This window comes from Exiguobacterium sp. UBA7533 (genome assembly GCF_002479335.1).
In the GTDB taxonomy this organism is placed as follows: domain Bacteria; phylum Bacillota; class Bacilli; order Exiguobacteriales; family Exiguobacteriaceae; genus Exiguobacterium_A.
On record NZ_DLMP01000003.1, the window covers coordinates 57,672 to 173,014 of the forward strand.

The 115,343-nt window shown below is 48.0% G+C and carries 117 protein-coding genes and 1 riboswitch (2 of these 118 cut by a window edge); of the genes, 28 read left to right on the forward strand and 89 right to left on the reverse strand.

Features of this window, described 5'->3' with window-relative positions; genetic code table 11:
* The 36 genes from B2U10_RS05820 to B2U10_RS05995 all read right to left on the reverse strand — a co-directional run.
* Positions 1 to 875, reverse strand: partial view of an ATP-binding protein gene (locus tag B2U10_RS05820; RefSeq protein ID WP_035408821.1) — the start only. Its footprint begins 1,165 nt before the window's first position; only the first 875 of its 2,040 coding nucleotides appear in the window; the start codon lies at positions 873 to 875; the stop codon falls past the left edge of the window.
* Between the two features lie 101 nt (positions 876 to 976).
* Entirely contained in the window at positions 977 to 1,501 is a 525-nt protein-coding gene (locus B2U10_RS05825; protein ID WP_035408824.1) for an AAA family ATPase, read from the reverse strand.
* A 99-nt stretch (positions 1,502 to 1,600) separates the two neighbouring features.
* On the reverse strand, positions 1,601 to 2,284 hold the full coding sequence (locus tag B2U10_RS05830) for an LrgB family protein (protein WP_035408827.1): 684 nt from the start codon (positions 2,282 to 2,284) through the stop codon (positions 1,601 to 1,603).
* On the reverse strand, positions 2,277 to 2,666 hold the full coding sequence (locus tag B2U10_RS05835) for a CidA/LrgA family protein (RefSeq protein ID WP_052019064.1): 390 nt from the start codon (positions 2,664 to 2,666) through the stop codon (positions 2,277 to 2,279). The genes B2U10_RS05830 and B2U10_RS05835 overlap by 8 nt, the downstream gene beginning before the upstream one ends.
* Positions 2,667 to 3,097: 431 nt before the next feature.
* Positions 3,098 to 4,930, reverse strand: coding sequence for a DNA mismatch repair endonuclease MutL (gene mutL / locus B2U10_RS05840; protein WP_056060460.1), 1,833 nt, complete (start codon positions 4,928 to 4,930; stop codon positions 3,098 to 3,100).
* 10 nt (positions 4,931 to 4,940) lie between these two features.
* Positions 4,941 to 7,472, reverse strand: a complete 2,532-nt coding sequence (mutS, locus tag B2U10_RS05845; protein WP_290786295.1) for a DNA mismatch repair protein MutS — start codon at positions 7,470 to 7,472, stop codon at positions 4,941 to 4,943.
* A gap of 62 nt (positions 7,473 to 7,534) precedes the next feature.
* Positions 7,535 to 7,972 (reverse strand): RicAFT regulatory complex protein RicA family protein, encoded by a 438-nt coding sequence (locus tag B2U10_RS05850; protein ID WP_023467714.1) that lies wholly within the window; start codon positions 7,970 to 7,972, stop codon positions 7,535 to 7,537.
* Positions 7,973 to 8,084: 112 nt separating this feature from the next.
* Positions 8,085 to 8,912: a DNA-3-methyladenine glycosylase family protein gene (locus B2U10_RS05855; protein ID WP_290786298.1), complete on the reverse strand. Its 828-nt coding sequence runs from the start codon at positions 8,910 to 8,912 to the stop codon at positions 8,085 to 8,087.
* Positions 8,909 to 10,177, reverse strand: coding sequence for a DUF445 domain-containing protein (locus B2U10_RS05860; protein ID WP_290776311.1), 1,269 nt, complete (start codon positions 10,175 to 10,177; stop codon positions 8,909 to 8,911). The genes B2U10_RS05855 and B2U10_RS05860 overlap by 4 nt, the downstream gene beginning before the upstream one ends.
* A gap of 105 nt (positions 10,178 to 10,282) precedes the next feature.
* Entirely contained in the window at positions 10,283 to 10,570 is a 288-nt protein-coding gene (locus tag B2U10_RS05865) for a hypothetical protein (protein WP_029341204.1), read from the reverse strand.
* Between the two features lie 124 nt (positions 10,571 to 10,694).
* On the reverse strand, positions 10,695 to 12,149 hold the full coding sequence (locus B2U10_RS05870) for a phytoene desaturase family protein (RefSeq protein WP_290786301.1): 1,455 nt from the start codon (positions 12,147 to 12,149) through the stop codon (positions 10,695 to 10,697).
* Positions 12,146 to 13,762: an alpha/beta hydrolase gene (locus B2U10_RS05875; protein ID WP_414655313.1), complete on the reverse strand. Its 1,617-nt coding sequence runs from the start codon at positions 13,760 to 13,762 to the stop codon at positions 12,146 to 12,148. Before B2U10_RS05875 ends, B2U10_RS05870 begins: the two co-directional genes overlap by 4 nt.
* A gap of 145 nt (positions 13,763 to 13,907) precedes the next feature.
* Entirely contained in the window at positions 13,908 to 15,083 is a 1,176-nt protein-coding gene (locus B2U10_RS05880) for a glycine C-acetyltransferase (protein ID WP_035408845.1), read from the reverse strand.
* A complete protein-coding gene (tdh, locus tag B2U10_RS05885; RefSeq protein ID WP_290786308.1) occupies positions 15,083 to 16,171 on the reverse strand; it encodes an L-threonine 3-dehydrogenase in 1,089 nt (362 codons plus the stop codon). Before tdh ends, B2U10_RS05880 begins: the two co-directional genes overlap by 1 nt.
* Positions 16,172 to 16,269: 98 nt before the next feature.
* Positions 16,270 to 17,136: a 2-oxoacid:ferredoxin oxidoreductase subunit beta gene (locus tag B2U10_RS05890; protein WP_023467707.1), complete on the reverse strand. Its 867-nt coding sequence runs from the start codon at positions 17,134 to 17,136 to the stop codon at positions 16,270 to 16,272.
* On the reverse strand, positions 17,123 to 18,871 hold the full coding sequence (locus B2U10_RS05895) for a 2-oxoacid:acceptor oxidoreductase subunit alpha (protein WP_056060443.1): 1,749 nt from the start codon (positions 18,869 to 18,871) through the stop codon (positions 17,123 to 17,125). The genes B2U10_RS05890 and B2U10_RS05895 overlap by 14 nt, the downstream gene beginning before the upstream one ends.
* A gap of 191 nt (positions 18,872 to 19,062) precedes the next feature.
* Complete coding sequence (locus tag B2U10_RS05900; protein WP_023467705.1) at positions 19,063 to 19,323, reverse strand: stage V sporulation protein S; 261 nt, start codon at positions 19,321 to 19,323, stop codon at positions 19,063 to 19,065.
* Between the two features lie 29 nt (positions 19,324 to 19,352).
* Positions 19,353 to 20,147, reverse strand: coding sequence for a TIGR00282 family metallophosphoesterase (locus B2U10_RS05905; RefSeq protein ID WP_035408850.1), 795 nt, complete (start codon positions 20,145 to 20,147; stop codon positions 19,353 to 19,355).
* Between the two features lie 49 nt (positions 20,148 to 20,196).
* Positions 20,197 to 21,759, reverse strand: coding sequence for a ribonuclease Y (gene rny, locus B2U10_RS05910; RefSeq protein ID WP_023467703.1), 1,563 nt, complete (start codon positions 21,757 to 21,759; stop codon positions 20,197 to 20,199).
* A 193-nt stretch (positions 21,760 to 21,952) separates the two neighbouring features.
* Complete coding sequence (recA, locus tag B2U10_RS05915) at positions 21,953 to 22,996, reverse strand: recombinase RecA (protein WP_023467702.1); 1,044 nt, start codon at positions 22,994 to 22,996, stop codon at positions 21,953 to 21,955.
* Between the two features lie 111 nt (positions 22,997 to 23,107).
* The gene (locus B2U10_RS05920) at positions 23,108 to 24,340 is read right to left on the reverse strand and encodes a competence/damage-inducible protein A (protein ID WP_056060439.1); all 1,233 of its coding nucleotides are present in this window, start codon (positions 24,338 to 24,340) and stop codon (positions 23,108 to 23,110) included.
* Positions 24,341 to 24,411: 71 nt separating this feature from the next.
* On the reverse strand, positions 24,412 to 24,990 hold the full coding sequence (gene pgsA, locus B2U10_RS05925) for a CDP-diacylglycerol--glycerol-3-phosphate 3-phosphatidyltransferase (protein WP_035408854.1): 579 nt from the start codon (positions 24,988 to 24,990) through the stop codon (positions 24,412 to 24,414).
* A 64-nt stretch (positions 24,991 to 25,054) separates the two neighbouring features.
* Positions 25,055 to 25,954: a helix-turn-helix domain-containing protein gene (locus B2U10_RS05930; RefSeq protein WP_035409716.1), complete on the reverse strand. Its 900-nt coding sequence runs from the start codon at positions 25,952 to 25,954 to the stop codon at positions 25,055 to 25,057.
* A 27-nt stretch (positions 25,955 to 25,981) separates the two neighbouring features.
* The gene (locus B2U10_RS05935) at positions 25,982 to 26,764 is read right to left on the reverse strand and encodes a DUF3388 domain-containing protein (RefSeq protein ID WP_023467698.1); all 783 of its coding nucleotides are present in this window, start codon (positions 26,762 to 26,764) and stop codon (positions 25,982 to 25,984) included.
* 94 nt (positions 26,765 to 26,858) lie between these two features.
* The gene (gene ymfI, locus B2U10_RS05940) at positions 26,859 to 27,563 is read right to left on the reverse strand and encodes an elongation factor P 5-aminopentanone reductase (RefSeq protein WP_056060433.1); all 705 of its coding nucleotides are present in this window, start codon (positions 27,561 to 27,563) and stop codon (positions 26,859 to 26,861) included.
* On the reverse strand, positions 27,563 to 28,834 hold the full coding sequence (gene yfmH / locus B2U10_RS05945; RefSeq protein ID WP_231496875.1) for an EF-P 5-aminopentanol modification-associated protein YfmH: 1,272 nt from the start codon (positions 28,832 to 28,834) through the stop codon (positions 27,563 to 27,565). Before yfmH ends, ymfI begins: the two co-directional genes overlap by 1 nt.
* Positions 28,831 to 30,084, reverse strand: a complete 1,254-nt coding sequence (yfmF, locus tag B2U10_RS05950) for an EF-P 5-aminopentanol modification-associated protein YfmF (RefSeq protein WP_290786313.1) — start codon at positions 30,082 to 30,084, stop codon at positions 28,831 to 28,833. Before yfmF ends, yfmH begins: the two co-directional genes overlap by 4 nt.
* A complete protein-coding gene (locus tag B2U10_RS05955; RefSeq protein WP_035408870.1) occupies positions 30,084 to 30,632 on the reverse strand; it encodes a cob(I)yrinic acid a,c-diamide adenosyltransferase in 549 nt (182 codons plus the stop codon). The genes yfmF and B2U10_RS05955 overlap by 1 nt, the downstream gene beginning before the upstream one ends.
* A 33-nt stretch (positions 30,633 to 30,665) precedes the next feature.
* Complete coding sequence (locus B2U10_RS05960) at positions 30,666 to 32,393, reverse strand: ATP-binding protein (RefSeq protein ID WP_290755436.1); 1,728 nt, start codon at positions 32,391 to 32,393, stop codon at positions 30,666 to 30,668.
* Positions 32,394 to 32,395: 2 nt separating this feature from the next.
* Positions 32,396 to 33,112 carry a response regulator transcription factor gene (locus B2U10_RS05965; RefSeq protein WP_035408876.1) on the reverse strand — a complete coding sequence of 239 codons (717 nt, stop codon included), beginning with the start codon at positions 33,110 to 33,112 and terminating at the stop codon, positions 32,396 to 32,398.
* A gap of 171 nt (positions 33,113 to 33,283) precedes the next feature.
* On the reverse strand, positions 33,284 to 34,450 hold the full coding sequence (gene ccsB / locus B2U10_RS05970; protein WP_035408879.1) for a c-type cytochrome biogenesis protein CcsB: 1,167 nt from the start codon (positions 34,448 to 34,450) through the stop codon (positions 33,284 to 33,286).
* Positions 34,447 to 35,994, reverse strand: a complete 1,548-nt coding sequence (resB, locus tag B2U10_RS05975; RefSeq protein WP_081780387.1) for a cytochrome c biogenesis protein ResB — start codon at positions 35,992 to 35,994, stop codon at positions 34,447 to 34,449. Before resB ends, ccsB begins: the two co-directional genes overlap by 4 nt.
* A gap of 22 nt (positions 35,995 to 36,016) precedes the next feature.
* Positions 36,017 to 36,607: a redoxin domain-containing protein gene (locus B2U10_RS05980; RefSeq protein ID WP_290786316.1), complete on the reverse strand. Its 591-nt coding sequence runs from the start codon at positions 36,605 to 36,607 to the stop codon at positions 36,017 to 36,019.
* Between the two features lie 126 nt (positions 36,608 to 36,733).
* Entirely contained in the window at positions 36,734 to 37,495 is a 762-nt protein-coding gene (locus B2U10_RS05985; RefSeq protein WP_023467688.1) for a pseudouridine synthase, read from the reverse strand.
* A complete protein-coding gene (gene scpB, locus B2U10_RS05990) occupies positions 37,495 to 38,067 on the reverse strand; it encodes an SMC-Scp complex subunit ScpB (RefSeq protein ID WP_023467687.1) in 573 nt (190 codons plus the stop codon). The genes B2U10_RS05985 and scpB overlap by 1 nt, the downstream gene beginning before the upstream one ends.
* Positions 38,057 to 38,812 (reverse strand): segregation/condensation protein A, encoded by a 756-nt coding sequence (locus B2U10_RS05995; protein ID WP_214747763.1) that lies wholly within the window; start codon positions 38,810 to 38,812, stop codon positions 38,057 to 38,059. The genes scpB and B2U10_RS05995 overlap by 11 nt, the downstream gene beginning before the upstream one ends.
* 93 nt (positions 38,813 to 38,905) lie before the next feature.
* Between B2U10_RS05995 and B2U10_RS06000 the strand changes: the two genes are divergently transcribed.
* A complete protein-coding gene (locus tag B2U10_RS06000; RefSeq protein ID WP_023467685.1) occupies positions 38,906 to 39,370 on the forward strand; it encodes a DUF309 domain-containing protein in 465 nt (154 codons plus the stop codon).
* A 17-nt stretch (positions 39,371 to 39,387) separates the two neighbouring features.
* Here B2U10_RS06000 and B2U10_RS06005 read toward each other — a convergent pair whose 3' ends face one another.
* The 11 genes from B2U10_RS06005 to B2U10_RS06055 all read right to left on the reverse strand — a co-directional run bounded on the left by B2U10_RS06005 (position 39,388) and on the right by B2U10_RS06055 (position 48,501).
* Entirely contained in the window at positions 39,388 to 39,735 is a 348-nt protein-coding gene (locus B2U10_RS06005; protein WP_023467684.1) for a GNAT family N-acetyltransferase, read from the reverse strand.
* A 151-nt stretch (positions 39,736 to 39,886) separates the two neighbouring features.
* Entirely contained in the window at positions 39,887 to 40,414 is a 528-nt protein-coding gene (locus tag B2U10_RS06010; protein WP_035398198.1) for a type 1 glutamine amidotransferase domain-containing protein, read from the reverse strand.
* Between the two features lie 97 nt (positions 40,415 to 40,511).
* Positions 40,512 to 40,949 carry a peptidylprolyl isomerase gene (locus B2U10_RS06015; RefSeq protein WP_023467682.1) on the reverse strand — a complete coding sequence of 146 codons (438 nt, stop codon included), beginning with the start codon at positions 40,947 to 40,949 and terminating at the stop codon, positions 40,512 to 40,514.
* A gap of 103 nt (positions 40,950 to 41,052) precedes the next feature.
* Entirely contained in the window at positions 41,053 to 42,057 is a 1,005-nt protein-coding gene (locus B2U10_RS06020; RefSeq protein ID WP_290786322.1) for a S66 family peptidase, read from the reverse strand.
* Between the two features lie 83 nt (positions 42,058 to 42,140).
* Entirely contained in the window at positions 42,141 to 42,800 is a 660-nt protein-coding gene (locus B2U10_RS06025; RefSeq protein ID WP_290786325.1) for a hypothetical protein, read from the reverse strand.
* A 105-nt stretch (positions 42,801 to 42,905) separates the two neighbouring features.
* A complete protein-coding gene (locus B2U10_RS06030; RefSeq protein WP_055967087.1) occupies positions 42,906 to 44,207 on the reverse strand; it encodes a pyrimidine-nucleoside phosphorylase in 1,302 nt (433 codons plus the stop codon).
* A gap of 47 nt (positions 44,208 to 44,254) precedes the next feature.
* Positions 44,255 to 45,067: a purine-nucleoside phosphorylase gene (locus tag B2U10_RS06035; RefSeq protein ID WP_029341181.1), complete on the reverse strand. Its 813-nt coding sequence runs from the start codon at positions 45,065 to 45,067 to the stop codon at positions 44,255 to 44,257.
* 18 nt (positions 45,068 to 45,085) lie between these two features.
* Positions 45,086 to 46,258: a phosphopentomutase gene (deoB, locus tag B2U10_RS06040; RefSeq protein ID WP_035408904.1), complete on the reverse strand. Its 1,173-nt coding sequence runs from the start codon at positions 46,256 to 46,258 to the stop codon at positions 45,086 to 45,088.
* Positions 46,259 to 46,376: 118 nt separating this feature from the next.
* On the reverse strand, positions 46,377 to 47,261 hold the full coding sequence (xerD, locus tag B2U10_RS06045) for a site-specific tyrosine recombinase XerD (RefSeq protein WP_035408906.1): 885 nt from the start codon (positions 47,259 to 47,261) through the stop codon (positions 46,377 to 46,379).
* Positions 47,262 to 47,386: 125 nt separating this feature from the next.
* Positions 47,387 to 47,869: a Fur family transcriptional regulator gene (locus tag B2U10_RS06050; protein ID WP_023467675.1), complete on the reverse strand. Its 483-nt coding sequence runs from the start codon at positions 47,867 to 47,869 to the stop codon at positions 47,387 to 47,389.
* Positions 47,870 to 47,970: 101 nt separating this feature from the next.
* Positions 47,971 to 48,501: an NUDIX domain-containing protein gene (locus B2U10_RS06055; RefSeq protein WP_035408909.1), complete on the reverse strand. Its 531-nt coding sequence runs from the start codon at positions 48,499 to 48,501 to the stop codon at positions 47,971 to 47,973.
* A gap of 167 nt (positions 48,502 to 48,668) precedes the next feature.
* Between B2U10_RS06055 and B2U10_RS06060 the strand changes: the two genes are divergently transcribed.
* A complete protein-coding gene (locus B2U10_RS06060) occupies positions 48,669 to 49,523 on the forward strand; it encodes an aldo/keto reductase (protein ID WP_035408912.1) in 855 nt (284 codons plus the stop codon).
* A 67-nt stretch (positions 49,524 to 49,590) separates the two neighbouring features.
* A complete protein-coding gene (locus B2U10_RS06065; RefSeq protein ID WP_035408915.1) occupies positions 49,591 to 50,250 on the forward strand; it encodes a type 1 glutamine amidotransferase domain-containing protein in 660 nt (219 codons plus the stop codon).
* 66 nt (positions 50,251 to 50,316) lie between these two features.
* On the opposite strand, the gene B2U10_RS06070 is transcribed toward B2U10_RS06065, so the two are convergent.
* From B2U10_RS06070 to B2U10_RS06120, 11 genes are all read right to left on the reverse strand, one after another.
* Complete coding sequence (locus B2U10_RS06070) at positions 50,317 to 50,934, reverse strand: hypothetical protein (RefSeq protein ID WP_290749119.1); 618 nt, start codon at positions 50,932 to 50,934, stop codon at positions 50,317 to 50,319.
* Between the two features lie 79 nt (positions 50,935 to 51,013).
* Entirely contained in the window at positions 51,014 to 51,550 is a 537-nt protein-coding gene (locus B2U10_RS06075) for a PadR family transcriptional regulator (protein ID WP_035408921.1), read from the reverse strand.
* Positions 51,551 to 51,705: 155 nt separating this feature from the next.
* Positions 51,706 to 52,296, reverse strand: a complete 591-nt coding sequence (locus tag B2U10_RS06080) for an NUDIX hydrolase (protein WP_290749115.1) — start codon at positions 52,294 to 52,296, stop codon at positions 51,706 to 51,708.
* The gene (locus tag B2U10_RS06085; protein ID WP_035408929.1) at positions 52,293 to 52,874 is read right to left on the reverse strand and encodes a CDP-alcohol phosphatidyltransferase family protein; all 582 of its coding nucleotides are present in this window, start codon (positions 52,872 to 52,874) and stop codon (positions 52,293 to 52,295) included. Before B2U10_RS06085 ends, B2U10_RS06080 begins: the two co-directional genes overlap by 4 nt.
* A gap of 1 nt (position 52,875) precedes the next feature.
* On the reverse strand, positions 52,876 to 53,763 hold the full coding sequence (locus B2U10_RS06090; protein WP_035408932.1) for an ABC transporter ATP-binding protein: 888 nt from the start codon (positions 53,761 to 53,763) through the stop codon (positions 52,876 to 52,878).
* Positions 53,735 to 54,481: an ABC transporter permease gene (locus B2U10_RS06095; protein ID WP_290749110.1), complete on the reverse strand. Its 747-nt coding sequence runs from the start codon at positions 54,479 to 54,481 to the stop codon at positions 53,735 to 53,737. Before B2U10_RS06095 ends, B2U10_RS06090 begins: the two co-directional genes overlap by 29 nt.
* Entirely contained in the window at positions 54,478 to 55,236 is a 759-nt protein-coding gene (locus B2U10_RS06100; RefSeq protein ID WP_290749107.1) for an ABC transporter permease, read from the reverse strand. Before B2U10_RS06100 ends, B2U10_RS06095 begins: the two co-directional genes overlap by 4 nt.
* Positions 55,223 to 56,419: an ABC transporter substrate-binding protein gene (locus B2U10_RS06105; RefSeq protein WP_035408940.1), complete on the reverse strand. Its 1,197-nt coding sequence runs from the start codon at positions 56,417 to 56,419 to the stop codon at positions 55,223 to 55,225. The genes B2U10_RS06100 and B2U10_RS06105 overlap by 14 nt, the downstream gene beginning before the upstream one ends.
* Positions 56,420 to 56,438: 19 nt before the next feature.
* Positions 56,439 to 57,197, reverse strand: a complete 759-nt coding sequence (locus B2U10_RS06110) for an SDR family NAD(P)-dependent oxidoreductase (protein WP_290786330.1) — start codon at positions 57,195 to 57,197, stop codon at positions 56,439 to 56,441.
* Positions 57,197 to 58,168 (reverse strand): MBL fold metallo-hydrolase, encoded by a 972-nt coding sequence (locus B2U10_RS06115; protein WP_290786333.1) that lies wholly within the window; start codon positions 58,166 to 58,168, stop codon positions 57,197 to 57,199. Before B2U10_RS06115 ends, B2U10_RS06110 begins: the two co-directional genes overlap by 1 nt.
* A 173-nt stretch (positions 58,169 to 58,341) precedes the next feature.
* Entirely contained in the window at positions 58,342 to 59,781 is a 1,440-nt protein-coding gene (locus B2U10_RS06120) for an NADP-dependent glyceraldehyde-3-phosphate dehydrogenase (RefSeq protein WP_290786336.1), read from the reverse strand.
* Positions 59,782 to 59,999: 218 nt separating this feature from the next.
* Between B2U10_RS06120 and B2U10_RS06125 the strand changes: the two genes are divergently transcribed.
* Positions 60,000 to 60,878 (forward strand): chemotaxis protein CheV, encoded by an 879-nt coding sequence (locus B2U10_RS06125; RefSeq protein WP_035408954.1) that lies wholly within the window; start codon positions 60,000 to 60,002, stop codon positions 60,876 to 60,878.
* Between the two features lie 53 nt (positions 60,879 to 60,931).
* Here the strand turns inward: B2U10_RS06125 and B2U10_RS06130 are convergent, their stop codons facing one another.
* Positions 60,932 to 61,300, reverse strand: coding sequence for an Hpt domain-containing protein (locus tag B2U10_RS06130; protein ID WP_035408957.1), 369 nt, complete (start codon positions 61,298 to 61,300; stop codon positions 60,932 to 60,934).
* Positions 61,301 to 61,422: 122 nt separating this feature from the next.
* On the opposite strand from B2U10_RS06130, the gene B2U10_RS06135 reads away from it, so the two are divergent.
* Entirely contained in the window at positions 61,423 to 62,358 is a 936-nt protein-coding gene (locus tag B2U10_RS06135) for a magnesium transporter CorA family protein (protein WP_023467658.1), read from the forward strand.
* Positions 62,359 to 62,439: 81 nt separating this feature from the next.
* Here the strand turns inward: B2U10_RS06135 and B2U10_RS06140 are convergent, their stop codons facing one another.
* Positions 62,440 to 63,543 (reverse strand): PP2C family protein-serine/threonine phosphatase, encoded by a 1,104-nt coding sequence (locus B2U10_RS06140; protein WP_035408959.1) that lies wholly within the window; start codon positions 63,541 to 63,543, stop codon positions 62,440 to 62,442.
* 126 nt (positions 63,544 to 63,669) lie between these two features.
* Here B2U10_RS06140 and ytzI point away from each other — a divergent pair, with 126 nt between their 5' ends.
* Entirely contained in the window at positions 63,670 to 63,843 is a 174-nt protein-coding gene (gene ytzI, locus B2U10_RS06145; protein ID WP_023467656.1) for a YtzI protein, read from the forward strand.
* A gap of 134 nt (positions 63,844 to 63,977) precedes the next feature.
* Positions 63,978 to 64,529, forward strand: a complete 552-nt coding sequence (locus B2U10_RS06150) for a hypothetical protein (protein ID WP_290749095.1) — start codon at positions 63,978 to 63,980, stop codon at positions 64,527 to 64,529.
* Between the two features lie 54 nt (positions 64,530 to 64,583).
* Here B2U10_RS06150 and B2U10_RS06155 read toward each other — a convergent pair whose 3' ends face one another.
* Both B2U10_RS06155 and B2U10_RS06160 read right to left on the reverse strand, forming a co-directional pair.
* Positions 64,584 to 65,168 carry a YdcF family protein gene (locus B2U10_RS06155; protein ID WP_290786339.1) on the reverse strand — a complete coding sequence of 195 codons (585 nt, stop codon included), beginning with the start codon at positions 65,166 to 65,168 and terminating at the stop codon, positions 64,584 to 64,586.
* A gap of 149 nt (positions 65,169 to 65,317) precedes the next feature.
* Positions 65,318 to 66,142 carry an endonuclease I family protein gene (locus B2U10_RS06160; protein ID WP_290749088.1) on the reverse strand — a complete coding sequence of 275 codons (825 nt, stop codon included), beginning with the start codon at positions 66,140 to 66,142 and terminating at the stop codon, positions 65,318 to 65,320.
* A 355-nt stretch (positions 66,143 to 66,497) separates the two neighbouring features.
* Here B2U10_RS06160 and amyS point away from each other — a divergent pair, with 355 nt between their 5' ends.
* Positions 66,498 to 68,021 carry an alpha-amylase gene (gene amyS, locus B2U10_RS06165; protein ID WP_369792031.1) on the forward strand — a complete coding sequence of 508 codons (1,524 nt, stop codon included), beginning with the start codon at positions 66,498 to 66,500 and terminating at the stop codon, positions 68,019 to 68,021.
* A gap of 46 nt (positions 68,022 to 68,067) precedes the next feature.
* Here the strand turns inward: amyS and B2U10_RS06170 are convergent, their stop codons facing one another.
* Positions 68,068 to 68,682: an NAD(P)-dependent oxidoreductase gene (locus tag B2U10_RS06170; RefSeq protein WP_290786343.1), complete on the reverse strand. Its 615-nt coding sequence runs from the start codon at positions 68,680 to 68,682 to the stop codon at positions 68,068 to 68,070.
* A gap of 296 nt (positions 68,683 to 68,978) precedes the next feature.
* Here B2U10_RS06170 and B2U10_RS06175 point away from each other — a divergent pair, with 296 nt between their 5' ends.
* From B2U10_RS06175 to B2U10_RS06195, 5 genes are all read left to right on the forward strand, one after another.
* The gene (locus B2U10_RS06175) at positions 68,979 to 69,902 is read left to right on the forward strand and encodes an AAA family ATPase (RefSeq protein ID WP_029341157.1); all 924 of its coding nucleotides are present in this window, start codon (positions 68,979 to 68,981) and stop codon (positions 69,900 to 69,902) included.
* Positions 69,903 to 69,908: 6 nt separating this feature from the next.
* A complete protein-coding gene (locus B2U10_RS06180) occupies positions 69,909 to 70,976 on the forward strand; it encodes a DUF58 domain-containing protein (RefSeq protein WP_290786346.1) in 1,068 nt (355 codons plus the stop codon).
* 29 nt (positions 70,977 to 71,005) lie between these two features.
* Positions 71,006 to 71,866: an ABC transporter permease subunit gene (locus B2U10_RS06185; protein ID WP_290786351.1), complete on the forward strand. Its 861-nt coding sequence runs from the start codon at positions 71,006 to 71,008 to the stop codon at positions 71,864 to 71,866.
* Entirely contained in the window at positions 71,866 to 72,894 is a 1,029-nt protein-coding gene (locus tag B2U10_RS06190; RefSeq protein WP_290786354.1) for an ABC transporter permease subunit, read from the forward strand. Before B2U10_RS06185 ends, B2U10_RS06190 begins: the two co-directional genes overlap by 1 nt.
* 114 nt (positions 72,895 to 73,008) lie before the next feature.
* The gene (locus B2U10_RS06195; protein ID WP_290786357.1) at positions 73,009 to 74,181 is read left to right on the forward strand and encodes an MFS transporter; all 1,173 of its coding nucleotides are present in this window, start codon (positions 73,009 to 73,011) and stop codon (positions 74,179 to 74,181) included.
* Positions 74,182 to 74,233: 52 nt separating this feature from the next.
* Here the strand turns inward: B2U10_RS06195 and B2U10_RS06200 are convergent, their stop codons facing one another.
* The 5 genes from B2U10_RS06200 to B2U10_RS06220 all read right to left on the reverse strand — a co-directional run bounded on the left by B2U10_RS06200 (position 74,234) and on the right by B2U10_RS06220 (position 81,306).
* The gene (locus tag B2U10_RS06200; protein WP_349680024.1) at positions 74,234 to 75,343 is read right to left on the reverse strand and encodes an MFS transporter; all 1,110 of its coding nucleotides are present in this window, start codon (positions 75,341 to 75,343) and stop codon (positions 74,234 to 74,236) included.
* A gap of 144 nt (positions 75,344 to 75,487) precedes the next feature.
* Positions 75,488 to 78,043: a sensor histidine kinase gene (locus tag B2U10_RS06205; protein WP_290786361.1), complete on the reverse strand. Its 2,556-nt coding sequence runs from the start codon at positions 78,041 to 78,043 to the stop codon at positions 75,488 to 75,490.
* Between the two features lie 208 nt (positions 78,044 to 78,251).
* Positions 78,252 to 78,698 (reverse strand): hypothetical protein, encoded by a 447-nt coding sequence (locus tag B2U10_RS06210; RefSeq protein ID WP_290786364.1) that lies wholly within the window; start codon positions 78,696 to 78,698, stop codon positions 78,252 to 78,254.
* A 71-nt stretch (positions 78,699 to 78,769) separates the two neighbouring features.
* Positions 78,770 to 79,189 carry a hypothetical protein gene (locus B2U10_RS06215; protein WP_056060333.1) on the reverse strand — a complete coding sequence of 140 codons (420 nt, stop codon included), beginning with the start codon at positions 79,187 to 79,189 and terminating at the stop codon, positions 78,770 to 78,772.
* Entirely contained in the window at positions 79,189 to 81,306 is a 2,118-nt protein-coding gene (locus B2U10_RS06220) for a DNA topoisomerase III (RefSeq protein ID WP_290786368.1), read from the reverse strand. The genes B2U10_RS06215 and B2U10_RS06220 overlap by 1 nt, the downstream gene beginning before the upstream one ends.
* A gap of 44 nt (positions 81,307 to 81,350) precedes the next feature.
* On the opposite strand from B2U10_RS06220, the gene B2U10_RS06225 reads away from it, so the two are divergent.
* Positions 81,351 to 82,250, forward strand: coding sequence for a DMT family transporter (locus tag B2U10_RS06225; protein ID WP_290786372.1), 900 nt, complete (start codon positions 81,351 to 81,353; stop codon positions 82,248 to 82,250).
* Positions 82,251 to 82,293: 43 nt separating this feature from the next.
* Here B2U10_RS06225 and B2U10_RS06230 read toward each other — a convergent pair whose 3' ends face one another.
* On the reverse strand, positions 82,294 to 83,754 hold the full coding sequence (locus B2U10_RS06230; protein WP_290786375.1) for an MDR family MFS transporter: 1,461 nt from the start codon (positions 83,752 to 83,754) through the stop codon (positions 82,294 to 82,296).
* A 145-nt stretch (positions 83,755 to 83,899) separates the two neighbouring features.
* On the opposite strand from B2U10_RS06230, the gene B2U10_RS06235 reads away from it, so the two are divergent.
* Complete coding sequence (locus B2U10_RS06235) at positions 83,900 to 84,715, forward strand: SDR family NAD(P)-dependent oxidoreductase (RefSeq protein ID WP_056060320.1); 816 nt, start codon at positions 83,900 to 83,902, stop codon at positions 84,713 to 84,715.
* 42 nt (positions 84,716 to 84,757) lie between these two features.
* On the opposite strand, the gene B2U10_RS06240 is transcribed toward B2U10_RS06235, so the two are convergent.
* The 7 genes from B2U10_RS06240 to rnz are packed head-to-tail and all read right to left on the reverse strand — an operon-like array spanning position 84,758 to position 89,509.
* Positions 84,758 to 85,129, reverse strand: a complete 372-nt coding sequence (locus tag B2U10_RS06240) for a hypothetical protein (RefSeq protein ID WP_056060317.1) — start codon at positions 85,127 to 85,129, stop codon at positions 84,758 to 84,760.
* A 27-nt stretch (positions 85,130 to 85,156) separates the two neighbouring features.
* Positions 85,157 to 85,720, reverse strand: coding sequence for an ECF transporter S component (locus B2U10_RS06245; protein ID WP_290786377.1), 564 nt, complete (start codon positions 85,718 to 85,720; stop codon positions 85,157 to 85,159).
* The gene (locus tag B2U10_RS06250) at positions 85,717 to 86,670 is read right to left on the reverse strand and encodes an ATP-binding cassette domain-containing protein (protein WP_290786379.1); all 954 of its coding nucleotides are present in this window, start codon (positions 86,668 to 86,670) and stop codon (positions 85,717 to 85,719) included. The genes B2U10_RS06245 and B2U10_RS06250 overlap by 4 nt, the downstream gene beginning before the upstream one ends.
* The gene (locus B2U10_RS06255; RefSeq protein WP_056060308.1) at positions 86,606 to 87,325 is read right to left on the reverse strand and encodes a hypothetical protein; all 720 of its coding nucleotides are present in this window, start codon (positions 87,323 to 87,325) and stop codon (positions 86,606 to 86,608) included. The genes B2U10_RS06250 and B2U10_RS06255 overlap by 65 nt, the downstream gene beginning before the upstream one ends.
* Entirely contained in the window at positions 87,303 to 87,707 is a 405-nt protein-coding gene (locus B2U10_RS06260) for a DUF4430 domain-containing protein (protein WP_035409014.1), read from the reverse strand. The genes B2U10_RS06255 and B2U10_RS06260 overlap by 23 nt, the downstream gene beginning before the upstream one ends.
* Positions 87,704 to 88,600, reverse strand: coding sequence for a hypothetical protein (locus B2U10_RS06265; RefSeq protein ID WP_290786382.1), 897 nt, complete (start codon positions 88,598 to 88,600; stop codon positions 87,704 to 87,706). The genes B2U10_RS06260 and B2U10_RS06265 overlap by 4 nt, the downstream gene beginning before the upstream one ends.
* 3 nt (positions 88,601 to 88,603) lie before the next feature.
* On the reverse strand, positions 88,604 to 89,509 hold the full coding sequence (gene rnz, locus B2U10_RS06270) for a ribonuclease Z (RefSeq protein ID WP_035409018.1): 906 nt from the start codon (positions 89,507 to 89,509) through the stop codon (positions 88,604 to 88,606).
* Positions 89,510 to 89,616: 107 nt separating this feature from the next.
* Here rnz and B2U10_RS06275 point away from each other — a divergent pair, with 107 nt between their 5' ends.
* Positions 89,617 to 89,796, forward strand: coding sequence for a hypothetical protein (locus tag B2U10_RS06275; RefSeq protein ID WP_023467629.1), 180 nt, complete (start codon positions 89,617 to 89,619; stop codon positions 89,794 to 89,796).
* Between the two features lie 61 nt (positions 89,797 to 89,857).
* Here the strand turns inward: B2U10_RS06275 and B2U10_RS06280 are convergent, their stop codons facing one another.
* Positions 89,858 to 90,982 (reverse strand): M20/M25/M40 family metallo-hydrolase, encoded by a 1,125-nt coding sequence (locus B2U10_RS06280; protein WP_056060303.1) that lies wholly within the window; start codon positions 90,980 to 90,982, stop codon positions 89,858 to 89,860.
* Positions 90,983 to 91,213: 231 nt separating this feature from the next.
* Complete coding sequence (locus B2U10_RS06285; protein ID WP_290786385.1) at positions 91,214 to 92,167, reverse strand: aromatic acid exporter family protein; 954 nt, start codon at positions 92,165 to 92,167, stop codon at positions 91,214 to 91,216.
* 86 nt (positions 92,168 to 92,253) lie between these two features.
* Here B2U10_RS06285 and B2U10_RS06290 point away from each other — a divergent pair, with 86 nt between their 5' ends.
* The 4 genes from B2U10_RS06290 to B2U10_RS06305 all read left to right on the forward strand — a co-directional run bounded on the left by B2U10_RS06290 (position 92,254) and on the right by B2U10_RS06305 (position 96,185).
* The gene (locus B2U10_RS06290; protein ID WP_290786388.1) at positions 92,254 to 93,330 is read left to right on the forward strand and encodes an N-acetylglucosaminidase; all 1,077 of its coding nucleotides are present in this window, start codon (positions 92,254 to 92,256) and stop codon (positions 93,328 to 93,330) included.
* Between the two features lie 57 nt (positions 93,331 to 93,387).
* Positions 93,388 to 94,323 (forward strand): manganese-dependent inorganic pyrophosphatase, encoded by a 936-nt coding sequence (locus B2U10_RS06295; RefSeq protein WP_023467624.1) that lies wholly within the window; start codon positions 93,388 to 93,390, stop codon positions 94,321 to 94,323.
* A gap of 85 nt (positions 94,324 to 94,408) precedes the next feature.
* A complete protein-coding gene (fadH, locus tag B2U10_RS06300; protein WP_290786391.1) occupies positions 94,409 to 95,173 on the forward strand; it encodes a 2,4-dienoyl-CoA reductase in 765 nt (254 codons plus the stop codon).
* 298 nt (positions 95,174 to 95,471) lie between these two features.
* Complete coding sequence (locus B2U10_RS06305; RefSeq protein WP_035409029.1) at positions 95,472 to 96,185, forward strand: ZIP family metal transporter; 714 nt, start codon at positions 95,472 to 95,474, stop codon at positions 96,183 to 96,185.
* Positions 96,186 to 96,248: 63 nt separating this feature from the next.
* On the opposite strand, the gene B2U10_RS06310 is transcribed toward B2U10_RS06305, so the two are convergent.
* The 7 genes from B2U10_RS06310 to B2U10_RS06340 form a co-directional block, all read right to left on the reverse strand.
* Positions 96,249 to 96,887 (reverse strand): HD domain-containing protein, encoded by a 639-nt coding sequence (locus B2U10_RS06310; protein WP_035409030.1) that lies wholly within the window; start codon positions 96,885 to 96,887, stop codon positions 96,249 to 96,251.
* Positions 96,869 to 97,405, reverse strand: coding sequence for a GNAT family N-acetyltransferase (locus B2U10_RS06315; RefSeq protein ID WP_035409031.1), 537 nt, complete (start codon positions 97,403 to 97,405; stop codon positions 96,869 to 96,871). Before B2U10_RS06315 ends, B2U10_RS06310 begins: the two co-directional genes overlap by 19 nt.
* Positions 97,406 to 97,470: 65 nt before the next feature.
* A complete protein-coding gene (locus B2U10_RS06320; RefSeq protein WP_035409728.1) occupies positions 97,471 to 98,193 on the reverse strand; it encodes an amino acid ABC transporter ATP-binding protein in 723 nt (240 codons plus the stop codon).
* 13 nt (positions 98,194 to 98,206) lie between these two features.
* Positions 98,207 to 98,866 (reverse strand): amino acid ABC transporter permease, encoded by a 660-nt coding sequence (locus B2U10_RS06325; protein WP_035409731.1) that lies wholly within the window; start codon positions 98,864 to 98,866, stop codon positions 98,207 to 98,209.
* A 57-nt stretch (positions 98,867 to 98,923) separates the two neighbouring features.
* A complete protein-coding gene (locus B2U10_RS06330) occupies positions 98,924 to 99,697 on the reverse strand; it encodes a transporter substrate-binding domain-containing protein (protein ID WP_035409033.1) in 774 nt (257 codons plus the stop codon).
* Positions 99,698 to 99,984: 287 nt separating this feature from the next.
* The gene (locus B2U10_RS06335; RefSeq protein WP_023467616.1) at positions 99,985 to 100,410 is read right to left on the reverse strand and encodes a BrxA/BrxB family bacilliredoxin; all 426 of its coding nucleotides are present in this window, start codon (positions 100,408 to 100,410) and stop codon (positions 99,985 to 99,987) included.
* 30 nt (positions 100,411 to 100,440) lie between these two features.
* Positions 100,441 to 101,625 (reverse strand): class I SAM-dependent methyltransferase, encoded by a 1,185-nt coding sequence (locus B2U10_RS06340; protein WP_056060286.1) that lies wholly within the window; start codon positions 101,623 to 101,625, stop codon positions 100,441 to 100,443.
* Between the two features lie 110 nt (positions 101,626 to 101,735).
* On the opposite strand from B2U10_RS06340, the gene B2U10_RS06345 reads away from it, so the two are divergent.
* Together B2U10_RS06345 and B2U10_RS06350 are read left to right on the forward strand one after the other, a co-directional pair.
* Positions 101,736 to 102,509: a sporulation protein gene (locus B2U10_RS06345; protein WP_035409037.1), complete on the forward strand. Its 774-nt coding sequence runs from the start codon at positions 101,736 to 101,738 to the stop codon at positions 102,507 to 102,509.
* Positions 102,510 to 102,710: 201 nt separating this feature from the next.
* Complete coding sequence (locus B2U10_RS06350; RefSeq protein WP_290786395.1) at positions 102,711 to 104,627, forward strand: glycoside hydrolase family 3 protein; 1,917 nt, start codon at positions 102,711 to 102,713, stop codon at positions 104,625 to 104,627.
* Between the two features lie 30 nt (positions 104,628 to 104,657).
* On the opposite strand, the gene B2U10_RS06355 is transcribed toward B2U10_RS06350, so the two are convergent.
* Together B2U10_RS06355 and tenA are read right to left on the reverse strand one after the other, a co-directional pair.
* The gene (locus tag B2U10_RS06355; protein WP_290786398.1) at positions 104,658 to 104,954 is read right to left on the reverse strand and encodes a hypothetical protein; all 297 of its coding nucleotides are present in this window, start codon (positions 104,952 to 104,954) and stop codon (positions 104,658 to 104,660) included.
* Positions 104,955 to 105,005: 51 nt separating this feature from the next.
* A complete protein-coding gene (tenA, locus tag B2U10_RS06360) occupies positions 105,006 to 105,701 on the reverse strand; it encodes a thiaminase II (RefSeq protein WP_290786401.1) in 696 nt (231 codons plus the stop codon).
* A gap of 72 nt (positions 105,702 to 105,773) precedes the next feature.
* Positions 105,774 to 105,880: riboswitch (TPP riboswitch) on the reverse strand.
* Positions 105,881 to 106,073: 193 nt separating this feature from the next.
* On the opposite strand from tenA, the gene B2U10_RS06365 reads away from it, so the two are divergent.
* The 6 genes from B2U10_RS06365 to B2U10_RS06390 all read left to right on the forward strand — a co-directional run bounded on the left by B2U10_RS06365 (position 106,074) and on the right by B2U10_RS06390 (position 113,589).
* A complete protein-coding gene (locus tag B2U10_RS06365; RefSeq protein WP_290786404.1) occupies positions 106,074 to 106,955 on the forward strand; it encodes a DUF1002 domain-containing protein in 882 nt (293 codons plus the stop codon).
* A gap of 275 nt (positions 106,956 to 107,230) precedes the next feature.
* Entirely contained in the window at positions 107,231 to 109,087 is a 1,857-nt protein-coding gene (abc-f, locus tag B2U10_RS06370; protein ID WP_290786407.1) for a ribosomal protection-like ABC-F family protein, read from the forward strand.
* 67 nt (positions 109,088 to 109,154) lie between these two features.
* Positions 109,155 to 110,048 (forward strand): diacylglycerol/lipid kinase family protein, encoded by an 894-nt coding sequence (locus B2U10_RS06375; RefSeq protein ID WP_035409044.1) that lies wholly within the window; start codon positions 109,155 to 109,157, stop codon positions 110,046 to 110,048.
* 244 nt (positions 110,049 to 110,292) lie between these two features.
* On the forward strand, positions 110,293 to 111,009 hold the full coding sequence (locus B2U10_RS06380) for a peptidoglycan DD-metalloendopeptidase family protein (protein ID WP_035409046.1): 717 nt from the start codon (positions 110,293 to 110,295) through the stop codon (positions 111,007 to 111,009).
* A 116-nt stretch (positions 111,010 to 111,125) separates the two neighbouring features.
* On the forward strand, positions 111,126 to 113,099 hold the full coding sequence (locus B2U10_RS06385; RefSeq protein WP_290786410.1) for a penicillin-binding transpeptidase domain-containing protein: 1,974 nt from the start codon (positions 111,126 to 111,128) through the stop codon (positions 113,097 to 113,099).
* A 19-nt stretch (positions 113,100 to 113,118) separates the two neighbouring features.
* Entirely contained in the window at positions 113,119 to 113,589 is a 471-nt protein-coding gene (locus tag B2U10_RS06390; RefSeq protein ID WP_290773611.1) for a GNAT family N-acetyltransferase, read from the forward strand.
* Positions 113,590 to 113,639: 50 nt separating this feature from the next.
* On the opposite strand, the gene trpA is transcribed toward B2U10_RS06390, so the two are convergent.
* Positions 113,640 to 114,422, reverse strand: a complete 783-nt coding sequence (gene trpA, locus B2U10_RS06395) for a tryptophan synthase subunit alpha (protein WP_290748983.1) — start codon at positions 114,420 to 114,422, stop codon at positions 113,640 to 113,642.
* Positions 114,422 to 115,343, reverse strand: the 3' portion of a protein-coding gene (gene trpB / locus B2U10_RS06400; RefSeq protein WP_290786414.1) for a tryptophan synthase subunit beta. The gene runs 275 nt beyond the window's last position; the window shows 922 of its 1,197 coding nt (coding positions 276-1,197); its start codon lies off the right edge, out of view — the gene reads right to left on this strand; it ends in the stop codon at positions 114,422 to 114,424. Before trpB ends, trpA begins: the two co-directional genes overlap by 1 nt.

Genomic DNA, 115,343 nt, shown 5'->3' on the forward strand with positions numbered 1-115,343 from the left:
TTGAATGGTGCGTCAAACCTTGCTAGATAGAGACAGGCAATCAATTCTTCTTTTGCCGGATCCATGATCGGAATAACACCTTCATAGACGTGATACGGATACTTGATGAGATCGTCGTTCGCGACCTTTTTTGAGGAATGTGCGGTTTCCTTTGAAATCATGACTCGTTTCAGCAGCAATGATTCTGTTTTTAAGCTCTCCTGCTGATCCTCCGTCATCTCCTTAGGAACGACTTGGGCGATCTCATTATTTTTGATCAGCAACAGGGCACCAAATTCCGTCTTCGTCAATCGGACGATCGTACTGATGACAGAAGAATAATCAAATAAACTCTCTTTTGAGGCAAGTGTTTCGATTAATTCGTTCCGATCTTGTAGATGCAACTCGTTCGTCCGGGTCACTTCCAAAGCGTGCTCAAGTTCGTCTTGCTTTTGCGTCAGTACTTCCTGATTGCGTTTCATTTCTTGATTCTTTGCTGACAGTTCCGCATGTTGTGATGAGATCGACCGTGCCATCTGGTAAAACGATGCCGTCAATTGACCGACTTCATTATGGCTGTCGACATCATGCTCGAGCGAAATAGACTTTCCTTCCGCAAGACGACGACTTTTGACATTCAATTCGCGGAGCTGTGATGTCACACGATGAATCAACGGACGGACGATGAACAATAGACAAAATAAAAAAACCATCAAGTTCAAAAACCAGAACCATTGTGTCTTTTGTAACTGGTCGAGTACCTGTTCTTTCGTCCGACCGTCTGCATTGTCCACGTATAAATAACTGGCAACCGATGTGATGACACTTAGTGCAAAGACACTATAAAAAATCGCCATCAACTGCCTGCCCAATTTCTCAGTCATCCAGTGTTTCATATTCATAAATCCTCCTAGCAATAAGTTGCCCTTCGTTCAAGATTGTTTCCTCCTCATCTATTATCATCTAATGATTCCCGGAAACATCTTTCTTGAATCCTTTATGGTCGGGCAGGCGAGAGTCCGATCCCAGTCACGAGGGCAATCGCATCGACAACTTGTCCTTTTGTCAGATCATCCGTCTGAATCTGTTGACTGAACAATGGATCGGTCAGTTGACGTAAGCGTTGTTCTGCCTGTTGACCACCCCATGAATTCGGATGCTCGAAGCGGCTAATCAACCGACGTTTGACAGTCGTCTCCTTCGCCATCAAGGCGATATGACGGACGTCATGACCGTTCGCTCGTAACGTCCCGATGATTTCCTGAAAGTACGCTGGATTCGTCAATGTCATCGGTACGATGATCCGTGCCTTTTCCGTATCGAGCTGCTCGAGGAGCTGTCGATTGAACGCACGCCACAACGGCTCATCCTGAAAGTCATCTTTGTTTGTCGGCAGCTGTGCTCGTAAAAAATAACCCGTCTCTTCCGGGTCAAAAATGTGCGAGCCGTTCCAACGTTGTTGTAATCCGTTTGCTGCAGTCGTCTTACCAACGCCAAACGTACCGTTAATCCAAATAATCATCTTGTTCTCCTCCACCCTGTTTTTGTTGTACTATACTGCTAAAACAGTCGACAAGTTTCAATCGACGATAAAAAAACACTCTGCTAAAGAACAGAGTGTTCACCCATATAACCATGTGATTAAAACCGGTGCGATGACACTGGCACAGACGGCCGTCAAGACCATCGTCAATAGACCGACCGCTCCTTCCCGTTGATCGAGACTCATCGACTTCGTCGCGCCCATGACATGAGCAATTGATGCTAAACCGACCCCACGGCTGACGAAGTGGCGAATCTTCAATCCCGTCATGAGCTTCGGACCAACGATCGATCCAGTTAACCCCGTCAATAAAACGAAGGCAGCCGTCAGCGTCGTCGTCCCACCAGCTTTTTGTGAAATTGCCAAGGCGACAGGTAACGTGACCGACTTCGGTAACAGAGCAAGATTCGTTGTCCGCTCAAGATGAAGCAATAGACCAAGTAACAAATCAGAGCTCATGGCAATACATGTTCCAAGCAAAACACCAAGTCCGATTTCTGGTAGAAAACGCCGAACGTGATGCCGGACGCGGTAGAGCGGAATCGCAAATGCCGTGATTGCCGGACCAAGCATCTTCGATAGATATTGTCCACCTTGCATGTATTCTGCGTGTGAGACTCCAGAATAGACGAGAATTAAGATCAAAACTACCGTTACCGTCAGGATTGGTAACGTCCAGACACGAGGATAACGTTGATAGATGAACATTGCGATACTAAACAATGCAATTGACAGGATGATCCAAAACAGTGCCTCATTCATGTCGTGTCACCGCCTCTTTTCGGTGTGCTAAACGATCGACGATATATGCTGATCCGACTAATGTCAGAAGGCTACTGACGATGACGATCAACACGACCTGTAAGCCGGACGTCCGGAGAAATACGGTATAATCCATGATTCCGGACAGTGCTGGAACAAAGAACAATGGCATGACGAACAGAAGAAATGTCCCGCCCCGTTCAACAGCAACGAGTGGGAGCAGACGGCTTTTTAACGCCAGGTACAGTAGAATCAAGCCGATGATGTTACCGGGTAATGGTAATTGAAAGGTTTCGCTCACCCAGTCCCCACTGAGTGAAAAGCAAAAAATGAGTGCGATTTGAGCAATGATTTGAATAATACGCATAACGCGTGACAGCATGATAAAGGTCCCCTTGTTAACAGTTTCGGGTCCTATTATCCGCCTCTTTCCTTCAACAATCAATGAAATCTAGTGAATCAACCGAAGTAACCGTTCTCATGAAAAACCACACTTTTTTTGTATTAGAACAAACAAAAACTACTCAATCGTGTATCAGTACAATAAATGATTCGAGACGAACGAAAAAGAGGCTGACTCCAAAAAAGAATGACGCGTCTTTTCACGCACTTTCCTCAGGCGAGACACAAGCCAGTTTTCCTGCTTTATACAAGCAGGAAAGCGGATCTTGTTTGTCTCTGAAGCGCATAAATGCGCTTTTTCCTGTAGGAGTTGCGTATGACGCGTCATTCTTTGTAGAAACTAACTTTTGAGTCAGCTCCCTTTTCTATAATCTGAGACGACACCTGAATGGGATCGACTCCTCTTCTTGATCACATGACCCTTTTGAATAACTTCTCGAGTTCATATGTCGTCCATTCAATGATGACTGGACGTCCGTGTGGACACGTGAACGGCATCTCTGTCTTCGCTAAATCATCAATCAACCGACGCATCATCTCATCGTTCAACGGATGATTCGCCTTGATCGATTTCTTACATGCCATCATGATGGCGGCATCTTCCCGATACGTCTCAAGATCGATTTTCCGTTTCATCAATGCCTCATCGAGTAATTCTTGAATCGTCTCTTCCTGTCGATGGGACGGGAACCACGTCGGGACTTCTCGGACGATGAAGCTCTGTGGACCGAACGCTTCGAATTCAATGCCGACGTCTTTTAGTAACGGAAGGATTTCCTCCATTCGTTTCATGTCATCTGACGAGATTTCAAACGTATATGGTAAGAGTAATTGCTGCCGTTGCTCCGGTGGTCGACCGAACATGACTTTATACGTCTCGTATTTGATCCGTTCCTGAGCCGCGTGTTGATCAATCATATACATCCCGTCTTCTCCGGCACAGACGATATAGGACGAATGAAGTTGTCCGATGACGTCGAGGTGTGGAAAGCGCGGACGCGCGTGGGATTCCTCCATCGGTTCGACAACGTCCTGCTTGACCGGTTCGATGGGCTCGAATAGATCATCCTCGTTACTAAATGGCAATGGTTTCTCTACAGAGGGTCGATCGTCCTCTTGCGGTTTTTTCGGAATCGGATAATTCCAGACTGCTCGCGATGACGTCTCCTCGACCGGTTCCGCGACGTAAGAAAAATCGAGTTTCTCTTGACTACTCGGATCCTTTTTCGGTTTCGGTGGCGTCACCTTCGGAATCAACGTCTCTCGGCTGAGCGTCATCTTGATTGTCTCTTGAATCAACTGGCAGAGTTCCATCTCTTTTGAGAGACGAACTTCCCGTTTCGCCGGGTGGACGTTGACGTCAATCAGGAGTGGATCCATCGTCACCTCAATGACGGCAATCGGATACCGTCCAATCGGTAAGAGCGTATGGTAACCGTTCAAGACCGCTTGCGTCAGGGCGAAGTTTTTGACCGAACGTCCATTAAGAATCAACGTGATGTAATTCTTCGAGGCACGGGTCACTTCCGGTTTGACGAGATGACATGTCAGTTGATAATCGGCATTCGCTCCCTTAGCGACCAACGTCCCTTGGATCGTTTGATGACCGTAGACACTCGCCAGTGCTTGCCGGACGTCTCCCGATCCATTCGTCTGAATCAGCGTCTTCCCTTCATGGGTAGCCCGAAGCTTGACGTCCGGATGGGCGAACGCCATTCGGTTCAACACGTCCGTGATTGCGGCAAGCTCCGTATGCGTCGTCTTTAAATATTTGAGCCGAGCCGGTGTATTGAAGAAGAGATGCTCGACTGTCAATTCCGTTCCTCGGTTCATGGCAGCTGGTGTCCGCTGAACGACCGTTCCGTACTCAAGCGTCACTTGAATCCCTTCCGCGTCCTCGCGTTTCGTCTTCAACGTCACTTTACTGACGGACGCGATCGAGGCAAGGGCCTCTCCGCGAAAACCAAGTGTCTTGATTCGGAACAAGTCATGCTCGTCCTTAATCTTACTCGTCGCGTGACGAACGAAAGCCAGTTCAGCGTCATCCGGGTAAAACCCGTGTCCGTTGTCACGGATCGTCATCCGTTTCATTCCGGCTTCTTCGAGTTCGACATCGATTTGGGTCGCACCGGCATCAAGTGCGTTCTCGACCAGTTCCTTGACGACCGACGCTGGTCGTTCGACGACTTCTCCCGCCGCGATCCGGTTCGCTAAACTATCGGATAATTCACGAATGATTCCCACTGCATTCTCCTCACTTTCTCGCTTCGGCTTGTAGACGATACAGCGTATTCAATGCCTCGAGTGGCGTCATATTGATCAAATCAAGACTCGCCATCGTCTCACGCAGCGGATCCGCATCTGAGAACAGACTGAGTTGATCAATCGGCTCCTCCTGAACAGGAGCTTTTACAGGTGCTGCGACCGGAACAGGCTCAGACTGCTCGAACTCGGACAAGAGGACTTGCGCCCGTTCGATCAGACTATCTGGTAAATCAGCTAACCGTGCGACATGGATTCCGTACGATTGGTCGGCTTTTCCGTCGCGTACTTCATGTAAGAAGACGACACGCCCATCTTGTTCAACGGCACGGACATGAACGTTCGCTAATCGATCAATCGATTCTTCGAGCACCGTCAGTTCATGATAATGGGTCGAAAATAGCGTCTTCGCTCCAACGTGCCGGGCGATGTGTTCAACGATTGCTTGTGCGAGTGCCATCCCGTCGTACGTCGAGGTCCCGCGACCAATTTCATCAAGCAGGATCAAAGACCGGTCCGTTGCACGCGTCAAGGCTTCTTGTGTCTCGACCATCTCGACCATGAATGTCGACTGTCCACTGACGAGGTCGTCTGCTGCCCCGATCCGGGTGAAGATTTGATCGAAGATCGGCAGTTCCGCTTGAGCAGCTGGTACGAACGAGCCAATTTGATGCAATAAAGCAATCAAGGCGAACTGTCGCATATAGGTCGATTTACCGGACATGTTCGGTCCAGTGATCAACAGCATCTCGCGTCCTTCGTTTAAGGTAATCCCGTTCGCGACGTATTCACCGCGCGGTAAGACTGTCTCGATGACCGGGTGACGTCCTTCCTGAATATCAACCGTTCGGCCGGTCGTCGTGATTGGTCGGACATAGTCGTGTGTTTCGGCAATCTCAGCCAGTGCGACGAGGACGTCGAGTTCCGCAATCCGGCGACTGACGCGCTGTAAGCTTTCGATATGTCCTTTGACTTCGTCACGCACTCCACAGAAGAGATCGTACTCGAGCGTGACACTTTTCTCTTCCGCACCAAGGATCAGCGCTTCTTTTTCTTTTAATTCCGGTGTGATATAACGCTCAGCATTGGCGAGTGTCTGCTTCCGTTCATACCGTCCTTCCGGTAACAGTTTGGCATTTGCACGCGAGACCTCGATGTAATAGCCGAAGACACGGTTGTAACCGATCTTCAACGTCTTGATGCCAGTCGCTGCCCGTTCACTGGCTTCAAGTGTCGCAAGCCATGTCTTGCCGTCTTTTGAAGCGACGAGTAACTCATCGAGGTCTGCTGAATAACCAGCCTTAATCATTCCGCCCTCTTTCGTTGAGATCGGTGGGGCTTCAACGAAAGCACGATCGAGTAGATCGCTCAACTCATCGTGCGGATCGAGTCCGAGACTGAGTTGACCGAGACGTTCACTCATCATCTCCTCAAGCGCTGATTGAATGCGGGGAATCAATCGCAACGTCGACTTCAATTGAACGAGGTCGCGCGCAGACGCTGTTCCATACCCGACTTTCGCGACGAGTCGCTCGAGATCATAGACTTCGCGTAACGTATCTTTTAGTTGTTGACGCTCGAAATAGTGTTGCAACAATTCCTCGACGGCGTCGAGCCGTTCCGTGATGACGCGTTCCGATAACAACGGTTTTTCTAACCAGCGTTTCAGCATCCGTCCGCCCATCGCTGTACCTGTCACGTCAAGTAGACCAAGCAACGAACCCTTTTTATCTCCTGTCCGTGCCGAGCGAACGAGCTCGAGATTCTTGACCGTATTCGGCTCGAGTTGCATGAAGTCACTCGCTTCATAGACGACAGCAGGTTGCAGATGTGTCAACGCCCGTTTTTGTGTATCGTGCATATAGGCATAGAGCACCGCAAAGGCTTCCGCTTGGGCTGTATCAATCGCACGGTCGCCGTGCGGATGCGGCTCGCGCCGTAAGCTACGTGTCAGTGGAATCCGTAAGTGTGCGAGCGCCGTCTCATGTTCCTCTGTCGTGACGATGATTTCCCGTGGCAGGATGATGCTCAGTTCCTTGATCACACCGTCGAGTGTCGCAACGCTTGTCAAGGCACTCTCACCTGTCGAGACATCTCCGCGGGCAATCCCAAAGCGACCGTCCTGTTCGACGACCGCGACTAAGTACCGATTCTCTTTTTCCGTCAATGCGGACATCAACGTTCCCGGCGTGATGACTTGGATGACTTCGCGTTTGACGAGTCCTTTCGTCAACTTCGGATCCTCGACTTGATCGCAAAGTGCCACTTTATAACCACGCTCGATCAACTGTTCGATATAGCCGTTCGCCGCGTGATGGGGCACGCCACACATCGGAATCGGATGTTCCGCGTTTTTACCGTTTTTCGCCGTCAGCGTCAACTCCAGTTCATGGGCGACCTTTTTGGCATCCTCAAAGAATAATTCATAAAAATCACCGAGCCGATAAAACAAGAAAGCGTCCGGATAATCCGCCTTGATCGAGAAGTATTGTTTCATCATCGGAGTGTTGTGTACTGCTTCCATTCTTCCACCTCATTCGTCGAAAAAGCCGACGGATGTCCGTCGGCTTTTCGTTCATTTCGTGATTAGTAGCCGCAACCGCCGCTTTTGTTTTCTGCTTCCATGCCGCTACCTGTCTTACCTGCAAGAACGTCTCCGTCCGTCGCTTCGATGATTTGATCCGTAATCCCGTTCGAGATCGTCACCGTGATGTATTGGAGAAGTCCGTTGACTTCTTCTTGTGTTTCTTGGAACTGTTGGACGACAGGCATCTCATCGAGCTCAGCGAACAATTTATCGAGCTTCGCTTCGACACGTGCGAGTGCTTCTGTTTTGCCGTAATGTTGGCAGTTGACTGCCTCTTTTTGAAGGAACTTGATTTGTTTCATCATCTTTTGGACTTTTTCATTCCCATTGATGTTGGCTTCTGCCGCTTTGAATCGTTCTACTTCCGGTGTCTCTGAAATCATTTTGGCGATTTCATTGGCTTTTTCGATGATTTGTTCATCTGTATACATCCACATTCGTCCCCTCTATCGTTAGCGAACACGTCGCTTCCCTTAGCATTTCTGAACGATTCCTCGTTCTATCGCATTCATTATACCGTTCTGACGATAGAGTGACAAGAATAGTTCCTTATTCAATCGAACGCCATAATAGATAGGCAGCGTGACTGCGAACAGGAGCGAATTCCTCTGCCAGTCGCGTCGCTTCTTCTACTGTCGGTCGATATCCAAGTAATCGTTCAAAAGCCCGTAATATCCCAATGTCCGATGCCGGGAAAAGATCCGGACGACCGTACCCGAACATCAGGACGTTTTGAACCGTCCATGGTCCGACACCTTTCAGTGCAATCAATGTCTCAGCGATTTCTGCGTCGGTCGCTGACGTCAATTCCTCATAATTAATCTCTGCTGTTGCTACCCCGAGTAGATAATCGACTTTACGTCCTGATAGTTGCAGAGCGAGCAAGTCCTCGCGACGCGCTGCCGCTAGTTGGCGCGGTGTCGGCGGTAGGATGATTCCATCCTTGACCGTTCCGAATGTCCGAAAGACACGTTCCGTCAACGTATGCGCAAACGACAGATTGATTTGTTGATGGATGATCGAACGAATTAAGGCCGTGAACGGTGAATGATCAAGAACGAGCCGTTCGTCGCCGAACTGTTCGACGATCGCATGTAATGACGTCGTCTTAAGACGCTGCGCAGGATTCGGCTCACTGAGTCGAAAGCGTCGCTTGAGTTGTGCCAACACCGCTGCTTGCGGTCCTGAACCGTCAATCCGTAACGTGAAGCCGTCGATATCTTCAACCGTCGTAATATACGCCTGTTCTTCAACGAAGATTGGAACAACGAGTCGCCCATTCTGTTCGATTTGTAACGGGTCTTCCGTCAAACGAGACACGATTCCTTTAAAATCAAATGCTTCCGACAACGTTAGATCATACGTCCACCGACTCATCCGACGAACACCTTGATGGCACCGAGGATCAAACCGATGATGAATCCACACAATGCTCCGTTGACCCGGATCCATTGCAAGTCACTGCCAACCTTATCCTCGATCATGTGAATGAGTGTCTCGGTATCGAACCGATTCAAGTTCTCGCGCACGAGTCCACCGATTTTTTTGTGATTTTGTTCGACGAAACGCACGAGTTGCTCCTTCATCCACTGATCACTGCTATCCTTGAACGTCGGATGCTGTTCCCAGTCGTCTAAAGCGCGCGAAAGCATCGGCATCGCCCGTTCCGTCCAGAAAGCGTCTGACGTCAAATAGCGTTCGAGCTCGATCAGACCAGCGTCATATGCACGTTCAATGACCGGAACGAAGTCAAACCGGTCGACCTCACTTGCCTTCCAAGCATCGATTTTCGCGAGACGCTCTTCATCAATCGACAACTGTGCCAGGTTACGACGCAGATGATCGAGAATCGCGAGTCGATTCGGATGATGGACGTGTCGCATATCTTGAATGACCGTCAACAAGACGCCTTGAATGACCAGACTGAGTTTTTCTTCCGAATAGACTTTTTGGACGGTTCGCGCCGTCACCCGCAAAAACGTATTCTTTTCTTGGTCAATCATTGCCGTATAAGCAAGGCGGCCAATCTGATCGCGAATGATCGGATCTTCGAGAAGACGTTGGCCGTAATCGAGTAACTGATCCATCAGCCACTCGTCGAGTCGACGTTCCTCATTCAACTCCATCGCCCGGACCGCCAGCCGTTTGGACGGATACGCTTTGATCGTCTCCGTCACCCGTGTATTCGCAAACTCAAGAATTGCCTCTTTCGGTAGTTTCCGAATCAAACCCATCAACAGCTCGGTGACGGTTGCTCGAAAGGCAGGTAAGACCAGAATCGAACGTAAAATTTTGATGACACGATCTGCAAGCGTCATATGTTGCAGCTTCGCAACGATACTTTCTTTGTTCAGTAAGTCCGTCTCGAGCATATGAACAATCGATTCGATGACCCGTTCCCGATTTTTCGGCAATAGGTTCGTATGGGGAATCTTTAAGCCAAGCGGATGACGAAACAGCGCCGTGATCGCGAACCAGTCGGCAATCCCACCGACGAGTCCGGCTTCAAAACCACTCTGGAGCCAAAAGACCCACGCATTTTCTTTAAATGGCAATGAGACGACGAATCCGACCGCCATGAAAATCAACGAAACGGTCGCAAGCCGCCGTGTCGATGTTTTAGGTTGTTCAAATGATGACACATCGTTTCCTCCTTCAACTGAGTCACTTATCTACCTTACGAACGGGACAAGGATTAGGTTTCGACACGAAAGAGCCCCAGTCATCGACTGGGACTCCCTATGTACTTAAAACGTGTATTCACCAAAACGGTCGCCATCCCATGTCGCGGTTGCCGTTGAGACAAAATAGACCAGTCCGTTGCCGAATGTATTTTCCATTAATGAAACGAGTTGTTGACCATTTGTCTGTTCAACGAACGCTAATCGGACTTCTTCTTTCCCTTGATAAATCCGTTCGTAGACACTTAAACCGCGTGCATTGAGAAACGTACGCGCCGACTCGAATTGAATCGGACCGACTTCAGGTCGTCGTTCCTGAATGAACGACTGACATTTTTGCTCGAATGTCTCCATGGTTCTTCACTCCTTCTCTCTTTTTGTTCATGGATATCATGTTCCCGACTCTTCCTCATCATAATCCTCAAATGTGAAAAAAGCGACAGATGCGTCGCTTCTTTCATCATTTTACGACGATTTCTCACAATCTGACTCCAAACTGTCGGGCAGCATGGATTGCAGACGTCGTCGCACCGATCGTTCCAGCACCCGGAAAGATGGTATCGCCGATTGCAAAGAAATGATCGACACCTGTTCGAAACGGTGCCGCGAATAGGAGACTCGTACTCGGACGTTGCGGATATCCACCGACCCCACCATCCGGACGGAACGTATAGCGGACCCATGCACCTGGTCCACCCGGATGGCGTTCGATTGCCTGTTGCGCGAAGCCAGGAAACTGCTGTTCGAGAATGGCTTCGAAGATCGCCGACATCGTCTCGACTTGTCCGTCATAGCGTTTCCGGTTCGTCTTATCAAACGTACCAATCGGAACATGGCATGACATCGTCAGCGTCCGCTGACCAACTGGTGCACGTAATCGATCATCCGGACGGGACAGCGAGATGAAGGCATGACCTGAAGGTAAGGACGGATCATGAACTTGCCGGAATGCTTCGTCAGACAAAATGAGTGCCTCTGGAATCGCCGCATAATACGTAAAGGTCGCCCATTGCTGTAATTTTTCCTGTCGTCGGTACGTTCGTCGTAACGTTCGTCGCATATCCATGCTGACGACTTCCCGGATGCCTTCAAGTGGAACCGCACAGATGACAGCATCAGCAAGCATCAAGCGTCCTCGGCGATCCTCAATCAAAAATCCATCTGTTGTCTTTCGAATCGACGTGACTTTTCGCCCAAGGAGACAGGTTGCCCCGCTCTCCTCTGCTGTCTCTTTCAATTGCTCTGCTAGTCGGTACAAGCCTCCCGGAACATAATAGGCACCTTCATGATAAATCGATAAGGCGACGGCTCCTAGTAAAGCTGAGGCCTCCTGCCCTGTCTGCATGCTGTCGAGCAAAATCCCATCGATCACTTGTGCGAATAACGTATCCGCTAGTCGATGTTTTCGTAACAAATGACCAATCGTCAGCGGAAAATACGGCAAGAGAACAACACTTTTCGCGTGACGGACTAACCGCCGGACGTCTGCTGGATCTTGAAGTGGTAATGCTGGAAGTTCTGCCATTAGCGGACGAATCATCTCGTGAATCTGCTCGATTTCAGCAAAGAAAGCCTGAATCGACGATGCCTGCTCCGGAAAATGTGACGTCAATTCGGTTAGAAACGCAACACGATCCTGATAATAATGAATCGTCCGTCCTGCGATGCGAATCGTCATGACGACATCGAGCGACTCGACCTGATGTGTTACTCCAAGATGATCAAGAACACGGGCGTGAATACCACCGGGCTCAAACCCCATTCCGAGTGTCGCCCCTACCGGATACGTCAGGTCCCGGCGCGTGAACTTCCCGGCTGATCCCCCCCATTCACGGCTTCCTTCAAGGACGGTAACAGTATGTCCTTCTTGTGCAATCAGAGCCGCAGCCGTTAAACCTGCAATTCCTCCGCCGACGATGACGACGTGTTTCATGATGATTCCTCCTCCGTGACCCGATTTTCTTTAAACAGGAAATTGCGGATTTCGCGGAAGACCGGCTCCCGGCGATGAATCGTGAAGTGATCATATTTATACGATTTTGTCTGGATATTATCCGTGTAGTTCTCGAGTGCAAAGGAACTCTTTAACGAAATCAGATTGAAATCGCCTCCTTTGGCACCAAACGAATAGACGAGTACATCGCGCGGCCACGTCTCGAGCCGCTTAGTTAAATTGTTCATCGCTGGTGAGCCCTTCGCGAGATCACGAATGGCGGGACTGTTCGTATTCGTGCCAAGCGATGCGAGCGTCAACCCGAGTTTTGCATAATCGGAGCCGGCGATTGGTGAGTCGAGTGTCACAACTTTTCGGACGTGATACGGCATCTCTTCTTGGACCGTATAGGCGACGACATCCACACCACCCATGCTGTGCCCGACGAGCTGGATATCGGCAAAGGTCGCTTTTTGTTTCGCATCATACGCAGCAATCGCTGCATTCAACCACTTTTGTTGATCGGCAAGGCTCGCCTCGTCGTCTGCAAAGACGATTCGGACAAGCGGGTAGCCGGTTGGCGAGGGTGTGACGCTACAAGTCGCTTTCCCAGAACGAGTCACGTCACATCGACCGCCATCATCGGCAACTTTTTTTTTCGTGAAGTTCTGAATCATTGGGACGAACGTCCGCTCTGTACCGAACAATCCATGGACGAGGAACGTCGGTACGATTTCACTCTTTCCTTGCGTAACGATCTGACGCGTTGGCGGTGGAGCACTCGATGTATCTTCCGCGAATAGCCACCATGCCCCTCCTCCGACAATCAAACAGACAAGGAGCGAAATACTGATTGTCTTAAACTGTTGCCGACGCAAACGACGGACACGGTGAAAGATCCAATAAAGCAATAAGCCAACACCGATCAATAATACAACACCGGTGATGATCCAGCCTGTCGGATTTGGTACATAGGCAATCAACTGTAGTTGGTTTGCTTTCGTTCCGTATAATTTCCATGACACATCATGGTAATTCGACCAGTCGATCTTTTCTCCGTTTTGGAGACCAATCACTTTCGGACCGTGGAGCTTGATCTCGATATCGGCTTGGCGAATATAACGATCAGCAAGTTTCTTGACTTGACCCGTCGGTTGATACCCTTTGATGTTCAGGCGATCGATACTTAGATCGATGTTCGTATCAAGTCGATACGTATCAAACCAAAATCCGTCTGATTTTTTCATGTCGAACTTCGTATCAGGTGGAATGAGAATCCCACCGATGCCCGTCTTCCATTCGTCTTTGATCGACGTCATGTCCTTGAAGTTCGCAAATGTCTTCTGCATCCGGATGCCTTCGTAGTCATCCTTCGTCTTGAACGTCTTTGCCGCATAGCCATTCTTTTCTGCCTGTTTGACATAACCTTTCCAATTCGGATTTAGATTCAGTAAACGCGCCACTGGATGTTCCTTTGCGGCATATGTCGTTTTTAAGGTGACGCTCTGATCGGTATGGATCGTTGCATCGTACTGGATGCGAATACACCCCCCAAGGAGTAGTGTCAGCATCAAAAATGAGAGCAGTATCCCTTTCTTCTTCATACTCATCAGGTCACATCCTTTCCTTATCTATTATTCCCTATCTCGCAAAAGTAAAAACGGTCGACTTTGATTCTTTCGTCATGACGCACTTCAGGCAGCGGATCGCTGATCCGCTGCCTGAAAGTATGCGGACCTGGTTCGTCCGTGATCGATATCAACCGATCAAGTTTAATTCACGACCGACTTTTTCGAACGCTGCAAGCGCTGTCGTCAAGTCTTCGCGTGTATGTTCCGCCGTTACGATCGTCCGAACACGTGCTTTTCCTTTTGCAACGGTCGGGAAGGCGATTCCTTGAGCAAAAACACCTTCTTGACGGAGGCGATCGGATAATTCGTGACAACGCGCCTCATCACCGACGATGACCGGTGTGATCGGTGTCGTAGACGTCCCGATATCGAATCCAAGATCCCGTAATCCTTGTTTGAAGAATTCCGTGTTTTCCCACAGACGATCAAAGAGGACCGTTTCTTCTTCCATGACACGAAGTGCTTCCCGGTTTGCTTCAACGACTGCTGGTGGATGTGATGTCGAGAATAAGAACGGACGCCCTTTATGGATCAAGTAATCTTTGACGTGTTGTTCACACGCAACGTATCCACCGAGGACTCCGATTGCTTTTGAGAGTGTACCGACTTGCAAGGCAACACGACCGTCAAGACCGAAGTGATTGACCGTACCGCGTCCTGCTTTCCCAAGAACACCTGAAGCGTGCGCATCATCGACCATGACGAGCGCGTCATAACGCTCGGCTAATTCAACGATTTCTGGAAGTGGTGCAATGTTCCCATCCATCGAGAAGACACCGTCCGTGACGACGAGGCGCGTCCGTGCGTCTTGTGTTTCTTGTAATGCTGCTTCAAGATCCGCTAAGTCAACGTGTTTATAGATCCGGCGTTTCGCTTTTGTCAGACGGATCCCATCGATGATCGAAGCGTGGTTCAACTCATCTGAGATAACAACGTCTTCAGGACCGAGTAACGCTGATAAGACACCGAGATTCGTTGCGAATCCCGACTGGAAAACAAGTGCCGCTTCCGTATGCTTGAATGTCGCGAGTTCCCGCTCAAACGCTTGGTGCATCTCGAGCGTTCCAGCAATCGTTCGAACCGATCCTGTTCCGGCACCAAACGTCCGCGCTGCTTCCGCTGCTTGTTCAGCAAGACGCGGATGTGCTGCGAGTCCGAGGTAGTTGTTCGACGACAGTTGGATCAGTTCCTTCCCGTCAATCGTCACGCGATTGTGTTGCGCGCTCTCGAGTGCTACAAGGTTGCGGAACGTGCCCGCCTGTTTCATCTCTTCTAATTCTGTCCGTAAGTGTTCAAATCCCATTAATTCGTCCCCCTTGGTTGTAATACGACTTTCCCGCATTTCCCTTGACGCATCAATTCAAATCCTTCTTCGAACCGCTCAAGCGGCAACGTGTGTGTAATCAACGGTCGGACATCAACTTTTCCACTTGATAAGAAAGCAGAAACCTGACTCCATGTCTCATACATCTTCCGACCGGTGATGCCTTGAACCCGGACGCCTTTGAAGACAACGTGGTTCGTCAAATCGATTTCGACCGGTTTGACCGGCAGACTGAGGATGTTGACGTCTCCACCTGCTGTCACCATTTCGAATGCTTGACGAATCGCAGCCGGATGTCCACTCATCTCACAGACAACGTCGATTCCGTCGCCGTCGGTCATACGCTCGATCCGCTCCAAGACATCGTCATGACGTGAATCGATGACGACATCTGCCCCCATCGTCCGTGCGAGTTCAAGACGATACGGATTGACGTCGATTGCGACGACTTCCGCCGCACCGGCTGCTTTAGCGACTGAGACTGCCATCAAACCAATTGGACCACAACCGACGATTGCGACCGTTTTAGCGCTGACATCACTCGCAAGAACGGTATGGACAGCATTTCCCATCGGCTCTTGAATCGAAGCGATTCCCGCTGGCATATCTTCCGGGTTGACCCAGAGGTTTTCTTCCGGCATGACGACGTATTCCGCAAAACAGCCTTGTGTATCGACACCGATGATCTTCGTGTTCTTACAGATATGATATTGCCCACGAAGACACTGTTTACATTGATGACAGACGATATGCGTCTCAGCCGAGACACGGTCACCAAGTTTCAAGCGTTTCGTACCCTCCCCGAGCTCGACGACTTCGCCCGAGAACTCGTGACCGAAGACATACGGCGGATTGACACGTGACGCTGCCCACGCATCCCACTCATAGATATGCACGTCCGTCCCACAAATTGATGTTGCCTCGACTCGAATCAAGACTTCTCCACGCTCCGGTACGGGTACGGGTACTTCTTTCAGTGCCGCACCGAATCCGCGCTCTTCTTTGACAAGTGCACGCATCGTTTTCGTCGTTGTCGTCTCTTCTACCGCTGTTACTAATTTCGTCATCTTTCCCCGACTCCTTCGCGGAAGCTCACGTTTATTTATATGTGGCGAACTTCCAAATGTTTAGCATCCCCAAAAACCAAACACATCTTTCCTCTATCTTACATGAATTCTGCCGCTAGTTTACCGAATGTTTCTTCGTTTAGCTCAAGATCCGCATATGCGAGACCGGATTCTTGGTACCCATCGATTTGTGACTGGTAATCAGGACGTGTTTCATCCTGATAGATCAATCCCATGACGAGACCATCGTGTGCATGAACGGTCTGTTTTGCAAGATCCAAGTTCGACGGGTCGTATCCTTCGATATCGGACAGCTTCGTCAAGTTCTGCTTGAACCAATCGTACGTATTGACCTTGTTGAATGTGACGCATGGACTGAAGACGTTAATGAACGCAAATCCTTTATGCGCCGTCGCTTGCTCGATCAATTGCGTCAACCCTTTTAAATCATTCGAGAAGCTCTGGGCAACGAATGTCGCGCCAGCCGTCAAAGCAAGTTCAACCGGTGAAACACTCTTTTCGATCGATCCTTTTGGAGTTGACTTCGTCTTAAATCCCGGTGCAGAAGTAGGTGACGTCTGTCCCTTCGTCAAGCCGTAAATCTGATTGTCCATGACGATGTACGTCATGTCGACATTCCGTTTGAACGCATGAATCGTATGTCCCATGCCGATCGCGAATCCATCACCGTCGCCACCAGACGCGATGACCGTTAATTCGCGGTTCGCCATCTTGACACCTTGGGCGATCGGTAAAGATCGTCCATGAACGCCGTGGAAGCCATACGTATTGATATAACCGGAAATCCGACCAGAACAGCCAATCCCGGAAATCAATGCCAACTCTTCTGGTTCGAGACCGACGTTTGCGACAGCACGCTGAATAGCTGCTTGAATCGAGAAGTCTCCACACCCCGGACACCAGTTTGGTTTGACATCATTTCTAAAATCTTTAAAGGTTGCCATGATATACCCCTCCTACGACCTGCTCGACGACCTCTGCCGGGTAGAACGGGTCGCCATTGAATTTCAGGATATGCTCGATCTTCGATGCATGTCCACAGTTCATCTGGATCAGCTTCGCCAGTTGTCCTGTTGCATTGTACTCGACGACGATGACTCGTTTTGCCCGCTCTAAGTGCGGCGTGACAAGTTCACTTGGGAACGGATGGACTTGACGGATATGCAAGTGATCGACCTTGATCCCTTGTGTTTCGAGTCGTGGCATGATCTCTTCAATCGTTCCACGTGTCGAGTTGAAACCAACGAATAAGATATCCGGTTCTGCATGATGCTCCGTTACAAGAACGGCATCCTGTAAGCGGAACGTATTCAGCTTGCGAAGTCGTTTCGTCATTTGATCGACCCGGTTCTTCGTCGCTTCCGACGGACGCCCTTCCTCATTGTGCTCAACACCCGTCACGTGATGAATCCCGTGCTTGACGCCTGGAATGACACGTGGGCTGATTCCATCTTCCGTCACTTCGTAGCGTTTGAAGTACGCTTTCCCTTCAAGTTCCGGTAAGTCTTCCTGAATCAACTTCCCGCGACGGATCTCAACGCGTGACATATCTGGTGGCTCAACCGATTGTTTTCCGAGCGATAGCATCAAATCCGTCAATAGAATGACAGGACATTGGTACTCTTCTGCGATGTTAAATGCTTCTGCTGCATCGTAGAACGCTTCCTCGACCGTTGATGGTGCCAAAACGACCTTTGGAATTTCACCATGTGTACTATAGATCATCGCCATCAAGTCAGATTGTTCCTGTTTCGTTGGTAGACCTGTTGACGGACCACCCCGTTGTGTATCGACGATGACGAGCGGTGTTTCCGTCATCCCGGATAATCCGATCGCTTCCGCCATTAGTGACAATCCTGGACCAGCAGACGCCGTCAAAGCACGGACACCTGCATAGTTGGCACCAATTGCCATCGTGACCGCTGCCAGTTCGTCTTCCGTCTGGACGACCGTTCCACCGAACTGCGGTAATTTCTTGATTAAGTATTCCATGATCTCAGATGATGGTGTGATCGGGTAAGCTGCCATCAGACGCGCTCCACCGGCAATCGCGCCAAGAGCAATTGCATCGTTTCCGATCATGAACATCCGTTGTTTTCCGTCAGCCGGTTCCAAGACGAACCGTTCGCCCTCTCCTGCAAGAGCTTCAAACGCTGCTGCTCCTTCACGAATTGCTGCTAAGTTCTTCTCGACCATATCTGGACCTTTTCGTCCGAAAATCTGTTCGACGACGGCTTGGAAACGCTCTGGTGCAATGCCGAGAATCGCACTCGATGCACCAATCGCGACCATGTTCTTCATCAATGCCGTACCGAGATCAGCTGCGATCTCCGTAAATGGAATCGCATACAATGAGGCGCGTGCTTCGTCCGGATTCGTCGGATTGAATTTCGCATCCGCGATGATGATGGCACCTTGACGCAATTCATGGAAGTTGACGTCGATCGTCTCTTGATCGAATGCGACCAAAATATCGAGATCATCGGAAATCGTCCGGACTTCCTGTGTCGCGACACGAATCTTATTATTCGTGTGTCCTCCCTTGATACGTGACGAAAAGTGACGGTAGCCATACAGGTAATAGCCGAGTCGATTCAAGGCAATCGCAAAGATTTCGCCTGTTGATTCGATCCCTTCTCCCTGCTGACCGCCAACTTTCCATGATAACTGATTATACATCGACGTTCGCTCCTTCTCTGTCCCCTGAAATGATAGTTCTCTCTATCCTCCCTCATGATACCGATTTACCGGAAGTAGTACAATGCTCCCTCGGTGGAAAGGTGAGAAAAATTCGAAGACGCAGCAAAAAGACCATCTACTCCAGTCGAGTAAATGGTCTACTTGTAAATATAGGACCTATGTCCAATTCATCATCGTGGTTCGATGATGAGTTTGATGGCGGTTCTTTCTTCTCCATCAATTAAAATGTCTGTGAAGGCTGGGATACAAATCAAATCGATGCCAGAAGGCGCCACGAATCCGCGTGCGATGGCGACGGCTTTGACAGATTGATTGAGCGCTCCCGCACCAATGGCCTGAATCTCGACGGAACCTCTCTCTCGAATGACACCCGCGAGTGCACCTGCTACCGCGTTTGGATTCGACTTAGCTGATACTTTCAGGACGTCCATGCGTGTACCTCCCCATCCAGAAATGGCAATCAGTCGAAGAATACTGACTGATCCGTCAGATGAATCCGTTCAATCTTCGTTGCTTTTTTTGTTGTGTCATCGATATGAATCAAGACTCCATTAAGTTGTTCCCGTCCTTCGGCAACTTCAAACCGCGTTGGGAGCTGTGTCTTAAATTTTCGTAGGACATCTTCCTGACGCATCCCGAGCACACCGTTCAACGGACCTGTCATCCCGACATCCGTGATATAAGCCGTTCCTCCGTCAAGAACACGCTCATCTGCTGTCTGGACGTGCGTATGTGTGCCAACGACAGCTTGTACACGACCATCGAGGTGATAACCCATCGCGATTTTTTCACTCGTTGCTTCCGCATGGACATCAACGAAAATCGCATCGACTTTTCCTTCGACTTCCGCAATCAGTTCATCAACGGTACGGAACGGGTCACCGAGAGGTGGTAAGAAGACCGTTCCTTGGACGTTGATGACGGCAATCTTTTTATTGCCTGCCTTAACGATCATCATCCCACGACCTGGTGTGCCTTCCGGATAGTTCGCAGGACGGATGATCCGGTCCGCGTCGTCAATCCAGTCAAAGATGTCACGGTTATCAAACGTATGGTTCCCCATCGTGATGCCGTGGAATCCGAGTTCGAGGAATTGATGATAAATCGACTTCGTGATGCCGCGTCCGTGTGCTGCATTTTCACCGTTGACAAGCATGACGTTCGGATTGTATTTCGCTTTCAAGCGTGCTGTAAATTGTTGCAGGATATGTCGACCGGGTGCACCGACGACGTCTCCGACGAATAAAATCTTCATTGCTGTTCCTCCGTTCATTAAAAAAAGTGGCGGTCGCCCGCCACTCCACTTATTTCGCGTATTCGACTGCTCGTGTTTCCCGAATGACCGTGACTTTGATGTGTCCCGGATAATCGAGTTCTTCTTCGATTTTTTTCCGGATGTCACTCGCCATCTTGTGAGCCAGTACATCATCGACGACGTCAGGTCGAACGATGATGCGGACTTCACGACCCGCTTGGATCGCAAATGATTTTTCGACACCGTCGAACGATTCCGAGATTTCCTCGAGGCGTTCGAGACGGCGGATATAACTTTCGAGTGTCTCTTGACGTGCACCTGGACGAGCAGCAGATAATGCATCCGCAGCTGCAACCAAGACAGAAATGACAGATGTCGCTTCCGTATCTCCGTGGTGTGATGCAATTGCGTTGATGACGGTTGGATGCTCTTTGTACTTCGTACCGAGCTCGACACCAATCTCAACGTGACTGCCTTCGACTTCGTGGTCGATCGCCTTCCCGATATCATGCAGAAGACCTGCACGCTTCGCAAGCGTGACATCTTCTCCAAGTTCAGCTGCCATCATACCTGCAAGGTGGGCAACCTCAAGTGAGTGATACAGGACGTTCTGTCCGTAACTCGTACGGTACTTCAAGCGACCGAGAATTTTGACAAGGTCCGGATGAATGCCGTGGATTCCGACATCATACGTCGCTTCTTCCCCGATTTCTCGAATCCGCTCGTCGACTTCACGACGGGATTTGTCGACCATCTCTTCAATACGAGCCGGGTGAATCCGACCATCCTGAACCAATTTCTCGAGCGCCATTTTAGCGACTTCGCGACGAATTGGGTCAAAACCAGACAAAATGACGGCTTCCGGCGTATCATCGATGATCAAGTCGATCCCAGTCAAGGTCTCGAGCGTACGGATGTTGCGGCCTTCCCGTCCGATGATGCGACCTTTCATCTCATCGTTCGGCAAGTTGACGACCGATACAGTCGTCTCTGCGATATGTTCAGCGGCGAACCGTTGAATCGCAAGTGACAAGATGTTACGTGCTTTCTTGTCGGCTTCTTCTTTTGCTTTTTGTTCGATTTCTTTTTGAAGAATGGCTGCGTCGTGTAAAGCAGCCTGTTTCGTCTCATCCATGATGATTGTTCTTGCCTCGTCTTGCGATAAATTCGCGACGCGGACAAGCTCTTGACGTCCCTGTTCATACAGGTCCTCTACTTTGCGCTCTAGTTCTTCAGCTTGATGCTTCCGTTTCGCGATCTCTGCATCACGTGTATTGATTTGATCTTCCTTACGGTCGATAGCGTCAACACGGCGATCGAGTGTCTCTTCTTTCTGGAGCAACCGGGCTTCTTGTTTCGCTAGCTCTTGGCGACGTTCACGCAATTCTTTTTCCACTTCGTTACGAAGTTTGAATGCTTCATCTTTCGCTTCGAGTACGGCTTCTTTTTTCGTTGCCTCAGCCGATTCACGCGCACGTTCAACGATTTTATTCGCTTCCGTTTCTGCGCCTTGAATTTTCGCTTCTGCAATCGATTTCCGCAAGAAGTAGCCTACGATGAATGCGATCAGCAAAGTGAGGAGAAGTATGACAATCCAAGTCAGTGTACTCATGGGTTCACCTCCCCTTTGCAAGGTGTTTCTTAGTTCATTTCGGTATTTCATCGAAGCTGTCTAAAAAACGTACATCTATATTGTAAGGATAGCACTCGTTCATTGTCAACGAACGGACGGGAAAGAATTCCACTGTTTTCCTCTTTTACACTAAAAAAGAGAGGATTCGTATGCGAATCCTCTCTGAAACGGTTTATTCAGCAAATAGATCTTCTGGTTGTTCTGCTTCGAAATCAACCGGCTCTTCGCGATCGACGAGACCGTGATGTTCACGAATCAAACGTTCGACCTCTGCTGCGACTTCCGGATGCTCGACCATGTATTGCTTCGCGTTCTCACGCCCTTGACCAAGACGCTCTGAGTTGTACGAATACCATGCACCACTCTTTTGAACGATATCCAGATCCGTTCCGATGTCGATCAACTCACCGACCTTCGAAATACCGAGACCGTACATGATATCAACTTCTGCTTGTTTAAACGGAGGAGCAATTTTGTTTTTGACGACCTTGATCTTCGTTTTGTTACCGACGACGTCCGTACCGTTTTTCAACGCTTCCGCACGACGCACTTCTAAACGAACAGACGAGTAGAATTTGAGTGCTCGACCACCTGGAGTCGTTTCCGGGTTACCAAACATAACACCGATTTTTTCACGGATTTGGTTGATGAAGATGACGATCGTTTTCGATTTATTCGTTGCACCAGACAACTTACGAAGCGCTTGGCTCATCAAACGCGCTTGAAGACCGACGTGTGAGTCACCCATCTCGCCTTCAATCTCTGCTTTTGGTACGAGTGCCGCAACAGAGTCGACGACAAGAATATCGACCGCACCAGAACGAACGAGTGCTTCCGCGATTTCAAGTGCCTGTTCCCCAGTATCCGGTTGTGACAAGAGGAGCTCATCGATGTTAACACCGAGTTTATTTGCGTATGCTGGATCAAGCGCGTGCTCTGCATCGATGAATGCAGCTTGTCCACCTTGTTTTTGAACTTCTGCGATTGCATGAAGCGCTACCGTCGTTTTACCTGACGATTCAGGTCCGTATACTTCGATGACCCGTCCACGTGGGTATCCACCTGCACCTAGGGCAATATCTAATGTAATCGATCCAGAAGAGATCACTGATACCTTCTGATCCGCATTTTCTCCGAGTTTCATGATGGAACCTTTACCGAACTGTTTCTCTATCTGGCGTAACGCCATCTCAAGTGCTGCTTTACGATCACTCACGTAGCAGGCCTCCTTTTAATTATCTTACTGAGATTATTGTACTTCTTTTGAGACCGAATGACAAGCATTTTACGAACATTTATTCGCATACTTGCACTTTGACCAATTTTCTCACTCGGATGCTTTTTCGAGATGTTTCAGTAGAAGGAAATAGGTATCCTTGACGGCGCGCAGTCGAATCATTCCCCGGTCGAACGATGGATATTGCCATTCGACAATGCGTGTTCCATGTGCGTCCGCAACAGCACAATAGACGGTTCCGACCACTTTTCCGCTGTTGCTTGTCGGACCTGCTTCCCCTGTCAAAGCGACGGCGATATCGGATTGATACAGTTCGCGTACCCCTTCAGCCATCGCGATTGCGACTTCTTTACTGACAGCAGTATGCTCTCGTAACAAAACTTCCGGTACCGATAATACGCCTTGCTTCGCTGCATCATCATACACGACGGCGCTCCCACGCAACACTTGACTCGCACCGCTGACATCAACGAGTCCACTTGCGACAGCTCCTCCCGTCAGTGATTCGGCGAGTGACAGTGTCAATCCTGCTTCTTGATACCGTTTCAGTACGACTTCCGGCAGGCTTGTCTCGCCATATCCATAAAAGTACATGCCCACTTCAGCCAGTACGTGTTGTTCCAGTTCATCGAGCATACGGTCGGCTTCCTGTTGATCGAGTGCTTTAGCAGTCAGACGCAACCGTACTTCAGCGAGTTCCGCATAAGGGGCGACCGATGGATTGGTTGCTTCTTTGATTAACGTTTCCAGGCGATCGTTTAGAGCCGATTCTCCGATTCCGAAGAAACGTAGTGTTCGGGAACGGATTGTCTCTTGACCGAACAAATGACTGAAGTGATCTTTGAGGATTTGCTTCATCTCACGTGGCACACCGGGTAAAACGATATATTGGTGGTGCTCCGTCTGCACCGACATACCGGGAGCAAGACCCGCATCATTGCGTAAAACCGTCGCGCCAGCGATGACTAATGCTTGTTTCCGTTCATTGTTCGTCATCTCCCGTTGACGTGTCTTCAAGAATCCTTCGATTCTTTCGTACGCTGCTTGATCGAGAACGAGATCGCGCCCAAGCAGGTCAGCGAGCACCTCTTTTGTCAAGTCATCCTCGGTCGGTCCAAGCCCCCCTGTGATGACAAGGAGATCCGCCCGCTGTTGCGCCTGACGGAACGTTTCCTGCATCCGCTCGCGGTTGTCACCGACGACTGTATGATAATGAACGTCAATTCCTGCACTGGCTAGCCATTCGGAAAGGTACTGTGCATTCGTGTTGGCGATTTCTCCAAGGAGAAGCTCACTTCCGACTGCGATGATTTCTGCTTTCATGTTGATTCCTCACCTTCTTGAAGTATAAGAAAAGACTGTTCGGTATGACGAACAGTCTAAATTGATCCAACTTACATGGATTTCGTAATTAACTTGATGTTTTTCGAGAAATACTCGACGCCTGAGTAGATCGTCAAGATAAGAGCAAGCCACATCGTGATGTCTGCGAATGGAATATTCCACATCGCAAAAACGATATCGTGCAATAAATACGCTGTAATCGATGTCAACTGGACCCATGTCTTTGCTTTCCCAGAGTTTCCGGCAGCAAGAACGATGCCTTCGTCAGATGCGACAAGACGAAGACCTGTGACAGCGAACTCACGGCAGAGAATGATGACGACGATCCATGCCGCAACGAAGTCAAGTTCCACAAGGTAGACGAGCGCAGCAGCGACTAACATCTTATCGGCAAGTGGATCCATGAATTTTCCAAAGTTCGTTACTAGATTTTGTTTGCGGGCGATATACCCATCGAGCCAATCCGTCAGTGAAGCAACAAGGAAGATGATGGCTGCAACGAAGTGTGAGACGGGAAGTTCAGCTCCTAGTACATCCCACTGTCCCCAGTTCGGATCAATCGCAAGTACGATGACGAACACGGGAATTAATAAAACGCGTAATACTGTCAATTGATTCGGTAAGTTCATGTAACGCCCTCCTCCTTCATTTCATATGTAGATGAATATGCCATCTAAAAGAAGGCACGCCGGTTTACGGCGTGGCTACTTTCTTCAGATAGATGTTTTGGACGAGAAGCGAACGGTTCAGTTTCAGTTCTTGGTCATTGACGACGATTTTATCAATCCCTTTAATCGAACCAATCCGGATCCGGATCAAGTCCGTCTTCGCGTCCTTCACGACGATCGGATTCGGATCCGACGCGTTGATGTGATCTGGCGCGAGTGCTTCTCCTTCAAGGGATGTATCACGCACACCAACGAATGGTGATGGAGAGGCATCTTTCTTGATTTGAATCGAGACACTCATCGTATCTTTCGTTGCGACTTCATAGGTGACATCTTGACCAGATGTCGACTTCGCAGCAAGCGCTTCTTTTTTAGGTTTTTCTTTTGTTTCTTCTTGTTTCGCCGGTTCTTCCTTCGGCTTTTCTTCTGTCTTCGCAGGCGCATCCGTTTCTTTACTCGGTGCGTCTCCTTGGTCGATCGTGACATCGTTTTGCTTCGGTGCAGACGTTTTTGCCTCTTCGTTACCGTCGAGGAACATCTGAAGTCCATAATACAAAGCAGCACCAATCGCAAAAATCAGCACGATGATGATGATGTTCGGAATCCAGCGCTTTGCAACGCTTTTCTTCGGTGCACTTGATTTCGAATACGTCGCGCGTCGTGATAATTCGACGACCGGTTGTGCCTCCGGTTCCGGAAGATCACGCTTATAGGTCGTGAAGACTTCGTCGACGTCAAGACCGAGTGCTTCCGCATATGTCTTGATGAAGGCCCGGGCGTAAAAAGCACCTGGTAATTGATCATAGTTGCCTTCTTCAATCGCGACGATGTAACGCTTTTGAATCTTCGTCGTCGTTTGAATTTGTTCGAGAGAGACGCCTAGCGCCTCTCGTTGTTCCTTTAAGTAGGTTCCGAGCTCGGTCATCGGTAACACACCTTCCATTTTTCATACTTATTCAAAGTTGAACCAATCATTTCCCCCATGGGAACGAGGCAGTTCAGTCACAATGATTTCTTCTGTCGTGTTGCGTAATTCAATGATGTAATCAAAATCATCCCACGTATATTCACTTGATTTGACGAATGCATCCGGATGTTCGACGATTTTCGTCGCCGGTAGTCGCATGACTTCGCGTAAAATCTGCCAGTGCCGTTCATCGAAATTCCGTTGTGACACCAAGGCATCGATGATGTAGACGTAATCCCCAGTCCGTTCGTCATCGAATAACGACGTTCGTACCGTCTGTTTGATCAGCGTCGAAGAAAGGAACAACCATTTCTTGTTCGCACTGACGCTTGCAGCGACGATCGATTCCGTCTTTCCGACTCGTGGCATACCGCGGACACCAATCAATAAGTGCCCATCCTGTTTGCATAGTTCTGCCATGAAATCGACGAGAATCCCTAAGTCTTCCCGAACGAAGCGGAACGTCTTTCGCTCATCACTGCTTTGATCGATATAACGACCGTGACGAATCGCGATCCGATCACGCAGTTTTGGTTTTCGTAGTTTGATGACCTCTATGGTTGACATCGTCTTGAGAATAGCAGCGAGTCGTGGAATTTGATCCGGTTGTTTCGTTTGGAGCAACATACCGCGTCGTTGATGATCGACACCATTGATCGTCACGATCGAAATATGTAACATTCCCATCAACGAAGCAATGTCCCCGAGTATACCGGGACGGTTGACCTTTAATTCATATTCGAGATACCATTGCTCGAACTCACTCACGCGCCCATCCTCCTCTATTGATACGATTATCCATTCCTCATGTTAAATGATTTTTTGAAAAATGAAAAGCATTCCTGAAGTGAAATTCCAATGCTTACATCCACGCACCATCTATTTTAAGGATGGCTCCTGACACATAACTCGATTCTGGTTGCACCAAGTAACGGATCGCGGAAGCTACTTCCTCTGCTTTTCCGAATCGTCCGGCAGGGATTTCAGCAATCGCTTCTGCCTTTTCATCCTCAGAAAAAATCGCGTTCATCGGCGTATCAATCCATCCTGGCGTAATCGCATTGATGCGTCCATGCATTGGTCCAAGTTCTTTACTGTATGCTTTGACGAAGCCCAACTGTGCTGCCTTGCACGTCGAATAGGCAACTTCACCCGCGACACCTTGTTCCCCTAATACACTACTGATGACGACGATCGCCAGCTGCGACGTAAACGGTTTCGTCCGCGTCACGGTTTGACTGATGCGCATCAACGCATCGACATGTATTCTCCAAAGTTCACTCATTGATGTTGCCGATTGATCGAGCAACAGACCGCTATAACTCGTTCCGGCACAATGGACGAAGGCATCGACGACAGGTAACGCCGTACAAAATGCCTGCAAGTCCTCATCATCCGCTAAATTCGCCGTCAGGATGTGGTGCTCTCCTTGCCACTCCTCTATCATCCGTTCCAAAACCGCTTGCTGTCGATACGTCTGAAGCACCAATTCATGTCCGGCGGCAGCAAGTTGTTTTGCTGCCGCAAGACCAATGGCGCCACTCGCACCGGTGATGAGGATTCGCATCACGCGTACGGTTTGACGATTGAGATCGCCCGGTTTTCAATGGCGAACAACTCGTCGAAACGGGCTTCGATCTCTTCTTTCGTAATCGAAGCAATCAATGTCGGAAGCGTGAACAGATTCGTACCGGCAAGTGCGTGACGCGAGAACTGATTCGCAATGAACTCCGGTGAATTCAAGGCACGGAGGAATTTCCCTTGCATCATGTTCCGCTTGCGCGTGACCTCGTCTTCCGTAAAGTCAGGACGAGTTTGCAGAAGTGTCTCATACGCTTGGATAAACTTGTCTGGATCCTCTGTCTCCATGCCGAACGTCGCGAAGGCGAACTCTTCTTCACTCGAGTAATCAAAGCTGAACGTATCGTCGATCAGACCGTCTTCATACAATTCCAAATACGTCGATGATGTTTGATCGAATAAGAGGTGCAATAATAATTCACTCGTCAACTCACGACGGACTTGTGCTTCGCCGCGGACAGATTCGTCTTTGTAGCCGATCAATACCTTCGGTGTCTTGACGTCGAGCTCGAGTTCAAGACGTGGACGATGCACGCCGTGCGGTTCTTGACCGTAATCCCGTTCAATCGCTGGACGATCCGTATAATCCTTCTTCGCCTGGTTTGCTTTAATTAACGCTAGTGTCTCTTCCGGGTCGATGTTTCCGACGACGAACAACACCATGTTTGATGGATGATAGAACGTACGATAGCACGTGTATAGGTCATCGGCTGTGATTTGATTGATCGATTCCGGTGTTCCTGCGATATCGATTCGGACCGGATGCGTCGCATACATCGATTCGATTAGACCGAAGAACAGACGCCACCCTGGATTATCTTGATACATCTGAATTTCCTGCGTGATGATCCCCTTCTCTTTTTCAACGCTTTCCGGCGTGAAGTAGGGATCTTGTACGAAATCGATCAATGTCTCGAGGTTTTGTTCGATCAGTGACGTTGCTGAGAACAAGTACGCTGTTCGTGAGAACGAGGTAAAGGCGTTCGCTGAGGCACCGAGACGACCGAACTCTTGGAAGACGTCACCTTTTTCGGATTCAAACATCTTATGCTCGAGGAAGTGGGCGATGCCGTCCGGTACCGTGATCCATTCCTCTCCTTTTTTAAATCGTTGATCAATCGAACCATAACGTGTCGTAAACGTCGCATACGTCTTTTCGTATCCTTTTTTTTGCAACAGATAGACGGATAAGCCGTTATCGAGCTGCTCGTGGTATACCGTTTCGTCTGTATCGTGATAAGTCAGTTGTTCCATCATGCTTCACCTCGCAATAGATATACGGCATCTAGATCGATTGCCGCTGCTAATCGAACGACGTCTTCACGTGTCGCCGTCTCGATGATGTGGATCTCATCTTCAAGTGTCAGTCCACGCATCTTCGAACCATTCAACCAACCAATCAATTGCCCCGGCTGATCAAGAATTTGACGGCGCGCATTGATCAACATCGCCTTCGTCTGTGTCAATTCTTCATCCGTGAACTGTCCCGCCTTCAAATCAACGAGTTGCTCTAGGATGATTTTCTCGGCACGTTCCGCTTCTTTTGTGTCAACCCCTGCATAGACGTAGAGTGCACTGTTTAATGCCGCATATCGTGAAGCCGCATAATACGCGAGACTCTCTTTTTCACGGACATTCATGAACAGTTTCGAATGTGGGAATCCACCGAACAGACCGTTGACGATTTGCATCCGGATTGAATCGGCAGACGTCGGATCGACCGCTACCCGGTAACCAAGGTGCAGCTTCCCTTGTTTAATCGGTTGCGTTTCGCTCGACCGTTTCACACCGTTGACCGGTTTTTGTTCAGGGATGTAATGGCTGACTTTTTCTGAGTGCGATGGCAAGAAGGACAACGCATCTTCCATTTCCTCCTTCGTCACCTGTCCGACGACGAAGACATCGATTCGATCGTCTTCGATCATCGAACGGTATGTATCACGCAAGGACGATGGAGTGATCCGTTCTAGTTCTTCGATTGTCCCAAGCGATGGTAACGAGACGGCTTCACCTGGTGCCATCAATTCAAGGAGACGCTGCTGTGCGTAGCGCATCTTATCGTCGTACAGCGAGCTGATTCGTAAGGCATGCAGTCGCTTTTCTTGTTTGACGAACTGTTCGCGGAAACCACTTTCCGTCAAGTCTGGATACAGCACCATTTGCTCTAGCAATTCAAGTGCTTCTTTTAATAACGACGGGTGATGGACGAGTTCTCCACGGACGACATCAAGTTGGAACGAGATGACGTGCTCTTCTCCGAACTTTGACGCGTCCGCATAAAGCCCCGCATCATATAATGTCTCAAGTGGCTCACGTAATGCTTTCATCGACGGATAAGCAGCTGTCGATTTTTCCATGATGTATGGTAAAATCGCGCGGCTAGTCAGTGTTTTCGCCTCTAGCGGTGCTGAAAACGTGACGAGGATCGTCGTCGTCTTGAATTTATCGGTCGGAACGAGGTGGAAGCTCGTTCCTTCCTTTTTCCATGTGCTAAATGACTGACTCATTACTCTCCATCCTTTCGTTTGAACACATGCGCACTGCGAACGTATTCAATATCTGCTTTTTGGTTAACGGCATTCTCATAACGGGCTGCTGTAAAAAAGAAATCACTGAGCCGATTGATGAACGGTAACAAATGAGCCGCTTGGGGAACATCGATCATCGAACGTTCGACGCGACGGCAGACCGTCCGTGCCACATGCAATGTCGCGGCCGCTTCCGTTCCGCCTGGTAAGATGAACTTGTCGAGTGGTGGCGATAATTCCGTTAAACTATCAATCCAACTTTCTAAATCAACTGTTGCTTCCTGACTTAACCGTGATGGACGAGGTTCGACATACATCAAGTCACTGCCACAGTCGAACAACGCATGCTGGATGACCGTCAATTGTTCTCGTACTTCGATCGATGATGCTTTGGTCCGAGCAAGTCCGACGAAGCTATTCAATTCATCGAGTTCTCCCATCAAGCTGATCAATCGATCATTTTTTTTGACTCTCCCACCGACAAGGGATGTTTCTCCTTCATCTCCTGATTTCGTATAAATTTTCATGTTTTATTCACTCCTATAGCGAAAGGAAGCGACTCATAATGTTCGCTTCCTTTGTTTTTTTGGTAATCGGATTCGGAAAGTCGCTCCTTCTCCTAAGCGGCTATCGACTTCGACCTCTCCACCATGAGCACGGACGACGTTCGCGACGATCGCAAGACCAATTCCTGTACCGGTCTTACCGCGCGTTCGTGCCTTGTCCGCCTTATAGAAACGATCAAAGACGAAAGGTAGATCTTCTTCCGGAATCCCGTCACCTGAATCGATGACGGATAATGTAATGTTTTCCCTATCTTCGTCAATCTTAATCTTGATTTCTCCGTTCTCCGTATAACGAAGGGCGTTTCCAAGAAGATTCGTCAAGACTTGTTCCATCTGATCCGGATCGGCGTCAAATGTGATGTTCGGACCGGAAACCGAGAAAGTGACCTGCTTATCGCGTCCCATTTGTTTGAATTTCTTGATGACTCGCTGTGCAAACGAGACCGTTTCGATGGCTTCAATCCGTAACTCCTGATAACCGGCTTCCATCCGCGCGAGATCGAGTAGATCATTGACGAGACGGGACAAGCGTTGCGATTCATCATAGATGATTGATGCAAATTCTTTCGTCGCCTCGTCACTTTCCGTCATCCCGTCGACGATCGCTTCCGAATACCCTTGCAACATGACGAGTGGCGTCCGCAGTTCATGGCTGACATTCGCGACGAAGTCGGCCCGCATCTTCTCCAGTTGTTGTGCTTCCGTCATGTCGCGCAGGACAGCGACCGCTCCGATCTGTTCTTCTTGTTCGAGTAACGGACTGACGATGATGATGTAAAAGCGTCCTTCCCGTTCAAACGAAACCGTCATCTCCGTCTCTTCCTTCATGACTGTCTGGAACAGCTCGATCAGTTCATCCGGTACGGGAGAACCTGCAAGAAATGCTTCAGCTGGTGGATTCGTCGCGAGTAGCTCACCTGATTTTGAGAACGTCAACACGCCGTCTGCCATACAGCGCAGAATCGAGGAGAGCAAATGCCGCTCCTTATCAAGATCCGTGACGTATTGATTGAGTTGGCTACTCATCTCGTTAAAGGCAAGCGCTAAGTCACCAATCTCATCACGTGAGCGTTGCGTCAGGCTTTGATCGAATTTCCCTTCACCGGCCTCAACGACGGCTTGACGAATCGTCCGTAGTGGTGCGGTGATCCGTGTCGATAGGAAGAAAGCAAAGACGGTCGTCCCGATGATCGCTAACAAGACACAGAGCTGAATGATTTGACGTGCGCCTTCATTCGCTTGCTCGATATTCGTCAATTGTTCGATCAAGTAGATCGTTCCGTTGCCGCTATCCGTAATGAGCGGTGCTCGATACGCGAGTGCCGCCTTTCCATCGAAGGTCTCGTAATTACCGATTGCCGTTTCACCTTCTTCACCATCGATCGCTTTCCAGTTCTGACGTTCGAGCTCCTTGATAATCCGGTTCGCTTTCGCTTGTGAAATGTTCGCTTCGACAGAATCGTCCTGGGTCTTCGCAATTAATGTCGCGCCATATATATCCGTGATTTCGACAGCAGTACTCGATCCTTCCTCGATACCGGAGTGCGCCTGAAAGACGGTCTCGACTTGTTGACCGAGCTTTGCAAGGTGCCCCCGCTCCTGTTCGATATGAAAAGAGTTGAAAAATTCAAGTAACAAGATCGTCAAGGCGATCAAGACGACCGAGACAAGCAATAGGATCGTGCCCCATAGTTTGATGACTACACTTTGCAACCATTTCATCGTCAGGTCGGACTATTCTCGAACTTGTATCCGACACCCCAGACCGTCGTGATCATTTGAGCAGCGTTCGGAGACAAACGATTCAGCTTTTCACGCAGACGTTTGACGTGTGTATCGACCGTCCGAAGATCCCCAAAAAATTCATAGTTCCAGACTTCCTTGAGTAGTTGTTCCCGTGAGAATACTTTGTCCGTTTGTTTTGCCAAGAAATACAGGAGTTCATATTCTTTTGGTGTTAAATTGACTTCTTGTGATTCAACCGTCACGCGGTGTGCGTCATTATCAATCGTCAAATGTGGGAAGACGATGACATCTTTTGTTTTCGCATCCGTATGGAGGAATTTCGTTGCACTCGCTCGGCGAAGGATTGCTTTGACACGCAAAACGACTTCACGTGGACTGAATGGTTTGACGATATAATCATCTGCCCCCATTTCAAACCCATGGACGCGATTCGTTTCTTCACCTTTTGCCGTCAGCATGACGACCGGCGTCGCTTTCGTTTTCCGTAGTTCTTCACAAACTTGCATCCCGTCCATCTTCGGCATCATCAAGTCGAGGAGAATGACATCGTATTCTGTCTCAAGCGCCATTTCAAGCGCCGTCTCTCCATTGTCTGCTTCCTCGATCGTGAAATTTTCCCGCTCCAGATACATCTTCAACAGGCGACGAATTCGTTCCTCATCGTCGACGACTAAAATACGTGCTTCTTCTGACATGCTGTCTCCTCCTATAAACTAAACTCTACTCCTCTATCCTACTACTCTTTTAGTATACTATGAAACGAAAAGAATGGCTTGCACTGGCTGATTTCCCCTAAATGATACTCTTTTGTCAGAGAAACATGAAAAAGCAGCGGACCGTTTCCGGATCCGCTGCTTTTCTTTTCCTTATGCGTACGAGTGTAATCCCGCTACGACAAGGTTGACGAAGACAAGGTTGAACATGATGACGGCAAAACCACCAACACATAACCATGCTGATTTTTTACCGATCCACCCACGCTGGATGCGCATGTGGAGATAGAACACGTAGAAGAGCATCGTGATCAGTGCCCAAACCTCTTTCGGGTCCCAGCCCCAATAGCGGCTCCATGCCATTTGCGCCCAAATCATTGCGAAGATCAATCCGCCAAGGATAAAGATCGGAAGACCGATCGCGATCGCACGGTAACTAATCTCATCAGCTGTTTCTAGATCAATCTTCCGCGCGATTGGTTTCAGACTCTCTGCGACACGCTTACGGAGAACTACGAAACGTAGCAACACATATAAGACGACCCCACCAATGACTGACCATAAGACCGTATTGACCTTATTCGCATTCAAGAAGTTCGGCAATTCAATGACGGCACCTGAACCAGATAAGACTTTTCCGTTCTCAGGACCTGTCAGAACCGGCATCGTGTATTCATGTGTCATCTTCGCACCATTCTTCGCGACGTATTCGATCGTTGATGCAGAACCTGTTGCTTTGAACAAGAGGCCGACGAGGATGTAACCAACGACACAAACGAGTGAGAACATGACGATCTCAAGCCATGTCCGTGTTTTCGATTCTTTATTGAAATCCGTCGCGTGGACCAGATAGAGCAATCCGGTCGCAAAACTGACAGCGAGAATCCCCTCACCGAGCGCTGCCGTCGTAACGTGGATTTTGAGCCAGACACTTTGAAGTGCCGGAATCAAGGGTTGGACCTCATCCGGGAACATCGACGCATAAGCGATGACGAGCAAGGCAACCGGCATTGCAATCAAGCCAAGGACATTGTTTTTATAGATGGCATAGACGATTAAGAATCCAAGGACCATCATCATACCAAAGAATGTCGTGTATTCGTATAAGTTCGAGACCGGAACGTGTCCAGCACCCGCCCAGCGCGTAAAGAAATACCCTAACTGAGCAAGAAAACCGATGATCGCGAGCGTATAGGCGATCTTACCAGAACGTGTCGGACCTTTTTTACCACTCGTCGCAACAGCGAAAAAACCTGTACTGACGAGGTAGACGATGAATGACGTTAGGAGCAGATTACTGCTCAACTGAAGCATGTTCATTTAGCTTCCCCCTCTTCCCGCAACTTTTGTCGGTCCTCAAGTTCTGGTAGACCAACTTCCGTCAACGCGAGATTGGCTTCTTTTTGAAGCCCTAATGCGTTTTTGTTCGTAAATCCAGCAATCTGAATGCGACCGTTCTTCTCACGTAACCAGAGACGACGGTGCGGCCAGTACATCCCGATCAATAGACCTGCCATGAAGATGATGCCACCCGCAAAGAGGAATGGGAGCGTCAAGTCTTTCTTGATTCGGACACCTGAGATGTTTGAGAGCTCCGTACCGGCAAACGCCATCTTGTACTGGTTCTCATCCCCACCGACATTCAGCTTGATACCAATCAAGCTACGCTCCCCTTTTGGGTGCTCCGGTGATTTGATATTAAAGACGAACGCCGGATTGACAGGACGTCCAGAATTGGTCGTCGGCTGTCCATCCTTGACGACGAAATCAGGCAAGAAATCCTTCAATTCGACATCATAGCCGTTTTTCAACTTGTAGGTCTCTTTTGGTTCACGTAAATCGACCTTGATCGTATCCACGACTTTACCTGTCTTTTGGTTGACGATGCTAAACGACATCGTCTTAAATTCTGGATCTGCCGCGTATTGTTCTTGGAAGACTTGGAAATCATCGAATTCGAATGGACGGTTGACTGCCGTCTCACCTGATTTGACTTCTTCGAGTTTCGGTTTGAAATCGCTTGTCTCTCCGACTCTTTTATAGAGCGTCATCTTCGTGTCGTAGTTTTTCGGTACATTTCCGCCCGCTGCTTCAAGTGATTTCTTGAATTTTGCGTCCACCTTCTCAGGATCATAGAACTCGATATTGAACGCCTCATTCTTCAAGTAATACTTGTTGTCTGTCGCCTCGATCGGTAATGTTTCTCCTTCACGAAGCCAAAGCAGTTCATCTTCATGCATGCCCGGTACGACCCGAAGCATCGCCCCTCCGAAGAATAGTACAAGACCGATATGGTTGATGTAAGGACCCCATCGTCCAAAACGTTGCTTTTCCGCTAAGAGCGCCCCGTCTTGCCGACGAACTTTATAGCCCTTTTTCTCAAGTAACGGTGCGATCGCATCGATTTTTTTGACGTCTCCAGTCGCTTCAGCGCCAAATCGCTGACCATTCATGAAACGGTCCGACTGGATGACCGGTTGTTTCTTCAATGCTCGGTAGAGCGGGAAGAAGCGGTCAATCGACACGATGATGATCGATAAGAGTAACAGTGTGATTAATCCGATGTACCACCATGATTCAAACAGGTTGTGGAATCCTAACGTATAGTAGATATCCCCTGCCGTACCGTATTCTTTTTGATAAAATTCTTCCGGTGGTGTTGCCTGCGGAATATACATCTCTTGCGGGAAGATCGTACCGACCCCACTCGCGATGATGATCAGACCGATCAGCCATAACCCGACCTTGACAGACGAGAAGAACGTCCATGCCCGGTCGATCCAAGATGGATTTTTACGTTTCGAACGAAGTTCTGCTTCCTCGTAACGCATGTCCAGTTGTTTAAAATCTTCTTGCTCCTGCATCCTTAAATCCCCCTTCGATGCGTTACTGGTTCGCCTTCTTCACCATCTCTTCCAGCTTCGCTTGATCAATCCCACCTTCGTATTTCTCGACGACCTCACCTTTTTTGTTGATGATGAACGTCACAGGTAAGTTGTAGATCCCGTAAGCCTTCTCGACCGAACTATTCGTATCCATGAGGATCGGATAATCCGTTCCGCCGATATCTTTGATGAAGCTTGAGACTCGAACCGGTGTTTCTCCGACATTGACCGCTACGAAATTGACACCTTGATCCTGCATCATCTGATAGTTGTCATTGATCAAAGGCATCTCTTTCTTACATGGTTCGCAGAATGTACCCCAGAAATTGAGTAAAAGTCCTTTTCCTTTGTATTCATCCATTGAGTGCTGTTTCTCACCGTATAGATCGACGAGCGCGAAACCAGGAGCATCATCGCCTGCCATGACACGTCCGTTTTTATCGCGTGTCGCCTGATCGACGAATTGCATGATGACAACTGCGCCTGCAAACAAGACCATCGTCATGATCATCAGACGCCAGAAGGAGCGTTTCTTCTTTTTTTGCTGGGCCGCTGCTAAGCGTTCTTCCGGATTTTGTTTTGTTTTTTTCATATTTTACCGCCTCCACCCATATTGTACTTGAAATCGCTTAAACGTTGATAAAATGTGAAATTCGTTAATCGTTTTGTCACAAAAAAAGAAAACTCAACCCGGAGGATGAGCTTCTCGCTTTACAAATTAACGTTTTTTTGTGTTCTTACGTCTTTTCGTAGGTGGAGCGGCTGGATCCGCTAGCTCACGCAATTGATTGACTTCTTTTTTTGAAAGTTCACGCCACTCGCCAGAAGTAAGACCTGCCAGTGTCAAGAAACCAAACTGTTCACGTTTCAACTTCAAGACTTCTGAACCGAGTGTCTCGACCATTTGACGGACTTGGCGGTTATGTCCCTCGTAGATGACCATTTCGAGGATAGCCGTGTTTTTCTTCTTATCGATGTCACGCATCTCGACGCGTGCTTTCCCTGTCTTAAAGCCGTCCGGCAAGACGACGCCTTTTTCAAGACCTTTGACGTGGAAATATTCCGGTACGCCTTTGATTTTGACGATGTAACGCTTCGGTACCTTATACTTCGGGTGAAGCAGAAGGTTTGAGAATTCACCGTCATTCGTCATCAACAGAAGACCGCTCGTATTGTAGTCGAGACGACCGACTGGGAAGACACGATGACCTGGTGGTACGAGATCGACGACCGTCTTACGTCCTTTATCGTCTTCAACCGTCGAGACGACACCTGTTGGTTTATATAGCATGTAATAAACGTGTTCTTCCCGCTCGAGCTTGACGCCATCGACTTCGACTTCAGCACGCGCTCCAACTTTCGTTCCGAGCTCCGTGATGACTTTCCCGTTGACCTTAACGCGACCTGCTGTGATCAATTCCTCTGCTTTACGCCGTGAAGCGACACCTGCTTGTGCGATGATTTTTTGTAACCGTTCCATTAATTCACTCTCTCCTCTAATGAAGGATCATTCCGGAAGAAGAGATCTCCATCTGATTCGAACGTTTCTTCGAACTCGAGTGGTGGTAACTCCTCAATACTATTCAGACCAAAGTGGTCCAGGAAATGATCCGTCGTCTTATACAATTTCGCGCGACCAACGCCTTTGGCGCGTCCCGCTTCTTCAATCAAACCTTTTGCACTTAACGTATGGATGACGCGTTCCGTCTTGACGCCACGGACGACTTCGATATCAGCACGCGTGACGGGTTGTTTGTACGCGATGATGACGAGTGTCTCCATCGCTGCTCGAGACAAGGAGTCTTCTGCAAGTGAACCCGCATACGCCTGAATATACGGCGACATCTCTTTTCGTGTCACCATCTTAAAGACGCCACCCGACTCTACGATTTGCAACACACGCTGCTCTGCTTCGAATGTCGTTTGAAGAGCCAGCAACTGTTCACGCGCTGCCGCTTCACTGATCTCTAGTGCTTGACTGAGACCACGTGGATCGATCCCATCGTCTCCGACGACGAATAACAGGCTCTCAATGATTTGTTCATACGCCAATCTGACTCTCCTCCTTCACCATGCTCCGCAATAGGATATCATCGGTCATCTGTTCACAATCAATGACCCGTTGCTTCACGAGTTCTAGAACAGCGAGGAAGCTGACGACTAGTTCTTCGACCGTCGGTTGCTCCGCAAAAAAGCCGAAGAATGTCGTCCGCTCACGGGTCGCGACGTACCGGGCAACGGACTCCATCTGTTGCTCGAGTGAACGTTCTTCCCGTTTGACCGTCTTCGAACGGCGTACCTTCCAGGCTTCCCGTTGGCGCATTTTTTCGTAAGCACGTAATAAATCACTCAGTGATAACGTACCGTTATACTCTTGTGCATCCGTATCGAGATAACGCATCAAATCCTCTGGTTGTTTCGAGAACAGCTCAAGGCGTGCCTCTTCCTTTTCTTTCAGGACGAGTGCTGCTTCCTTGTATGCTTTATACTCGATCAACTGTTGAATCAGACCTTCTCGCGTCGGTTCTTCCTCGAAATCGGGAATCTCATCGTAATCCGTCTGTTCGATCGGCAAGAGTTGTTTGCTTTTCAGTTGCAACAGCGTCGCTGCCATGACAAGATATTCACTAGCAACATCTAGTTCAAGATGCTGCATCGCACGGATATAGGACACATATTGATCCGTCACCATGGAAACGGATATATCATAAATATCGATTTCTAATTTACCAACCAAGTGTAACAGCAAGTCCAGCGGGCCTTCAAACGCATCCATCTTTACACTGTATGATTCCATGATTCTCCCTGCCCATCAACGTTTTTTTGCGCCTTAGTATACCATACAACAGATGGGTTCGACTATGTTATATTCAAAGGAAGAGGTGATTCCATGAATCCGATCGAGCGATTCGTATTTGAATTCAACATTCGGCACGATTACTTCGAGTGCCATGAAATCTTAGAGGAAGTCTGGCAAGAAGGACAACGCCAGGACGAGGCGCTTGTCGGTCTGATCCAACTGGCCGTCGCCCGCTATCATCACCGCCGCGGAAATACGACTGGGGCACAGCGGACATATGCGAAAGCATTCGATAAAATCGAACGTCACCGGGCATCACTAATTGCGTCCGGGATCGACGTCTCATATTTGCTCGATCATCGCGACCATTTTACGGATAAGGTCTATCGACACATCCCGTTACCTGTCTTCTCGGACGTCATCCGAGCCGTCGCACTTGAAGCGACAGCACCTGATCTCGACTATGTGACACATAAACACCGTTTACGCGATCGTACGGATGTCGTCACGGCACGACAAGAAGCGCTACAAAACCGAAGAGACCGGTCCATCTGAGCCATGGACCGGTCTTTTTATTGATTTTTCCATTTGTCGACGAGGCGTTGCGTCTCTTCGGTCGCACCCGTAATATCCGTTCGAAGAAGCTTGGCTGCTTCATCGAGTAGGAGATACGACATCCGTTCTCCACGGAAAGACGGTGATAATGCGATATGTTTCAATTCAGCATGGCCATCCATTAATTGAAACCCAATGACACCGACGAAATCCTCATCTTGTTTGTACAAATACAAGCGTTGGTCTTCTTCCTGTTCATAGGCTTGAACCGTTTCAAGCAAATACTTCGGATCCTTCACTTCGCACGAAAAGGCAATCAGCCCCATCGCGGTCCGTTCATTCAACTTCTTATATTTTACTAGCATGTGATTCTACACCTTCCTAATTTCAACAACTCTCAGGAGCATGAACGACTGAGACTCATTCATTCTACACCTTCTCACACAGAATTACTGCATTTTTTTCATAATCCATGAAAATGCAGGAGACCGTCACGTGACGTCCCCTGCATCTGAATCACGCTTGTTCTTCCATCACTTGGATGAAGGCACGCATGTAGTCCGGTAGATCGGGCGGACGACGACTCGAGACGATATGTCCGTCGACGACGACGGCTTCATCATGCCAAATCGCACCCGCATTCGTCATGTCATCCTTGATTCCTGGCGTACTCGTGACGTTGACACCTTTTAAGATGCCGGCAGAGATCAGCACCCAACCAGCGTGGCAGATTTGACCGATCGGTTGTTTGTTCTGGTCAAAATGACGCACCATGTTCAGAACAGAGTCAAAGCGGCGTAATAGATCGGGCGACCAACCACCTGGAACAAGAATCGCATCGTATTCTGCTGGATTGATCTCATCGAACGTCTTATTCGATTTGATTGGGACACCGTACTTCCCGATATATGTTTCATCCGCTTTCTCACCGACGATGTCGACGATTGCGCCTTCTTCACGTAAGCGATGGACTGGATACCATAATTCTAAATCCTCGAAGTCATTGCTGACGACTTGGATGATTCGTTTTCCTTCTAAACGCATGACAAACACTCCTTTTCGAGTTGAGTTCCCTTACTGATTGTACCCGGTTCTAAAAAAAGAAAAACTCCTCTTCGAACGTTCGAAGAGGAGCAAGAACTTACGCTTCGACGCGGATTTCTTTGATGCCAGCGCCTTGCTTCATTTTTTGTGCATGTTCGAGACCTGAAGTCACTTGTCCGAAGACCGTGTGTACGCCGTCGAGGTGCGGTTGTGGCTCGTGTACGATGAAGAACTGGCTCGATCCTGTGTTACGACCAGCGTGTGCCATCGAAAGTGAACCCGCTTTGTGTTTGTGTGGGTATGATGTTGACGTTTCACAAGGAATCGTTTTTCCTGAACCGCCTGTACCGTTTCCGATTGGGCATCCGCCTTGTGAGACGAAGCCTGGGATGACACGGTGGAAGTTCAATCCATCGTAAAAGTTCGAGTTTGCAAGGTTTTCGAAGTTTTCAGTCGTGATCGGTGCTTCATCGTTGAACAATTCGAATTCGATTTTATTTCCATCTTCTAATAAGATATGACCAGTTTTTTGCATGTTTGACCAACCTTTCGTGCTTTTCAGCAAGAGATTCGTCACGATTCAAGATCGTGATTCCATGGTACAGTGTACCAAATTTCAGGACGTCGTGCAGACCTTTTTACTCGACGGCTGCCTCTAACACATCGAGTGTCACCGAATCTGTTGCTTCGACACGAATCCGAATTCCATTCGCAAGTGTCGTGACGGGATCCGTATGCCCGAAGTCCGCATCGAGAATGATCGGGAAATCATAGCCTCGCGTCGCGCGCAGAATGATGTCTTTGAGCGGGAAGTCCGGATCAAAATCGACTTTGCGCGGGAAACGGCCGACGACGAGTGCCGCAATCTTGTCATACGCACCCATGTGTCGCAATTGCGTGAAATACCGGTCGATCGTTTCTGGTGTCTCACTCTCGTCATCCTCAAGCATCAAGACGACACCGTCAAACGATGGCAAGTAAGGTGTTCCGGCAAGCAGTAAAAGTGTTCCCGTGTTCCCCGTCAGAATCGGACCTTCTGCGGCACCGGTCTTAACGATCGTGTACCCTGCGTTCACTTGATGTTCTCGTCTTCGGTCGTCCGCGACATCCCAGCGTAAAACCTCATCTGTCCACTCCTCAGACGCTTCGATCCGACCAATCGGCTCCGTCTGCATGAACGTACGTTTGAACGATTCTTCGGTATACGGATCAAGACCATCGAATTGACCGAACTGCGTCAGCAGTGCGGGTCCGACGAACGTCGTCAATCCTGTCTGCTGATAGATCCCAGCAAACAGTGCCGTGATATCGCTGTAACCTACGAAGATCTTCGGATTGTTCCGGATTAATTCATAATCGAGTTCGTCGAGTAGCTGGTGCGAGTTAAACCCACCGATCGTCGAGATGATCGCCTTGATCGACGGATCAGCGAACGCCATATGTAAATCTTGTAGCCGTTCCCCGATCGTTCCTGCCGTATGACTATGAACAGCCGTTGCATTCGGCATCAAGACGACCTCGAAGCCCATTTTTTCAAGTGTTGCGATACCGCGGGCGAGACGACGCGGTACGTATGCTGCGACAGCAGACGCTGGCGAGACGATGGCAATCTTATCCCCTTTTTGCAAGCGTGGTGGTTTCATGAGAGTTCCCCCTTTTTCATTACAAGTATTTCCAGTATAACAAATTGAATAGGAACCGCGTACTCTCATTTTTTCCATCCATCTTACAGCTTCACGAAGAGCGAATCTCCGTTCTCAAGCAATTCTCCTTTTTCCGAAACATAATCGACCTTGACTGTCATATGTTGAAGAATCTTTTGTTCGCGCAACGACTTTGCCCACGCTGTGACCTGCGCTTTATCCTGTTCGTGTCGCTTGCGTGGAACGTCCACTAAGAGCGTCGGAGCGACTTCCTTCCGTAAATAAGCCTTTGAATCAAAACGCGCGTTACCTAGCTGCTGTATTTTATCGTTGTCATAAAGTATGGTTACGCTCAATTGATTGTTCAGTTGTTCGAGAGTCGGCGACGGGATCCGTCGCTCTAACCGATCTTCCCAAAGTGACGCATGATACGAGTCAACGAACCTCCCCGACTCCTCTTGTTGATAGACGAAAAATTCAGTATTCGTTTTTTCTTCTATCGCGCGTGCGGCATATTCAAATGAAAAATTGCCCATACTATCGTAAACACTACCGGTCACTCGTGCTTCATTTAAATACTTTTGCTTTTCTAAGTAAACCTTGGCTTCGTTTTTTATTTTCGCTTCTTCTTCTGCGTCTGGCTTTGTACTTTGCCAAAAGGAAAAAACTAGTATGACAATGCCGCATCCGATGACTCCGATTAGACTGAATAACAGGATGGTCAAACGTTTCATAAGCTTCATGAATACTCCCCCTCTTTTTCAATACCAATTTTTTACACTTTTGATTTTATCACAAAAAAGAGTAGTGGACGACGTCCACTACTCAAGTATTGTTGATTGGATTGCTTACTGGATAACAGCGTGAACGAGCGGGCGTTCTGCCGGTTTCGTTTCACTGATATGGTACGCGTGATCCATTTTTTCGATTGCTTGATCGAGTGTTTCTTTGTTTGAACGAAGTGTTGCGATGACATCGCCGACTTCTACACGGTCGCCGACTTTCTTGTGCAACGTAACGCTTGCTGCGTGATCGATCTCATCTGCTTTCGTCGCGCGTCCTGCACCGAGGATCATTGCTGCAACACCGACTTCGTCAGCGATGATTTCAGAGACATAACCTGCTTTTGAAGCGACGAATGTTTTTTCGTATTTCGTTTCAAGTGCTTTTGTCATGTCATCAACGAGTGACGCGTCGCCACCTTGAGCTGCGATGAACTTCTTAAAGACGTCAAGTGCTGCTCCGTTACCGAGACGTGTTTCGAGATCCGCATATGCTTCGTCAAACGTCGGGTAGAAATCACCGAGGACTGCCATGTGTGATGCAATCGTTAAGGCGATGACTTTCAAATCACGGACATCTTTCCCTTGAAGGACTTCAATCGCTTCCTTGACTTCGTTTGCGTTTCCGATTTCAAAGCCGAGCGGCTGATCCATGTCCGTAATGACAGCAACCGTCTTACGGTTGACACTCTTACCGATCGAAACCATCTCTGTCGCAAGTGCTTTTGCATCTTCGAACGATTTCATGAAGGCACCAGAACCCGTCTTGACGTCGAGTACGATGCTGTCTGCTCCTGCTGCAATCTTCTTCGACATGATTGAACTTGCGATCAATGGGATCGAGTTGACCGTCGCCGTGACGTCACGAAGGGCGTAGAGTTTTTTGTCTGCAGGCGTTAGGTTACCCGTTTGACCGATGATTGCCATCTTGATGTCGTTGACTTGTGAGACGAACGCTTCTTCTGAAAGCTCGACGTCAAAACCAGGGAATGCTTCGAGTTTGTCGATGGTTCCACCTGTATGACCGAGTCCACGACCGCTCATCTTCGCAACCGGAATGCCGATTGACGCAACGAGTGGTGCGACGATCAGACTGATTTTGTCACCGACACCGCCAGTTGAGTGTTTGTCGACTTTTTTCCCGTGGATACGTGAAAGGTCGATCACGTCGCCCGAGTTGACCATCGCCATCGTCAAATCAGCGATTTCACGATCTGACATTCCTTGATAGAAAATCGCCATCGACATCGCTGACATTTGGTAATCTGGAATCTCACCATTCGTGAATCCTTCTACCATTGCTTGAATATCAGCTGTTGCGAGTTCGCCACCGTCTCGTTTTGTTGCAATCAAATCTACCATACGCATAATCTAGTTCCTCCTCAGGAGTGGTTTGTGAGTTTTATAAACAGTCGTTACATTTTTTTGATCGAACCGCGAACGAGTGATAGGAAGTGTGCCCGGACACGTTCTGTCGTTTCGATGACTTCATCATGATGTAACGGTTGGTCGAGAATACCTGCTGCCATGTTCGAGACACACGAAATTCCAAGGACACGCATATCTGAATGACGAGCAACGATGACTTCAGGGACCGTCGACATACCGACGACGTCTCCTCCAAGCATCCGTGCCATCTTGACTTCTGCTGGTGTCTCATACGTCGGACCAGTATTTCCGAAGTAGACACCTTGACGGACACGAATACCGAGCTCGTCCGCTGTTTCCTGTGCAAGACGAAGTAATTCCGCATCATACGGCTTCGACATATCCGGGAAACGTGGTCCCATCTCGTCGACGTTCTTACCGATCAATGGGTTCGTACCGAAGAAGTTGATGTGATCCGTGATCAACATCAAATCACCTGGTTCGAACGCTTCGTTACAAGCACCCGCTGCGTTCGTGACGATCAATGTCTCGACGCCGATCGCTTTCATGACGCGTACTGGGAACGTCACCATATCCATTGAGTATCCTTCGTAGAAGTGGAATCGTCCTTGCATCGCAACGACTTGTTTCCCTTCAAGTGTTCCGAAGACGAGTTGTCCGGCGTGTCCTTCAACCGTTGAGACCGGGAAGTTCGGGATTTCATGGTATGGAATTGCGATCGGGTTTTCGATCTCATCAGCGAGGACACCCAGTCCTGAACCGAGAATCAATCCGATTTCCGGTTTCGCCTGCATCTTGCTTTCTAAAAACGAACGTGTTTCATTCCAGTTGACTGTCATCTGAATCGCTCCCTCGAATTATAGTTCTGTTAAAAAGCTTGTTCCGTGTGCCGGCATTTTGACACCGAAGTTTTCAGCAACCGTTGCCCCAAGATCAGCGAACGTCTCACGGATACCGAGCGGTTTTGCGACACTGTTTTTGTGATAAGCAAGCAACGGTACGTATTCTCGCGTGTGGTCTGTCCCAGCATGAACCGGATCGTTTCCATGGTCAGCCGTGATGATCAAGAGATCATCTTCTTTCAAGCGATCAAACACTTCCGGAAGACGGGCATCGAACTCTTCGAGTGCTTGTCCGTAACCTTGCGGATCGCGACGGTGTCCGAACAATGCATCGAAATCGACGAGGTTCAAGAAGCAGAGTCCGTTGAAGTCTCGATCGAGTTGCTTCACGAGTTGATCCATGCCGTCCATGTTCGACTTCGTACGGATCGCATCGGTCACGCCTTCGCCGTCATAGATATCAGCAATCTTACCGAGTGAGATGACATCAAGTCCAGCTGTCTCAAGTTCGTTCATGACTGTCCGGTCGAATGGTTTAAGTGCATAGTCGTGACGGTTCGCTGTCCGAACCCATGCTCCTGCCTCACCAAGGAATGGACGTGCGATGATACGACCGAGCATGTACGGGTCATCCCGCGTAATATCGCGTGCATATTCACAAATCCGGTACAGTTCCTCTAATGGAACGACTTCTTCATGAGCTGCGATTTGAAGGACAGAGTCTGCCGACGTATAGACGATCAAGGCGCCTGTCTCGACATGTTCTTGTCCGAGTTCGTCGAGAATTTCCGTACCAGAAGCCGGTTTATTCCCGATGATCTTCCGCCCTGAGAACTCTTCTAAGCGATGAATCAAATCATCCGGGAATTTTTCGAAGACACGGAATGGTGTATCAATCCGGAGTCCCATGATCTCCCAATGCCCTGTCATCGTATCTTTCCCTGCAGATACTTCCTGCATTTTTCCGTATGCCGCAAGCGGTGCTTCTTCAGCTGAGATACCTTCGATCGGTTCGATATGCGAGAGACCGAGTTTTGCCATGTTCGGCATGTTGAGTCCGTTGCGTTCACGCGCGATGTGACCGAGCGTATGCGAACCAAGATCTCCGAACTGTTCAGCGTCCGGTGCTTCTCCGATTCCTACGGAGTCCATGACGATCAAAAATACACGTTTAAATGATTGAGCCATTTGCTGTTCCTCCTATATACGAGCTGTAGTTGTGCGATTCCCGTTACGATTTTTCCCGGAAAGGGACTAGACAAAACGCATCATTTGTCTGAAGTCAGACCTTTAAAAGATAGAACCATCACGCCCGTGGATGATGTTTCTTATACACGTCGTGGAGTCGTGCTTTGTTGACGTGTGTATACATTTGTGTCGTCGACAAATCAGCGTGTCCTAGCATTTCTTGTACGACGCGTAAATCGGCACCATTTTCAAGTAGATGGGTCGCGAACGAATGGCGCAGGACGTGTGGTGTGATCTCTTTTTCAATACCCGCTTCCTTTGCCCGTCGCTTGATCATCTTCCAAAATCCTTGCCGTGATAAACGATCACCACGACTGTTTAAGAAGACATCGTCCGTCTGTTGACCACCGAGACTGTTGCGCGCGAGATCAAGATATGTTCTGACGCTCTCAATCGATGTCGTACTCATCGGGATGATCCGGGATTTATTCCCTTTCCCAAGACACGACAGATACCCGAGTTCGAGTTGCAAATCGTTCAACTTCAGTTGGAGCAGTTCGCTGACGCGCATGCCTGTTCCATAGAGAAGCTCAAGCATTGCTGCATCTCGTCGTGTAAGCGGATCGACACCGACGACCGAATCAAGTAAACGTTCGACGTCGGTTTGACTCCAGACGACGGGAAGCTTCTTCTCCGGTTTCGGTAAATCAAGATGACGGGACGGATCATGCGTCGTTAGTTTCTCTTCGACCAGATATTGATGGAACGAACGGATTGAGCTCGTCGCCCGCCGGACCGTCGATCGTGACTTGCGTGCTTCAAGCAATCGTTCAATGTGGTCGACGATATGATGTCGGTGAACCTGTTCAAACGAAGAAACTTCCGCTGTTTCGAGCGTCTGTAAGTATTGATTCAAATCATTTCGATACGCAGCTGCCGTATTCGCGGACATTTGCCGTTCAATCACTAAATAGTTGATAAATGCTTCCAGTTGTTCACGCACTGAACTCATCCTCTTCGTTTACGAAATCGCTTACTTTCCCATCATATCAAAGGTGTAAACCGTTGTGAAGAGGTCTGACCTATAAAAATCGAAAAAGAAAAACCATCCGAAATTTCCTCGGACGGTCAGACTGTTTGTGTTTGCGATTGTTCCAACGCTTCCCGAGCGTGACGCTCTTGGCAGACACGGCAGACGCCATGGAATGTCAGGCGGTGATCCTTGATTTTGAAATGGAATCGGGACACGATTTCTTTCTCTACTTCTTCAAGCATATCGTCTAAAATCTCTTCGACGGATCCACATTCGATACAGACGAGATGGTGATGCGAATGACTCGCACCTTCTTGTCGTAAATCAAACCGGGATACGCCATCTCCGAAGTTGACCTTATCGACGACTTCGAGCTCCGTCAATAATTCGAGCGTCCGGTAAACCGTCGCAAGTCCGATGTCGGAGTTCTTTTCTTTTACAAGGAGAAAGACATTTTCGGCACTGAGGTGATCCGACTCATGTTCGAGCAGGACACGCACAGTCGCTTCACGTTGGGGAGTCAGCTTATATCCTTTACCGCTTAGCTGTTTTTTGATGCGTTCTACACGACTTTCCATCATAGCGCCCCCTTTGTTCGAACTGATGCTATTATCATAGCTGAAACTCAGTCTTTTTTCAAATTAAAATGATTATCAACTGAAAATCATTTAAATGAGAATCATTTTAAAGTACGGATCTGCCAATGCTGAATCGCCATGATCGTCTTCGCGTCGACAATCGTTCCGTTTGCTACGAGTTCGAGCGCTTGTTCAAGCTTCAATGTTTTGTTCTCAAGGAACTCATCTTCATCGAGCTGACGATCACCGGCAGTAAGACCAATCGCTTCATAAATATGTACACGTTCGCTACAGAAACCAGGCGCACCGTAGAAATCAAAGACATGTCGTAACTCTTTCGCGACGTAACCTGTTTCTTCCTTTAATTCACGTCCGGCACAATCGAGTGGATCTTCACCTTTCTCGAGTTTGCCCGCTGGTATCTCGATCGATAGACTCTCGAACGCCTTCCGATATTGTTCAACGACAATCAGATCCCCTTGTTCATCAAAAGCGATGATGGCAACGGCACCATTATGATAGACCAGTTCACGAACCGAGGTATTACCGTTCGGTAACGTGACGACATGTTTCTCGACATCAAAAACTTTTCCTTCATAGATCACTTCACGTTCAATCGTTTTTTCTTCCATCGGTAGTGTTCCCCTCTTCTATCCTAGTTTACGTTCTCTGTCATGATTAGTATGCCGTTTCCGACGTATTGCCGCAAGACTTCAAGCCGTCTTTTTCATAAGATATGATACACTAGAATGCAGAAGTTCCAAACTTACAGTTCATTTAAGAAAAGAGGGAATTGAACATGTCATTAGGATTAGGTACGATGACGATCTTAAAACGCGGACAGGAAGAAGCGGCAGCAATCCTGCGGACGGCACTCGACGCGGGTATCACCCATTTCGACACAGCGGATGTCTATGCAAACGGAGCCGTCGAATCGATTATCGGTCAAACCTTCGCGCAAGAGGATCGTAGTCGATTGTTTCTTGCCTCAAAAGGTGGCAATCGAATGAATGCGACCGGAACCGGTTGGACATGGGATCCGAGTTATGACTATTTGAAGCAAGCCTGTCTTGAAAGTTTAAATCGACTCGAAACACCTTACCTCGACCTATATTACGTCCATGGTGGCACGATGGACGACGATATCGACGCATCGATTCGCGCGATGGAAGACTTAAAAGCAGAGGGGAAAATCAAGGAATATGGTCTCTCGTCATTGCGACCGAACGTCATCGAATATTGGCTTGAGCATAGTAATTTCTCTTACTTGATGACGCCTTATTCATTGCTCGATCGTCGCATCGAAGAGTTGTTACCACGCTTAAAAGAGAAAAACATCCAAGTCGTTGCCCGCGGTCCACTAGCAAAAGGACTGTTGACACACGAAAGTGCCTCACGCCTGCAGTCGGTTGATCGTTTCGAACAGTTCGATAAAGAGACGCTCGAAGCCAGTCTACAACAATTACAAAACTTCCCGCTTCCAGCGCTTGCATTGCAAGCAATCGATCAACAGGTCGATATCGTCCTTCCAGGTGCGTCAAGCGTGTCGCAACTTCAAGCAAACGTCCAAGCGATGAGAGAGCCGGTTTCGCAAGCTCAGATCGACCAGGCGCTTGCTACACTGCCAGTTCATCACTATACCGAACACCGGTAAGGTTTAACACTCCATTTCTCCGGGAATCTCCTTCTTTGTAACGTTCATACAGAGGAGGAGTTTTATTATGGCACGTATTTTAATCGTATCAACAAGCGCAGATGACATGAATGGTCACAAAACAGGATTATGGTTCGAGGAGTTCGCAGCACCTTACAACCTGTTCAAAGATGCAGGACATGACGTGACGGTCACGTCCATCAAAGGCGGAGATGTTCCAATTGATAAAGCATCGATCGTCAAAGAGATCTTACCGAAATTCCAAGATGCTCGCCGTGCGTTGCACGATACGAAAGCACTTTCTGAAGTAGATCCAGCATCATTTGACGCTGTCTACTTCCCAGGTGGTCACGGTGCGGTCGTCGACTTCCCGAATAACCCACAAGTGGCGAGTGCTATCGAAGCTGTCATCAAAAAAGACGGCGTCGTCGCATCGGTCTGTCATGGTCCTGCTGCCTTCGCGCACGTCATGATCGATGGCAAACCCTTCGTATCAGGTCGTCAAATCAACGGCTTTACAGATGAAGAGGAAAAATCAACAGGTCTCGAAGATAAAGTACCATTCTTGCTCGAGACGACACTTCGCGGTGAAGGGGCTACTTTCCTGACATCGGATGCTGGTAAAGAGTTCGCTGTCATCGATGGCAATGTCGTTACAGGACAAAATCCGGCTTCAAGTGAAGCAGTCGCAAAACTAGTCCTTGCGAAACTGGCTACACAGGCTTAATCGAGTAGTCTCTATACAAAATGGAGCAGGCGACATCATGTCGTCTGCTCCATTTTTTGACGTGAATTATAACCGATGAAGCGAATCCAATCGTTCGAGATCGGCTTCTGTCTCACGCTTTTTTCGTTCAAGCCGCTTTAACTCGTCTTCGAGTTGTTGCTGTTGAGCTCGCAGCATTGATCGTTCTTCCTCTGTAAAGGAACGAGCTACTTCTTTTTCTTTGAAATACCACCACTTTTTAATTTTCTCAGGTGGTGGTCCGATCTCAATCTGTTGCTCATGCTGTTTGACCTCATCCATTTGTTCAGCATGGGCCAATTGAAGCTGTTCTAATTCTGTCTCATAAGCTGTTTGTCTAGCTTCAAGAATCGGTGTCAGGTACGCAAGGATATGCGCCGTCAAGTCTCGCTCGACGACTCGTCGTAATACATCTCGACGAAGTGAGGCTTCCGAATTGCCCGAAGCATTCTTCCAGACGGTTGGATCCGCCTGTTCTAGAATCTCCTCTTCTTCCGCTTCTCCGAGCCAGCGTAATTTGAGTAATAATGGCTCGAGGAGTGCCTCCTCTACATACGCCGTAAATTGCGAATACGACGTCGCTTCTCGCGTCAACGGTTCTTCATGTAGGTGAAATAACGCTTCTGCCTCTTCTTCGATCCAGTCTTCGTAATCATTAAAGTACATGGTTTAACTCCTTACTTCATCTCATCAAAAACAAGACTGGCTCGAATCCGCCATCTACATGACAGTCGAGCCAGTTTTGTTAGACGTTCGCTCCGTTTTTTTTGATTTCCGCGATCGCCCAATCACACCAGTCCAAGTAATTCAACATCATACGCAAGCCGTATTCACTCGTCAAGGTCTCACCTAGTGTCGCACCGTTCTCGAGATGGTCGTGACGCCAACTTTGCATCATCTCGACGGCAAATTGATGGTGTCGCTTCGATTCTTCTAGATAAGCGACAGCTTCCTCTGGTGGGAGAAGATGCAAGAGCGAGACACGCATCAAGTTCTCATCCTTCATCTTCGGTTTGAATTCATTTGGTGTCCGTAACCATTCGACGAGCTCCGTCCGCCCTTTATCGGTAATCGAATAGACTTTCTTATCCGGCAGATCTTCTTGAACGATATGAACGCTCGTCACGAGTTCTGCCTCTTCCATTTTCAACAACTCTCGGTATATTTGTGTATGATGTGCGGTCCAGAAGTGGATCATCTGTTTTTTAAAAGTCGCGCTCAAATCATAACCGGTCGCTTCCCCTTGGGTCAGCAGCCCGAGTAGTGCAAATCGTAATGCCACTGGCTGCACCTTCTTTCCTTCTTTTGTATATATACTTAATTATCTCAAATATACCTGAATTTCGCTACTCTCGTGTCGAACAAATGTACGAATGAAAACGACCTACGTCGACATCACATTCGATCGTAGGTCGTTCTGTGTCATGATTCTCAAGATTAGCTTAGGTTACGTAATCTTTCGATTCCCTGTTGGACATGTTTCCAGTAAGAAGAAGGATGCGGAACGAATTGATGACGATCGAACCATTCTCCTGTTTTATCCTGAATACGCTCAATCGTCACGTCAGCGATGCGATCCAACTGCTCAATCGAAAAAGCGATTAATCGTTTCACTTCGGTTTCCTGGAGCATATACGATTCTAACGCTTGATCACTTTGTGCGAGAAACACATGGCATCGTTCACAATCCCAAAGTGTCGCATCCCGAAACTCCTCCTCCTGAACTCCAAGAGGTATTAGTTGATCAAAGGTATAAGCTAAACCAATCTCTTCTTCGAGTTCCCGGACACCATCTTCAACCGTCTCATTTGCAAGCAGATGACCGGCTGCCGTGATATCGAGCATTCCCGGAAAGTCCTTCTTTTGTTCAGAACGTTGCTGGAGCAACACGACGTCCCGCGTTGGATCATAGACGAAACAATGAAACGTTTCATGCCATAGACCTTTTGCGTGGACTTCTGATCGCGGACACGGTCCGAGCGGATTCCCAGCTCGGTCCACCGTCATGATCATCTCTTGTTCACTCATCGTAACACCTTCGATGCTTGATGGAATCGTTCTCCAACCGTATAGAGTTCAGCGATCAAGAAGACACTTGCGATCCAGATGATAGCACTTGGAAACAGAATCATCGCCGTCAAGAATAGAAATCCTTCCGTTCGTTCGATGAGTCCTGGTTGATATTGAAACGACTTGTAACCGTAGTTCTCACTAACTGCTCCGATCGCAAGGAACATCGTCATCCCAATGACGAATGATGCGACAAGTAACAGAATCACAACCTGCGTTTCCGGAAACCGGAGTGCGAGACCAATTAACACTGACAGTTCGACAATTCGGTCGAGAACAAGATCAAGGATCGTACCAATTGGTGTTGTCTTCTCTTTTCTTGCCATCGTGCCATCAATAACGTCGAGCATACCCGAGATCCACAATAGGACAATTGCCGTTCCCATCATGTCGTTATAGACGAAAAAGCCTGTCGCACCACCGATGATACCCGAAATGATCGTCACCTGCGTCGCTGATAATCCAATTTTCTTAAATAAGGTCGCCCCTTGATCAAACAGGGGTTGAACGATTTTACGCGCACGCGTATCTAACATGTCACCCCTCCTTTCTAACGATATACCCTTCTATCGAATGAATCGTCTCGTCTGAAGAAAGTACGAGCCGTTCGCCTGATGGCCGTTCCACTTCGTAGAACCGAACGCCATATTGAATGAGTTCTTTCGTAATCGTAACACGCTCATCCGTTTCCTTCGTCGGTCTTGAGACCAAGTTAACTGACGTCAACGGATACCAAGTCGCTTCGATGTAGATGCCTTCACCGAAAAACGGACTTGTCTGACTGAGCGTGATCGGTGTGCCGCGATCCACGATCCGTCCTTGTTCCAAAACATAAATGACATCTGCCATCGCCATTGCCTCTTCCCGGTCATGCGTGACAAGCAGTGTCGTGACGCCTTGTTCCTCGGTCAACTTTCGGATCAATGTCCGAAGTTCTCGTCGTCTCGGTACATCTAGACTCGAGAACGGTTCATCGAGCAACAAGAAGTCCGGCTGACTCGCCAGCGCACGAGCTAGACTCGCACGTTGCTGTTCACCACCTGAAAGTTCGTGGATGGCACTTCGTCCTCTCCCCTCGAGTCCAACGCGATATAACCAAGAATCAAGTTCGATCGGTGTTAACTGTTTCGCACCGAGGCGAATGTTTTGTTCAACGTTCAAATGCGGAAACAATAAAGAGCGTTGAAACATCATCGTCACACCTCGTTGATTCGGAGAGAGTGTCGTGACGTCTCGTTCCCCAAATCGAATCACTCCACTCGTCACACGTTCGAGACCCGCAATCAGGCGGAGAAGCGTCGTTTTCCCGCTACCACTCGGTCCGACTAAAGCCACGCATTGTCCAGACGCGATGCTTACATCGATATCAGACAACACTTGTTTGCTTCCAAATCGTTTATTGACTTGTTGTATCGTGACTTCCATTTAAACGCCTCCGTACGATTCGTATCCAGCTAGAAAAAATAACGGCTTGTAATACATAAAAAAGAATAGGTAATCCAATCAACCAAAGTGTCGCCAGACGAGCTGCCTCCTGGGAATTACCAGAATACGCCGGGAACACTTCCAGTGCGATCATGCGGACGATTCCGCCTCCAATCAACGCAACAAGAGCATATTGACTGATCGTGATCACGGTGACGAGCAACGTCACGGACTGTAATGTCGATCGTAACATCGGTCCCGTCAAATAAAACCAACGTTTGAATCGATTTCCTTCGAGCAAGACCATCTGTTCGAGCATCCGCTCACCGAGCGTCTGAAATCCGTTCGTGTACAAACGGACTGTATATGGCAATGTCGGCAGAAGCAACACGAGCAGTACACCGAAAAAACGATCTGCCAGACCGAGCCGGATCCATGTCAAATAGAGACCGAACGACAACAATAAGACGGGAACGAATAGCGGCAAACTAATCAAGAACTCTGCTATACGAATGCGTGTCCCGGTTTGAAAAGCGATCGCTTTTCCTGCCATGTATCCGAAGAGATGATTTAACAATATAACGGCACAGACCATCGCAATGGTCGTACCAAGCGTTGCTTCAAGACGCGGATTCCAATTCCATTCTCCCGGAATTAAACCGATCAATGGAACGTTGAAAAGAAGAACAATACATACGATGACGCTAGTTTTTTTCATTCACTTCGCCCCCTACTGATCTTCGTTGCCAACGGGCGGGTTAAACCCGTCATGAGCACTAGTAAGAGGAAAAGTCCACCCGTCAAGACGACACTCATCGCAAAAGCGAGCGGTTGTTCCGATAAATCACCTTGTGTGTATAAGTCAAAGGCATAGACGCCAAGTAATTTCGGATAGGTCACGCCGAGTAATGCCGGAATTTCATACGCAAATAAAATAAAGGCAAGTAAGATAAAGCCGGCTTCAAGCATGGGAACGAGCAGGAACACACCCCGTGCATGCCAGAATCGGCGCACTGGCGATAAATCGAGCATCATACCGAGTTCTTGGTAACGTGGATCGAGACGTCGTACAACCGGTAAGAGATAAAAAAAGACGAACGGAATTTCTTTATATAGATACGTCAAGATGACACTGATGTGGTTCCCTTCATGCGGTCCGATGATCGGCACATCACTGAGGTAGAGGATTGCGAGATACGCCGCTCCTAGATGAGGAATGAATAACGGAATCGCGAGCAACACCGCTAGCCGTGTTCTGCTCAAGATTCGTGCGAGCATCACACCGATGATCAAGGCAATGCCCGTACTCACGATGGCAACGTAACTACTGACGGTTAGACTCTCTAAAAAGACGTCATCCGTCAGTAGCTCATGATAGTCGGCGGGTGACGTCATTGAAACACTGACCCACAGCCCGTATAAGACCATCCCTGCCATCAGAATTGCAGCAGGATATATGTTACCGCGCCACACGAGACGGCCATTCCTTACGGATCATCTCGAAGACCGATGGATCTAGTTCCGTCCGGACTTTCCCTTCAAAGACACTCGGCTTCGGTGTCGACGGTGCGGCCGGTACATCAGCGAACTGCTTTTGTTCTGCCTGATCAAGTGTCGACAAATCGAGACTCGTTCCATCGCCCCAGTAAGTCGCATCATATTTTTTCAATTGTGCCTCTGGTGACAACAGCGTATTGATCGTAACGAGTGCACCTCTCGGGTTCGGTGCGTTGAATGGTACGGAAAGGAAATGGGTCGATGCGATTGAGCCATCCTTCAAAACAATCGGACGCGTTTGTTTCGGAAACGTTCCTGACTTCACTTCTTGTTCTGCCCGTCGTTCGTTGAAGCCCATCGTGAAGTCGACGTCTCCCTTCGCGTATAACTGATCGAGTTGCGCAAGCGTCTTCGGATACGTCTTCCCCTTTTTCCAGAGGTACGGTTTGATTTCGTTCAGGTAAGCCCATGTCTTCTTGAAGTCTGCTTTTGGGTCTTTTAGGGTCGCGTTCGATTCGACACCATACATGACGTGACGGACGAAGGCGTTTCCTGTAAAATCCGTCACTTCTGGATACGTGAAGCGTCCTGGATTTTCCTTGACCCAAGACTTCAACGCTTGTAAGTCCTTTGGTGGCGACTTTACATCAGCTGCGTCATAGTGCAACGTATATTGGACTTTTCCCCATGCGGCTTCGAGCCCGTCTGTTTTCGTACCGCTATCTGAACTTTGGGCGGCAGCATCAACGTATTTCATGTTTGGAAGAACTTTTGTAATTTCCCCATAAAGTAACTCATCTTTTTTAGCATTCAAGAAGTTATCGCCATTAATCCAGACGACATCGATGACGCCTTTTTCCTTACCTGCCTTTTTCTCAGCACGTAATTTTTGAATAATGTCTGCCGTCTCGATCGGAACGCGTTCGAGTGTAATATTATGTTCCTTCTTCAGACGGGGCGTCACATATTCATCGATATAAGCGTTGATTCCGTCATCGCCCCCCCACATGTACATCCGAACCGTTGATTTTTCTGCTTCTTTCTCAATCGTCTGATAAGCGGTTCCTAAAACGTTTTTCGGTTCCGGTGTCGCATCCGGCGTCCCGCACCCGGCAAGCAAGGTACCTAAGGCAAGAAAGCTCATTACTTTTGTTTTCATTCGTTGTTCTCCTCCGTCATCACTTTTTGTCAAAACCTGATTTTCCTAACCATTCAATCAGCCGCGGCATGACGCCGTACCCTTTTGCGGAAAGCTCCATCCACCACGGCGCATTGACCTCTCGCTTTCGGTGACGCATCGCCCGAACGACGGTCAGTGCGAGTTGTTCTTTCGATAAGACGATCGAAGCCACGTTTTTTTCATATTTTCGGCTGATGTCAGCTCGAACAAAAAATTCCGTCGCAATCGGTCCTGGGTTGACCGTCATGACGTGGATGCCTTTTGGACGTAACTCCAGACGTAACGCATTCGAAAACTGCAACATAGCAGCTTTTGTCATGCAATAGATCGTCGACTTCGGTGTCGGCAACTTTCCTGCCTGACTCGCGACATTGACGATCATGCCGCCTTCTCGAAGTAACGGAAGGCACGCTTTCGTTAGACGAACAGGACTTAAGACATTGATTCGGTGCATCGATTCGATCGTTTCAATCGAGGTATCGTCTAGGAAGCTGAATTCCCCGAAACCTGCGTTATTAATCAAAATATCGATTCGCCCATAACGATTTGCGAGTGTTTTCGCAAGAATTTCGGGCGCCACTTCCAAATCGTAGACCAGGTAGTCTGCCTGGAGTTCAGATGCTAACGTTTGTAATCGATCCTCGCGTCGTGCGATTAAAATCAAGTTTGCCCCTTCTTTATGCAGAGTGCGCGCCAGTGCTTCCCCGAGTCCACTTGAAGCACCGGTGATGACGATCGTCCGGTTGATGAGTTGCATTAAACTTCCTCCATTTTCGAATAGTAGAGGATACCAGATCGTTTCTCAACCGTAATCGCACCACGTGCGACAAGCGTATCAAGACGTGCCTTCATTTCACTCATGACGAGCGGGAATGATTTTTTCAATCGATTCCCATACGTCACTTGTGCTAATTCAAATAACGTATGCTCTTCTGAAAAATACTTTAACAGTTGATCGCCGCGTGCCTTGCGTTGCATCAATCGTTCTTCAACGAGTGCCGCGACATCGCGAATCGGATCACCATGACCGGTATACGCAATTCGGATTTGTTCTCCTTGTAGTTTTTCCAAGGAGTCGAGATACGCAAGAACGGGTCGTTTCACGAGCACGTCATCACCCGGTTGCGGTTGTTCAAGCAACGGGTTCGGTTCGACCCGGTCCAGCAAATGGTCCGCCGCGAACAATATACCATCGTCGCTTAAAATTCCGATTTGGTCACTCGCATGACCCGGCAGTTCGATGACGCGATATCGCCCAGAAGGTGTAATTGCGTCGCCTTCCTTTAATATGAAATCAAGCTGACCTTTTCCAAGCCATTTTAAGGCAGATTGATAGCTCGGTAACATCTCTTGAATCGCTGACGGAACACCAAATGAAGTCGCCAGTCGACGTAAGAACACGTCCCCATTGTTTAGGAACGTCTCGTTCTGTTCTAAATACGGACGCAACCGCGCATGTCCATAGACAGGAATGCCTTTCTCTGAAAATCGATGTGCCATCCCAGCATGATCCGCATGGTGATGCGTCACGATGACACGATCTAAATCCTCAACCCTCAAATCGTGTCGCGCAAGCGTCTGTTGCATCATTTGCCACGCCTCGAGTGTATCGGGTCCACAATCAATGAGGATGTTTTCCCCTTCCGTTCGTAACACATAACAGTTCACGTCCCCTACAGGAAATGGTGTGGGAATCGGAATCGGGATGATTTCGTCTGATACAGTCATGCCTACACGCCTCTTTTCTCTCGTCCATTTTCTTTCATTATAGAGAGAATGAAGCTATAGCGCCAAACTTTGTGCGTCAACGGATGATATTTGTTGTCTAGCTTACGCTAGAGTATAAGAAATGGATGCACAAAAAACCGACCTTTCCGCAGATTGAAAGGTCGGTCAAAAACTTATTTTAAGTTGAGGACTGTTAATTTGTCGCGTGTCATCGAAGCTAAGCTACGTCCGACACCTTGAACACCAAGACCCGATGATTTAACACCGATGAATGGGAAGTGGTCAGGACCACGTTCCGTACGTCCATTGATTTGAACAGAACCTGTTTCAAGCGCGTCCGCTACCGCAAACGCAGCATCGATGTTTTCCGTGAAGACACTTGCTTGAAGACCGTATTCTGATTCGTTCGAGTATGCGATCATTTCGTCGACCGAGTTAACACGAATAATTGGAAGAACTGGTCCGAACGGCTCTTCCCAAGCGACGCGCATGTCACGTGTCACGTTGTCAAGAAGTGTTGGTTCGATCAAGTTCGCTGTACGTCCGCCACCTGTGACGAGCGTTGCGCCCTTGTCTGTTGCGTCCGTAATCAAGCCTTCGACGAAGTCCGCTGATTTCGTATCGATGAGTGGTACGACGACACTTTCTTGTTCAGGTGAACCGACTGTCAATTTTGCAATTCGAGTCTTAAGTTCTTCAATAAGCGCATCCGCTTGGTGATCGAGAACGAAGACACGTTTGATTGCTGTACAACGTTGACCTGAGTAAGAGAATGCACCACTGATGATGTGATCTGCTGCAAGGGACAGGTTCGCATCCTCAAGAACGAGTGCTGGGTCTTTTCCACCGAGTTCAAGGACAAGTGGAATCATTGCAGATTGACGTGATAAATGTTGTCCTGTTCCTGTACCACCTGTGAATGTGATCATGTTGATTCCCGGATGAGCTGTCAAGTAATCACCGATGACTGATCCACGACCTGTGACGATGTTTACGAGTCCAGCTGGAAGGCCTGCTGCGACGAGTGCCTCGACCATTAAGATACCGCTGATTGAACCTTGTGTTGCCGGTTTAAAGACGACGGCGTTCCCTGTCATGAGTGCAGGTGCGAGTTTCGCTGCTGCCAAGTTAACTGGGTAGTTGAACGGTGAGATGGCAAGCACGACACCGAGTGGCGCTTTTTTGATGACCGCGATTTTTTTCGCGCTACCGCCTGGGAACGAATCCCCTTGCATCATCTGACCGTCGAAACGGAGACCTTCTTCCGCAGTGTAGCGAATGATTTCAGCTGTCCGTTTGACTTCTTTGACGCCATCTGCACGTCCTTTACCGACTTCGCGCATGATGACTTCACCGATTTCGTCCGCACGTTTCTCGAGTTCCGTTGCCCAAGCGTGAAGCAGTTCAGCCCGTTTGTTCGCTGGTTGTTTTGCCCACTCTGCTTGTGCCGCTTTCGCTGAAGCGATGGCACGATCGACTTCTGATTTTGTCATCGCTTGAACACGACCGACAAGATCCTCTTTATATGGTGAAGAGATTTCAATCGTCTCTTTTGATTCACTTTCATGCCATTTTCCATCTAGTAAAAACGTGTAGGTTGTTGCTGTAGTCATTCCACTCTACCTCCATTTATTTTTATCTCTCTCATTTCAGTGTGTGGCTGCATAGCTTATTGTAATCAATTGGTCTGACAAATGCCAAACTTTTTGCTTAACATATTATGAAAGCGATTACAACACTTTTTTTGTCGATTCAGAACTAGAATTTTTAACGTAGCATGCCGATAACTAGTCAGAAGTGAAGTGAAGGTAATGGAAAGGGGCACAACCATATGTACAATCAGCACGATATTTTATTAGAAGCCGGCACGAACGAACTCGAGATCGTCATCTTCCATTGTGGTCCGTATACGTTCGGTATCAACGTCATGAAGGTTCGGGAAATCATCGTTCCGCTCCCGATGACACCACTTCCGGGTACACCTGATGCTGTCAAAGGATTGATTGAACTCCGCGGCGAAGTCATGACGGTGATCGATTTGCCTACAGTCATCGGTGTTCCCCACGACGAAGCAACCGAGGATCGACTGATCATCTGTGAATTCAATGGGGAAAAGAGCGTCCTGCGTGTCGATTCCGTGACGGAAATTCGTCGTATCTCATGGGAACAGATCGATACACCAAACGAACTCGCTCGTGGCATCGAAGGGTTAACGAATGGTGTCGTCAAAACGGGCGACAAGATGATCATCCTGCTCGACTATGAAAAAATTGCCCTTGAGCTCTCACGCAAGGATATCTTCGCCCGCGAAGAAGGACGTCGCGTCCAGTCCCGTGACCGGTCCGATAAAATCATCTGGATTGCCGAAGACTCGGAAATGCTCCGGACGTTGATCATCGAAACACTCGAGGAAGCCGGTTACCACGGACTGAAGTGGTTCATCAATGGTAAGGAAGCTTTTGATGCGTTTGAGAACGGAAGCAACTGTGATCTCCTGATCACCGATATCGAGATGCCGAAGATGGATGGACTTCATTTAACGAAACGACTCCGTGAAGATGATCGTTATGCAGAACTGCCGATCATTGTCTTCTCTTCCTTGATTTCCGACGATTTACGCCATAAAGGCGAGTCCGTTGGTGTCAATGCACAAATCACGAAACCGGAAATCGGTCGATTGATCGAAACGGTTGATTCATACGTCTTATAAGAAAAAAGAAAAAAAGCCGACGAGATGTCGGCTTTTTTAATCTATTCGATTCCTCAACGCAGTACGTCAAGATTTTTTCCAGTAAACACATCGAGCCAGATGACCCGGAATTCAACCATGCTGTCTTCAATCCGATCGACGATTTCTTGCGTACCGGTCATGGAACCGGATTCTGCTTCTTTTTCAAGCAGTTCGAAATCATCGGCTAAATCATCAGCGGCAACGGAATAGGAAGCACCTTTTAGCAAGTGAGCGAGCTTTTCAGTTTGCTCAGCATCTTGTTTAGCGACGGCATCTTTCAGTTCAGGAAACTTTCGATCGAACTGCGCGATATACGTTTCTCCAATTTTTTGAAGGAACGCGTGATCCCCACCCGCGATCGATTGAAGTTCTTCGAGCTTCTTAGCATTAAAAAAAGGCATGTCTTCCCCTCCTCTGTTTTCATCTTATCACTAATCTTCGTAAAAAAAAATCGGAGAATCATTTACACGCCATCGTTTCTATTTCTATAATGAGACAGTGAAGAGCAGGAGGGATAGACAATATGTTGACGATTTATCGAAGCGATGTCACTGGGGCAGTCAACGAGATACAGGAGTTTACGAAAGGTTCCTGGATCCATCTTGTCAATCCGACCAAGGATGAAGCCGACCAAGTCATCGCTGCTACGAATATTCCAGAGGATTTCATTTATGACCCTTTGGACGTGGAAGAAAAACCACGTTTTGAAAAAGATGAAGAAGGCCTACTGATGATCGTCGACGTTCCCTACATCGAAGAAGAATCATCAGGACGCCGTTATAATACGATTCCGCTCGGTATCATCGTGACATCCCGTCATTTCATCACCGTTTGTTCTCAACAGCTCGATGTCCTGACGTTATTCTCGAGTGGTAAGTTGCGAGGATTCCGGACGAATTATCGATCGCGCTTCGTATTTCAGATTCTCTATAAAGTCAGTTCCTCGTATCTCCGTTTCCTACGCCAAATCGATCGACGGATGGATGAACTCGAGGAAGAATTACAACGTTCGATGCGAAATCAAGAAATCTTTCAACTCATGAACCTTCAGAAATCATTGGTCTATTTCATGACATCCTTGAAATCGAACGATGGTGTCCTCGACCGAATCATCAAGACACCGAGTCTTGAGAAACACGAAGACGATGAAGACTTACTCGAAGATGTCTTCGTCGAACACCGGCAAGCAATGGAAATGGCACAAATCTATAAAGACATCATCAGTTCGACGATGGATACATTCGGTTCCGTCATCTCGAACAATGTCAACTTCGTCATGAAGTTCCTCGCCTCGATTACGATCGTCATCTCGATTCCGACGATGATATCTGGGATGTTCGGAATGAACGTCCATGTCCCTTGGGAAGGAGAAGTCATCGGTTTTTGGATCGTCTTCGGCATGATGATCTTCTTCTCTGGTCTTGCCGCATTCATCTTATGGCGGAGAAGGTTCTTCTAGTTCAAGTAAGCGCAAGACTTGTATGACGTAAAAAAGACTCAGTGACGGTGTTTCCGTCGCTGAGTCTTCTTCATTTACATGTTAATTGATTTCGACTGTCACGAGACAAAGATCATCCGCTTCATCGCTCTGATCCGGTTGAATCAGCTGATGGATGTTCGGTCCTTGTTGTTCAATCAGATTTTGGATGGCGTGAATTCCTTCATCAATACCTTTACTGTACAATTCCATGAAACCATCCGTGTACAGATAGACACATCCTGGTGAGACGATGTCGATCGTCTTGCTCGAATACGTCGAGTCTTCGAACATACCAACAGGAAGTCCCGTATTCTCAAGCGGAATGATTTGATCGTTCATCCGCAACAAACCAGGTGGATGCCCCGCGTTCGCATAGCTGAGTTTCATTTCATCTAAGTCGATATAAAGGTAGACAGCCGTGAAATAGATTTCTGTCTCGTCTCCCGGAAACAGTCGACTCATCTGTTGATTCAATTCTTCAAGCACTTGAGCCGGATCACCAATCCGGTGCACGAGTTCAAACAAGATTGAACTCATCCCCATCGTAATCAATGCAGAGGAGACACCGTGTCCCATGACGTCAAATAAGATGATGCCGTATTTATTCTGAGAGATGCGATACCAGGCATACATGTCTCCCGCTAGTTTCTTAGACGGGATATAGGTCGCCATGATGCGGATCTCATCGTCTTCGATATTGGCACTAAGGACACTCTGTTGCAGTTTTTGCGCCAAATCAAAGTCTTCCTGTAGCACTTTTTCATATCGTTTTCGTGCATCGATTGCTTGCTTCAGACCGATCGCATTACGAACTCGTGCGAGCAATTCCGTTTTTCGAATCGGTTTCGTCGTGTAATCAGATGCCCCTGCATTCAATCCATCAACGATATCTTCTTCGTTTGATCGACCCGAGACGATCAGGATTGGTAGTTCATCAAGACCAAACCGTTTTCGGATCAAACGTGTTGCCTCGATTCCGCTGATTCCCGGCATCTCAACGTCGAGCAGGACGACATCTAATTGCTCAATGAACAATGGATCCTCCATCAATTCGATTGCTTCTTCTCCACTCATGGCTTTGACGACGTCATATCCTTCATTTTCTAACAATCGCTCTAAGAGCATTAAATTTGTTAATTCGTCATCTACAACCAAAATACTCATCCGTCGTCACCTCGTTCTGTTTAACATGTTTATCTGAAATCAGTTTAGCACACAACCTACAATTTCGTTTAGACGGATGCTGCTTTTTCCGTCATACTAGAAAGTGAATGAAAGGAGGAGTGGACTATGTGGCTATATGTCGTCTCCATTCTCATCATCGTATTCGTCTTGGTCGCCTCGATCATTGTCATTTCAAAAGGATATGGCTATAAGGGCAACAAGGACGATATCGAAATCGATTATGATGAAATCAACCGAAAACTTCGTCACGAAAATGATGATGATTCATCCAACAAATGAACCTCTAAGACCATCATATCACGGTGGTCTTTTTAAATTCATTTCAAATACATGTTTTTTTTTAGATGTTTTTGATTTGCTCACAAGGGTATATCCATATCATGGTTAAATACTATCTCAAGGGAGTGTTTATTATGGAACCGAATCTTCAACATGATCCACACGCAACGCACGCAGAACATCCGAATCGTCAGTTTGATCAGGAGGAATCATCAGGTCGTCAAGTTAATCTTGTCACAGGGATGTTAATCGGTGCCCTTGTCGGCGGACTATTGACGCTACTTAGTTCTTCGTCCCGTCAAAACACGAAACAAAGCTTACGTGGTGCGAAGGATTCCGTCTCGACACTCGCGTCTTCCATCAAGGAAGATCCGTCGGGCAAAGCGTCGCAAGTTATCAATCAAGTAAAGAGTGCTTCAAGTATCATCCAAGAAGTGGCGTCTGACGTTCAAAACGTCTATGACAAAGTGAACACAGAACTTGAAACAGTGAAGTCTGATGCTTCGACTGTGAAAGATACAGTCAATGAGACAAAAGGTGACCTGAGTTCTATCAGCAATAAAGTCGTCGAAGCGAAAGATGTCGCACTTGGCAAAGAAGAACCACCTGCTGAGCACGATGCTTCTAATCAACAAGCAAATGATGCTCAATCTTCTGAGGAAAAAAATAAAGGTGAAGGCATCTAATCGTTTGGTGTACTTCTTCATTCTCCCCGATGTGTTCAACACGTCGGGGTTTTTTTAACGTAGGAATTGAACAAGAATCGCGACGCGTTCACGTATCCCGAAACGAAGGACACCTGAAAGAGGTGTCTCTGCCGGAATCGCGTCCGTCAGTAACCCCAGTTGTTTCGCCTCTTTTCGAGCGCGGTACAGATGAAAATCTGACGTGACAATTGAGACACGTCGGACATTCTTTGGTAATAAGTCTTTTGAATACTGTAGATTTTCCGTCGTCGATGTCGAACTGGACTCAAGAACCAGTCGCTCCGCTTCAATGCCAGACGCCACCATTCCGCGTCGCATCGCTTCTGCTTCCGAGATATCCTCATCCGGTCCTTGTCCACCACTCAAGATGAAGCGGATATTCGGGTGTTGTTTCCCATATGCGGCTGCCGCCTGAATCCGATTATGTAAGATTTGCGACGGTTTCTCCCCTTTGACACCTGCGCCAAGAACGATGACATACGGCGACGACCCATCCGCAAGTGGTCGTTCTCCTCTGTTGACGAAAATCCCGACACTGTACCAGAAGGCGACACAAGCGACGAGTCCTCCACCAACCATCCATTTGATATTTCGTTTGTTGAACGTGCGTTTAATCATACCGTACGACCTTTCTGCTAAAAAATGGGTTACGGTATGCTGTACGAATGATGCTTGCAAAAAGTTTCAACCTGACGGGCTTTACCTCCAAAAAAATGCGATCTTCTCTGAATCGAGAACATCGCATTTTCCTATTGATTGACTCGTCATCAATTTCCCCAAATTGATGTCACGTATTCCGGATGATCAATGAATGGATTCCGGTTTTTTTGCCACTTCTCGAAGATGACGTCGTTACGACGCATTTCGAAGCTATCGACTGGATCAAGCTTATTCCATGCTTTCAGCGTCGATAATTTTCCATGTAATGGGTTCGTTCCATTGTTGACGTTTTCTGAGGCTTCGAGATCGATTTCTCCGCCACCTTCGTAACGAACTGCCATGTAGAAGATCATCCGCGCGATGTCACCTTTGACTCGGTTCGGTGGTTCCCACGAATCGCCATCACGGTAGCAATCGCATCCACTATATTTCGTACCGCCATTGTCGAAATCAAGATTCCCACGTGCGCTGTTGACGACGACATCTTCCGGACGCAAGTGATGCAAGTCTGTTCCCGGTCCGTTCGTCGTACCAAAGTCACCGTGCGACTTTGCCCAGACGTGTTCCCGGTTCCATTGACCGACATTTCCACCATTGCTACTTTTCGCAATCGATTTCCCCGTGTATAACTCGATAACGTTGTTCGCATTGTTTGGATCTTGATCCGTTTCTTTCAGTGCTGTCCATACTGTGTCGTATGACACTTGTGTATGGTTGTCGATGATATCGTGCAGCGATGCCTTCAACGCTGCCCCTGTCTTTCCTGCTGCCGGTAGATAGTACGCATCGATCGTCGATTGAGATGTAACCATCTGCGGACCTGCCGCTACTTGTTTTGGATCGACTGTTTTTGCAGTGACCGGTGTAAAGACGATTGACCCGAGCGCAAGTGTTGCGGCAAGTGCACCTGTGACCTTTGACTTCCAGTTCATGCGTGTTCCCCCTCGATTGGTATGTATGAAAACGGATGTTACACGCTCATTTTCACATCGAATCCATTCATGGTGGAAGATGGACGATAGACCTGCTTTTTTGAAGATGAGTCGTCGTTCAGATTCTTTATCGAAAGACAACGGTTAGATGGTCCTGATTTTTTTCGTCCAAGACATCAATTGCATCAAAATAATTCTTCGAAAGAAATATTCTAGGGTCAAAAGTCACGAACGAAAGACACTGACAAATAAGAATCCGGGACGATATTCCTTTCCTCTAAGGCTTCACTATAATGAATAATGCAAGCGTTTTCATAAATCATAAGGAGGTCTTTTCGTGAAACAAAAAGGATGGATTTTAGCAACCGTCGCTTCAGCTGCATTTTTAGCGCCACTTGCGCAACCGATTGCAGTCGGTGCAACAGCTGACAATGGTACGATGATGCAGTATTTCGAATGGTATGTGCCGAATGACGGTAACCACTGGAACCGTCTCGGGAGTGACGCAACAAAGCTTGATCAGCTCGGAATCACATCGGTCTGGATTCCCCCTGCTTACAAAGGTACCTCGCAAAATGATGTCGGATACGGCGCCTACGATCTATACGATTTAGGTGAGTTCAATCAAAAAGGAACGGTTCGTACGAAATACGGCACAAAGGCGCAATTAAAAACGGCGATCGGACAATTGCATACCGCTGGAATCGATGTCTATGGTGATGTCGTCATGAACCATAAAGGTGGCGCCGATTTCACGGAAGCCGTCACGGCAGTCGAAGTCAATCCGGGTAACCGTAATCAGGAAGTCTCGGGCGATTATCAAATCCAGGCATGGACGGGCTTCAATTTTGCAGCACGAAATAACCTCTACTCGAACTTCAAGTGGAAATGGTACCACTTCGACGGCACGGACTGGGATCAATCGCGTTCAAAAAGCGCTATCTATAAGTTCCGCGGTACCGGTAAAGCATGGGATACGGATGTCTCAACTGAAAATGGTAACTACGATTACTTGATGTACGCGGATCTCGACTTCGATCATCCAGAAGTCCAGCAAGAAATGAAGAACTGGGGCAAATGGTACGTCAACGAACTTGGTCTTGATGGGTTCCGTCTCGATGCCGTCAAGCATATCAAACATGGTTACTTAGCGGACTGGCTCGCGAACGTTCGTCAGACGACGGGCAAACCATTGTTCACAGTCGCAGAGTATTGGCAGAACGATCTCGGCACGTTGCAAAACTACTTAAGCCGGACGAATTATCAACAATCCGTCTTTGATGCGCCGCTTCATTATAAGTTCGAACAGGCAAGTAAAGGCGGCGGGTATTACGACATGCGGACGATCTTTGATGGTACTCTCGTCAAGAGCAATCCAGTCCAAGCTGTCACACTCGTAGAGAACCATGATTCGCAGCCTGGACAATCGCTTGAATCAACGGTTCAGTCATGGTTCAAACCGCTTGCTTACGCGATGATTCTGACACGTGAACAAGGGTATCCGTCGGTCTTCTATGGTGACTACTATGGTACAAAAGGTACGTCGAATCGCGAAATTCCAGCACTCGCTTCGAAGATTGATCCGTTACTCAAAGCACGGAAGGACTTCGCGTTCGGGAAACAAAATGATTACCTCGATAACCAAGACATCATCGGTTGGACACGGGAAGGTGTCTCGGATCGGGCAAAATCCGGTCTTGCAACAATCCTCTCAGACGGCCCTGGCGGTAGCAAATGGATGTACGTCGGCCTTCAGAACAAAGGAGAAGTCTGGACGGATATCACTGGAAACAACACGGCATCGGTCACGATCAACCAAGATGGCTACGGTCAATTCTTCGTCAATGGTGGTTCGGTCTCCGTCTATCGTCAACAATAAGCATTCAAAAAGGTCTTTTCCGTATGACGGGAGAGACCTTTCTTCTTCATTCAGCGAGACCGACACTCGATTTGATATGATCTTCTGTCTCGATTGCTTGTAAGAGGAAATGCGCCACATCTGCGCGATTGATTTGTTTTGCATCTTCCGGAACACCTGTATCTGCTTGACGATAAAGCCCCGTCAACGGACCGTTCAGTAAACGGAGTGGTCGGGCCACCGTATAGTTCAAATCCGCTTGTTGCAAAAGCGCGATCGCTTGGCGGTGATCCTTCAGTGGATTCTTCAGAATCCGCTGAGCGAGCATCCCTTGCACACCCGGTAATTCATCATCGACACCGGCAGACGCGACATAACCAATCCGCTCTATCCCCTGTTTTTTCATCGCTGTCACGATCCGGACGAGACTTCGTTCTAAAAAACCACTATACGCAAGACTCTCCGTTCCGAGAGCTGTCAGGACAGCATCTTGTCCGGCAACAGCAGCTGTTACCGCTTCTTGATCGAGCACGTCGCCCTTTACGACTCGTAACCGTTCGTCATGTAGTGTCAGTTTTTCTGGACTGCGGACAAATGCTGTGACCTCATGCCCGTGATCAATCGCCTGTTTGACCAGTTCTTGTCCAGTTTGACCAGTCGCTCCAAAAATAATCAGTTTCATACGAAACATCCTTTCTCTTTCAAGATCCACTGATTCAATCATACCCTTACCACTTGAAAATGAATCGTCTCACCTTGTCTTTATTTTCAGAAAATTGTTTTTATTTGTTAAGCGTGTATGCTAAAATCTTCCTAAGTACATATGGATATTTTTTCCTTAAACAACTGAATCATCGTTCTTAAAAAATCACCCTATCTTTATACATCAGATGTGTCTTCACGTGTTCGCGATCTCGTGATCCGCTTTGAACAACAATTAGCACACTACTCAACCATTTAACTTTGGAGGGATTTCCTGTGAAACTACAACAATTAAAAGACCAACTCAACTCCATCTATCTCGGTAAACCAGACGTCATCGATCTCTGTCTGACGGCACTCATCGCAGAAGGACATATTCTATTAGAAGACGTACCAGGAACCGGGAAAACGATGCTCGCCAAAGCGCTCGCCCAAAGCTTTGAGAGTGCCTTCTCCCGGATTCAATTTACGGCGGATCTTCTCCCATCAGACGTCATCGGTTCGGACTTCTTCAACTTAAAGACGCAGGAGTTCGAGAATAAACGCGGTCCATTGTTCGCGAACGTCGTCTTGATTGATGAGATCAACCGTGCTGTTCCGCGGACACAATCCGCACTGCTTGAAGCGATGGAAGAACGTCAAGTCTCGATCGGTGGAACGACCTATCAGATGCCCGCCCCATTTTTCGTCATCGCGACACAAAACCCGATTGAATCGGCAGGAACGTTCCCATTACCGGACGCCCAACTCGACCGGTTCATGGTCGCAATTGAAGTCGGTTATCCGGATTTCGAGAACGAACGGCGCTTATTGTCTGAGATTCTGACGAACGTCCGTCGGTCAGCTGTCGGCATCGCGTCAGGCGGTGACTTGATTTCCTGGCAGGAAGAGGCACGCCGCGTCCATGCATCACAAGACGTGCTCGATTACTTGCTCCATATCGTCCAAGCGACACGAAACCATGAACTCATTGAAGTCGGCGTCAGTCCGCGTGGAGCGATTGCATTACTTCGCGCCTCGCAAAGCTACGCATTCTTGAATCAACGCGACTTCATCATCCCGGAAGATATCAAATATCTTGCAAAACACGTCCTGTCTCATCGCCTGACACTGACACTTGAAGGTGGAATCAAGACGACGAAAGCGGCTGTCTTGACGCATATTCTGGACGACGTGCCGGTTCCGGTCGAGATGGGGTGACGAATCATGCAGATTGAACGTTCCGTCCCGTTTTGGCTTGAACGCCGACTCTTTCCACTGTACGTCGCGATGACGTTCATCTTCCTCTTCATTCCACGTCTGTCGATCCTCGGTTTTCTGTTCGCCGCCTTGGCGACGATTCATTTCGTCGTCGGTCGAACAGAAAAACAGCTCCGACGGGACGTGGCAATCGAATGGAAGCATTATGAAGCGTTGATGTTCAACCAAGAACAGACATCGCTCCATCTACAAGTCTTCGGTGTCGAATCTTTAAGTCAGCTCGGACTCGAAGCGACGCTTCGTTTGCATACGGATGGTGGGGTCATCTTCCCGGAGATGGACCCGCTGCATCCGGCGACGTTTCATGCGGTGATTGACTCTGAAGACGCGGTAACAATACCGATTCAGACGGTTCGCCGCGGACCGGCGGAGTTCGATGAGATCATCTTGACGATTCGTTTGCCTTGGAAGATGGGCGTCTATCTCTTTACGTTCGAGACGTATCCGTCGTTTACAGTCTTACCGTCCTTAACGGCGCAGGCGACGCCCTTGCTTTTACAGCGTTTACGGATCGGCGACCGACCAGATCGGTACTCGCCACTCAAGAACAAGCTCGTTCAGCTGGGTGCAAAACCATATACGGCAGAACCGTCAAAAGAGATCGATTGGTATGCGACAGCGAAAACCGGTCGGCTGCAGGCAAAAGTGTTCGAAACAAGCAATCAGGATACGTTTACGATTGCCTTGAATTTATCGGCACCAAGCGGTTACGGGCTCCATCAACAATTCGAGACATTCATCGAACAAGCAGCGTTCCTGATCAGTGAATTAATCAAGGAAGGCTGCAAGATCGAACTATTTCTCAATCGTCTCGACGGAGCGAACCGAATGACGCATCTTTCGCTACAAGAAGGCCAACCACAATTAAAGCATGTCTTAATGATCCTCTCGACGGTCTCGACGCGTGATTCGTTCATCGCGACGCAACATTTCGAACGCTACGTGCTTCGCCGTAAGCATATGAATAGTCAGTTGATTCAAATTGGGAATGACCGGATCCTCGCCATCGGTTGAGGACCCTAAAGAAAGGAGTTTCTCACTTCATGGCTTTTATCGCCCGAAAATCGATGCAGCTCATCGTGGCTTTTTTTGTCTTGATTGCGATCAGCGCCCTTCCGGCGCTCGTCGCACAAATGAAATTCAATCCAGCAAGCTACATAGAAGGTCTGAAACAGCAATTCGCTCAACTAGCAAAGCTTGATGAGATCACTTATTTTAATGTGTCTGCTCAAAAAGAAGTCTTATTACTCCCTTCTTTACAGCCCTATATTCAAGAGACGTTGATCATCTTTACAATAGCAATGATCGTTTCCGCGATCAGTGCGATTCTTTACGCCTATCTGTTTTATCGAAGTGGTCGACGAACACGGACACTATTGAAACAGGCGACACGCACACTTGAGATGGTTCCAGACTTATTTTGGATCATTTTTTCGCAATTCCTCGTCATCTATTTATTCAAAATGACAGGATATAGCAAAATCGAGATTGCAGGAACATATGCTGACTCGATTCGTTTCTTACCGATTACCACCTTAACGCTGACAACATTATTTTTCTTTATCAAATGGCTGACGACACAAGTACTGGAACAAGAATCTGCACCGTTCCTTGAACTCGCAAGGGCAAAAGGTATTCAGCCAACCGCTCTTTTCTGGAAACATTTACTTCCGACGATGGTCTATCGGTTTTATTTATTTTTCAGAGCCAATATTATTACAATTCTATCAAGTTTGTTAATCATTGAGTACACGTTTCAGGTCCAAGGCCTGTTTCGTTTCGTTCTTCAATTTGGGCAAATGCCGATTTTAATGGTCGTCTTGTTCTTAATCTATCTACCGATCTTCATCATGGATTTACTTGCAGAATGGTTGATCCCGAACGCCTGGAAAGGAGGGATTTGATGCGTCGCACCCTAATGCGAGATCCTGTCTTCTGGCTATGTCTATTTTTGCTCACCGTTTTACTGATCCTAAGTTTCGGAAATACGATCTTACGTGATGGTCAAGTTGATCAAATCTCGAATCGTTACGCTGAAGATGGCACATTTCTTGCTACGTCTCCCTTAAAACCGTCAAGTGATCAATGGCTAGGTACGGACCGTTCCGGCAACGACCTCTTTCAATTGATGATTGAAGGGTTCAAGTGGACGGTCGGTATTTGTATCCTCGTTGCTCTTAGTCGGATGTTTCTTTCACTGGTCATCGCGATTCCGCTAGCTTTTCGAACTGCTCGTGTCAATCGATACTTGAAACTTATTCTTGATGGGTTTTTAGTTTTACCACTGTCTCTCGTTTCTTTACTGCTTTTATTTTCATCTCTTGTTTTCATAGATTCGACGGTGGTTCCATCATTATTCGATCGTGTCTCGTTTGAATTGATCATCCTGATTTTACTCGGTCTACCTTCGTTATCACTCTACCTGATTGCTGAGACTCGTCAGTTGCTTAGTCAAGAGTTCATGATAGTCGCCCAGACGCTTGGTGGTAGTCCATGGCATCGTTTCAGACGCCATATTTTGCCACACCTCATTCCGACGTTGATGATCGTCTTCATGCAACAATTCATCCAAACGCTAATGTTGCTGATCCATTTATCGCTCTTAGGTATTTTCTTCGCCGGAACAGTCAATTTATATGAGGGTGTCATGCCAACAATCTTTGAGTGGTCCTCGATGTTCGGCTATTACTACAACCAGTTTTCAGCGACGTCGTGGCTCAACCATATGTTCCTCGTTCCACTGATTGGACTAGCATTGATTGTCTTCTTCAGCAATCTATTCATGAGTCGACTCGAACGGGCTTTCCGATTCCGCAAGCAACTAAAACCAATCAAGCTATCGGCATCTCGTGCTCAAGACGAAGCTGCCGCGACATCGATGGTTGATCCCTTTACACTCGTTGCCCGGAACTCCCGTCACGATTCTGATTGACAATCCATTTTTTTCCTCTTACACTAGAAAAAAACATGAAATGAGGGCGTCCAATGTAAGTCATTCTGAATTCTCACTCCTAACTAAATACGTACGATATGGAGGTCATTCAGAATGAACCGGTTTACGCTTTTATTGGTCAGTCAATGGATTGCAAATGCGGGAGATGCGCTCTATATCGTCTCCCTGATCGCGATGATCTATCAAACGACAGGGCAAGCGAGTCTCGCTGCCCTGTTTCCCGTTCTCGTCACAGCAGGCATGACAGGAAGCGGCTTCTTATTCGCCCAAGTCGCTCAACGTGTTCCCCATGCCTCGTTGTTGTTCGGCAGTCAACTCCTCAAGACGATTCTCTTAGGCATCATCTGGGGACTTGATTTACCACTGCCACTTATCCTCGCACTCGTTGGATGTATCGCTTTCTTCGACGGATTTGCTCGTCCGATCGAAAGTGCCTTCATCCCTCGACTGTGTCAGGATGTCCAAAAGGCTAACAGTCTCGTACAAGGTTCGAATCAAGTGATTCAGCTCATCATGTGGCCGCTTGGTGCCATTCTGGTCAGCTGGTTATCGCCGCTTTCCGTCTTGTCCGTCTCGGCCGGTCTGTTTTTAGGTGCGAGTCTCATCAGCTATCTGTTCTATCGAAGCGTCCGCTCTCTACCCGACCCTTCGATGGAAGGGGAAGACGTTTCCTTCCGGTCGAGTATTCGCTACACGCGAGCGCATCCATTCGCGAAAGCCAACACGTATCTCGTCGGAATCGATGCGTTCGTCAGTACGGCTTGGATTTCTGCTCTGTTCCTCGTCTACATCGATACACATTTCCAGCTATCGGAACGCTGGTGGGGCATTCTAAATGCCTTCTATCTGCTGAGCATGATCGCCGGTAGTTACATGATGTTACGTCGTCGTGGAACGCGTTCGTTGCTTTATCGCAGCATCGGCTTTTCGATTGTTGCGACCTTCTTGTTTGCTTTCGCTCCAATCGTCACACTTGCCGTGATCGCTTGTCTGATCCAAGGGTTTGCGAGTCAAGTCCGGGCGATTGAGCTGAATACGTTGTTGCAAAAGACGACACCACTCGAACGGTTACCGTATGTCTATAGCGTGCAACAAACCGTTTATGCACTCTGTTTCTGCCTCGGCAGTCTATTGTTCGGATGGCTTGCCGATGTGTTTGCGATCGAGCTTGTCTATGCGCTCGCAGGAGCCCTCTCCTTGTTGATGTGGCAACCGGCTCGCCAGGTATTAGCACGTTCCTCTCAGGAGCAACGACACGTGTCGTAATAAATGACAGTCAAAAGGACAAAGGTCAATGCACCTTTGTCCTTTTTTTGATTCAGTTCTGACGCGTGCGCGTCACACTATACAACAGAAGCAACATAAGTGAGACGAGACCGAGCGCGGCATAGGTCATCTGAAGCGAGAAGACACGTTCGACGAAGACGAACAGCGTACCGGTTCCAAGCACAGCTAAACGTTCAATGACTGAAATCAGCGACGTAAACGTTGCGCGTCCATTTGTCGGCGCAACATCTTGGATAACAGTGGTCACATAAGGCTCAGCCCAGCCATAGCACAAGTACAGCATACCGAGTAAACCGATACTGACGAGCGGAGAGGCAACCGACAATCCGGCAAGACACACGATATAGATCATCGCCCATCCGACGGGCGATCGGAACCGAGATAAGGACGCACCAATCGCCTGCATGATTTGGAATAACACGAAGACGAATCCGAAATGGACCATCGGTATCGTTTGATCCCGTAGATAGAGTTGCCAAAACTCATCAACGAAATCAATCGTCGCCCCGTATAACAAGACAAGACAAAGAATTCGGATGTAGACGCGTCGAAACGAGAGTCCTATTAGCAATGTCTTCAACGAACTCGTCTCTCCGTCTTGTTCTCGCGCTGCTTCCTTTAAGAAAAACGTCAGGAGTACTGTTCCGAGCAAAACCCACCAGGACACGTGATAGTGCCAGATCAAGTCTACCGATCGCACGGCGTAACTCCCGACGAGTGCCGCAAGTCCAGACGTCAACAAACCACCGATTGAAATCACTCGCCAGACCGTCTCGAATCGCTCTTCTCTCCTATGCATTCGCAATGTTTCATAGACGTGGGCTTCAAGCGCTCCACTAAGTGCTGCACCACCGATGCCAGCAAGGACCATCGCCAAGAGGAAAGCAGGTAATGAGTAGGCTTCAAGCAACACCGTAAACGATAACCACTCACATACGAAACCAGCCAGAATGAACGGCTTTCTACCCCACCGGTCGGATAACAAACCGAACGGAACCTCACCAATCAACATGACCCAAGCAAAGACGATTTCTGCGATGACGACGTCGGCAATGCTCATTCCCCGGTCTTCCCAGAAAAAGCGTTCAATCACATAAGCTGGAATGAACGAACTACTGGCTTCGATCAGGATCCAAAGAATGAGTGATCGTCGGACTTAACAAGGCCATCTGCTTCGCCGCATCTCCTCACTTCCTTTCTGTTTGATAGTAGTTAATTCCCGTTTTGCAGATGAAACCAACAAAAAAACGCCCTTTGATTAAAAAATCAAAGAACGCTTTTGACATTAACATTCGTCTGCCGATTCCGTGACCGGTACGACGGACTGGACGATCGGTAGTTCGACGATGAACGCGGACCCGACACCTTCCGTTGATTCGACATGAATCATTCCTTCGTGCGAACGAACGATTTCCTGACAAATCGCAAGACCAAGACCGGTACCGCCGATTTTTCGACTATCCGAATTATCGACTCGGTAAAACTTACTGAACAGTTGTGGTAGCGCGTGACGCGGAATACCGATTCCTTCGTCTTCGATCTTTAGCTGAACACGATCATCGACTTGACGCATCGTAATCGTGATCTGACCACCATCCGGTGAATACTTAATCGCATTGTTGATTAGATTCGTGAACAGCTGACGCATTTTTTGTTCGTCAGCATGAATCCGCCCCGTCGTCGTTTCTTCAAAATCAAGGACTAGCTCGTGATCTTTTGCCGAAGCCGTATGGAACTCGACCGTTTCCTGAATGACTTTCGTCAAATCAAGCGGTTTGAAGTCATACTGCTGCTGACTCGATTCCATGCGCTGGACATCGAGGAAGTCGTTGACGAGGTTCGTCAACCGTTCGGTTTCCGCATGAATCGTCTCGAGATACCGTTGACGTTTTGATTCCTGGACGTCGCGCGCAAGCATCAGTTCCGTGTAGCCGTAAATCGAGGCAAGCGGTGTCCGCAACTCATGCGAGACGGTCGAGACGAATTCCGATTTCATCCGGTCGATTGCTGTCTCTGCCGTCACGTCACGTAAGACGAGCATCGTACCGCGGAAACAACCACCGTAATGAATTTCCTCTGCATACAGCGTGACGAATCGCTCTTCCTTGTTCAAGGACAACGCCAAGCTCTCCGTCGGAATTTCCTGACTGCAGACATGATCCATGTAGGTTAAGAACGCCTCATGTTGATCGACTTGCACTGCCAACTCTTCGATTTTGACGTCGAGCGTCATCAATCCTTCTTCCGCCACTTGATCGTGCGCCGGATGATGGAATAAAGCGAGCAATGGTTTATTGGCAAAAATCGTCTCTCCTTCGATATAGATGACCGCTTCCCGAATCGAATGGAGAAGTTTGGACGTCTTTTCCCGTTCTCGTTCGACTTCTTCAAAGACACGCATCCGGAGCAAGGAGAGTGCCAATTGACGGGAGAACGACCAGATTTCGTTCGTCTGCTCTTCCGTAAAGGCATCCCGGTAACGGACGAGATAAATGCTTGCAATCATTGTGTTCGTCGCTGGATCCATCACCGGTACGACGATTTCGTACATCGCGTACGGATATGGGAGCGGATGATGACTCGCGACTTGTTTCGTCGAGCGAACAGCACGCTTGTTTTGACGTGTGCGTTCGAGTAATGACGTCGAAGCATGTAATAACTGGTGCTCCTGAGCTGCCGTCATCCCGTAAGAGACGAGATCCGTATAGCGGTCTTGCTCTAGGAAGACGATTGCTCCGAGCTCCGCATCGGTGATCGTAATCAATTTTTCGATGATCGCCGGATACGCCGTCAACGTTTCGCGAGAAGCGAGCGTTTCCGTCAACTCATTGCGATAACGCAAATGGGTCTCGTTACGTAACGTGATGTCGAGTGCTTCTTCGAGTTCTTCCTGTTGCGATTGAAGTTCTTCTTGCTGGGCAATTAATTCTTCCTGTTGACTTTGTAGTTCGTCGTTACTTGCGACGAGTTGATGTTTTTGCCCGGAAATGGTGGCTGCCATCTGGTTGAACGTCGTCGTCAACTCACCAATCTCATCTTGACGATTCGTGATGACGATCGGTGTCGCATCCTCACCTTTAGCGAGTCGTCCACTTTCCCGGTTCAACTGACGCAACTGACGCGTCAAGCGGCGGACGAATGGTCGGACGAAAACGAGAGTAATCAATAAGAGGATTGCAATATTGACTGCTCCGAGAATTTGCGACGAGTTGACTTGTTTACCAAGCTGCTCTTGCGCCGCCATCTCTTGATCGTTTAAGGAATTACGATATTTTGTGAAGACCGTCTCCATATCAACGATACTTGAACTCATATCAGCCGCACTCTTCGTCTTGATGTTGAACTTCCGCTGTGGATCGAGTGGTTTTGATTTCGTAACCTTTCCAAGCGTCGGCATCTTCAAGAACGGTTCCGTCACTTTGCCGTCTTTTTTCGCCGCAACATAATTGATGAGACTCGGCATGACGCGTTGTGTATATGCCGTGTAGAGTTCCCGTGCATCCGTTGCATACTGTCGTTCTTCTTTAAAACGTGCATTGCGTTCGAACCACGTCGTTTGTTGATTGATGCCATTTTTCTTTGCTTCGATTTCCTTCAGCATCTCTTCGTCACCAAGCAGGACGAAGCCACGCACCTCGTACTGCATGCTTTGCCACGACTCATATAAATCCGTCGCCCGTGTCCGGTGCTCGTTTAGCATTTTCAACTCTTGACGTGATTCATCCACCTGTTGTTTTGTATATAGGTAGACACCACCAGTCGTTAACAGTAGTGTCAGAAAAATCACATAAAACGCAGACATGATTTGCCGTCCAATCGTTCGATTCAGCCATGTTTTCATTGGAGGAATTCAACTCCTTTCCCTTTATCCTTCTCTAGCAACAAAGGTATTCCCGTCCATTCATTGTAAACTTTTTTCAATCGATACACAGTATTCTGCTCAAAAAGATTTCAATTTCATACAACTTTAATCTAAATCGTTGTATATGACAATTAGATGTCACGATTCAATCGTTTTCAACAAAAAAAGAGCCCTGCAGGACTCTTTTTCAATGATGATGGTGGTGACTATGGCTCCGAACTGGCTGTTCATCCGCTAAATGATCCGCATCCAAAATGCCAAGTCGTAAATACTGGGCTAAGACTTGTTTTTCAGTCGTTTCGGAAATCTGATCTGCTCCTTGAATGAGCCTTAAAATACCCGTCGCAATCCGTAACGGTTCAAGGTTCGTCTTTTCGACCGGAAAACTTGTCAACGTTTCTAAGTAAGCGACGTAGTTCAGTGCATCTGATTCCACTGGACTGACAAGACGCGCCGCATGCTCGCGCAGTTGTTGCGTCAATGAATTCGTCGAAATTCCCTTTGAGGCTGCAGAGATGACTCCAAACAGAATGAAACCGATGATGAGAACGAAAAATCCGACCATGAAAATCGGCATACCTGAAAAGAAGCCGTCGCCTCCCAGTTCGCTTTCCATGAATGCTACTGTGAACATGATGAGCCCTCCAAATGAATAGAATAATAACGATCACTTATCCTACGTTATCCTGTTCAAGAAAGTTTCACCTAGTTAGGTAGTTTTTGTAATTCGGCTTGGAACCAGTCTTCAACGAAGAAACGTTCCGTCTTCGTCTCGATTTGATACGAATACAACACCTCAAAGTCACCCTCTGTCAACATCGGTAACGTCAATTCGCGTACGAGTTGACGTAACTCTTCCGTCAACTCAGCTTCGTAGCGGATGAATCCATCTTCCCGGTGCTCGACTTCCGTCAAGTATGGGAGGAGGATATGCTTGCCGAATGATTGTGGATCATCGATCACTTCTGCTGTCACACCGAATAGTTCTTCTGCTTCTTCGACGAGTCCTTCTGCTGACTGCACCTCAATATGATCCGGAAACCAGACCGTTAAGCGGTGCCCTTCCTGTAAAAGTCGTTCAAAGACGGGACGAAACGTTTGATTTTGAATCAGTTCGTATTGCATCAGTCTTCTCCTTTCGTGAATTCGAATTTTAATTGATCGCGTTCGAGATAAAGCATCGCCTTGAACTGACGCGCATTCTTCTTCATCTCGAGTGGCTTCGTTTTTTGACCTGCGAGTACCTTTTTGACTTCCGTTTGCGTCAATTTGGCACCAAGGATCGTTTTCGGTAACGTAAAGCCACAGTTGTTCTTTTGATAGCCACTGCAGCCATAGAACTTCCCACGATCAAGCACCGCTGATTGACACAGTGGGCACGGACCGACCGGACGATTCGTCGCTCCTCGCGGTGACTTACTTTTGACTTGCGTCGGATCAACGGCGAGTTGTTCGATTCGTTGTTTCGCATCGATAACGAGATGCTCCGACAATTTTTTCGCCTGTTCGATGAACTGGGCAGCAGACGCTTCACCTTTACCGATCTGCTCTAGCCGGCTCTCCCACTTCGCTGTCATCTCTGGCGAAGCAAGAATACTCCCCGTCACGGCATCGATCAATATCCGCCCTTTTGGTGTCGGATGAATCTCTTTTTTGACGAGTTTGATGTATTCCCGCCGTTTTAGTCCGTCGATAATCCCGGCACGAGTTGCTTCCGTCCCGAGTCCCTCGACTTCCTTCATGATCGCTTGCAGCTCATCTTCAAGCAACTTACCGGCTGTTTTCATACCGAGGATGAGTGTCCCTTCTGTATAACGTTTCGGTGGCTCCGTTTGTTTCTCAAGCAGACGACAGCCTTTGATCGGCATCTCTTGTCCTTGTTCGACGGCTGGCAATTCGACTTCCTTCGATTCGATTTGTAAGACCTGTTTAAAGCCCGGATCAATCGTCCGACTGCCACGTGTCAAAAAGCGGTCCATCTCGCGTGTCGTTACGATTTCTGTCTTCTCCGAGACAGCGTCCGGTGCAAAGGCGGCAAGGAATCGACGGACAATCAAGTCATAGACTTGCGCATCTCGTCCCGAGAGCTTGGCAACGGCACCCGCCTCTTCTGTTGGAATGATCGCATAGTGATCGCTGACCTTTGCCGAATTGACGTAGCGTTTATCGTTAGCTGGATTGTTCGTCAGGACATCCTTGATCGGGCTATACTCTGCTTGCTTCAGTAATCGATCAAGAATGACTGGGAACTGTCCCGCCTCCTCTTTCGTCACGAACGACGAGTCCGTTCGCGGATAACTGATCCAACCACGGATATAGAGTTTTTGCGCGATATCGAGCGTCTCTTTTGCACCGAGACCAAACCGTCGGCTCGCTTCTGTTTGTAAGAGCGACAAACTGAACCAAAACGGTGGACGTTCCGTCTGCCGCTTTTTCTCGATTGATGCGACGATGCCGGTTCCTTTTGTCCGATTCACGATCGCTTGTGCCTGTTCCCGGTCACTCAGCTTCGTCTGTTTCTTCGCATTGATGTATTTCCCTTTGTATCGCGTAAAATCCGCTTCGACTTCATAATACGTCTCCGGTTGGAAATTCTCGATTTGTTTTTCCCGTTCGACGATCAGTGCGAGTGTCGGTGTCTGGACCCGTCCGAGGGAAAAGACATCAGCGATGCCCTTCTTTTTCAGTAACGTCGTATAGGCACGTGACGCATTCATCCCGATCAGCCAATCGGCGCAAGCGCGACTCATCGCCTCATGAAAAATGTTCTCCGTTTCCTTTCCATCGAGCAGGTTCGCAAACCCATGGTCAACGGCTTGAGGCGTCAGACTCGAAATCCAGAGTCGTTGCAACGGTTTTGCGTTGTTCGCGAGACGTAAGATCAATCGGACGATTGCCTCTCCCTCTCGCTCGGCATCCGATGCTATAATGATGGAAGTCGTCGTCCGCTCATTCAATAATTTTTTGATGACTTGGTACGGTTTACTTTTACCTTTTGCCAGTCGGTAATCAAATCGTTCCGGGATAATTGGCAAATGGTCATAGTTCCATCGTTTCCACTTGGCGTCATAATGCGCCGGCTCCTGCAGTTCGCATAAATGTCCAACCGCGTAGGCGAGTTTTGCCCCTTGCGGAAATCGGTCACACGGTTTGATTTCGATGTAGCCGTCCCGCTTCACAGACGGATACGGAGCTGCCAGTTTTTCAGCTTGTTTTGGTTTTTCAGCAATGATCAATTGCACACGCTTCACCCTCATTTCCTTACTTCAGACATGTGGAGGTACCCATGCCCTATTTTACGTTATTCATGGCTTTATTCTTTATTTCAACATCAGCAATCTTCGTCAAATGGGCGGAGACCCCGATCGAGGCTGTCGCCTTTTACCGCATGCTGTTCTCGACCTTATTGTTGCTCCCACTCATTCGCTTGAAGGAACTTTTGCAACTCAGTTCGTCGACGATTCGGCATATGCTATTAAGTGGCATTTTGCTCGCCGGGCATTTTTGGCTGTGGTTTCTCTCTCTTGATTATACGACAGTTGCGAGCTCAACGCTCTTCGTGACCGCAAGTCCGATTTTTGTCCTTGCCGGTAACGCGTTATTTTTCAAACAACACCCGTCGCGCAAGGCACTCCTGTTCGTCGCTGTCGCCTTGTTCGGTGGCGGTCTCGTCGCTTACGGAGATATCGCCGTCGGCATGCGCGCCTTGATCGGGGACGGTCTTGCCTTACTCGCAACGATTTTAGTCGCTGGTTACTGGTTGCTCGGTCAACACGTCCGCACAAGCGTTTCGACGAATCTCTATTCGTTCGGTGTCTATGCCGTCGCGTCGATCGTTCTGCTTTTATTATCGTTGATTCAATCAACGAATCTCGTCGCTGCGTTTCAACAGGATTGGTGGCTATATATTCTTCTTGCCGTCTTCCCGACGCTACTCGGTCACAATTTATTCAACTGGGCGCTCGCTCGTGTCAGCGCTAGCATCGTCAGCATCACGATCCTTGGCGAAGCGGTTTGGGGCATGATCTTTGGGTATTATCTGTTTAATGAGAAGTTAACATGGATTCAAATCACCGGTGCCGCTTTACTCTTGATTGGAATTGGATTGTTCCTCCGACGCAATGAACGTGATATTCGTGAACAGCTCGCCCATCGTGAAAGTGCCACTAGTCAATCTTCCTCATGACAAAAGCGAACCAGGATGATCATCATCCTGGTTCGCTTTTTCGTTACGATCGTGGATCGTCAGGTCGGACTTTCGGTAAACGCCATGTCATCACAAACGCGAGAATGGCACAGAGAACACCACCGATGAAGACGTAACGTAATCCATGCGACAACGCAATTTCTGCCGCATACTGCACGTCTTGCCCGAACGTTTTAGCCGTACTTGATTGAAAGAATGGATCAATCGCGTATCCTGAAAGCGTATCTGACGCTGCAAACGAACGAAGGATGGATAAGTTGAAGATCGTACCGAAGATCGCAACACCGAGCGTCTGTCCCGTCGTACTCAAGAACGAGTTGACGGCCGTCGCTGAACCACGAAGTGACCAATCGACGGATGTCTGCAAAACGACCATGAAGACCGGTTGCGAGAGACCAAAACCAATTCCGATCAGCGAAACGGCAAGATAGATAAAGATATCACTTGATTCGCGCGTGATCAATGAGAGAATCGTCGTACCGACGATTAGCAGACCCATACCTGTCATCGTCCGGTACCGGGGTGAGGCGACACCAATCGTCCGTCCACCGATGATCGCGGTCAGCGTCCAAAAGAGCGACAGTGGCATCAACATGAAACCAGCTTCGGTCGGACTCTTCCCGAGTACCCCTTGGGCAAAAATCGGAATATACGCTGACATCGAGACGAGCACCCAGGCGGAAAAGAAGACCGCTAAGTTGATCACGAGAATGACCGGATGGCGAATGACTGCTGGTGGCAAGAGTGGATCGCTCGCCTTTTTCTCGACCCGATAAAACGTGAACAATAATACGAAACTAATGAAAAAGCTCGCTAGAATGATCGGCCGCAAGAACGTCTCCGACTCACTGCCCGACAATAAACCGTACAGAAACGCACTCATCCCGAGCGCAAACAATAAGGCACCCCGGTAATCGATTTTCCGCTCCGTTTCACGGACCGTCTCTTTGTAGTAAACGACGATCATGAAAAACGATAATAAGGCAAACGGTACGTTTAGTAAGAAAATATACCGCCACGAAAGCGATTCGACGAGGAATCCACCGACGAGTGGTCCAGCGACACCTGAGATTCCCCAGACAGCGCTGAGCACTCCTTGGATTTTCCCCCGCTCCTCATATGTATACAAATCACCGATGATCGTCATCGCGATCGGCAATACAGCTCCTGCCCCGATTCCTTGAACGGCGCGGAAAACGATCAACATCTCCATCGATTGAGCGAGTCCACAGGCTAACGAAGCGACGGTGAAGACGCCGATCCCGAATAACAGAACCCGTTTTCGACCATATAAATCTGCCATCTTGCCGTAAATCGGTGTTGATACCGCCATGAACAACAAGAACCCAGCAAAGATCCAACTGACTAATTTCGCCCCGTTCAATTCACTCGCCATGACAGGTGTTGCTGTTGCAACGATCGTCCCCTCAATCGCGGCTAAAAACGTCGCGAGCAACAAGGCGACGGTTACTTTTTTCCTCATTTGTTCCACTTCCCCTCTACTGTTCTATCATACTGGTTGAACCAGTGATAAGAAAAGTAAATGCTTATGAAACAGGATTCGCGGGAACGGTATGGAATGGTATACACTAGACTCAGATTCACGATTTCGAATGGAGGAATGTCCTATGTTACGAAAAACGGCACTGATTACCGGTGCATCGGGTGGAATCGGACTGGATCTCGCTGTTCTCGCGGCGCGAGATGGCTTCGATTGTGTACTCGTTGCCCGCAATGAGAAAAAATTGAAGGAGCTTCAACAGGTCCTTGAAAAACGCTATCAGATCAAAGTCTATGTATTCGCTGCTGATTTATCACTAAGCGACAGCGTTGATCGTCTCGTGCAATACTTAGAGGAACAAGAATTGACGGTCGATCTATTGTTCAATAATGCCGGCTTCGCCACGTCGGGACGCTTTGCGGAAATCGATCCAACAGAAGACATTAACTCGATCCAGGTCAACGTCGTCGCCTTGACGGATTTGACGAAACGTCTCTTACCGGGAATGGTCGAACGTGGCTTCGGACGCATCTTGAATGTCGCGTCGGTCGCTGCCTTCATGCCAGGACCATACATGAGTGTCTACTATGCAACGAAAGCCTATGTCCTGTCGTTCTCGGAAGCACTTGCGACAGAAGTCGACGGCTCGGGTGTCAGTGTGACTTGTCTCTGCCCAGGACCGACCGATACGAACTTCTTCGACCGGGCGAACATCACGCTACCGTTCAAGAGTATGCCGTCACACCTCGTCGCATTCGCTGGGTACCGTGGCATGCTCAAAGGACGCCGCGTCGTCGTTCCAGGTGTAAGCAACCGGGCCATGGTTTCCTTGTCTCGTCTCCTGCCGCGTCGTCTCCTAACGGAAGTAACAGGACGAATCCAAAATCCTGCACGTCAGCAAGAATCCTCGACAGAAGAAGATCTCCTGTACGCGAATTCATGAAAAAACGGAAGAGCCAGATAGCTGGTTCTTCCGTTTTTGTATTTACGCTTCGCGATGACGAAAGCGTCGCGTCACATAACGTTTGACGCGATCAAATGTCATCGTATAATGATACAGATAACGAACGACGAGAGCACCCGTGATCGAGACGAGGTACCCCGTCGATAAGACGAGTAACCAGGAAACAATCGCGAGGAACCATGAACTCTCGAATCGTAAATATTGCCATTGTAATCCTTCTGATGAGGTAATCAACATGGCGCCCGGGAAAACGGAGGCAGCGAGTAAGTAACAAGCGGCGTAGCGTCCTCTAATGGTACCTTTCATCAACAAAATACTACCAAACACTAAGCCGACGCTCGAAACGATGAGTAACATGACGACATAAGCAAGCGAAATCGATGATCCCAGCATATGCCTTCCCTCCTGTTCGGTATGTTACTATTCTGTACCCCTCTTTTCATCGAATGAATGCAAAATTCGTAAAAAAATCGGAAACAATATCCAGATGAATACCGCGTTACTGAATCCATGAAGTAAGTCAAACGTTCCCCCGGTCACAAGTAATGTCAAAAAGGCTTGCCACGAGAATCCCGTCAATACCAAGAACCCGAGATTGCTCACCCATCCATATAAAAAGCCAGCAAAAAAACCATATCCGGTCAATACGATCCGGTAACGAAGAAACGGAACGAATCCTAAACTGGCAATCGTTGCATACGCCAGCGCCTGAAAGAGGACGAACGGACCGCTTCCGAGAAATAAGCTCGTTAACACGACGACAAGCATCCCAGAAATGGCTCCGACGATCGGATGGATGAATACGGCTAATAATAAGACGAGTGCCGTTGCCGGCTGGACGTTCGGCAAACTGGAGAACAACAATCGTCCGACGATTGCCGCTGCCGTCATGATGGCGATGAACCGTAATCGTTGATCCGTCATCTGAAGTCTCTCGAACATGACTAAAAACAGACAGACGATCAGAACCGTTGCGACGATCATACGAACAACCGACTTTCTTGTAAAAAGTGCTTCGTTGGTCCATCGAAAGCAACTTCTCCGTGCACGAGATAAATGATCCGCTGTGCTGCCCGAATGAGAATTGGATCATGCGTCGCCATGACAATCAGATTCGTCGGATTCTTCTTCCACGATGCGACGAAAGCCATTCGTGCGCTGTCATCAAGTCCAGCCGTCGGTTCATCAAAGTAATAGCTGTCTTTACTCCAATCGATACCGTCCAAGAGACGCTTTTTTTGCGTCGTAAAACTACCGCTTCGATCGTCTAATGGTGCAAGCATCGGATGCGCTGGTACATAATGCGTCTCCCCCGACCGCCGGACTTTTCCGTATAGCGGTCGCTCGACACCGAGCGCGAGCCGGAGTAACGTCGATTTCCCACTACCATTTGCACCAATGATCGCAATCCGTTCGCCTTGATGAAATGACAATTTTCCTGTCACCAGTGCATAGCGTGTCTGCAACGGATAACGATGTTGAACGTTTTCGATTTGGTTCAGGAAACGTCCAGTTGTTTCAGCCGATTCACTCGTCAGCGAGAGGTCGGATTGGATCGTCATCGAACAATGGATCTGACAACCAAACCGTCGTTCGATTTCTTCAAGCAATCCCATTAATCGCTTGCGTCTGACATGATCAAGAAAGAGAAAAGGTTCCGACAAAAAAAGTGTCTTCGGTGACGAAGACAAGGCATGACCGAGTCCGACGAGCTGTTGTTCCCCAGCCGAAAGTTCACTCGACTCCGCTTCAAAAAAGGCTTCTAAGCCAAGTAAGGTCGCGAGTTCTCCGGCTCGAAACAAGGAGACGGTCGCAAGCAAGTCCCGGACACGTCCATGTAGGAGGCGCTCTGGTGTCAAGACTGATTGATCATGCTCGATTGCCTGATGTCGCAGTCGCTCTTCTCGATCGTTGTCGGTATACATGATAGGCATCCCGCATTCCTCCCTTTGTAACTAATAATGATATTGGTAGCAACAGAGCCGAAGCGATTGCCCATGATGTGAAACAAAGCAGGACTCCCATTGTTAGCAGGACTCCGGTCTGAACATCTCGTCGCGCGAACGGTCGTAAACGAGACGGTGCCGCTTCGATCGGGATGATATGATAGGCCGCCATCCGTTCCAGACGAATGCCAAGCGACGCATCAGGATGACTCATCTTAACCTCCGGCCAAGTCCGTAAAAACGAGGGAATTAGTGCCAGGACCATACCCGTCAATCGTGTTAGTCGGGGTAGGAGACGAAACAACGGTCCCATCTGATCAAGTCGAACTAACGTGAAGATCCATTGACTTGAGGTGACGAATAATGTCACCTGGATCGTCGTTTCATATATGGCAAACGAATCGATGCTTGCTCCATATAGGAGTGGTACACACATCATGACGGCATAGAGAGCAGGAAGTAAGAGATATCGAAAAATAGTCCGCTCTTGAACGAATAAGAACAAGAGTAGATGATAGACCACGATGATCGTTTGATCGTGTGTGAGGACGAATGGAATCGTAATCATCCCGATGAAAAAGAGAGCGACGTTCACTGGGTGAAGTCGCTCCCGTTCTGGTTTACTCAAAATAAGCCATTGCATCTTTTTCAAACCGCCATTCGAGACGGTCTCCTTTTTTCAGTTCATAACTCCCGGCACCGACTTCCCCGGGTTTTCCGTTGACACCGAAGACCCAGCCACTCCCTGCTCCAGCTGACTTTTCACGAATCCCATCGACTGCCGTTACATATGCCATCTCACCTTTACCTGTTTTAACGACATCAAGCGTTGTATCTTCAAGCGCATCCAGTGCTGTATCTTTTTTATTTAAACACACGTCTTTATCGAATAATGTCTTATCCTTGACGTGATCCACGACCGACACCTTGACTTCGGTCTCACAAGACGCTGTTTGTTGTTCCTCTTTTGCTTCTGCGCAACCGGCAAGTAACACGATACTTGCAGCAAATAACCATTTTTTCATCGTACGACTCCTTTTCGCCTTGAGGTCTCAAAGCTGTAATTGTATAACAGAATGGTTTTGTCTCGTAATGATTGACCGTCAGACCGCAGATAGGTCAGGCGAATCGCATTCGCTAAGACATCGTCCCCTGTATTAACATACGGAATAAGTTTTCCTTTGTCATCAATCAAAAATACTGTCGCATCCTGCAGACTAAACGTTTCGTAGAGCCCATCGAGATCCATCTCGATATAGGGGGTTTTGGAATCATGTAAAATCTCATGCATCGAGAGTTTTCGTAACGTCTCAAACGATTGGTTCGCATCAATCAGTTTTTGATAATACGATATCAATGATTTCGTTGCCAACTCTTCACGTGGTCGATAGGAAATCGTTCCGGTCAACTCTTGATAACTGACATCATAACGAATGAACCGTTTCGGAGTTTGGACGAGCATCTCAAACGAAGCATTCCGTAGATTCCCGCCTCGATCGAACATTAGCTGGCTTTGTTCCAACCGTAATCCGTCTTCTCCTACACGGCGTTCGACTTGTGCGAGAAAGCGATCGAACGAATCATCCGTGATGGTCACGCGACCAATCTGTTGAGTTTCTTCCCGCAACGTTCCGGCATCAAACGGTCCGAGGAACAGTTGAAACAGGAAGAACAAGAACCCGAATAATGCCATGTATCGTTTATAACGTGAATTCTTTTTCGGATGCAACACGATCAAAAAGATGATGATGCCGAGCGGTAATTGAATATCATAGACTGGAAACGACACGGCGCCGAGACACGCATAAAAAATGAACTTCATATACAAGTATGTTTCTTTTTCCGTTCGCCGTTCAAGTAAAAACGCTAAGCCACTAGCAGCCAGTAAAAAGAGTGCCCATAAAATGAGAAAGTCCATCTTTTACCCTTTGACCGGGACGACCCGGTGATCAAACATGAGATGGCTGTTTGCAAATACTTCTCGTGCCTCTTGTTCCAGTACTTCTTCTTGATCGACATAACGCGCAGATACGTGCGTCAAGAGGAGCTTTTTTACCTGCGCCGTATCCGCGATGACAGCTGCCTGTCGAGCAGTCGAGTGACCGAAGCGTCCCGCATGTTCGACTTCTCGATCGGCAAACGTCGCTTCATGGACTAATACATCGACATCTCGCGCGAGCTCTATCGACGCCGCGCACGGCATCGTATCGCCAAGAACCGCTAGCTTGACACCTGGTTTGGGAGATTCTAAAAAGTCAGACGATGCGTAGACCGTGCCATCGAATTCAAAGGTTTCTTCCAGTGTGATTCGGCGATAGAGTGGACCGGAAGGAACTCCAAGTGCCTTCAGTGCATCGACACGCAATGCCCCACGCTCTTCTGGTCCTTCTAGGCGGTACCCGAACGCCGGAAAACGGTGCTCAAGTGACCGCACCGTCACGCGGAAACCATCTTGTTCGTATGTTTGACCATCTTCGACTTCAACGATCTGGAGTGGATAACGTAAATATGTTCCTGTAATCCTTAATGTCGCGTCCATCCATTCCTTAATCCCTGTCGGTCCATAGATCGTTAGCGGTGTCGTTCCTTCTAAGGCAGCTCGCGTACTGATAAATCCTGGTAATCCAAAAATATGATCCCCATGTAAATGGGTGATGAAGATCGCGTTGACTTTTCGTGGTTTAATCGGACTGTGTAAGATTTGATGTTGCGTCGCCTCTCCACAATCGAATAACCAGGTCATTTTGGGGTGTAACAAGGCAATCGAAGTAACGTTCCGTTGTTTTGACGGCATACCGGCTCCTGTCCCTAAAAAATAAAATTCCATCTTTTTCCCCTTTTCGTAAAATTAGCATTTTTTATACACAAAATACACCTTTCGTCTGTTGAAGCATGGTAAACTGTACCTATTCAGATTTGGAAGGTGGTTTTTCCATGACTAAGATTGAACGGACATATGCCCGGATCGTCCGGGAAGCCCGTAAACTAAACGAGAGTTATCGGCAAAAATACGGAAAGTCGATTCAAATCGATGAAATCGCTTCGACCTTATTATGTACAGAAGAACTCGTTTTAGAGTCTATGGAATATGTGGATCGTCCTCAAGTAGTTTAATCGTACAATGATAAAGAGTGTATCGCAATGTCGCGATACACTCTTTTTGTGTTCCATCAGCTTATTTGTTCGTGATGTAATCGACTAACGTCACACAAAGTTCCGCTGTTTTGACGAGTTCTTCGATTGGCATCTTCTCATTCGTCGTATGGATATCTTCATATCCGACCGCCAAGTTGACCGTTGGAATACCGAAACCAGCGATGACATTGGCATCTGATCCGCCACCAGAATGCAAGAGACGTGGTGTACGTCCAAGTTGTGTGATGGCTGCTTTTGCGACTTCGACAACTTGATCTCCATCTTCGAACTTGAAGCCTGGGTACATGACTTTGACTTCCACTTCGGCACGACCACCGAGTTCTGCCGCTGCTTCTTCAAACGCCGCTTTCATCTTCTCAGTCTGCGCTTCCATCTTCGGAGCAACAAGTGAACGTGCTTCCGCGAAAATTTCTACATAATCACAAACGATGTTCGTTGATGGACCACCACCGCTGAACCGTCCGATGTTAGCTGTCGTCTCTTCATCAATCCGACCGAGTGGCATCTTCGCGATGGCTTTTGAAGCAATCGTAATCGCCGAGACCCCTTTTTCTGGTGCGACACCAGCGTGAGCTGTTTTTCCAAAAATCTTCGCATTGACTTTTGCTTGGGTTGGAGCAGCGGTGATGATGTCCCCTACTTTTCCGTCTGAATCGAGTGCGAAACCGTAATCCGCATCAATTTTCGATGAATCAAGGACCATCGCCCCAACAAGTCCAGATTCTTCACCGACTGTAATGACGAACTGGATTTTTCCGTGTGGTTGTTTTGTCTCATTGAGTACATGAACGAGTTCAATTAGTGAAGCGAGTCCCGTTTTATCATCTGCTCCAAGAATCGTCGTGCCGTCCGTCTTGACATAACCGTCCTCGATGATTGGTTTGATTCCTTGACCCGGGAATACTGTATCCATATGGGAAGTGAAATAAATTTTATCGACCCCGTCTTTTGTTGCCGGAAGCGTGACGATCAAGTTATTTCCTTTGTGTTCCGTCTTAGACGAAGCGTCATCCTCAAAAACGTCACATCCAAGATCCTCAAACGTTTTTTTCAAGTGAGCACAAATCCGTGCTTCCTCTTTTGATTCCGAATCGATCTGGACAAGCTCTAAAAACGTATCCAATACGCGTTGTTCATTGACCATGACAAAAACCTCCTCTAATATACTTCAATCCAATAGCGCTTTATTAGTATACCATCCTGACAGCCATTTGCACTTCTGAAAGGTTGTTTGTACAATGGCAGTAATCAGTCGATATGAGAGAGGAGGACATGACGATATGGCAAGACCATCGAAACAACAACGGATCATTAAATGGACGACGATCGGAATCTTAGCGATTTTCCTACTCGGAACATTCGCTTCAACGATGTTCTATTTCTTTTGATTGACGTAGCGTTGTTTGAGACGCAAATATTGCTCTGCTTCCTGCAGCATATGCAACAAGGCAGATCGAACCTCGAACTCCTCCCGCGTGACGGGTAAGGCAGAGGTACGAAAACGCGTCAATAGCGCTTCTAGTTCTAAAATGTATACCATTGCGTCGGCTTCAGGTCGGACATTGTCGCCAATCGTCCGAAAGAAGGCGGCGACTTTTTTTCCTTCTTCGACGACGAGAACAAGTTCCTCCGCATGATGGACGATGCCACGTAGGAGCTCGAATTGTTGTTCGCGCATCCGGAAATAGGCATAGTCCTCATCGTCATTACGTCGACCGATCGCATTCCCCATCCGTTTTAAGGCAGCATCTTTTCCCTCATGTAACAGACGTTCCGTCTCGTCAAGCGTCAACGCATGATGATTGACTCGCCCTGTCTCGATCGCGGCCGCGACTTCATAGAATAAGGACGCGATCCGTTGATCAATTTTTTCCCGTCGGTCGTCGATCAACAAATCAAGACTTGGCATGTACATGTTGACAAGCATTCCGACACCAACACCAATTCCGAGCAATAAGGATTCATTCAACAGGATGTGTGCGTTGAGCTGACGTTCCGTATACAAATGTGTCAGTATGACGACACTCGTGATGAAACCGTCCTGAAGTCGGAGGCGTTGAACGGATGGAAGGAATAAAATGAAATAGATCAATAACGTAACCGGACGATAACCGATGACTTCGAACAGAATGAATCCAAGTACGATGGCAAGTAATGACGCCATGATCCGTTCGTAAGACGACCGAAACGTCTTCTTTCGTGTCGATTGGATACTCAAGATCGCAATGATCGCAGCGAAGACGTAATAATCGAGCTTAAGTCGCTCCGCAATCCACATCGCGAGCGCGGCAGCGACTGCCGTCTTCAGCGTTCGATAACCGATTTGCATCAGGTTCACCTCCCTTTTGTTTTTCTTTGTTAGACTACCTACGTTGGACACGAATGTCCATTGCTTTTTAAAGGACGTGATTTTCTTTGACGACACGCACTATCCGTCCTGGTCGCCCCGTGCGCCGGACTAGCTCACTGAAAGGGTTACTCTTCTTTTTCCTCATCGGCATTCTCTTGTTCTTTTGGCTTCGTGAGGAACCGAAGACAGTTTTATCCCCACCGGCTCCTTATACAGCTGAGCGCTATGAGAAAGGTACAATCAACGAACAAGACTTCCAAACGTTCGCCGAGGCAAAGGAGTATGCGGGTCAGCGTGGTGCGGTAAAGCGCGCTTCCGATGACCGCTACGTCTATCTCGGTGGACAAGGTACCGGAATCGTCGATGATCGTGGTATTCTGTCGATTCATCATGACGCCGATTTAAAGAAACGGCTTACCTATGTCGCTTCCGGCACACGCGTCCAATTGCTTCAGTTCGGTGAACAGACGAGTCGCGTCAGCGTCGCAGGCGCAACTGGTTATGTTCCAACGGATCGCTTACGTCCGTTCCCGGCAGAACGTGTCTCGAATCCGTCGTACTATCAGACGAAGGGAAATCGACTCCTTCACTACATCGTTGCTGACGGTGGACTTGGTGGATTGATTGTCGCTGGTGAAGCGACGAACGCGACGTCTCGGACGAGCAAATACGTCGAATCGAAGACACTGACACGTGATTTGACGAAACCGACGCGCCTGAGTGCCAAACAACTCGATGCGTTCATCAAGGAGCAAGCGCCGGACAGCCCTTTGGTCGGGAAAGGAAAAGTCTTTAAGTCCGTTGAAAAGAAATACCGGGTCAACGCAGCCTACCTGCTTGCACACGCCATCCACGAATCCGACTATGGACGGTCTGAGATTGCCCGCGAAAAAAATAATCTATTCGGCGTCAATGCGACGGATTCTGCCCCGGGAGAAGATGCGACTGCTTATAAATCCTTGACGGATTCAATCGAGCAGACCGGCCGATTCATCGCAAAGGACTATCTTAATCGGGATGGACGTTATTTCCGCGGGGCTTACCTCGGGAACAAACAAAAAGGAATGAATGTCTTTTACGCGTCAGACCCCTTCTGGAGCGAAAAAATCGCTGGTATCCTAGTGAAAATGAACGCCTTCTAAATCCGAGATATGATACACTATAGGGCGAGACAACAATCATTGAGGAGTGAACACGTCATGGAAAAAGTTTTAGTATTTGGTCATAAAAATCCTGATACCGATACGATCACATCGGCAATCGCTTATGCAGAATTAAAAAAAGCGCTCGGTGTCAATGCCGAAGCAATCCGTCTTGGTGAGATGAATGATGAAACGTTATTCGCGCTCGATACGTTCAAAGTTTCAGCACCACGTCTAGTGACAGAGGTCGCGACAGAAGCGTCACACGTCATCTTAGTCGACCACAACGAACGTCAGCAAAGTGCGAACGATATCGACGCTGTTACCGTAACAGAAGTCATCGACCATCACCGAATCGCAAACTTCGAGACATCGGATCCTGTCTATTACCGGGCAGAACCAGTCGGTTGTACAGCAACGATCCTTAACAAGCTCTACAAAGAGCATGGTGTTGCAATCAAACCAGAAATCGCTGGTCTGATGCTATCAGCGATCATTTCTGACTCGCTTCTGTTCAAATCACCGACTTGCACAGAGCAAGATATCATCGCAGCACGTGAACTCGCAGAAATCGCTGGTGTCGATGCGAACGTCTACGGTCTTGAGATGCTCAAAGCTGGAGCTGATCTCTCGAAAAAATCCGTTCCTGAATTGATCTCACTTGATGCAAAAGAATTCACGATGGGAACACTCAAAGTCGAAATCGCTCAAGTCAACACTGTCGATACAGCTGAAGTCTTGCTTCGCCAAGAAGAACTCGAAACAGCGATCAACGAAGTCATCCTTGCAAAAGGACTTGATCTGTTCGTCTTCATCGTCACGGATATCTTGACGAACAACTCTGTCGGACTCGTCCTCGGGAAAGAAGCGAATCTCGTCGAACGTGCTTACGGTCTTGAAGCGACGAACAACCTCGTCTACCTCGAAGGTGTCGTTTCACGTAAGAAACAAGTCGTTCCTGTCTTAACAGATACAGCTCTTGCAACACAATAAGTCAGAAAAAGAAGGAGTTCGCTCCTTCTTTTTTGAATAAAGAATATGAATGGCTGTTCATTCATTACATAAAGGAGGAAGCAATATGACACAAACGATCATGGTGACGGGTGGAACGAACGGAATGGGGAAAGCGATGGCGCTCGCCTTAAAGGAAGCCGGCTGGAACGTCGTTGTCACAGGACGCGACGCGGAACGCTTGCGACTCATGGATGAAGCATTGGGTCAGATTCAAGGTGAACATCTGACGATTCAGATGGATGTCCGTGATGCGGACGCTTGTCTTGATGCTGTCAAGCAAGCACGCGAACGGTTCGGTCGTCTCGAGGCATTAATCAACAATGCTGCCGGGAACTTCATCTGTCCGACCGACGAATTATCGCCGAATGGATGGAAGACGGTCATCGATATCGTCCTCAACGGAACATTTAACTGCTGTCACGCTCTTGTCAAGGGTTGGCAGGAAGATCAAGTCGCTGGCGGTCAAATCGTCAATATCGTCGCTTCTTATGCATGGCAGGCAGGTGCCAGTGTCGCTCCGAGTGCTGCTGCAAAAGCCGGCGTGCTGAACTTGACGCGGACGCTTGCCGTCGAATGGGGCTATAAATATCAAGCCCGTGTCAACGCGATCAGTCCGGGACCGATCGAACGAACGGGTGGTGCCGATAAACTCGCTTTATCACCGGAACACGCGGAACGAATTCGCCGCAACGTCCCACTCGGTCGATTCGGAACACCGGAAGAGATCGCGACGCTCGCAACCTGGATGGTATCAGATCAAGCCCGCTATTTGAACGGAGAATGCATCGCTCTTGACGGTGGTCATTGGTTAAATAAACAACCATTCTGATGATTGAGATTTAATTACTTAAGAAGTCGTTCTCCACAAAGATAAGAATGACGCGTTTCACGCCACTCCTACAGGAAAAAGCGCATTTTTGCGCTGTCAGAGACGAACAAGATCTGCTTTCCAGCTTGAATGAAGCAGGAAAACTGGCTTGTGTCTCGCCTGAGGAAAGAGCGTGAAAAGACGCGGCATTCTTTTTTGGAGTCAGCCCCTTACATTCGTCTCGAACTATTTTTCTTTCTTTTCGCTATGTTTATGAATTATATAGAACAGGTAGAAAGTACAAGAAGGAGGCGATCATATGTGGGGTGCGTTCGGTTGGGGTGCGTTAGCAGGTGGCGCCGTTGTCATTGGCGCCTTGTTTGGACTGTACTTACCCTTAAAACAACGACTGATCGGTTACATCATGTCGTTTGGAACAGGAATCTTGATTGGAGCAGCGACATTTGAGTTGCTCGATGAGGCATTAAAGAAATCAACAACGTTCGTCGTCGCGATTTCCTTTATCGTCGGGGCACTTGTCTTTACAGGCTTTGACTTGTTCGTCTCGTCACGCGGCGCGAGTAAACGGAAACGCTCGTCTGGTGGGAATGAAGGCACGGGGACGGCGATTTTCTTTGGGACGATTCTTGATGCCATCCCAGAATCAATCATGATCGGTGCCAGTCTGTTATCTGGAAATGTCAGCGCGGCACTCGTCGCGGCAATTTTCGTCAGTAACATCCCGGAAGGTTTATCGAGTACGACGGGGTTACGAAAAGATGGCTTTTCGAAGAAAAAAGTCTTGCTGATGTGGGGAGTCGTCTGGTTAATCTCCGCCCTCGCCTCACTCGCCGGCTATACGGTTCTCGCAGAACTACCAGACATGCAGTTCGCCATGATCGGTGGCTTCGCAAGTGGTGGGATCATCGCGATGCTCGCTTCGACGATGATGCCGGAAGCTCACGAGGAAGGCGGCGCGATCGTTGGTCTGTTCGCAGCACTTGGGTTAATTACTGCCATCATCCTTAGTTAAATACAACATAAGGCGCGTTGTCTGGAAAACGAACCGGACAACACGCCTTATGTGTTAAACAATTTAAAACTCACCTGTTCCTCCCGTAACCCCCTCCCATTCCTCCTTAAAACGAGCCACGAACTCTTCCATGTAGCGATGCCGTTCCTCCGCTAAATGATGGGCCGTCTTCGTATTCATTAAATCTTTTAGTCGGAATAACTTTTCTTCAAAATGATTCAGGGCACTTGTCTCGCCTGTTCGATCACCCGGCTTTCGTGGTGTTAGTCCTGGCACATGCATTGGCTCCCCGAACCGACCAGCGAACTGAAACGTTCGCGCAATCCCGATTGCGCCGATCGCATCGAGACGGTCGGCGTCTTGGACGACTTGTCCTTCGATCGTTCGCATTGGTGGACGTGTGCCATCTTTATAGGACAGGCTCGTGATAATGTTTAAAATCTGTTCCTGTTCCTCCTCTGTCACCTTTCCTTGCAAAAAGGTGGCGACCGTCTCTGCCGTTCCCCCGAGTTTGCTATCTGCTACGTCATGAAGTAAGGCTGCTAATTCGATGATCCGGGTATTCCCGCCTTCCTGTTTTGCAATATGTAACGCTAAACGGCGAACTCGTTCAATGTGAGCATAATCATGACCTGAAAAGTCCGTCGCATGAAACGACCGGACGAACGCTTCCGTTTCTTGAATCATTGTCGACCCCTCCATTCCGGTTCAAGTAATCCATACAGTAACATGTCATGCCGCTCTCCGTCTCGTCGTAAAAAAGCACGGTATCTTCCTTCCTGCACGAACCCAAGTCGCTCGTATAATTTAATTGCACGCAAATTATAATCAAAGACCGTCAATTGAATCCGGTACAGATTCAGCTCCAAGAAGGCGTATTCGAGGATCGTCTGTAGCGCATCCGTCGCATACCCTTGCCCTTCACAATCCGGATCGATGCCGATCATCAACCACGCCGTTCCGTGTGTCGGTAAAATATCTTCTAATGCGACCACCCCAATCATCCGTTCATCTTCAAAGTTCCGGATCGCAAATCGAAACGTCTCCGGTGCATCCGTCGCCATCATCTTTTCAATCTTATCCATGGATAAATGACGATATGGCGTTGCACTAAAATGACGGGCGAATGTCGCATCGTCAAGCAATCGTTGCATCACTTCGGTATCTTCCGGTTGAAAACGTGTCAGACGAGTATGATGACCTTCCAGTAGTTTTTTCATTCTTATCCCCCTCTATATTAAAAATCGAAAAACGCTAACCCCTTTTCAGAGTTAGCGTACGGTGATCATAAAACTTTTTCGAGGAATTTTTTTGCCCGGTCCGTCTTCGGATTGTCGAAGAGTTCGACTGGTGAACCTTCTTCCATTAAAATTCCTTCATCGAGGAACAAGACACGATCGGCGACTTCTTTTGCGAAGCCCATCTCGTGCGTCACGATGACCATCGTCATTCCACTCTCAGCAAGCTGCTTCATGACGTCTAGCACTTCGTTGACCATCTCTGGGTCAAGGGCTGATGTCGGTTCATCGAACAGCATGACGTTCGGTTCCATCGCAAGTGCGCGGGCGATCGCGACCCGTTGTTTTTGTCCACCTGACAACTGATTCGGGTAATTATCGCGTTTTTCCGCTAAACCGACACGTTCCAGTAACGTCTCCGCTCGTTTAATCGCCTCGTCCTTTGAAATCCCGAGGACGTTGATTGGTGCGTACGTCAGATTATCAAGGACAGACTTATGCGGGAACAAGTTGAACTGTTGGAAAACCATGCCGATGTTCTGACGTGCTTTCGAGATGTTCGCCTTTGGTTTTGTCAGTTCAAAACCATCGACGATGATCGTCCCACTCGTTGGTTGTTCAAGTAAATTGATACATCGTAGAAATGTTGATTTACCAGATCCCGACGGTCCGATGACAGCGACGACTTCACCGCGTGTAACCGTCGTCGAGATACCTTTTAATACTTCTAATTTTCCGAACTGCTTATGCAAATCGGTGACTTGGATCATAGGTTCCATCTGATTACCCACTCTTTCTCATAGCTTTTTCGACTTGTTGGCCTATCAAGCTCAATCCCATGACAAGAACAAAATATACGAATCCGGCAAACAATAACGGTTCGAAATAGATTGCCTTTTCTCCTCCGACGATTTGCGCCCGGCGCATGACATCAAGTACGCCGACCGTCGAGACAAGCGCCGACTCCTTCGTCAACGTGATCAATTCGTTCATGATCGCTGGGAGGATATTTTTAAAGGCTTGCGGCAAAATGATCGAACGCAGTTGTTTGAAATACGAAATACCGAGCGCGTCTGCTGCTTCCCATTGTCCACGATCAACAGCCTGAATCCCTGCCCGAATGATTTCCGAAATATACGCTCCGGAGTTCAAAGAGAAGGCGATGATTGCTGATTGGTATCCTGTCGTGACATATCCAGTTAGTTGCGGTAATCCGAAGTGAACGATTGCCAGTTGCAAAATCAGTGGTGTACCCCGGAAAATCGCTGTGTAGGCATGACCGATAAAACGGAGGATTCGACTTTTTGTGATTTTTAGTGCCGCGACGACGATTCCGATCAGCATCCCGGCAATGGCTGCTACGATGACGACTTGGAAGAGGACCGGAATGCCCTCGAGAATATATGGAATTGAATCTTGAATCTTTGTAAAGTCTATCATAATCAATCTCCTAACGTCGCACAAAAGGGATGAGGTTACCCCCACCCCCATGCACTTGACTTATTTTGCTTCTTTTTGGAACCACTCTTCTGCTAATTTATCGATTTCACCACTGTCGATCATTTTCTTCAGCTCTTTGTTGAAATCGTCACGCATCTTATCCCCTTTTTTGAAGGCGATTGCTGAACCAGCTGGACCATCTTCTTTAATCTGGTACGTTTTCAGGGAGGCATCTTGATCCATGTATTTGACGGCGACTGCATCCTCGATAATGAGGGCATCGATCCGACCTGTATTCAATTCTTGAATGATTTCTGGGATTTTGTTCAATGGAACCGTTTCGCTGTCCTTAAAGCGGTCTTTCGCGAGTCCCTCTTGAATCGAACCAAGCTGGACACCGATTTTTTTACCTTTGAGTTCATCTTCTGAACTGATCGCTTTATCCTTCGTCATGACTAAGTTTTTCGATTCGAAGTAAATGTCCGTGAAGTCAGCATTTTTCTTCCGTTCTTCCGTTGGTGTCATGCCCGCCATGACGAAATCCACACGACCTGAGCTAAGCGCACCAAGTAGACTACCGAATTCCATATCTTCGATTTTTAATTTATATCCAAGATTTTTCGTAACTTCTTTGGCGATCGCAACGTCGAAGCCGACGATGTCTTCTCCTTTTTTCGTATCGATGTATTCAAATGGGAAGTAATCCGCTGATGTTCCCATCGTCAATACTTTATCATCCTTACTTGATCCACCTGTTGATTCTTCCGACGCGCCACATGCTGCCATTGTGACTGCCAGAATGCCTGCCATTGCCGTTGCTAATAATTTTTTCATTCGAGTTTTCCCCTTCCAACGCTCAATTGTCAGAACTTTAACAATAGTATGACTTATGTGTATGTCCAATTCAATACCGAAAAGCCTGACCTGTTCTATTGCTTTTAGGATATACGAATATTTATTCACTGTAAAGCATAAATATATAAATTTTTTTGACTTTCTATTCATAAATCATGCATAAATGACTGTTTATACAATTTTGCAAACGTTTTCAAATTTAAAATTTATTATTTTAGTCTTATGAATACACAAAAAAAGACTCCTTTTTCAGGAGTCTTCTTCGCTTAGGCGTAGATTTCAATTAATGATTCAAGTTTCTCGACGACTTCTTCCGCCGTGAACGATTCGATGTCGAAGCGCTCGACCATCGAGAGGATGTTTCCATCTTGCATTAACGCAAAGGATGGAGATGAAGGTGGATAACCTTCGAAATATTCACGCGCACGGTCTGTCGCTTCGCGATCTTGTCCAGCGAATACCGTGACGAAATGATCGGGCTTGATGCCCTCTTTCCGATTGACGTACGCTGCTGCAGGACGGGCGATCCCGCCAGCACATCCACAAACAGAATTGACAAGGACAAGTGTCAGACCTTCCCGTTTCATTGCTTCATCCACGCTCTCTGGCGTCGTTAATTCTTCAAATCCAGCAGCTTGCGCTTCTTTGCGGGCTGTTTGGACGACATCTTCAAAATACATTTGGAAATCCATCGTATTGCCTCCTTTGATTCGTTCTCCTTCTTATTGTACGAGTTTCGGTGAAATCTGTCCAAGTCTGCCGCTTAATTCATTTTCTAAAAATGGTCGTGCCTGCAACAGATCACGGAATGCGATGTACCGGTCGATTTTTTCTTCCGTTGGTCGCTTGTTTTGTTTGTACGCACGGATCAAGATGTTCTTCGGTGTGTGCTCAAGATCGATGAATTCAAGCAATTGCGCTTCATATCCTACAAGCGTCAATAACTCGGCACGAATCGAGTCCGTCGCAAGTGATGCGAATTTTTCTTTGATCAGTCCGTGCTGGAGCATGACATCAAGCGGAGCGCAGTCCAATTGACGGTTCAGTTCCTTTTGACAACACGGTACACTTAGGATGACTGATGCATTCCAGTCGACAGCTCGCGCGAGTGCGACGTCCGTCGCAACATCACAAGCGTGAAGCGTCACCATCAGGTCGACTTCCGTCTCCCCTGTATAATCATGAACGTCTCCGACGCGGAATGTCAGATCGGTATAATCCAGATCACGTGCAATTTGCGTACATTCTTCGATAACTTCTTTCTTTAAATCAAGACCTGTCACTTCAAGGTCGAATCCTTTGACGACTTTTAAATAATGGTAGAGAGCGAACGTCAAATACGATTTCCCGCAACCAAAGTCTAAAATCCGCAGTTTTTTTCCTGTTGGTAAGGCGGCGATGCTATCCTCGACGAATTCAAGGAAGCGATTGATTTGCTTGAACTTATCGTACTTCTGTTTTTTGACTTGCCCCGCTTCCGTCATCACACCTAGACGAATCAGAAACGGAACCGGTACACCGTCTTCTAATAGATAGGTTTTTTTTCGGTCATGCGACAAGAGTGCTTTCATTGGTTCCTTTTGGGATGTCTTGATCGCGACTTTCATCTTTTTCGAGAGCTGGAACTGCCATTCTTCTTCTTCAAAACGGAAGAGGAATTGCCGGAATTCCGTGAACCAGTCATCGAGTCGACCGATGAAATCCTCCACTAAAATATTTTCATGCTTCATGACGCGTTCAAATTGAAACTCAACCTGCATCATCACCGTATCTCTTAATAGAATCGGTTTTACCTTGATTCGTCGGAGATCATTGGATTTTTGACGCGGATTGCTCATCGTTGCATGGATCAGTACTCCTTGCGTGATTTTCGAAGCAAGGCTCGCTTTTAATTCATGTAGTTCCACTAGTCGTCCCGTCCTTTTCTAATGTTCTTTCGAAACTGTAGCAAATTCGTACCTGTTCGACAAGTTTACACGCTTCATCATTCTTACGTAATTAAAAGGAGGAATGCATCATGTTCAAAAAAATTCTCTCACAAATCGGAATCGGTGCTGCAACGGTCGACACACGGTTGACGGATGATCGCTGTGAACCAGGCGGTCAAATCCACGGTGTCGTCCATATCAAAGGTGGAAACGTCGATCAAGAAATTGACCGGATTTATCTTGAATTCAACACGCAGTACAAACAAGAAGTCAATGATAGTACGACGTTTACGACCTTTACGCTCGACCGGTTTGCCTTAAATGAAGCGAAGTTCACGATCGAAGCGGGTGTCGAGCGGGAAATTCCATTCACATTACGTGTGCCACTAAATACGCCACTCTCCGTCAGCCAATCGAAATCATGGATCGAGACCGGACTTGACATCGCACAATCCGTTGATCCGTCGGACCGTGACGCTGTCATCGTCGAAGCAAACCGTTACCAAACGACGGTCTTAGATGCCATGGAGTCACTTGGCTTCCGGTTAAAGAAAGCCGATACAGAAAAATTACCTGGACGATTCCGTAAAGATTTACCGATTGCTCAGGAACTTGAATACTCAGCACGCAATACACACTACGCTCATAAACTGGATGAGATCGAAATCATCATGCTCCAAGACAGCTCAGGGATTGATTTAATCGTCCAAGTCGATCGTCGTGCGCATAGTCTCGGATCATTGTTCAGTGAAATGGCTGGAGCGGATGAGTCGATGATCAAACTACGCCTATCCAATAGTGAACTGCAGGATCAGTCATTTGTCGAACGCCAGCTGACAAACATCGTGGAGCGCTATAGCTGATCGATCGAATGACTAAAAAGTGATTCCTCTTCAAGGGGAGTCATTTTTTTGTTCAAATCGGAATGCACAAAAACATTATTAAAACTTATTTGCTAATGTAATCGTTTTCAAATAAAATATTGTTTTAAAACAAGCACCTTGCTATACTGTCCGTATTGAAAAGAATTCCAGTCGTGGTTTGACTAGAGGAGGATGTACATCATGAAAAGGATCGGGCAATTCACGTTAACAGCAGGACTCGCAGCAGTACTCGTTTCAAGTAGTTTGCCTGTCATGGCAGAGGCAGGATCTTCAGCAGATCGGATCAGTCAAAAAATCGACACGATGACGCTCGAACAAAAAATTGGACAGATGATCATGCCGGACTTCCGGCAGTGGAATGGCAGTAACCATACGTCGCTTGCTCCGGAAGTCGCGAACATCATCGACCGCTATGATTTAGGTGGCGTCATTTTGTTTGCTGAGAACGTTAGTGAAACCGAACAGACGACAAAACTCGTTCATGATCTGCAAGAAGTCGTCAAACAAGATGACAGCAACGATATTCCGCTCTTTGTCACGATCGACCAAGAAGGTGGCATCGTCACTCGGCTCGGAACAGGAACGAACTTACCCGGCAATATGGCGATAGGTGCGACCCGTAGTAGCGCGTATGCCAATGATGCCGGTCATATCATCGGTTCTGAACTGCATGCGCTTGGCATCAATGTCAACTTCGGTCCGGTTCTTGACGTCAACAGTAACCCTGGAAATCCCGTCATCGGTGTTCGCTCGTTCTCAAGTGACCCGGAGCTCGTCGGAACGCTCGGTTCCGCTTTGATGAAGGATATTCAAACTGAAGGCGTCGCAGCGACCGCGAAACACTTCCCGGGTCACGGCGATACCGCGACCGATTCCCATTATGGCTTGCCGGTTGTCGACCGGTCCCTGGAGGAGCTGGAACAAGTCGAGCTCGTCCCGTTCAAGCGAGCCATCGCCGAAGACATCGATATGATCATGACAGGACACATCGGAATGCCGCAAATCGAGTCTGAAGTCGTCACGTCAAAAAACGGCACTTTCCCTTTACCTGCGACATTGTCGGATGACGTCATCACGGGCGTACTGCGCGAAAAACTCGGCTACGATGGCATCGTCATCACGGATGCTTTGAATATGCAGGCGATCGCCGACAATTTTACGGAATCAGAAGCCGTTCTGAAAACATTTGACGCCGGTGTCGACATCGCGCTCATGCCGACGATTCTTCGTTCCGAGCAGGATGTCAAAAAACTCGACCAGATTTTTAAGGACGTGATTGCGGCAGTCAAAGACGGACGTCTGTCAGAGGAACGGATTGATCAATCGGTCGAGCGGATCCTGACGCTGAAGGCAGAACGCGGAATATGGAATGGCACGACGGATACGACATCCTTAGCAGATAAACTCGCGCAAGCGAACCAAATCGTCGGTAGTCCCGAACATAAAGCAAAAGAACGCGCGATGACGGAAGCCGCGGTCACACTCGTGAAAAATGATCAGCGGACGTTACCCTTCAAGCCGAAAAAGAATGCAAACGTTCTTGTGATCGCCCCTGCGACGGATCAAACGGACAGCATGAAAAAGACGATTGCTTCCCTGCCTAAGAACCGGAACTGGCACGTAACGACAGCGAATTACTCGGCTACTACGCTACCGCTCGACCAAAACCCGACACTACGGGCACAACTCGATGCAGCAGATTACATCATCGTCGGTTCAAACGTCAATACGAGTGCCAAACTACTGCCTACTGCACCAGAACAAGCGATTCCGGCTTCAATCTTCCGGTATGCGAAACAAACAGATATACCATCCGTCTTGCTTAGCCTCCGCAATCCATACGATGTCGCCGTTCAACCGGACGCACCGGCACACGTCCTCGTCTATGGTTTTAAAGGGGATCCGAACGGACCGGACTCCGAAGCAGGCAATCTGAAATCAGCGGGACCGAACCTCCCTGCCGGTATCCGAGCGATTTTCGGAACGTTTAAGCCCCAAGGCACTCTACCTGTTGATGTACCAGTCTTTCAGAACGGTATCTTTACCGATCAACTGCATCTCGAATTTGGTGACGGCTTTAAAAATTGGAAAAAATGAGAACATGATACACAAAAGACCGAGACTCCTTTAAAGGATGCCTCGGTCTTTTAATGATTGATACGGATATTCCGCTTCTTCTTTCGCACGATCGTAGACGCGGTATAACCAATAGGTCAGTAATGCATAGACGACAATGACAAGAACAGCAGAAATGTAGCTCCCCATGCTATATGCTACCTTGAAGTTTCGAGTCGTAGCGGATATACCGGACAACACGATTAACGTTGGAATGATATATCCAATAAATCTTACTTTGACTTTACCCAGCATTCGTTGCACGGCATACGCGGCGCTGATCGCGAGTACGATCACGATGATTTCCATTTCTACCCCTACTTCCGCTAAATGTTATACCTAATTCTACCATTCAACTCTTTAGGAAGATACCGTCCGTGCTGGAATCGTCTCGTAAATCGACGTAAACGTTTCTTCCGTCCATCCCATATGCCAAAACAGCAACTCATAATAACAGCTCGTCACGAAATGCCGTTTCATCCGCTCTCGTTCAGTCGGGCTTGCTTGTTCCGCCAACGCATCAAGCCGTGCAATCTGTTCAAAGACGACCTTTTCGAACCATTCCGAACTATATGTGTCGATCCATTGCTGATAGATTTTTTCATACGGTGTACACGTCAATAATTGTTGTCCAACTTCATAATACAACCAGTAACATGGCAAGATGGCAGCAATCGTCTCACCAAGCGTCCCTTCACTCGCATGATGCATGTGTGAGACGTAAGCATATGCCGTTGGTGCCGGTTCAAATGCTTCAAGGTCTGCTTCCGTGATACCGAGCGGCTCGAAAAATGATTGATGCAAGCTCAGTTCTGCCCCATATGTCGAAGTCGCGTGCTCGGCAAGTGTCGCGATCGTCGCAAAGTCATCTGCTTTTGACGCTGCCTTCGCTTGAATCTTCGCAAAGTGTTTTAAGTAATACGCATCCTGCATGACATAATGTCGAAATTTCGAGAGCGGTAACGTTCCCTCGCCGATTCCTTGAACGAATGGGTGCGTAAAACTACTGTCCCAATACGCTTGTGCTGCTTGTTTGATTTCTTGTGTGAATGTCATGATCTCATCCTCCTCGTTTTTATGAAACGAAAAAACACCACCCCGAAACACACGGGCATGGCGCAAGAAGAACAAGACTTGACGCCACTTCCCTCCGTAAGTACGAACTTAATCAGGTTCAAAGGGTCCGAACGTCTTCGTTCGTCTCAGTCGGCCTACCGACTCCCCTAGTGGTCATTATTCGATTCAAATCCACTATAGCATGCTGAAAACGGAAGTCAAGTTGTCCTCTTTTCGCTATACTATAGAGTGTCAGAAGGCGGATATCGTCTCCATCTACAGACCGATTCCGAACTTCTTTCGTTCTCGTACACTAATTTTAGTACCTGATACTATAATTCATTCTGTTACTTACAATTGGAGGATTTCATTATGCATACACCAACAAAAATCATGGCGTCAGCCGTTATCGCTTCTGCTTTATTACTTCCGACAGCCGCATCCGCCGAGCAGGTCGTCGATAAAACGATCGTCACTCTCGGTGAGTCACTCGGCGCAAAAGATAAGGCTTGGGTGCTTTCACGTCTCAATGCACCGGAAGGTATCACACCGATCATCGCAACCTCTGCAGACGAAGAAAAATACCTCGGGAAAAACATCCCCCAGTCACAAAAGGGCGGCAACATGTATTCGTCGGCTAAAATCGAACTGACGGAAAAAGGTGACGGACTTTCCGTTGCGACGGAAAACATCACGTGGGTGACGAAGGATATGTATTTGAACGCTCTCGTCACAGCGGGTGTCAAAGATGCCGACATCACGATTACTTCCCCTTACAAGGTGACCGGGACATCCGCCTTGACAGGAATCATGAAAGCCTATGATCAAACTTCGGCTGAGACCGGAATCAAGCTGAGTGACGAACGGAAAGATTTAGCACAGCAAGAATTATCGGTCACATCAGACGTCGGGAAGACAGTCGGGACAGATAAAGTCGCTGATTTGATGAATGAGATCAAGGCCAAAATCGCGAATCAAAAACCGGAAACAAAAGTCGAGATCGAAAACCTGATCGTCCAAGTCATTCAAAACAACAACATCCAACTGTCTGATGCACAGATGGATCGGTTGACGAATCTATTCAATCAAATGGAGCAAGCGAACATCAACTGGGGGCAAATCGAGAGTGGACTGAAAAATGCTGGTCAAGACATCCATGCGTTTGCAACGTCCGAGGAGACGAAAGGATTCTTCGCTAAATTATTTGATGGTCTGAGTGACTTCTTCAGCTCGATTGCTGGTGTGTTCAAATAATTCAGACTTCCGCAATTAACAAGATAATGGTAAACTGGTTGTATCTGAAACGAAAGGTGGTGTGAAATGATGGACTTTGCTGCGTGCAAACATTGGTTAATGGAACAATTGTATCTGTTGCGCGCGATTTTTCATGGAATGGCGTTCTAAGGCACCCGTCTGCCCTTTTTAGAACTTCATGATTGAAAAATACAGCAAAGCGCATCTTTCACACACTAGGGAGAGTGCTATTTGCGCTCTCCTTTTTTTAATGCGCGCGAAAGGATCAACTCATTATGATGATTTGCGACATTCAACATCTGACAAAACAATTCGGAGGCGAAACGATCTTAACGGACGTTTCCCTCTTCTTAAACGAAAACGATCGTGTCGGTCTGATTGGACGAAACGGGAGTGGTAAAACGACATTACTCCGCTTACTTGCTCGCCTTGACCAACCGGACGGTGGCGTCATCTATCAAAAGAACGGTTTGACGATTGGCTACTTGGAACAACTTCCCACTTATGCCGAGACAATGACCGGACTCGACGTCCTTTGGACGGCGTTTGAAGAGATCCTCGCAATCCGTTCTCGGATGCAACAGTTGGAGCTTATGATGGCGACAGCGCCAGATGATCTGGATGCACTACTCGTTCGATATGCGGAAGCGACAAATGCATTCGAACAAAAAGATGGCTATCTACTCGACTCGAAGATCGAGCGCATGGTGAACGGATTACATTTACGTCCGTTACTCACTCGCCCTTTCCATCAGTTGAGCGGCGGTGAGCAAACGAAGATTTGCCTCGGTCGCATGTTGCTGATGGAACCACACCTCCTAATCCTTGATGAGCCGACGAACCATCTTGATTTAGCTGCCGTTGAATGGTTAGAACAATTCTTACGGGACTACACTGGAACTATCCTGCTCGTCTCTCACGACCGGGTCTTCTTAGACGCCGTCGTCACCTCGATTGTCGAGCTTGAAGATGGTGAACTGACCTCCTACCTAGGGAACTACAGTGCGTTCGTAGTCGAACGAGAACGTCGCTTGATGGAACAGTTCCACGCCTATCAGGAACAACAGAAAAAAATCAAGAAGATGAAGGAAGCGATTCGTCGACTACGGCAGTGGGCAAACGAAGCATCTCCACCGAGTGAGAAATTATTCCGTAAAGCAAAATCGATGGAGCGGGCACTCGAGCGAATCGAACGGATCAAACGACCGCAACTCGAAGCCAAAACCGCTGATGTCTCTTTTTCTTCTACCGATCATACGAGTCAAGTCGTCTTTCGCGCTGAAGAGCTCTCTTTCGCTTACGATTCCCGTCGCATTTTCGATGTTGTCTCGTTCGAAATCATGGCTCAAGATCGGGTTGCAATCGTCGGAACGAATGGGAGCGGGAAATCGACGTTGCTCGCACTGTTGCTTGATGAATTGTCACCAGACGCAGGCACGCTCACGCGTGGACCATCGAACCGGATCGGTTACTTGTCCCAGCATGCCCATTTCGAGGAGGATGCTCGCTTAATCGACTGGTTTAGAGACCGCATTGCCGTTCCAGAAGCGGAAGCCCGCCATATTCTTGCCCGGTTCCTGTTTTTTGGACCGACTGTCTTTCGGTCTATTTTGTCACTAAGCGGAGGAGAACGTGTTCGATTGCAGCTTGCCGTACTCGTTCATTCGTCGATCAACGTTTTGATTCTCGATGAGCCGACGAATCATCTAGATATTGAATCAAGAGAGACGCTTGAAGAAGCACTCGAGAATTTTTCTGGTACATTGATCGCCGTCTCACACGACCGCTATTTCTTGAATCGTCTTTTTTCAAAAATCATTTGGCTTGACCATCAAATTACTTCGTATACTGGAAACTATGCTTACGCAGTGGAGAAACGACATGCCAGTCATGACACACCACCTCAGATAAATCATGAGAAGAAATCGAAAATTTCAAAGCGTTCGAAAGCACCTGCGAAAGAACAGTCCATTGAACAGCAAATAGAAGAGCTGGAACTTCAAGTCGTACATCTTGATGCCGTTCTTTCTCATGTATCCGCGGAAGAAGAATGGATGACGGTCGAGATGGAAAAAGAAGCATTGTTACGAAAAATTGAAGGTTTGTATGAACGTTTAATTTTAGAAACTTGAACTAAAATGATTAGTCCTTCTTTGACTCGGGAAAATAGGAACAGATACGTCAAAGGAGGAATTCATCTTGTCTCAAGCTATGTTGATCATCAACCCGTCTTCTGGTAAAGAACTCGGAAAAAAACACGCGACGCTCGCTGAAGAGACGCTTGCTACTCGCTTTCAAACCGTCGACGTTCGATTCACGGAAAAAGAACACGATGCAACGGAATTCGCACGTCATGCCGCCCAGTCTAATTACGACGCCGTCATCGCCATGGGTGGTGATGGAACGGTCAATGAAGTCATTACTGGAATTGCCGAGCAACCACATCGTCCAACACTTGGGATCGTACCGCTTGGGACGGTCAATGATTTATCACGCGCGTTACACATCCCGACGGACCCCGAAGAGGCGATTCAGATATTAGCTGATGCCCCTGCCCGCCCGCTTGATATCGGTAAATATGATGATCATTACTTCATGAACGTCATTGCGGTTGGTCTGATTGCGGAAGCCGTCGAAGAAGTGAGCATCGAACAGAAAACGTCACTTGGATCGGTCGCTTATTTCATTGAAGGTCTGAAAGCCTTTAAGGATCATAGTCCTTATCCAATCGAAATCAACTCTGCCGAAAAACAATTTGATGGAGAAGCCCACTTGTTAATCATCGCCTTGACGAATTCCGTTGGTGGATTCGAATCGTTTGCGGAAGAAGCAAAAGTCGACGATGGATTACTCCATGGATTCATCATTACGAAGCTCGGATTCTTTGATGCGCTTCAAGCATTACCTAAACTCATCACGGGTGGGTTATCAAAAGCGGATCAAATCGAACACTTCACGACGACACGTGTCGAGATTCGTTCGAAAGAAGAGTTACCAATCAATGCCGATGGTGATACGGCAGGTCATGTTCCTGTGACTGTCGAGGTACTCCCTCAACATCTCACTGTATATTCACCATTCTCTGCTGACTAACGTTATACGAGTAAAAAAAGAAATCGACGATTTGTCGGTTTCTTTTTTACTTTAAAATCCATTACAATATATGTTAACAAAGCGTAATTTTGAAATATATTTGAAATATTTTTGTGTTATTGACGATGCTATAATCATCTCAGGCGAAAAATCATTCTTTAAAATAAATAAATATACATAAAATCTTACAATTTTGTAATGATCAGTTCTGGCGCTTCAGATTTTTAAGGAGGAAATATACTTAATGAAACGTTTGCTTACAACAATGACAATGACAGCTTTGGTAGTTTCAGGTTTTGCTACAACGAGTGCTTCGAAAGTTGAGGCCGCAACGACATATAAAGTAAAAGTCATGGCAGACGGACTACGCGTCCGGACAGGTCCATCAACGGCTTATAAAATCGTCGGTAGCGTCAATACAGGACAGACATTCAATTATCTCGGTGTTTCTGGTTCATGGACAAAAATTTCATACGGCGGCGCATCACGCTACGTTTCTTCTACATATGTTAAAAAGTACAGTACGACGACTTCAACAAAAGCAACGACTGGTTTTTCGCGTCCAGCAAGCGGTCCGATCACACAAGGATACGGTGCGGCAAGCGGTGTTTATGGTTACACGTTCCACAATGGTATTGATATCGGTGCTCCGACGGGTACACCCATCTATGCTTCAGCTGCTGGAAAGGTCATCACGTCTCGTTACTACGGTGCATACGGTAATCATGTCATGATGACGCATACGGTTAACGGCATCCAGTACACGACAGTTTACGCACATATGAACAGCCGTGCTGTTTCTGTTGGACAAACGATTGCTAAAGGAACAAAAATCGGGACAGTCGGCGCGACAGGAAATGCCTTTGGTGCTCACTTGCATTTTGAAATGCACCGCGGCTCTTACGTCTACAGTGGAACGTCTGCAGCAAACAGCGTTAATCCACTCAATTACTTCAACTGAATCAGATTCGCCGGACTTCTCATCTTGAGAAGTCCGTTTTTTTGTTTCAGATGAAATCTTCTGACAGGAGTGGTACGGTATATTCATGGCTCTCATGCATATAGGAGGCGAATCATATGAAACGAACCATTCCCTTGATTCTATCGGCATCTTTCGGCGTGACTCTGCTTGCCGGTTGCCAAGATCAACCGACACCTGAAGAACGTCTTGATGCCTATATCAAACTTTGGGAGAAACAGGACTACGATAAAATGTATACGTACGCGAGTACAGCTACTAAAAAAGAATACGGTAAAAAAGAATTCATCGAGCGAACGAAACAATTGTCGAAATCACTTGATATTCAAAAGTTATCCGTCGAACGAAAGAAAGCGGAGGAAGCAACGGATGACGAAAAAGCGTCCCTTCCCGTGCGGATTTCCTTTGATACGGTTGCAGGAACCGTTGCCTACGATAAACAAGTTCCACTGACATTTGAGAAACAAGGTGAGACCGAAAACTGGTTCATCGACTGGGATACTTCTTTTGTCCTAAAGGATTTTAAAAAGGATGACAAAGTCCAGCTACAAACCGTTGAAGGCAAACGTGGTGATTTACTCGATTCGAATGAGAAACCGCTCGCAACCTCTGGAAAAGGATTTGCTGTCGGCGCGACAGCCGGACAATTAAAAGACATCGAGAAAGTTGCCGAATTGCTCGACCGCCCGACCTCTTCAGTCGAAGATTCCTTAAAGGCAAGTTGGGTCAAAGATGGACAGTTCGTTCCGCTCAAAACGATGACCGACGAAGCAATGGTTGAAAAATTGCGTGACATTCCTGGAATCAGTGTCCAAGAAACGGAAGTCCGAACGTATCCACTTGGTAAAGCAACCTCTCATTTGATTGGATATATCGGTTCAGCGACAGCAGACGAGATTAAACAATCAAAAAATCAAATCCAAGCTGGCGAGCAAGTCGGGAAACGTGGACTTGAACAAGTACTCGATGAGCGCTTACGTGGTAAAGCCGGTGCGACAATCACTTTACAGAAAAAAGACGGCTCAAACGTTACTGTTGCCGAAACGAAACCGACGGATGGCGAAGATATTGCGTTGACAATTGATGCCACTCTTCAAAAAAAGACTTATGAAACGATGCAGGATGATCCCGGAACAGCATCAGCGATTGATCCGCGGACCGGCGAGACCCGTGTCTTACTCAGCTCTCCTGGCTTTGATCCTTCTGAATTCATGTCAGGAATCTCACAAGCACGACTCGATGAACTGACGCAGGACCCGGACCAGCCATTATTGAACCGATTCACAAGTGCCTTCGCACCCGGTTCGACTCAAAAACCATTGACGGCTGCTGTCGGATTAAAGAGCGAAACGCTCGACCCGGAAAAAGCCTACACAATCAATGGGCTGAAAAATAAGATCGATGGTTTTAACGTCACCCGCATTCATGAGACACCGGCCCCGGTCAATCTGCATAATGCGCTCGTCTATTCCGACAACATCTATTTCGCCCGTTCGACACTCGAACAAGTCGGAACGAAAGCATTTACGTCTGGTCTTGAAGCGCTCGGATACGGTGAAAAGCTACCGTTCACGTATCCATTACGTGCCTCACAGATCTCAAACGACGGCACGATTTCTTCTGATGGACAGCTGATGGACACGTCTTACGGACAAGGTCAGATGTTGACGAATATTCTACACTTAGCATCGATGTATGAAATTTTCCTGACGGATGGAACAATCTATCGTCCGACACTCTTACAAGAGGAAAAAACGAAGCAAGTCTTTAAGAAGGATTTACTCGACGCAGACGACGCGAAGATGATCCGCGATGATTTGTATGATGTCGTTCATAACGGTTATACGCTTCCGGCTGATATCAAAGAAGTCGATGTTGCCGGTAAGACAGGTACGGCAGAATTGAAAAAGGCAGGCGAAACCGACGGCAAAGAGAATGGCTTCTTCGTTGGATACGACAACGACAAAAAAGATCTTCTCGTTGCCATCATGATCGAGTCAGTCGAAAAAGAAAATCGTGGCAGTCCGTACGTGTCGGGACTTGTCGCCGAAGTACTCAAACAAAATCGATGATCGGAGTGATCGCTTCTTGATGATCCGCACTAGCTGTACTTCAGACCTCCCTGCCCTGCTTACACTGACGGCAGAGACATTCGCGCATCACAAGCAGTTGTCGCCTCACTTTCACCCAGATGTAACGACACCATACACGCTAGAGTCTTTAAGTCAGATGATAGAAGCAGAACAACACCTCTGTCTGACAGTGCTCGATGGAGAAACACTCATTGGTTACTTGTTTGGTAAGTGGACGGCACCGGCACCCGACCGGTTTACGCCTGTCCGAATCTTGAACATCACTGACGTCGGTGTCACCTTTTCCCATCGTTCATCAGGAATCGGTCGCCAGTTGATACAGGTGGCAGAAGAACTCGCACTCGAGCAAAAGGTGGATGCTGTTCGCTTGAATGTCTGGACCGTCAACGACCGGGCCGCAACGTTTTATGAAGAACTCGGATTCGAACCGCTGTATACGAACTTGCAGAAGTCACTCGTTCAAAAGTGACATCTATACGAAAAAGAGCGGATGATCGTATGATCATCTGCTCTTTTTCATTAATGTGACGGCGTTGCCGCAAGCCGTGCTGCCATCAACTGTTGAATCGTTTCTCGATCGTTTTGATGGAGTAAGTCGACGATCTTACTGCCGACGATGACACCCGCGACTGGTCGACTCAACTGTTTGACGTGTTCCGGTGTACTGATTCCGAACCCGGCAAGTACCGGTACCGGGCTATGGGCTGCGACATTTGCTAAATGTTCTTCAAGCGCCGTATCAAACGTCGTCTGTCCGCCAGTCGTCCCATTGACCGTAACGGCATAAAGGAACCCTTCGCTTTTATCGGCAATCTTTTGAATCCGTTCCATTGGACTCGTCAAGGAGACGAGTTGAACGAGCGCGATATCCGACTTGTCCTCTCGTTCGAAGAACTGTTCACTCTGTTCAAGTGGTAAATCAGGAATAATCAATCCGTCAACCCCGACTTCGCGACATGTCGCTAGAAATGCTGCTAATCCATAACGGAAAATCGGGTTTAAGTACGTCATCAAGACGATTGGAACATCGACGGTCTGACGGGCAACGCGAACCGCCTCAAGAACATCCTTCAGTCCGACGTTCGCTTCTAGCGCCCGGAGTCCCGCTTCTTGAATGACTGGACCGTCAGCAACGGGATCCGAAAACGGAACGCCGACTTCAATCGCTGTCGCTCCGGATTCAGCGAGAAACGCTAAGATTTCCGGAAGGCGATCAATCCCTCCATCTCCCCCCATGACGTACGGGATGAAGGCTTTTTCGCCCTTACTTGTAACGTTACGAATCGCTGTTTCTAATCGCATCATTCTTCCCCCTTTAGTGCGTTTCTGACAGTAACGACATCTTTGTCGCCACGTCCTGATAAGCAGATAACGAGAATCTCTTCCTTGTCCATCTCTGCAGCGAGTTGAGTCGCGTAGGCAATGGCGTGTGCCGACTCAAGTGCCGGGATGATTCCCTCCTTGCGGCTTAACAGCTGAAGTGCTTCGAGTGCTTGTTCATCGGTCACCGCTTCATACTGAACACGACCGATATCTTTTAGCAAGCTATGCTCCGGTCCGACACCCGGGTAATCGAGTCCAGCTGAGATCGAGTGCGCTTCTTGTACTTGACCATGGGCATCCTGTAAGAGATACATCATCGAACCGTGCAAGACACCGACCTCTCCTTTTGTCATCGTCGCTGCGTGTTTTTCTGTGTCGATTCCGCTGCCCGCTGCTTCAATGCCATACAATTTTACATCTGTATCATCGATGAAAGGATGGAACATCCCGATCGCATTACTACCGCCGCCGACACAAGCGACGATCGCCTCTGGCAGACGCCCCTCTTTTTCGATGATTTGACGTCGTGTCTCTTTTCCGATGACCGCTTGGAAATCACGCACGAGTTGTGGGAATGGGTGTGGTCCGAGAACAGAACCCATCAAGTAATGCGTGTCTTCGACATGTTTGACCCAGTAACGGAGTGCTTCATTGACGGCATCTTTGAGTGTCCGACTGCCTTGTGTGACCGGGATGACGGTTGCTCCAAGTAACTCCATCCGGAAGACGTTCAACTCTTGACGACGGACGTCCTCTTCGCCCATGAAGATGACACACTCGAGGTCGAGCAAGGCACAGACCGTCGCTGTCGCGACACCGTGTTGTCCTGCCCCTGTCTCAGCAACGATTTTTCGTTTCCCCATCCGTTCAGCCAGTAACGCTTGACCGATCGTATTGTTG

What these genes read in the sequence shown, in the direction of transcription:
- B2U10_RS05825 (WP_035408824.1), bottom strand. Translation starts at nt 1,501, where the DNA reads ATGATTATTTGGATTAACGGTACGTTTGGCGTTGGTAAGACGACTGCA.
- B2U10_RS05830 (WP_035408827.1), bottom strand. Translation starts at nt 2,284, where the DNA reads ATGAATGAGGCACTGTTTTGGATCATCCTGTCAATTGCATTGTTTAGT.
- B2U10_RS05835 (WP_052019064.1), bottom strand. Translation starts at nt 2,666, where the DNA reads ATGCTGTCACGCGTTATGCGTATTATTCAAATCATTGCTCAAATCGCA.
- mutS (WP_290786295.1), bottom strand. Translation starts at nt 7,472, where the DNA reads ATGGAAGCAGTACACAACACTCCGATGATGAAACAATACTTCTCGATC.
- B2U10_RS05850 (WP_023467714.1), bottom strand. Translation starts at nt 7,972, where the DNA reads ATGTGGATGTATACAGATGAACAAATCATCGAAAAAGCCAATGAAATC.
- B2U10_RS05855 (WP_290786298.1), bottom strand. Translation starts at nt 8,912, where the DNA reads ATGAGTCGGTGGACGTATGATCTAACGTTGTCGGAAGCATTTGATTTT.
- B2U10_RS05865 (WP_029341204.1), bottom strand. Translation starts at nt 10,570, where the DNA reads ATGGAGACATTCGAGCAAAAATGTCAGTCGTTCATTCAGGAACGACGA.
- B2U10_RS05870 (WP_290786301.1), bottom strand. Translation starts at nt 12,149, where the DNA reads ATGAAACACGTCGTCATCGTCGGCGGAGGAATTGCAGGTTTAACGGCT.
- B2U10_RS05880 (WP_035408845.1), bottom strand. Translation starts at nt 15,083, where the DNA reads ATGGGATTTGAACACTTACGGACAGAATTAGAAGAGATGAAACAGGCG.
- tdh (WP_290786308.1), bottom strand. Translation starts at nt 16,171, where the DNA reads ATGACGAAATTAGTAACAGCGGTAGAAGAGACGACAACGACGAAAACG.
- B2U10_RS05890 (WP_023467707.1), bottom strand. Translation starts at nt 17,136, where the DNA reads ATGGCAACCTTTAAAGATTTTAGAAATGATGTCAAACCAAACTGGTGT.
- B2U10_RS05895 (WP_056060443.1), bottom strand. Translation starts at nt 18,871, where the DNA reads ATGTATAATCAGTTATCATGGAAAGTTGGCGGTCAGCAGGGAGAAGGG.
- B2U10_RS05900 (WP_023467705.1), bottom strand. Translation starts at nt 19,323, where the DNA reads ATGGACGTCCTGAAAGTATCAGCTAAGTCGAATCCAAACGCGGTAGCA.
- B2U10_RS05905 (WP_035408850.1), bottom strand. Translation starts at nt 20,147, where the DNA reads ATGAAGATTTTATTCGTCGGAGACGTCGTCGGTGCACCCGGTCGACAT.
- rny (WP_023467703.1), bottom strand. Translation starts at nt 21,759, where the DNA reads ATGAGTACACTGACTTGGATTGTCATACTTCTCCTCACTTTGCTGATC.
- B2U10_RS05920 (WP_056060439.1), bottom strand. Translation starts at nt 24,340, where the DNA reads ATGAAAGCAGAAATCATCGCAGTCGGAAGTGAGCTTCTCCTTGGAGAA.
- pgsA (WP_035408854.1), bottom strand. Translation starts at nt 24,990, where the DNA reads ATGAACTTACCGAATCAATTGACAGTATTACGCGTTTTATTAATTCCC.
- B2U10_RS05930 (WP_035409716.1), bottom strand. Translation starts at nt 25,954, where the DNA reads ATGACCGAGCTCGGAACCTACTTAAAGGAACAACGAGAGGCGCTAGGC.
- ymfI (WP_056060433.1), bottom strand. Translation starts at nt 27,563, where the DNA reads ATGCGAATCCTCATCACCGGTGCGAGTGGCGCCATTGGTCTTGCGGCA.
- yfmH (WP_231496875.1), bottom strand. Translation starts at nt 28,834, where the DNA reads ATGATGGAACAACTGACTTATCACGATACAGACGAAACGGTATACCAC.
- yfmF (WP_290786313.1), bottom strand. Translation starts at nt 30,084, where the DNA reads ATGAGTCAGTCATTTAGCACATGGAAAAAGGAAGGAACGAGCTTCCAC.
- B2U10_RS05955 (WP_035408870.1), bottom strand. Translation starts at nt 30,632, where the DNA reads ATGAAAATTTATACGAAATCAGGAGATGAAGGAGAAACATCCCTTGTC.
- B2U10_RS05960 (WP_290755436.1), bottom strand. Translation starts at nt 32,393, where the DNA reads ATGAAATGGTTGCAAAGTGTAGTCATCAAACTATGGGGCACGATCCTA.
- B2U10_RS05965 (WP_035408876.1), bottom strand. Translation starts at nt 33,112, where the DNA reads ATGTCAGAAGAAGCACGTATTTTAGTCGTCGACGATGAGGAACGAATT.
- ccsB (WP_035408879.1), bottom strand. Translation starts at nt 34,450, where the DNA reads ATGAACATGCTTCAGTTGAGCAGTAATCTGCTCCTAACGTCATTCATC.
- resB (WP_081780387.1), bottom strand. Translation starts at nt 35,994, where the DNA reads ATGCAGGAGCAAGAAGATTTTAAACAACTGGACATGCGTTACGAGGAA.
- B2U10_RS05980 (WP_290786316.1), bottom strand. Translation starts at nt 36,607, where the DNA reads ATGAAAAAAACAAAACAAAATCCGGAAGAACGCTTAGCAGCGGCCCAG.
- B2U10_RS05985 (WP_023467688.1), bottom strand. Translation starts at nt 37,495, where the DNA reads ATGGAACGGTTACAAAAAATCATCGCACAAGCAGGTGTCGCTTCACGG.
- B2U10_RS05995 (WP_214747763.1), bottom strand. Translation starts at nt 38,812, where the DNA reads ATGGAATCATACAGTGTAAAGATGGATGCGTTTGAAGGCCCGCTGGAC.
- B2U10_RS06000 (WP_023467685.1), top strand. Translation starts at nt 38,906, where the DNA reads ATGAATCCGATCGAGCGATTCGTATTTGAATTCAACATTCGGCACGAT.
- B2U10_RS06005 (WP_023467684.1), bottom strand. Translation starts at nt 39,735, where the DNA reads ATGCTAGTAAAATATAAGAAGTTGAATGAACGGACCGCGATGGGGCTG.
- B2U10_RS06010 (WP_035398198.1), bottom strand. Translation starts at nt 40,414, where the DNA reads ATGCGTTTAGAAGGAAAACGAATCATCCAAGTCGTCAGCAATGACTTC.
- B2U10_RS06015 (WP_023467682.1), bottom strand. Translation starts at nt 40,949, where the DNA reads ATGCAAAAAACTGGTCATATCTTATTAGAAGATGGAAATAAAATCGAA.
- B2U10_RS06020 (WP_290786322.1), bottom strand. Translation starts at nt 42,057, where the DNA reads ATGAAACCACCACGCTTGCAAAAAGGGGATAAGATTGCCATCGTCTCG.
- B2U10_RS06025 (WP_290786325.1), bottom strand. Translation starts at nt 42,800, where the DNA reads ATGAAGCTTATGAAACGTTTGACCATCCTGTTATTCAGTCTAATCGGA.
- B2U10_RS06030 (WP_055967087.1), bottom strand. Translation starts at nt 44,207, where the DNA reads ATGCGTATGGTAGATTTGATTGCAACAAAACGAGACGGTGGCGAACTC.
- B2U10_RS06035 (WP_029341181.1), bottom strand. Translation starts at nt 45,067, where the DNA reads ATGACAGTCAACTGGAATGAAACACGTTCGTTTTTAGAAAGCAAGATG.
- deoB (WP_035408904.1), bottom strand. Translation starts at nt 46,258, where the DNA reads ATGGCTCAATCATTTAAACGTGTATTTTTGATCGTCATGGACTCCGTA.
- B2U10_RS06050 (WP_023467675.1), bottom strand. Translation starts at nt 47,869, where the DNA reads ATGGAAAGTCGTGTAGAACGCATCAAAAAACAGCTAAGCGGTAAAGGA.
- B2U10_RS06055 (WP_035408909.1), bottom strand. Translation starts at nt 48,501, where the DNA reads ATGGAAGAAAAAACGATTGAACGTGAAGTGATCTATGAAGGAAAAGTT.
- B2U10_RS06060 (WP_035408912.1), top strand. Translation starts at nt 48,669, where the DNA reads ATGTCATTAGGATTAGGTACGATGACGATCTTAAAACGCGGACAGGAA.
- B2U10_RS06065 (WP_035408915.1), top strand. Translation starts at nt 49,591, where the DNA reads ATGGCACGTATTTTAATCGTATCAACAAGCGCAGATGACATGAATGGT.
- B2U10_RS06070 (WP_290749119.1), bottom strand. Translation starts at nt 50,934, where the DNA reads ATGTACTTTAATGATTACGAAGACTGGATCGAAGAAGAGGCAGAAGCG.
- B2U10_RS06080 (WP_290749115.1), bottom strand. Translation starts at nt 52,296, where the DNA reads ATGAGTGAACAAGAGATGATCATGACGGTGGACCGAGCTGGGAATCCG.
- B2U10_RS06085 (WP_035408929.1), bottom strand. Translation starts at nt 52,874, where the DNA reads ATGTTAGATACGCGTGCGCGTAAAATCGTTCAACCCCTGTTTGATCAA.
- B2U10_RS06090 (WP_035408932.1), bottom strand. Translation starts at nt 53,763, where the DNA reads ATGGAAGTCACGATACAACAAGTCAATAAACGATTTGGAAGCAAACAA.
- B2U10_RS06095 (WP_290749110.1), bottom strand. Translation starts at nt 54,481, where the DNA reads ATGAAAAAAACTAGCGTCATCGTATGTATTGTTCTTCTTTTCAACGTT.
- B2U10_RS06105 (WP_035408940.1), bottom strand. Translation starts at nt 56,419, where the DNA reads ATGAAAACAAAAGTAATGAGCTTTCTTGCCTTAGGTACCTTGCTTGCC.
- B2U10_RS06110 (WP_290786330.1), bottom strand. Translation starts at nt 57,197, where the DNA reads ATGCAACTCATCAACCGGACGATCGTCATCACCGGTGCTTCAAGTGGA.
- B2U10_RS06115 (WP_290786333.1), bottom strand. Translation starts at nt 58,168, where the DNA reads ATGACTGTATCAGACGAAATCATCCCGATTCCGATTCCCACACCATTT.
- B2U10_RS06120 (WP_290786336.1), bottom strand. Translation starts at nt 59,781, where the DNA reads ATGACTACAGCAACAACCTACACGTTTTTACTAGATGGAAAATGGCAT.
- B2U10_RS06125 (WP_035408954.1), top strand. Translation starts at nt 60,000, where the DNA reads ATGTACAATCAGCACGATATTTTATTAGAAGCCGGCACGAACGAACTC.
- B2U10_RS06130 (WP_035408957.1), bottom strand. Translation starts at nt 61,300, where the DNA reads ATGCCTTTTTTTAATGCTAAGAAGCTCGAAGAACTTCAATCGATCGCG.
- B2U10_RS06135 (WP_023467658.1), top strand. Translation starts at nt 61,423, where the DNA reads ATGTTGACGATTTATCGAAGCGATGTCACTGGGGCAGTCAACGAGATA.
- B2U10_RS06140 (WP_035408959.1), bottom strand. Translation starts at nt 63,543, where the DNA reads ATGAGTATTTTGGTTGTAGATGACGAATTAACAAATTTAATGCTCTTA.
- ytzI (WP_023467656.1), top strand. Translation starts at nt 63,670, where the DNA reads ATGTGGCTATATGTCGTCTCCATTCTCATCATCGTATTCGTCTTGGTC.
- B2U10_RS06150 (WP_290749095.1), top strand. Translation starts at nt 63,978, where the DNA reads ATGGAACCGAATCTTCAACATGATCCACACGCAACGCACGCAGAACAT.
- B2U10_RS06155 (WP_290786339.1), bottom strand. Translation starts at nt 65,168, where the DNA reads ATGATTAAACGCACGTTCAACAAACGAAATATCAAATGGATGGTTGGT.
- B2U10_RS06160 (WP_290749088.1), bottom strand. Translation starts at nt 66,142, where the DNA reads ATGAACTGGAAGTCAAAGGTCACAGGTGCACTTGCCGCAACACTTGCG.
- B2U10_RS06170 (WP_290786343.1), bottom strand. Translation starts at nt 68,682, where the DNA reads ATGAAACTGATTATTTTTGGAGCGACTGGTCAAACTGGACAAGAACTG.
- B2U10_RS06180 (WP_290786346.1), top strand. Translation starts at nt 69,909, where the DNA reads ATGCAGATTGAACGTTCCGTCCCGTTTTGGCTTGAACGCCGACTCTTT.
- B2U10_RS06185 (WP_290786351.1), top strand. Translation starts at nt 71,006, where the DNA reads ATGGCTTTTATCGCCCGAAAATCGATGCAGCTCATCGTGGCTTTTTTT.
- B2U10_RS06190 (WP_290786354.1), top strand. Translation starts at nt 71,866, where the DNA reads ATGCGTCGCACCCTAATGCGAGATCCTGTCTTCTGGCTATGTCTATTT.
- B2U10_RS06195 (WP_290786357.1), top strand. Translation starts at nt 73,009, where the DNA reads ATGAACCGGTTTACGCTTTTATTGGTCAGTCAATGGATTGCAAATGCG.
- B2U10_RS06205 (WP_290786361.1), bottom strand. Translation starts at nt 78,043, where the DNA reads ATGAAAACATGGCTGAATCGAACGATTGGACGGCAAATCATGTCTGCG.
- B2U10_RS06210 (WP_290786364.1), bottom strand. Translation starts at nt 78,698, where the DNA reads ATGTTCACAGTAGCATTCATGGAAAGCGAACTGGGAGGCGACGGCTTC.
- B2U10_RS06215 (WP_056060333.1), bottom strand. Translation starts at nt 79,189, where the DNA reads ATGCAATACGAACTGATTCAAAATCAAACGTTTCGTCCCGTCTTTGAA.
- B2U10_RS06225 (WP_290786372.1), top strand. Translation starts at nt 81,351, where the DNA reads ATGCCCTATTTTACGTTATTCATGGCTTTATTCTTTATTTCAACATCA.
- B2U10_RS06230 (WP_290786375.1), bottom strand. Translation starts at nt 83,754, where the DNA reads ATGAGGAAAAAAGTAACCGTCGCCTTGTTGCTCGCGACGTTTTTAGCC.
- B2U10_RS06235 (WP_056060320.1), top strand. Translation starts at nt 83,900, where the DNA reads ATGTTACGAAAAACGGCACTGATTACCGGTGCATCGGGTGGAATCGGA.
- B2U10_RS06240 (WP_056060317.1), bottom strand. Translation starts at nt 85,129, where the DNA reads ATGCTGGGATCATCGATTTCGCTTGCTTATGTCGTCATGTTACTCATC.
- B2U10_RS06245 (WP_290786377.1), bottom strand. Translation starts at nt 85,720, where the DNA reads ATGATCGTCGCAACGGTTCTGATCGTCTGTCTGTTTTTAGTCATGTTC.
- B2U10_RS06250 (WP_290786379.1), bottom strand. Translation starts at nt 86,670, where the DNA reads ATGCCTATCATGTATACCGACAACGATCGAGAAGAGCGACTGCGACAT.
- B2U10_RS06255 (WP_056060308.1), bottom strand. Translation starts at nt 87,325, where the DNA reads ATGCAATGGCTTATTTTGAGTAAACCAGAACGGGAGCGACTTCACCCA.
- B2U10_RS06260 (WP_035409014.1), bottom strand. Translation starts at nt 87,707, where the DNA reads ATGAAAAAATGGTTATTTGCTGCAAGTATCGTGTTACTTGCCGGTTGC.
- B2U10_RS06265 (WP_290786382.1), bottom strand. Translation starts at nt 88,600, where the DNA reads ATGGACTTTCTCATTTTATGGGCACTCTTTTTACTGGCTGCTAGTGGC.
- rnz (WP_035409018.1), bottom strand. Translation starts at nt 89,509, where the DNA reads ATGGAATTTTATTTTTTAGGGACAGGAGCCGGTATGCCGTCAAAACAA.
- B2U10_RS06275 (WP_023467629.1), top strand. Translation starts at nt 89,617, where the DNA reads ATGACTAAGATTGAACGGACATATGCCCGGATCGTCCGGGAAGCCCGT.
- B2U10_RS06280 (WP_056060303.1), bottom strand. Translation starts at nt 90,982, where the DNA reads ATGGTCAATGAACAACGCGTATTGGATACGTTTTTAGAGCTTGTCCAG.
- B2U10_RS06285 (WP_290786385.1), bottom strand. Translation starts at nt 92,167, where the DNA reads ATGCAAATCGGTTATCGAACGCTGAAGACGGCAGTCGCTGCCGCGCTC.
- B2U10_RS06295 (WP_023467624.1), top strand. Translation starts at nt 93,388, where the DNA reads ATGGAAAAAGTTTTAGTATTTGGTCATAAAAATCCTGATACCGATACG.
- fadH (WP_290786391.1), top strand. Translation starts at nt 94,409, where the DNA reads ATGACACAAACGATCATGGTGACGGGTGGAACGAACGGAATGGGGAAA.
- B2U10_RS06305 (WP_035409029.1), top strand. Translation starts at nt 95,472, where the DNA reads ATGTGGGGTGCGTTCGGTTGGGGTGCGTTAGCAGGTGGCGCCGTTGTC.
- B2U10_RS06310 (WP_035409030.1), bottom strand. Translation starts at nt 96,887, where the DNA reads ATGGAGGGGTCGACAATGATTCAAGAAACGGAAGCGTTCGTCCGGTCG.
- B2U10_RS06315 (WP_035409031.1), bottom strand. Translation starts at nt 97,405, where the DNA reads ATGAAAAAACTACTGGAAGGTCATCATACTCGTCTGACACGTTTTCAA.
- B2U10_RS06320 (WP_035409728.1), bottom strand. Translation starts at nt 98,193, where the DNA reads ATGATCCAAGTCACCGATTTGCATAAGCAGTTCGGAAAATTAGAAGTA.
- B2U10_RS06330 (WP_035409033.1), bottom strand. Translation starts at nt 99,697, where the DNA reads ATGAAAAAATTATTAGCAACGGCAATGGCAGGCATTCTGGCAGTCACA.
- B2U10_RS06335 (WP_023467616.1), bottom strand. Translation starts at nt 100,410, where the DNA reads ATGGATTTCCAAATGTATTTTGAAGATGTCGTCCAAACAGCCCGCAAA.
- B2U10_RS06345 (WP_035409037.1), top strand. Translation starts at nt 101,736, where the DNA reads ATGTTCAAAAAAATTCTCTCACAAATCGGAATCGGTGCTGCAACGGTC.
- B2U10_RS06350 (WP_290786395.1), top strand. Translation starts at nt 102,711, where the DNA reads ATGAAAAGGATCGGGCAATTCACGTTAACAGCAGGACTCGCAGCAGTA.
- B2U10_RS06355 (WP_290786398.1), bottom strand. Translation starts at nt 104,954, where the DNA reads ATGGAAATCATCGTGATCGTACTCGCGATCAGCGCCGCGTATGCCGTG.
- tenA (WP_290786401.1), bottom strand. Translation starts at nt 105,701, where the DNA reads ATGACATTCACACAAGAAATCAAACAAGCAGCACAAGCGTATTGGGAC.
- B2U10_RS06365 (WP_290786404.1), top strand. Translation starts at nt 106,074, where the DNA reads ATGCATACACCAACAAAAATCATGGCGTCAGCCGTTATCGCTTCTGCT.
- abc-f (WP_290786407.1), top strand. Translation starts at nt 107,231, where the DNA reads ATGATGATTTGCGACATTCAACATCTGACAAAACAATTCGGAGGCGAA.
- B2U10_RS06380 (WP_035409046.1), top strand. Translation starts at nt 110,293, where the DNA reads ATGAAACGTTTGCTTACAACAATGACAATGACAGCTTTGGTAGTTTCA.
- B2U10_RS06385 (WP_290786410.1), top strand. Translation starts at nt 111,126, where the DNA reads ATGAAACGAACCATTCCCTTGATTCTATCGGCATCTTTCGGCGTGACT.
- B2U10_RS06390 (WP_290773611.1), top strand. Translation starts at nt 113,119, where the DNA reads ATGATCCGCACTAGCTGTACTTCAGACCTCCCTGCCCTGCTTACACTG.
- trpA (WP_290748983.1), bottom strand. Translation starts at nt 114,422, where the DNA reads ATGCGATTAGAAACAGCGATTCGTAACGTTACAAGTAAGGGCGAAAAA.